Annotated in this window: 96 protein-coding genes and 1 riboswitch (1 of these 97 running past the window's edge); of the genes, 64 read left to right on the top strand and 32 right to left on the bottom strand. The window is 73.0% G+C overall.

Features of this window, described 5'->3' with window-relative positions:
- Positions 1 to 1,318, bottom strand: partial view of an ATP-dependent helicase gene (locus ACIGW4_RS28360; RefSeq protein WP_399583566.1) — the start only. The gene continues 3,332 nt to the left of window position 1, outside the view; 1,318 of the gene's 4,650 nt are visible here — the first part of the coding sequence; it begins with the start codon at positions 1,316 to 1,318; the stop codon falls past the left edge of the window.
- A 90-nt stretch (positions 1,319 to 1,408) separates the two neighbouring features.
- Here ACIGW4_RS28360 and ACIGW4_RS28355 point away from each other — a divergent pair, with 90 nt between their 5' ends.
- Genes ACIGW4_RS28355 through ACIGW4_RS28345 form a run of 3 tightly spaced genes read left to right on the top strand, consistent with a single transcriptional unit; the run spans position 1,409 to position 3,387 of the window.
- Entirely contained in the window at positions 1,409 to 2,287 is an 879-nt protein-coding gene (locus ACIGW4_RS28355; RefSeq protein WP_399583563.1) for an AraC family transcriptional regulator, read from the top strand.
- Between the two features lie 54 nt (positions 2,288 to 2,341).
- Positions 2,342 to 3,082, top strand: a complete 741-nt coding sequence (locus tag ACIGW4_RS28350; RefSeq protein WP_398713641.1) for an AzlC family ABC transporter permease — start codon at positions 2,342 to 2,344, stop codon at positions 3,080 to 3,082.
- The gene (locus tag ACIGW4_RS28345; RefSeq protein WP_123455714.1) at positions 3,079 to 3,387 is read left to right on the top strand and encodes an AzlD domain-containing protein; all 309 of its coding nucleotides are present in this window, start codon (positions 3,079 to 3,081) and stop codon (positions 3,385 to 3,387) included. The genes ACIGW4_RS28350 and ACIGW4_RS28345 overlap by 4 nt, the downstream gene beginning before the upstream one ends.
- Before the next feature lie 220 nt (positions 3,388 to 3,607).
- On the opposite strand, the gene ACIGW4_RS28340 is transcribed toward ACIGW4_RS28345, so the two are convergent.
- Positions 3,608 to 4,534 (bottom strand): hypothetical protein, encoded by a 927-nt coding sequence (locus ACIGW4_RS28340; RefSeq protein ID WP_359588317.1) that lies wholly within the window; start codon positions 4,532 to 4,534, stop codon positions 3,608 to 3,610.
- A gap of 79 nt (positions 4,535 to 4,613) precedes the next feature.
- Here ACIGW4_RS28340 and ACIGW4_RS28335 point away from each other — a divergent pair, with 79 nt between their 5' ends.
- Both ACIGW4_RS28335 and ACIGW4_RS28330 read left to right on the top strand, forming a co-directional pair.
- Positions 4,614 to 4,808, top strand: a complete 195-nt coding sequence (locus tag ACIGW4_RS28335) for a DUF3046 domain-containing protein (protein WP_030221389.1) — start codon at positions 4,614 to 4,616, stop codon at positions 4,806 to 4,808.
- Positions 4,809 to 5,065: 257 nt separating this feature from the next.
- A complete protein-coding gene (locus tag ACIGW4_RS28330; RefSeq protein WP_398713659.1) occupies positions 5,066 to 6,262 on the top strand; it encodes an AI-2E family transporter in 1,197 nt (398 codons plus the stop codon).
- A gap of 12 nt (positions 6,263 to 6,274) precedes the next feature.
- On the opposite strand, the gene ACIGW4_RS28325 is transcribed toward ACIGW4_RS28330, so the two are convergent.
- The 4 genes from ACIGW4_RS28325 to ACIGW4_RS28310 form a co-directional block, all read right to left on the bottom strand.
- The gene (locus ACIGW4_RS28325; RefSeq protein WP_398713639.1) at positions 6,275 to 7,054 is read right to left on the bottom strand and encodes a cytochrome d ubiquinol oxidase subunit II; all 780 of its coding nucleotides are present in this window, start codon (positions 7,052 to 7,054) and stop codon (positions 6,275 to 6,277) included.
- Positions 7,055 to 7,090: 36 nt separating this feature from the next.
- Entirely contained in the window at positions 7,091 to 8,398 is a 1,308-nt protein-coding gene (locus ACIGW4_RS28320; RefSeq protein ID WP_359588320.1) for a cytochrome ubiquinol oxidase subunit I, read from the bottom strand.
- A gap of 167 nt (positions 8,399 to 8,565) precedes the next feature.
- Positions 8,566 to 9,234, bottom strand: a complete 669-nt coding sequence (locus ACIGW4_RS28315) for a response regulator (RefSeq protein WP_399583556.1) — start codon at positions 9,232 to 9,234, stop codon at positions 8,566 to 8,568.
- Positions 9,231 to 10,541, bottom strand: coding sequence for a sensor histidine kinase (locus tag ACIGW4_RS28310; protein WP_399583554.1), 1,311 nt, complete (start codon positions 10,539 to 10,541; stop codon positions 9,231 to 9,233). Before ACIGW4_RS28310 ends, ACIGW4_RS28315 begins: the two co-directional genes overlap by 4 nt.
- 124 nt (positions 10,542 to 10,665) lie before the next feature.
- Here ACIGW4_RS28310 and ACIGW4_RS28305 point away from each other — a divergent pair, with 124 nt between their 5' ends.
- The 3 genes from ACIGW4_RS28305 to recX all read left to right on the top strand — a co-directional run bounded on the left by ACIGW4_RS28305 (position 10,666) and on the right by recX (position 13,346).
- Positions 10,666 to 11,478 carry an SGNH/GDSL hydrolase family protein gene (locus ACIGW4_RS28305; protein WP_399583551.1) on the top strand — a complete coding sequence of 271 codons (813 nt, stop codon included), beginning with the start codon at positions 10,666 to 10,668 and terminating at the stop codon, positions 11,476 to 11,478.
- Positions 11,479 to 11,641: 163 nt separating this feature from the next.
- Positions 11,642 to 12,775 (top strand): recombinase RecA, encoded by a 1,134-nt coding sequence (recA, locus tag ACIGW4_RS28300; protein WP_123455720.1) that lies wholly within the window; start codon positions 11,642 to 11,644, stop codon positions 12,773 to 12,775.
- 4 nt (positions 12,776 to 12,779) lie between these two features.
- The gene (gene recX, locus ACIGW4_RS28295) at positions 12,780 to 13,346 is read left to right on the top strand and encodes a recombination regulator RecX (protein ID WP_123455721.1); all 567 of its coding nucleotides are present in this window, start codon (positions 12,780 to 12,782) and stop codon (positions 13,344 to 13,346) included.
- A 148-nt stretch (positions 13,347 to 13,494) separates the two neighbouring features.
- Here recX and ACIGW4_RS28290 read toward each other — a convergent pair whose 3' ends face one another.
- The 8 genes from ACIGW4_RS28290 to ACIGW4_RS28255 form a co-directional block, all read right to left on the bottom strand.
- Complete coding sequence (locus ACIGW4_RS28290; RefSeq protein ID WP_399583549.1) at positions 13,495 to 13,902, bottom strand: rhodanese-like domain-containing protein; 408 nt, start codon at positions 13,900 to 13,902, stop codon at positions 13,495 to 13,497.
- A complete protein-coding gene (locus ACIGW4_RS28285) occupies positions 13,899 to 14,444 on the bottom strand; it encodes a cysteine dioxygenase (protein ID WP_399583546.1) in 546 nt (181 codons plus the stop codon). Before ACIGW4_RS28285 ends, ACIGW4_RS28290 begins: the two co-directional genes overlap by 4 nt.
- Positions 14,445 to 14,551: 107 nt before the next feature.
- Positions 14,552 to 14,623 carry a putative leader peptide gene (locus ACIGW4_RS28280; RefSeq protein ID WP_309544753.1) on the bottom strand — a complete coding sequence of 24 codons (72 nt, stop codon included), beginning with the start codon at positions 14,621 to 14,623 and terminating at the stop codon, positions 14,552 to 14,554.
- 47 nt (positions 14,624 to 14,670) lie between these two features.
- A complete protein-coding gene (locus ACIGW4_RS28275) occupies positions 14,671 to 16,347 on the bottom strand; it encodes an FAD-dependent monooxygenase (protein WP_399583544.1) in 1,677 nt (558 codons plus the stop codon).
- Between the two features lie 223 nt (positions 16,348 to 16,570).
- Positions 16,571 to 17,461: an amino acid ABC transporter permease gene (locus tag ACIGW4_RS28270; RefSeq protein ID WP_123455723.1), complete on the bottom strand. Its 891-nt coding sequence runs from the start codon at positions 17,459 to 17,461 to the stop codon at positions 16,571 to 16,573.
- Complete coding sequence (locus ACIGW4_RS28265; RefSeq protein WP_398713628.1) at positions 17,458 to 18,132, bottom strand: amino acid ABC transporter permease; 675 nt, start codon at positions 18,130 to 18,132, stop codon at positions 17,458 to 17,460. The genes ACIGW4_RS28270 and ACIGW4_RS28265 overlap by 4 nt, the downstream gene beginning before the upstream one ends.
- 120 nt (positions 18,133 to 18,252) lie before the next feature.
- Complete coding sequence (locus ACIGW4_RS28260) at positions 18,253 to 19,074, bottom strand: glutamate ABC transporter substrate-binding protein (protein ID WP_399583541.1); 822 nt, start codon at positions 19,072 to 19,074, stop codon at positions 18,253 to 18,255.
- A 53-nt stretch (positions 19,075 to 19,127) separates the two neighbouring features.
- Positions 19,128 to 19,913, bottom strand: coding sequence for an amino acid ABC transporter ATP-binding protein (locus tag ACIGW4_RS28255; RefSeq protein WP_123455726.1), 786 nt, complete (start codon positions 19,911 to 19,913; stop codon positions 19,128 to 19,130).
- Positions 19,914 to 20,213: 300 nt separating this feature from the next.
- Here ACIGW4_RS28255 and ACIGW4_RS28250 point away from each other — a divergent pair, with 300 nt between their 5' ends.
- Together ACIGW4_RS28250 and ACIGW4_RS28245 are read left to right on the top strand one after the other, a co-directional pair.
- On the top strand, positions 20,214 to 20,927 hold the full coding sequence (locus tag ACIGW4_RS28250) for a response regulator transcription factor (RefSeq protein ID WP_123455727.1): 714 nt from the start codon (positions 20,214 to 20,216) through the stop codon (positions 20,925 to 20,927).
- A 21-nt stretch (positions 20,928 to 20,948) separates the two neighbouring features.
- Complete coding sequence (locus ACIGW4_RS28245; protein ID WP_359588333.1) at positions 20,949 to 22,346, top strand: HAMP domain-containing sensor histidine kinase; 1,398 nt, start codon at positions 20,949 to 20,951, stop codon at positions 22,344 to 22,346.
- 38 nt (positions 22,347 to 22,384) lie between these two features.
- On the opposite strand, the gene ACIGW4_RS28240 is transcribed toward ACIGW4_RS28245, so the two are convergent.
- On the bottom strand, positions 22,385 to 23,380 hold the full coding sequence (locus ACIGW4_RS28240) for a TAXI family TRAP transporter solute-binding subunit (protein WP_123455729.1): 996 nt from the start codon (positions 23,378 to 23,380) through the stop codon (positions 22,385 to 22,387).
- 868 nt (positions 23,381 to 24,248) lie between these two features.
- Positions 24,249 to 25,883, bottom strand: coding sequence for a glutamate--tRNA ligase (locus tag ACIGW4_RS28235; RefSeq protein WP_398713623.1), 1,635 nt, complete (start codon positions 25,881 to 25,883; stop codon positions 24,249 to 24,251).
- A gap of 217 nt (positions 25,884 to 26,100) precedes the next feature.
- On the opposite strand from ACIGW4_RS28235, the gene ACIGW4_RS28230 reads away from it, so the two are divergent.
- The 13 genes from ACIGW4_RS28230 (at position 26,101) to hemL (ending at position 40,405) form a co-directional block, all read left to right on the top strand.
- On the top strand, positions 26,101 to 27,360 hold the full coding sequence (locus tag ACIGW4_RS28230) for an MFS transporter (protein ID WP_359588339.1): 1,260 nt from the start codon (positions 26,101 to 26,103) through the stop codon (positions 27,358 to 27,360).
- Positions 27,357 to 28,274 (top strand): TIGR03619 family F420-dependent LLM class oxidoreductase, encoded by a 918-nt coding sequence (locus ACIGW4_RS28225; protein ID WP_123455732.1) that lies wholly within the window; start codon positions 27,357 to 27,359, stop codon positions 28,272 to 28,274. Before ACIGW4_RS28230 ends, ACIGW4_RS28225 begins: the two co-directional genes overlap by 4 nt.
- Positions 28,275 to 28,302: 28 nt before the next feature.
- Positions 28,303 to 29,223, top strand: a complete 921-nt coding sequence (locus ACIGW4_RS28220) for a LysR family transcriptional regulator (RefSeq protein ID WP_123455733.1) — start codon at positions 28,303 to 28,305, stop codon at positions 29,221 to 29,223.
- A gap of 157 nt (positions 29,224 to 29,380) precedes the next feature.
- Entirely contained in the window at positions 29,381 to 30,310 is a 930-nt protein-coding gene (locus ACIGW4_RS28215) for a DMT family transporter (RefSeq protein ID WP_399583531.1), read from the top strand.
- Positions 30,311 to 30,489: 179 nt separating this feature from the next.
- Complete coding sequence (locus tag ACIGW4_RS28210; protein WP_399583529.1) at positions 30,490 to 31,071, top strand: LuxR C-terminal-related transcriptional regulator; 582 nt, start codon at positions 30,490 to 30,492, stop codon at positions 31,069 to 31,071.
- A gap of 28 nt (positions 31,072 to 31,099) precedes the next feature.
- Entirely contained in the window at positions 31,100 to 31,534 is a 435-nt protein-coding gene (locus tag ACIGW4_RS28205; protein ID WP_359588345.1) for a hypothetical protein, read from the top strand.
- Between the two features lie 162 nt (positions 31,535 to 31,696).
- Positions 31,697 to 32,476: an arylmalonate decarboxylase gene (locus ACIGW4_RS28200; protein WP_398713615.1), complete on the top strand. Its 780-nt coding sequence runs from the start codon at positions 31,697 to 31,699 to the stop codon at positions 32,474 to 32,476.
- An 11-nt stretch (positions 32,477 to 32,487) separates the two neighbouring features.
- The gene (locus ACIGW4_RS28195) at positions 32,488 to 33,738 is read left to right on the top strand and encodes an FAD-dependent oxidoreductase (protein ID WP_399583525.1); all 1,251 of its coding nucleotides are present in this window, start codon (positions 32,488 to 32,490) and stop codon (positions 33,736 to 33,738) included.
- Entirely contained in the window at positions 33,707 to 34,507 is an 801-nt protein-coding gene (locus tag ACIGW4_RS28190) for an aspartate/glutamate racemase family protein (protein WP_030692337.1), read from the top strand. The genes ACIGW4_RS28195 and ACIGW4_RS28190 overlap by 32 nt, the downstream gene beginning before the upstream one ends.
- A gap of 88 nt (positions 34,508 to 34,595) precedes the next feature.
- On the top strand, positions 34,596 to 35,615 hold the full coding sequence (hemB, locus tag ACIGW4_RS28185; protein ID WP_123455739.1) for a porphobilinogen synthase: 1,020 nt from the start codon (positions 34,596 to 34,598) through the stop codon (positions 35,613 to 35,615).
- 4 nt (positions 35,616 to 35,619) lie between these two features.
- The gene (gene hemA / locus ACIGW4_RS28180; RefSeq protein ID WP_399583522.1) at positions 35,620 to 37,044 is read left to right on the top strand and encodes a glutamyl-tRNA reductase; all 1,425 of its coding nucleotides are present in this window, start codon (positions 35,620 to 35,622) and stop codon (positions 37,042 to 37,044) included.
- The gene (locus tag ACIGW4_RS28175; protein WP_399583519.1) at positions 37,041 to 39,095 is read left to right on the top strand and encodes an acetate--CoA ligase family protein; all 2,055 of its coding nucleotides are present in this window, start codon (positions 37,041 to 37,043) and stop codon (positions 39,093 to 39,095) included. The genes hemA and ACIGW4_RS28175 overlap by 4 nt, the downstream gene beginning before the upstream one ends.
- Positions 39,092 to 40,405: a glutamate-1-semialdehyde 2,1-aminomutase gene (gene hemL / locus ACIGW4_RS28170; RefSeq protein WP_399583517.1), complete on the top strand. Its 1,314-nt coding sequence runs from the start codon at positions 39,092 to 39,094 to the stop codon at positions 40,403 to 40,405. The genes ACIGW4_RS28175 and hemL overlap by 4 nt, the downstream gene beginning before the upstream one ends.
- A gap of 110 nt (positions 40,406 to 40,515) precedes the next feature.
- Here hemL and ACIGW4_RS28165 read toward each other — a convergent pair whose 3' ends face one another.
- Entirely contained in the window at positions 40,516 to 40,932 is a 417-nt protein-coding gene (locus ACIGW4_RS28165) for an organic hydroperoxide resistance protein (protein ID WP_359588355.1), read from the bottom strand.
- Positions 40,933 to 41,080: 148 nt separating this feature from the next.
- Here ACIGW4_RS28165 and ACIGW4_RS28160 point away from each other — a divergent pair, with 148 nt between their 5' ends.
- Complete coding sequence (locus ACIGW4_RS28160) at positions 41,081 to 42,154, top strand: CaiB/BaiF CoA-transferase family protein (protein ID WP_123455744.1); 1,074 nt, start codon at positions 41,081 to 41,083, stop codon at positions 42,152 to 42,154.
- A 15-nt stretch (positions 42,155 to 42,169) separates the two neighbouring features.
- On the opposite strand, the gene ACIGW4_RS28155 is transcribed toward ACIGW4_RS28160, so the two are convergent.
- The 3 genes from ACIGW4_RS28155 to ACIGW4_RS28145 all read right to left on the bottom strand — a co-directional run bounded on the left by ACIGW4_RS28155 (position 42,170) and on the right by ACIGW4_RS28145 (position 44,780).
- Positions 42,170 to 42,814, bottom strand: a complete 645-nt coding sequence (locus ACIGW4_RS28155) for a response regulator transcription factor (RefSeq protein WP_123455745.1) — start codon at positions 42,812 to 42,814, stop codon at positions 42,170 to 42,172.
- Positions 42,805 to 43,968, bottom strand: a complete 1,164-nt coding sequence (locus ACIGW4_RS28150) for a sensor histidine kinase (RefSeq protein WP_399583513.1) — start codon at positions 43,966 to 43,968, stop codon at positions 42,805 to 42,807. The genes ACIGW4_RS28155 and ACIGW4_RS28150 overlap by 10 nt, the downstream gene beginning before the upstream one ends.
- A gap of 101 nt (positions 43,969 to 44,069) precedes the next feature.
- The gene (locus ACIGW4_RS28145) at positions 44,070 to 44,780 is read right to left on the bottom strand and encodes a DedA family protein (protein WP_399583510.1); all 711 of its coding nucleotides are present in this window, start codon (positions 44,778 to 44,780) and stop codon (positions 44,070 to 44,072) included.
- Positions 44,781 to 44,992: 212 nt separating this feature from the next.
- Here ACIGW4_RS28145 and ACIGW4_RS28140 point away from each other — a divergent pair, with 212 nt between their 5' ends.
- From ACIGW4_RS28140 to ACIGW4_RS28130, 3 genes are all read left to right on the top strand, one after another.
- Entirely contained in the window at positions 44,993 to 45,610 is a 618-nt protein-coding gene (locus ACIGW4_RS28140; protein WP_399583507.1) for a hypothetical protein, read from the top strand.
- Positions 45,611 to 45,677: 67 nt separating this feature from the next.
- Positions 45,678 to 47,201: a tRNA (N6-isopentenyl adenosine(37)-C2)-methylthiotransferase MiaB gene (miaB, locus tag ACIGW4_RS28135; RefSeq protein WP_123455748.1), complete on the top strand. Its 1,524-nt coding sequence runs from the start codon at positions 45,678 to 45,680 to the stop codon at positions 47,199 to 47,201.
- A 689-nt stretch (positions 47,202 to 47,890) separates the two neighbouring features.
- Positions 47,891 to 48,619 (top strand): class III extradiol dioxygenase subunit B-like domain-containing protein, encoded by a 729-nt coding sequence (locus tag ACIGW4_RS28130; RefSeq protein WP_359588551.1) that lies wholly within the window; start codon positions 47,891 to 47,893, stop codon positions 48,617 to 48,619.
- 100 nt (positions 48,620 to 48,719) lie between these two features.
- Here ACIGW4_RS28130 and ACIGW4_RS28125 read toward each other — a convergent pair whose 3' ends face one another.
- Entirely contained in the window at positions 48,720 to 48,983 is a 264-nt protein-coding gene (locus ACIGW4_RS28125; RefSeq protein ID WP_123455750.1) for an antitoxin, read from the bottom strand.
- A gap of 222 nt (positions 48,984 to 49,205) precedes the next feature.
- On the opposite strand from ACIGW4_RS28125, the gene miaA reads away from it, so the two are divergent.
- From miaA to hflX, 6 genes are all read left to right on the top strand, one after another.
- Positions 49,206 to 50,144, top strand: coding sequence for a tRNA (adenosine(37)-N6)-dimethylallyltransferase MiaA (gene miaA / locus ACIGW4_RS28120; RefSeq protein ID WP_399583502.1), 939 nt, complete (start codon positions 49,206 to 49,208; stop codon positions 50,142 to 50,144).
- Positions 50,145 to 50,252: 108 nt separating this feature from the next.
- The gene (locus tag ACIGW4_RS28115; RefSeq protein WP_359588559.1) at positions 50,253 to 50,765 is read left to right on the top strand and encodes a hypothetical protein; all 513 of its coding nucleotides are present in this window, start codon (positions 50,253 to 50,255) and stop codon (positions 50,763 to 50,765) included.
- A 323-nt stretch (positions 50,766 to 51,088) separates the two neighbouring features.
- Positions 51,089 to 51,967, top strand: coding sequence for a diaminopimelate epimerase (dapF, locus tag ACIGW4_RS28110; protein WP_398712257.1), 879 nt, complete (start codon positions 51,089 to 51,091; stop codon positions 51,965 to 51,967).
- A 175-nt stretch (positions 51,968 to 52,142) separates the two neighbouring features.
- A complete protein-coding gene (locus ACIGW4_RS28105) occupies positions 52,143 to 54,281 on the top strand; it encodes a RelA/SpoT family protein (protein ID WP_399583499.1) in 2,139 nt (712 codons plus the stop codon).
- A 291-nt stretch (positions 54,282 to 54,572) separates the two neighbouring features.
- Positions 54,573 to 56,063: a M1 family metallopeptidase gene (locus tag ACIGW4_RS28100; protein WP_399583496.1), complete on the top strand. Its 1,491-nt coding sequence runs from the start codon at positions 54,573 to 54,575 to the stop codon at positions 56,061 to 56,063.
- 215 nt (positions 56,064 to 56,278) lie between these two features.
- Positions 56,279 to 57,772 (top strand): GTPase HflX, encoded by a 1,494-nt coding sequence (hflX, locus tag ACIGW4_RS28095; RefSeq protein WP_123455755.1) that lies wholly within the window; start codon positions 56,279 to 56,281, stop codon positions 57,770 to 57,772.
- A 72-nt stretch (positions 57,773 to 57,844) separates the two neighbouring features.
- Here hflX and ACIGW4_RS28090 read toward each other — a convergent pair whose 3' ends face one another.
- On the bottom strand, positions 57,845 to 59,017 hold the full coding sequence (locus tag ACIGW4_RS28090) for a trypsin-like serine peptidase (RefSeq protein ID WP_399583493.1): 1,173 nt from the start codon (positions 59,015 to 59,017) through the stop codon (positions 57,845 to 57,847).
- Positions 59,018 to 59,133: 116 nt separating this feature from the next.
- Positions 59,134 to 60,306: a trypsin-like serine peptidase gene (locus ACIGW4_RS28085; RefSeq protein ID WP_399583490.1), complete on the bottom strand. Its 1,173-nt coding sequence runs from the start codon at positions 60,304 to 60,306 to the stop codon at positions 59,134 to 59,136.
- Between the two features lie 329 nt (positions 60,307 to 60,635).
- Between ACIGW4_RS28085 and ACIGW4_RS28080 the strand changes: the two genes are divergently transcribed.
- The 5 genes from ACIGW4_RS28080 (at position 60,636) to ACIGW4_RS28060 (ending at position 68,969) form a co-directional block, all read left to right on the top strand.
- Complete coding sequence (locus tag ACIGW4_RS28080; protein ID WP_399583487.1) at positions 60,636 to 62,093, top strand: diaminobutyrate--2-oxoglutarate transaminase family protein; 1,458 nt, start codon at positions 60,636 to 60,638, stop codon at positions 62,091 to 62,093.
- Between the two features lie 338 nt (positions 62,094 to 62,431).
- Entirely contained in the window at positions 62,432 to 64,303 is a 1,872-nt protein-coding gene (locus tag ACIGW4_RS28075; protein ID WP_399583574.1) for an IucA/IucC family protein, read from the top strand.
- Between the two features lie 81 nt (positions 64,304 to 64,384).
- Positions 64,385 to 65,041 carry a GNAT family N-acetyltransferase gene (locus tag ACIGW4_RS28070; RefSeq protein ID WP_399583485.1) on the top strand — a complete coding sequence of 219 codons (657 nt, stop codon included), beginning with the start codon at positions 64,385 to 64,387 and terminating at the stop codon, positions 65,039 to 65,041.
- Positions 65,042 to 65,116: 75 nt separating this feature from the next.
- Positions 65,117 to 66,961, top strand: coding sequence for an IucA/IucC family protein (locus ACIGW4_RS28065; RefSeq protein WP_398712246.1), 1,845 nt, complete (start codon positions 65,117 to 65,119; stop codon positions 66,959 to 66,961).
- Between the two features lie 37 nt (positions 66,962 to 66,998).
- On the top strand, positions 66,999 to 68,969 hold the full coding sequence (locus tag ACIGW4_RS28060; RefSeq protein WP_123455761.1) for an ATP-dependent DNA helicase: 1,971 nt from the start codon (positions 66,999 to 67,001) through the stop codon (positions 68,967 to 68,969).
- A 95-nt stretch (positions 68,970 to 69,064) separates the two neighbouring features.
- Here ACIGW4_RS28060 and lexA read toward each other — a convergent pair whose 3' ends face one another.
- Positions 69,065 to 69,853 (bottom strand): transcriptional repressor LexA, encoded by a 789-nt coding sequence (gene lexA / locus ACIGW4_RS28055; protein ID WP_073819697.1) that lies wholly within the window; start codon positions 69,851 to 69,853, stop codon positions 69,065 to 69,067.
- 437 nt (positions 69,854 to 70,290) lie between these two features.
- Between lexA and nrdR the strand changes: the two genes are divergently transcribed.
- Both nrdR and ACIGW4_RS28045 read left to right on the top strand, forming a co-directional pair.
- Complete coding sequence (gene nrdR / locus ACIGW4_RS28050; RefSeq protein WP_030325324.1) at positions 70,291 to 70,800, top strand: transcriptional regulator NrdR; 510 nt, start codon at positions 70,291 to 70,293, stop codon at positions 70,798 to 70,800.
- A gap of 174 nt (positions 70,801 to 70,974) precedes the next feature.
- A complete protein-coding gene (locus ACIGW4_RS28045; RefSeq protein WP_399583480.1) occupies positions 70,975 to 73,875 on the top strand; it encodes a vitamin B12-dependent ribonucleotide reductase in 2,901 nt (966 codons plus the stop codon).
- A 130-nt stretch (positions 73,876 to 74,005) separates the two neighbouring features.
- Here the strand turns inward: ACIGW4_RS28045 and ACIGW4_RS28040 are convergent, their stop codons facing one another.
- A complete protein-coding gene (locus ACIGW4_RS28040; RefSeq protein ID WP_359588535.1) occupies positions 74,006 to 74,536 on the bottom strand; it encodes a TerD family protein in 531 nt (176 codons plus the stop codon).
- Positions 74,537 to 74,774: 238 nt separating this feature from the next.
- On the opposite strand from ACIGW4_RS28040, the gene ACIGW4_RS28035 reads away from it, so the two are divergent.
- The 4 genes from ACIGW4_RS28035 to ACIGW4_RS28020 all read left to right on the top strand — a co-directional run bounded on the left by ACIGW4_RS28035 (position 74,775) and on the right by ACIGW4_RS28020 (position 77,830).
- The gene (locus tag ACIGW4_RS28035) at positions 74,775 to 75,509 is read left to right on the top strand and encodes an arylamine N-acetyltransferase (RefSeq protein ID WP_399583476.1); all 735 of its coding nucleotides are present in this window, start codon (positions 74,775 to 74,777) and stop codon (positions 75,507 to 75,509) included.
- A 42-nt stretch (positions 75,510 to 75,551) separates the two neighbouring features.
- Positions 75,552 to 76,157, top strand: coding sequence for a YdbC family protein (locus ACIGW4_RS28030; RefSeq protein ID WP_398712239.1), 606 nt, complete (start codon positions 75,552 to 75,554; stop codon positions 76,155 to 76,157).
- 92 nt (positions 76,158 to 76,249) lie between these two features.
- Positions 76,250 to 76,909 carry a histidine phosphatase family protein gene (locus ACIGW4_RS28025; RefSeq protein WP_123455766.1) on the top strand — a complete coding sequence of 220 codons (660 nt, stop codon included), beginning with the start codon at positions 76,250 to 76,252 and terminating at the stop codon, positions 76,907 to 76,909.
- A gap of 12 nt (positions 76,910 to 76,921) precedes the next feature.
- The gene (locus ACIGW4_RS28020) at positions 76,922 to 77,830 is read left to right on the top strand and encodes an ADP-ribosylglycohydrolase family protein (RefSeq protein WP_123455767.1); all 909 of its coding nucleotides are present in this window, start codon (positions 76,922 to 76,924) and stop codon (positions 77,828 to 77,830) included.
- Positions 77,831 to 78,031: 201 nt separating this feature from the next.
- Here ACIGW4_RS28020 and ACIGW4_RS28015 read toward each other — a convergent pair whose 3' ends face one another.
- Positions 78,032 to 79,585, bottom strand: coding sequence for an MFS transporter (locus ACIGW4_RS28015; protein ID WP_398712268.1), 1,554 nt, complete (start codon positions 79,583 to 79,585; stop codon positions 78,032 to 78,034).
- A 133-nt stretch (positions 79,586 to 79,718) separates the two neighbouring features.
- Here ACIGW4_RS28015 and ACIGW4_RS28010 point away from each other — a divergent pair, with 133 nt between their 5' ends.
- The 3 genes from ACIGW4_RS28010 to ACIGW4_RS28000 all read left to right on the top strand — a co-directional run bounded on the left by ACIGW4_RS28010 (position 79,719) and on the right by ACIGW4_RS28000 (position 81,898).
- Positions 79,719 to 80,336, top strand: a complete 618-nt coding sequence (locus ACIGW4_RS28010) for a TetR/AcrR family transcriptional regulator (RefSeq protein WP_359588529.1) — start codon at positions 79,719 to 79,721, stop codon at positions 80,334 to 80,336.
- Positions 80,337 to 80,453: 117 nt separating this feature from the next.
- Positions 80,454 to 81,164, top strand: coding sequence for a ribonuclease HII (locus ACIGW4_RS28005; protein WP_399583470.1), 711 nt, complete (start codon positions 80,454 to 80,456; stop codon positions 81,162 to 81,164).
- Positions 81,165 to 81,271: 107 nt separating this feature from the next.
- Entirely contained in the window at positions 81,272 to 81,898 is a 627-nt protein-coding gene (locus tag ACIGW4_RS28000; protein WP_359588526.1) for a hypothetical protein, read from the top strand.
- Between the two features lie 150 nt (positions 81,899 to 82,048).
- Here the strand turns inward: ACIGW4_RS28000 and ACIGW4_RS27995 are convergent, their stop codons facing one another.
- Positions 82,049 to 82,678, bottom strand: coding sequence for a hypothetical protein (locus ACIGW4_RS27995; protein WP_123455772.1), 630 nt, complete (start codon positions 82,676 to 82,678; stop codon positions 82,049 to 82,051).
- A 231-nt stretch (positions 82,679 to 82,909) separates the two neighbouring features.
- Positions 82,910 to 85,093 carry a RecQ family ATP-dependent DNA helicase gene (locus ACIGW4_RS27990; RefSeq protein ID WP_399583466.1) on the bottom strand — a complete coding sequence of 728 codons (2,184 nt, stop codon included), beginning with the start codon at positions 85,091 to 85,093 and terminating at the stop codon, positions 82,910 to 82,912.
- A gap of 142 nt (positions 85,094 to 85,235) precedes the next feature.
- Between ACIGW4_RS27990 and ACIGW4_RS27985 the strand changes: the two genes are divergently transcribed.
- From ACIGW4_RS27985 to ACIGW4_RS27955, 7 genes are all read left to right on the top strand, one after another.
- On the top strand, positions 85,236 to 86,696 hold the full coding sequence (locus ACIGW4_RS27985) for a DUF4192 domain-containing protein (protein ID WP_399583464.1): 1,461 nt from the start codon (positions 85,236 to 85,238) through the stop codon (positions 86,694 to 86,696).
- Positions 86,697 to 86,811: 115 nt separating this feature from the next.
- The gene (locus ACIGW4_RS27980; RefSeq protein WP_399583461.1) at positions 86,812 to 88,896 is read left to right on the top strand and encodes a glycogen debranching N-terminal domain-containing protein; all 2,085 of its coding nucleotides are present in this window, start codon (positions 86,812 to 86,814) and stop codon (positions 88,894 to 88,896) included.
- Between the two features lie 109 nt (positions 88,897 to 89,005).
- Positions 89,006 to 89,770, top strand: a complete 765-nt coding sequence (locus ACIGW4_RS27975; protein ID WP_359588521.1) for an NUDIX domain-containing protein — start codon at positions 89,006 to 89,008, stop codon at positions 89,768 to 89,770.
- A 122-nt stretch (positions 89,771 to 89,892) separates the two neighbouring features.
- Positions 89,893 to 91,704, top strand: coding sequence for an ATP-binding cassette domain-containing protein (locus ACIGW4_RS27970; RefSeq protein WP_399583458.1), 1,812 nt, complete (start codon positions 89,893 to 89,895; stop codon positions 91,702 to 91,704).
- A gap of 160 nt (positions 91,705 to 91,864) precedes the next feature.
- On the top strand, positions 91,865 to 92,752 hold the full coding sequence (locus ACIGW4_RS27965) for a FadR/GntR family transcriptional regulator (protein ID WP_123455778.1): 888 nt from the start codon (positions 91,865 to 91,867) through the stop codon (positions 92,750 to 92,752).
- A gap of 377 nt (positions 92,753 to 93,129) precedes the next feature.
- Entirely contained in the window at positions 93,130 to 94,677 is a 1,548-nt protein-coding gene (locus ACIGW4_RS27960) for an RNA polymerase sigma factor (protein ID WP_398712220.1), read from the top strand.
- Between the two features lie 143 nt (positions 94,678 to 94,820).
- Positions 94,821 to 95,639: a serine protease gene (locus ACIGW4_RS27955; RefSeq protein ID WP_359588517.1), complete on the top strand. Its 819-nt coding sequence runs from the start codon at positions 94,821 to 94,823 to the stop codon at positions 95,637 to 95,639.
- 257 nt (positions 95,640 to 95,896) lie between these two features.
- Here the strand turns inward: ACIGW4_RS27955 and ACIGW4_RS27950 are convergent, their stop codons facing one another.
- A complete protein-coding gene (locus ACIGW4_RS27950; protein ID WP_030687247.1) occupies positions 95,897 to 96,130 on the bottom strand; it encodes a hypothetical protein in 234 nt (77 codons plus the stop codon).
- Positions 96,131 to 96,563: 433 nt separating this feature from the next.
- On the opposite strand from ACIGW4_RS27950, the gene ACIGW4_RS27945 reads away from it, so the two are divergent.
- The 5 genes from ACIGW4_RS27945 (at position 96,564) to ACIGW4_RS27925 (ending at position 103,152) form a co-directional block, all read left to right on the top strand.
- Positions 96,564 to 98,681, top strand: coding sequence for a type IIA DNA topoisomerase subunit B (locus tag ACIGW4_RS27945; protein ID WP_123455781.1), 2,118 nt, complete (start codon positions 96,564 to 96,566; stop codon positions 98,679 to 98,681).
- A 190-nt stretch (positions 98,682 to 98,871) separates the two neighbouring features.
- Positions 98,872 to 100,068, top strand: coding sequence for a sensor histidine kinase (locus tag ACIGW4_RS27940; protein WP_399583454.1), 1,197 nt, complete (start codon positions 98,872 to 98,874; stop codon positions 100,066 to 100,068).
- A 74-nt stretch (positions 100,069 to 100,142) separates the two neighbouring features.
- On the top strand, positions 100,143 to 100,979 hold the full coding sequence (locus ACIGW4_RS27935) for a response regulator (RefSeq protein WP_399583570.1): 837 nt from the start codon (positions 100,143 to 100,145) through the stop codon (positions 100,977 to 100,979).
- Positions 100,980 to 101,119: 140 nt separating this feature from the next.
- A complete protein-coding gene (locus ACIGW4_RS27930; RefSeq protein WP_260174511.1) occupies positions 101,120 to 101,563 on the top strand; it encodes a DUF485 domain-containing protein in 444 nt (147 codons plus the stop codon).
- Positions 101,560 to 103,152, top strand: coding sequence for a cation acetate symporter (locus tag ACIGW4_RS27925; protein ID WP_123455785.1), 1,593 nt, complete (start codon positions 101,560 to 101,562; stop codon positions 103,150 to 103,152). Before ACIGW4_RS27930 ends, ACIGW4_RS27925 begins: the two co-directional genes overlap by 4 nt.
- A 16-nt stretch (positions 103,153 to 103,168) precedes the next feature.
- On the opposite strand, the gene ACIGW4_RS27920 is transcribed toward ACIGW4_RS27925, so the two are convergent.
- A complete protein-coding gene (locus ACIGW4_RS27920) occupies positions 103,169 to 103,858 on the bottom strand; it encodes a response regulator (RefSeq protein ID WP_123455786.1) in 690 nt (229 codons plus the stop codon).
- A complete protein-coding gene (locus ACIGW4_RS27915) occupies positions 103,855 to 105,540 on the bottom strand; it encodes an ATP-binding protein (protein ID WP_399583451.1) in 1,686 nt (561 codons plus the stop codon). The genes ACIGW4_RS27920 and ACIGW4_RS27915 overlap by 4 nt, the downstream gene beginning before the upstream one ends.
- A gap of 120 nt (positions 105,541 to 105,660) precedes the next feature.
- Between ACIGW4_RS27915 and ACIGW4_RS27910 the strand changes: the two genes are divergently transcribed.
- A complete protein-coding gene (locus ACIGW4_RS27910) occupies positions 105,661 to 106,713 on the top strand; it encodes a CobW family GTP-binding protein (protein WP_398712209.1) in 1,053 nt (350 codons plus the stop codon).
- A 33-nt stretch (positions 106,714 to 106,746) separates the two neighbouring features.
- On the opposite strand, the gene ACIGW4_RS27905 is transcribed toward ACIGW4_RS27910, so the two are convergent.
- On the bottom strand, positions 106,747 to 109,203 hold the full coding sequence (locus tag ACIGW4_RS27905) for a DNA topoisomerase (ATP-hydrolyzing) subunit A (RefSeq protein ID WP_123455789.1): 2,457 nt from the start codon (positions 109,201 to 109,203) through the stop codon (positions 106,747 to 106,749).
- A 181-nt stretch (positions 109,204 to 109,384) separates the two neighbouring features.
- Between ACIGW4_RS27905 and ACIGW4_RS27900 the strand changes: the two genes are divergently transcribed.
- From ACIGW4_RS27900 to ACIGW4_RS27885, 4 genes are all read left to right on the top strand, one after another.
- Positions 109,385 to 110,734 carry a pitrilysin family protein gene (locus ACIGW4_RS27900; protein ID WP_185094651.1) on the top strand — a complete coding sequence of 450 codons (1,350 nt, stop codon included), beginning with the start codon at positions 109,385 to 109,387 and terminating at the stop codon, positions 110,732 to 110,734.
- A gap of 26 nt (positions 110,735 to 110,760) precedes the next feature.
- A complete protein-coding gene (locus ACIGW4_RS27895; RefSeq protein WP_398712266.1) occupies positions 110,761 to 112,128 on the top strand; it encodes a M16 family metallopeptidase in 1,368 nt (455 codons plus the stop codon).
- A 200-nt stretch (positions 112,129 to 112,328) separates the two neighbouring features.
- A riboswitch (cyclic di-AMP (ydaO/yuaA leader) is annotated at positions 112,329 to 112,492 on the top strand.
- Between the two features lie 12 nt (positions 112,493 to 112,504).
- Positions 112,505 to 113,275 carry a M23 family metallopeptidase gene (locus tag ACIGW4_RS27890; protein ID WP_399583446.1) on the top strand — a complete coding sequence of 257 codons (771 nt, stop codon included), beginning with the start codon at positions 112,505 to 112,507 and terminating at the stop codon, positions 113,273 to 113,275.
- A gap of 197 nt (positions 113,276 to 113,472) precedes the next feature.
- The gene (locus ACIGW4_RS27885) at positions 113,473 to 114,156 is read left to right on the top strand and encodes a GntR family transcriptional regulator (protein ID WP_123455793.1); all 684 of its coding nucleotides are present in this window, start codon (positions 113,473 to 113,475) and stop codon (positions 114,154 to 114,156) included.
- Positions 114,157 to 114,452: the final 296 nt, after the last annotated feature.

Raw genomic sequence — 114,452 nt, 5'->3', positions numbered from 1 at the left:
GCATGGACTCGATCCCACCGGAACGCATCCGCTCGGTGACCACGGCCGCCTGCACCAGATCGCCCCGGTACTTGGGGAAGACCACGCCCGTGGAGACCGCTCCCACCTGGTGGCCGGCGCGGCCCACGCGCTGGAGGCCGGAGGCGACCGAGGACGGCGACTCGACCTGCACCACCAGGTCGACCGCGCCCATGTCGATGCCCAGCTCCAGGCTGGAGGTGGCCACCACGGCGGGCAGCCGGCCCGCCTTCAGGTCCTCCTCCACCTGGGCGCGCTGCTCCTTGGACACCGAACCGTGGTGGGCCCGGGCGAGCAGCGGCGGGGCGCCCTGCGCCGCCCCCGACTGGGCCATCACCTGGGCCGGGGGCGCCCCCTCGGGGAGCGGCTCGCCGGTCGCCCGCTCGTACGCGATCTCGTTGAGCCGGTTGCACAGGCGCTCCGCGAGCCGGCGGGAGTTCGCGAAGACGATCGTGGAGCGGTGGGACTGGACGAGGTCGGCGATCCGCTCCTCGACGTGCGGCCAGATCGACGGCCTGTCCCCGCCGTCCTTGCCCTCCGAGGCGGGGGAGCCTCCCAACTCGCCCATGTCCTCGACGGGGACGACGACGGAGAGGTCGAACTCCTTGCCCGACGGCGGCTGCACGATCTCCACGGCCCGCGCCGGGGAGAGGTAGCGGGCGACCTCGTCGACCGGGCGGACCGTGGCCGACAGGCCGATCCGGCGCGCCGGACGGGGCAGCAACTCGTCGAGCCGCTCCAGGGAGAGGGCCAGATGCGCGCCCCGCTTCGTGCCCGCGACCGCGTGGACCTCGTCCAGGATGACCGTCTCCACGCCCGACAGCGCCTCGCGCGCGGCGGACGTCAGCATCAGGAACAGGGACTCGGGGGTGGTGATCAGGATGTCCGGCGGCCGCGTCGCGAGCGCCCGGCGCTCGGCCGCCGGGGTGTCCCCGGACCGGATCCCGACCCGGATGTCCGGCTCGGGCAGACCCAGCCGCACGGACTCCTGGCGGATGCCGGTCAGCGGCGAGCGCAGGTTCCGCTCGACGTCCACGGCGAGGGCCTTCAGCGGCGACACGTACAGCACGCGGCAGCGCTTCCTCGCCTCGGCGGGCGGCGGGGAGGACGCGAGCCGGTCCAGGGAGGCGAGGAACGCCGCCAGCGTCTTGCCCGAGCCGGTCGGCGCGACGACGAGGACGTCGGAGCCCGCGCCGATGGCCCGCCAGGCGCCCTCCTGCGCCGCCGTGGGCGCGGAGAAGGCCCCGGTGAACCAACCGCGGGTCGCGGGGGAGAACGAGTCGAGCGCGGACCTGACCATGCCCCCCATCGTGCACCCCGCCACTGACAACCGCCCGGACCTGGGGAATCCCGGTCGTCGCGGGCCGCCGGAGGGGCGCAGAATGGGGGGATGGCCAGGGGCACGGAGAAGGAAGGCGCGAGCGGGGAGCGGGCGCGGTACTGGCAGTACGCCGAGCTGCCCGGGGTCGATCTGCTGCACGCCCACTACGTCCGCAAGGCCTTCGCCCGGCACACCCACGAGTCCTTCGTCTTCGCCGCGATCACCGAGGGCGTCGAGGCCTTCCACCACCGCGACCGGCTCGTCCACGCCGGGCCGGGACAGATCGCCCTCGTCAATCCGGACACCCCGCACACCGGGTACGCGGGCGTGCCCGAGGGCTGGACCTACCGGACGATCTATCCGGACGCGGAGATCGTCCGGTCGATCGCCGCCGACACCCTCGCCCTGCGCGGCGAGGCCGGCTTCACCTCGCCCGTCGTCGACGACCCGTACGCCGCGCAGCTCGTCGTCGGCGTCCACCGGGCCGCCGAGGAGGGCAACGCGCTCGCCGCGGACAGCCTCCTGCGCCTGGTCACCGCCCGGCTGCTGCGCAGTCACGGCGGGCTCGTCACCCCGCTCCCGCCCCGCTCGGCGGGCGCCCGGAACGCGGCACGCGCGCGTGACGTCCTGGAGGCCGGGATGGTCGAGCCGCCGACCCTGGAGCGGCTCGCCGCCGACCTCGGCACCAGCCCGTTCGCCCTGCTCCGCGCCTTCCGCGAGGCGTACGGGATGCCTCCGCACACCTGGCTCACCGACGCGCGCGTACGCCGTGCCAGACGGCTCCTCGACGCGGGGACGCCCCCGGCGGAGGCGGCCGCCGCCGTCGGCTTCACCGACCAGTCGCACCTCAGCCGGCACTTCACCCGCAGCGTCGGGGTGCCGCCGGGCGCCTACCAACGCGCGCGGGGCACGGGCCGGCGGACCCCGCGGGCCGACACGGGGACGTGACCGGCGCAAGAACGTACAAGACCGGTCACGAACCGGCCCCGTAACGTCCCTGACGTGGCAGAACAGACAGCATCCCCCGTCATGTGCGACGACACACCGGCCAAACCCGACGCGGCCGTCGTCCGCGACGCGCTCGGCGTCGGCGTCGCCGTCGGGCTCTCCGGCTTCGCCTTCGGCGTGACCTCGGCGGGCTCCGGCCTCAGCCTCCTCCAGACCTGCGTCCTCAGCCTGCTCGTCTTCACCGGCGCCTCCCAGTTCGCCCTGGTCGGAGCGCTCGCCGCGGGCGGCAACCCCTTCACGGCCGCCGCCGGCGCCTTCTTCCTGGGCACCCGCAACGCCTTCTACGGACTGCGGCTCTCCCAGCTCCTCGCCCTGCCGAAGGCCGTCAGGCCCTTCGCGGCGCACTGGGTGATCGACGAGACCACGGCCGTCGCGCTCCCCCAGCCGACCCGCCGGGCCGCCCGGATCGGCTTCACCGTCACCGGCCTCACCCTGTACGTCCTGTGGAACCTGACCACGCTCCTCGGAGCGCTCGGCGCCGAGGCGATCGGCGACACCGCGGCCTGGGGCCTCGACGCCGCCGGTCCCGCCGTCTTCCTGGCCCTGCTCGCCCCCATGCTGAAGTCCGCCACCGAGCGCGCCACCGCCGGGATCGCCGTCCTGCTCGGCCTCGGGCTGCTGCCCGTCCTGCCCGCGGGCGTCCCGGTCCTCGCCGCCGCCCTCGCCGCGCCCGCCGTGCTCTGGGCCCGGGGCCGGCGCACCGCCCCCACCGGACGAGAGAAGGACTCCCGATGAACGTCTGGATCGCGATCGCCCTCACCGCCGCCGGGTGCTACCTCGTCAAGCTCGCCGGCCTGCTCGTGCCCGCGGGAGCGCTGGAACGCCCGCTCGTCCAGCGGCTCGCCGCCCTGCTCCCCGTCGCGCTGCTCGCCGCGCTCACCGCCCAGCAGACCTTCAGCGCGGGCGGCGACCTCGTCCTGGACGCCCGGGCCGCCGGACTCGCCGCGGCCGCCGTCGCGCTCGTCCTGCGCGCGCCCTTCCTGGTCGTCGTGGGCGCGGCCGTCGCCGTCACGGCGGGGGTCCGGGCCCTGGGCTGGTGACGGCGGCGACCGCGCCCCTCCGCCCGGGCCGGGCCTGCCGACCCGGCCCGGGGCCGTCGGACGTCTGATCGCAGGACCCCCGCCGACTGCCCCGCCGGGCCCCCGGCCGCCGGACCCCGACCGTCGGACTCGCCGACTGCCGGGCCCCGACCGTCGGACCCCCTGACCGCCGGGCCCCCTGACCGCCGGGCCCGGCGTCGTGCCTCAGCCGATCGCGGCCTCAGCCGATCGCGCGGCCGTGCGCCCGGAGGGTGCGCAGCGCCTCGATGGTGGCGATCGGCCGCCATTCCAGGGACGAGCCGGGCGCCCAGGCGGCCCGGCGGGCCGGCCAGCCGCCGTCCTCCTGCTGGTCGGCTTCGAGCCGGTCGAGCGAGCGGGCCATCTCCGCGTCCGTGAACCAGCGCCCGGCGAGCGAGTCCGGCACGCGCGCGTAGTCGTGCGGGTGGAGGACCTCGCCGGGCGCGTACCCGTTTGACGGCGAGTGGTCCTCGGGCTGGTCGGGGTCCAGGAGGGCGAGCCGCTGCTCACGGACGAGCCGTCCGAGCCGATCGGCGGCCGCCTCCGCGCGCGGGCGGTCGGGAGCGCCGTCCAGGAAGGCGACGGCCGCCTGGATCTCGTACGGATGGGACTTCTCGAGCGACTCCACGGCCCACCAGCAGAACTCGGTGGCCCGGAACAGCCACGCGTGCCACACCTGGTTGCGGTGCAGCACGCCGACCACCGGGCCGGTCGAGAGCAGCGCGCTCGGCGGGGCGTCGACGACCGGGAGGAAGGGCGCCGAGGGGTAGCCGCGTTGGGAGGGATGGATCGCGGGGAGCGCCCCGTCGTGCGTGGACACCTCCGTGAGGTAGCGGCAGATCCGCTCCACGCGCAGTCCGCCGCAGCGGCCGATGGTGTCCAGGACCCGCAGCCCGTGCGCGGTGTGCAGGGGCTGGCTCACCGGGCCGCGCAGATCCGGTTCGAGGGCGTGTCCGTAACCGCCGTCCTCGTTGAGGTACGCCATGAGGGCCGTCTCGACCTGGTCCGGGCCACCGCGCAGGAAGTGGTAGGCGAACCGGCGCTGTTCGAGGACGCGGGCCGTCAGCCAGACGAAGCGCTCGGCGCGGGCCAGGGGAGTCGAGGGCGGGGGGAGGGGATTTTCGGCCATGCTCCGACCGTAGGGCGGAAAAGCGCGGTGACAAGGCCTGCGGAGCGGGCTGCACTCTTGGGAGCGGGATACTGGATTCATGCGGTTGACGATTTTCTGGGAACGGATGGCCGACCACTTCGGCGCGTCCTACGCCGAGTCCTTCGCGAGCGACCATGTGATGGCGGAGCTCGGGGGCCGGACGGTACGGGAGGCGCTGGACGCCGGCTGGGAGGCGAAGGACGTGTGGCGTGCCGTCTGCGCGGCCGTCGACGTACCGGCCGACAAGCGGTGACCGGAAGGCGAACCGCCGGGTGACCGCGGGGGATCTCACGGGGCCCCGGGTGGAATGTCCGCCCGGTGCGCGAGACTGGCGGGGTGGCCCCGACTGACGACACCGACAAGACCGAACCGAACGATGTGCCCGAAGGGCCGGACGCGACGGCTTCCCCAGAGCCCGGGCCGGTGACAGAGCCCGAGCCGGTGGCCGTCCCGGAGACCGCTCCGGCCGCGGCCTCCCCGGAGGGAGCCGGCGGGAGAGGCGCGGCGGCCGTGCCCGACGCCCCGGCGGCCGTGCCGTCGGAAGCGCCGGCCGCGCCGGCCGCCGGGCCCGCGCGGATGCCGCGCTGGCTGCCCCGCGCGCTCGTGCTCGCCCTCGCGCTCTACGCCGTCTTCCTGCTGGGCAACTGGGCCTTCCACCAACTTGTCGGCCTTCTCGTCAACATCCTGCTGGCCTTCTTCCTCGCCCTCGCCATCGAGCCGGCCGTCGGACGCATGGCGGCGCGCGGGATGCGCCGCGGCCTCGCCACCTTCCTCGTCTTCTTCGCCGTCACGGTCTTCGGCCTCGGCTTCGTCGTCCTCCTCGGCTCGATGCTGGCCGGGCAGATCGTGGACATGGTCGAGAACTTCCCGAAGTACCTCGACTCGCTGATCAACTGGATCAACCAGAACTTCCACACGGACCTCTCGCGCGTCGAGGTCCAGGACAGCGTGCTCAGCTCCGACTGGCTGCAGAAGTACGTGCAGAACAGCGCGTCCGGCGTCCTCGACGTCTCCGCCACGGTCCTCGGCGGACTGTTCCGGCTCCTGACGATCTTCCTCTTCGCGTTCTACTTCGCGGCCGACGGTCCCCGGCTGCGCCGCGCGCTCTGCTCCGTCCTGCCGCCCGCCCGGCAGGCCGAGGTGCTGCGGGCGTGGGAGATCGCCGTCGACAAGACCGGCGGCTACCTCTACTCGCGCGGGCTGATGGCCCTCATCTCGGGCATCGCGCACTTCGTGCTCTTCGAGATCCTGGGGGTGCCGTACGCCCCGGCGCTCGCCGTGTGGGTCGGTCTGGTCTCGCAGTTCATCCCGACCATCGGCACCTATCTCGCCGGCGCCCTGCCGATGCTGATCGCCTTCACGGTCAACCCCTGGTACGCGCTGTGGGTGCTCGGCTTCGTCGTGATCTACCAGCAGTTCGAGAACTACATGCTGCAGCCGAAGCTCACCTCGAAGACCGTGGACATCCACCCGGCGGTGGCCTTCGGCTCGGTCATCGCGGGGACGGCGCTGCTCGGGGCCGTCGGCGCGCTGATCGCCATTCCGGCCGTCGCCACCCTCCAGGCCTTCCTCGGCGCGTACGTGAAGCGGTACGACGTCACGGACGACCCGCGCGTCCACGGCCACCGCAGGTACGGCGAGGCGGTCGTGGCCCGACTGCAGAAGGCCCTGCACCACAAGAAGGAGTCCTCGCAAGGGGAGTCCTGAGCCTCCGCGCGGTCAGAGGTACGAAGGGCCCGTCACCCGGTGCCGGAAGGCGTGCCGGATCCATGCCTGGACGGCCACCAGGACCGGGGTGACGGCCAGCAGGGCGGGCACCAGCAGCCGGAGCGTGGTCGGCGCGGCCGCCCGCTCGGCCAGCGGCAGCACGGTGCCCGCCCACAGCGGCAGCACGGCCAGCAGGGCGCCGGTGAGCGCGAAGGACTGCCAGGGGCGCCCGGCGCGTCCGACGAGCCGGCGGGCCCGCTCGTACGGCACGCCCGTGAGGCGCAGCGCGGCGAACCCGAGCCCGTGCGCGGCGAACAGCGCGGCCACGGCGAGCGCCGTGAGCACCGCCGTCGGGCCCGTCGCCGGGGCGTACGGGCGACCGGTCAGCAGGGCCGCGAGCAGCCACCCCCAGGAGAGCGCGACGGCCCAGCTGCCGCACGTCACGGCGGCGTCGCAGCCCGCGCGCCAGCGGGGCCCGGGGCCGCCGGCGCGCGACCAGAGCCCCACGTCCCGGAGGATCCAGCCGGCCAGGAGGGCCACAAGGACCGGGAACTGGCCGCTCAGGAGCTCCCCTTCGAGGGCGGGGAAACAGCCGACGAAGACGCCGGCGGTGGCGACCAGCCAGACCTCGTCCCCCAGGAAGAAGGGGGCGAAGGAGGCGAGGACGAGACGCCGCTCGCGGTCGTCCCGGCCGAGCCAGGGGGTGAGCATGCCGGTGCCGACGTCCGCCCCGGCGAGGACGGACCAGCCCGCGGTGAAGAAGGCGAGCAGGGCGATGGCCAGGGTCTCCACGGAGGCTCCTCGGTGTCGATGGGCGGTGCGGGCCGTTCAGTAGCGGGGAGCCGGCAGCGAGTCCGCCGGATCGGGCGGCGTCCCTTCCCCGCCGTCGGCGGGGTCCGGGCGCTCGTCGTGACCGAGGCCGGACTCGACGGGGCCGCGGCGGGCGTGCCGGGCCAGGAGCCAGGCGTCGAGGAGGGCGAGCGCCACGAAGACGGTGGTGAAGACGGTGAGGGAGAGGCGCATGGTGCCGGGGGAGAGGTCCGAGACGGCGTCCTCCGTCCTGAGGAGCCCGTAGACCACCCACGGCTGCCGCCCCGCCTCCCGGAAGACCCAGCCGCCGATCATCGCGAGGTACGGCAGCGGCACGGCCGCCATCAGGACGAGGTGCCAGAGCCGGAACCGGAAGACGGCCTTCTTGAAGCAGGCCAGGATCACCCCGGCGAAGCACAGGTACATCATCAGCGCGAAGCAGAGGAGCATCACCAGACCGCCGCCCCGGGTCCACGCCTCCGAGGGCACGTAGTCGCCCGGCCCGAAACGCTCCGCCATCTCCGCCTGCACGCGCGCGATCTCGGCCGCCTTCCCGCTGAAGACGGCCGACTTCATGGGCTGGAAGGTGGCGAGGACGCCGAACTGCAGCCCGCCGAAGACGGCCGCGGCCATCAGCGCCGGAGCCGACAGGAAGACCCCGATGCGCAGGCTGCGGCCGAAGAACTCCCACTCCGGGCTGCGCCGGAAGAGGTGGTACGCGCTCACCCCCGCCATGAAGAAGCCGGCGGTCAGCAGCGCGCCCGCCAGGACGTGCCCGAAGGCGAGCAGCGCGGAGGGGTTGGTGAGGACGGCGACCGGGTCGTCGAGGACCAGCTCGCCGCCCTCGGAGGCGTGCCCCACGGGGTGGTTGAGGAAGCCGTTGGAGACGAGGATCCAGTACGCCGAGAGGTAGGCGGTCAGGACGACGATCCAGATCGCGGCCAGGTGGGCCCAGCGGTTGAGCCGGTTCCAGCCGAAGATCCACAGGCCGAGGAAGGTCGACTCGACGAAGAACGCCACGATCGTCTCGACGGCGAGCGAGGCCCCCAGGACGTTGCCCGCCTCGTGGGTGAGCCCGCTCCACGCCATGCCGAACTGGAACTCCATCACGAGGCCGGTGACGATCCCGACCGCGTAGTTGATCACGTACAGCCGGCCCCAGAACCGCACCATGCGCGCGTACAGCGGCTTCCGGCCGAACGTCGCCAGGGTCTGGAGCACGGCCACGACGGTCGCGAGCCCCAGGGTGAGGGCGACGAAGAGGAAGTGGCCGCCCGCGGTGAGGGCGAACTGCAGCCGCGCGAGATCGAGTACGTCCTGATGCACCCGGTCAGCGTCGGCGTACGGTCAGGGGCCCCGCGTCACCCCGGGGTGGACACCGGCCGTACTCCGGCGGTTGCGCCTCCCCACGCGCGCGTACTCCACGAGATGTCCCCGTGGGCGGCCGACCCCTAGGGGACGTCAGGCCGATCAGGCCGGGCTCCCCAGGGGTGTCAGGCCAGCCAGCCCGGGGTGATCATCCCGGACTCGTACGCCAGGATCACCAGCTGCGCCCGGTCCCGCACGGCCAGTTTGGTCATGATGCGGCTGACGTGGGTCTTGGCGGTGGCGGGGGAGAGGACGAGCCGGCCGGCGATCTCGTCGTTGGAGAGCCCGGTGCCCACCAGGCCCAGCACCTCGCGCTCCCGCTCGGTGAGGGCGTTGAGCCGGGGGCTCGGGTCCGGATGCCGCCCGGCCAGACCGGCGAACTCGGCGATCAACCGACGGGTCACGGCCGGGGAGATCAGCGCGTCGCCGCGCGCCACGACCCGTACCGCGTGCAGCAGTTCCATCGGTTCGGTGTCCTTGACGAGGAAGCCCGAGGCGCCGGCGCGCAGCGCCCCGTACACGTGGTCGTCCGCGTCGAACGTGGTCAGGATGACCACCCGCACCCCTTCGAGCCGCGCGTCGGCGGTGATGCGGCGGGTGGCCTCCAGGCCGTCGAGCACCGGCATGCGGATGTCCATCAGGACGACGTCCGGGCGCAGTTCGCGGGCGAGCCCGATGGCCCGCTCCCCGTCCCCGGCCTCGCCGACGACCTCGATGTCCTCCTCGTCGGAGAGGATCGACCGGAAGCCGGCCCGGACCAGGGTCTGGTCGTCGGCGAGCACGACACGGATCATCGGGGGTCCCTCTCGGACGGGGTGGGGTCGGTGGGCGGGGTCGGGCCGGTGGGCCCGGTGGTCGCCGTGGGCGGGGTCGGGGCGGTGGTCCCGGTGGCCACCGGGGGTGGGGCCGGGGCGGTCAGGGGCAGCCGGGCGTCCACCAGGAAGCCGCCGTCGTCGCCGTTCCGGGCGGTGAGCTCCCCGCCGAACGCCCGGGCCCGCTCGGCCATGCCCCGGATGCCGCTGCCCAGCGGCCGCCCCTCCGGCGCGCCCTCGCCGTCGTCCGCGATCCGCAGCCGTACCGCGTCGGCACCCCAGTCCAGGGTGACCGTCACGGTCCGCGCGCCCGCGTGGCGGGTGACGTTCGTCAGCGACTCCTGCACGATCCGGTACGCGGCGAGGTCGACGGGCGGCGGCAGCGGTACGGGCGTGCCCGTGGTGTGGACGCGGACGTCGAGACCGGCGCCACGCGCGCGCGTGGCGAGATCGTCGAGGAGCGCCAGACCGGAGGACGGCGTGGTCGGCGTGGCCTCGTCGGCCCGGCGCAGCACCCCGAGGGTCGCCCGCAGCTCGCGCAGGGCGTCCTTGCTGGTCGCCTTCACCGCCTCCAGGGCCTCGGTGGCGGTGGCGAGCCCGGCCTCGGGGGCGGGCCTCTTGCCGAGCCGGTGCAGCGCCGCACCGGACTGGACGTTGATCAGCGAGATGCTGTGGCCGAGCACGTCGTGCACCTCACGGGCGATCCGCAGCCGCTCCTCGGTCGCGGACTGCCGGGCGCGGGCCTCCTGCTCCCGCTCGGCGGCGAGCGCCCGCTGCTCCACCTCGTGGAGGTAGGCGATCCGGGTGCGCTGGGCCCGGCCGACGGCGACGAGGCTGATCAGCCAGCCGGCCAGCATCGCGAGCGAGGTGTCGTCGATCTGCCGGTGTCCCGGCTGCTGCCGGATCTCGCCGAACCCGACCGCGAGCAGGGTGACGGCGGCGAGCGCGACGGCCGCGGCGAAGCGGCCCTCGGCGGCGGTCGTGTACAGCGCGAGGGCGAAGGCGATCATCAGCGGGCCGTCCTGGGCGGACAGCGGGTAGTAGACGACGCAGGCGAGCAGCGTGGCCACGGCCACGGCGACCGGCCGCCTCCGCCGGAAGTACAGCGCCCCGCAGCCCGTCAGGATCAGTGCCCAGCCGAGCGCGGTGCGGAGCGCGGGCTCGCTCGTGTACTGCGCCGAGACGAGCGTCCAGACCGCCACGACGAGCAGGACGGCTCCCGCCACGAGGGCGTCGGCGGCCCTGGGCGACGGACGGCCGCCGCCGGGGGCGCGGAGGGGGAGGGGCATGGGCGAAGGATAGGCCGGGGGAGCTTTCCAGGGCTTATTTGCCGAGTTGTGTAGTAAAAAAAGTGAGTATGGTGGTGGGGTGTGCAGGGCTCAGGTGCTGCTCGGGTCGAGGAAAGGCGGGGTCATGTCGGACGGCACGTTTCTGCGGTACGTCGCGCTGGGGGACAGCCAGACGGAAGGGCTCGGCGACGGTGACGACGCCGGCGGGCTGCGGGGATGGGCGGACCGGCTCGCGGAGCTGCTCGCCCGCGAGCGGTCCGACGTGCTCTACGCCAACCTGGCCGTACGGGGCCGCCTCGCCGGCCAGGTCCGTGCCGAGCAGCTCGGCCCCGCCCTGGCGCTCCGGCCGGACCTCGCCACGGTCGTCGCCGGCGTGAACGACCTGCTGCGGCCGCGCTTCGACGCGGACGCGACGGCCGGGCACCTGGAGGCGATGTTCGCCGCGCTGACCGCGCAGGGGGCCCGCGTCGCCACCCTCACCTTCCCCGGCGTCGGCCGGATCACCCCGCTCGCCCGCCCCCTCGGCCCCCGCGTCGAGGCCCTCAACGAGCGGATCCGGGCGGCCTCGCGCCGGCACGGCGTCACCGTCGTCGAGACCTCCCGCCATCCCGTCGTCGACGACCCCCGGCTGTGGAGCCCCGACCGGCTGCACGCCGGACCGATCGGCCACGCCCGCATCGCCGCCGCCGTCGCCCAGGCGCTCGCGCTGCCCGGCTCCGACGACTCCTGGACCCGCCCCCTGCCCCCGCAGGCCCTCCCCTCGGGTCTCGGCGCGGTGGCCGCCGAGCTCCGCTGGGCCGGATCCTTCCTCGGTCCCTGGCTCGGCCGGCGCCTGCGCGGCCGTTCGTCGGGCGACGACCGCCGCGCCAAGCGCCCGGAACTGCTGCCGGTGACGGCCGGTCCCGGGACTCCTCCGGGGGCCGCGTGGCGCGCTTGACACTAAAATCGAACATCCATTCTCATGGAAGCCCGACCCTTGGAATCACGGGCTTGGCGCCGAGTTGTCCACAGGGCGGAGGGGACGTCGGGGCCCGTTGTCAGTGGCAGGGGTTAGCGTCTTTCACATGAAGCGATCGACTCAAGCAAACCGGGTGGAACCCATGGCAGGAACCGACCGCGAGAAGGCGCTCGACGCCGCCCTCGCACAGATTGAACGCCAATTCGGCAAGGGCGCCGTGATGCGCATGGGCGACCGTACCCAGGAGCCGATCGAGGTGATCTCCACCGGCTCGACCGCCCTCGACGTCGCCCTCGGCGTCGGCGGCCTGCCGCGCGGCCGTGTCGTGGAGATCTACGGCCCGGAGTCCTCCGGCAAGACGACCCTGACCCTGCACGCCGTGGCCAACGCCCAGAAGGCCGGCGGCCAGGTCGCCTTCGTGGACGCCGAGCACGCCCTCGACCCCGAGTACGCCAAGAAGCTCGGCGTCGACATCGACAACCTCATCCTGTCCCAGCCGGACAACGGCGAGCAGGCCCTCGAGATCGTCGACATGCTCGTCCGCTCCGGCGCCCTCGACCTGATCGTCATCGACTCCGTCGCCGCGCTCGTCCCGCGTGCGGAGATCGAGGGCGAGATGGGCGACTCGCACGTGGGTCTCCAGGCCCGTCTGATGAGCCAGGCCCTCCGGAAGATCACCAGCGCCCTCAACCAGTCCAAGACCACCGCGATCTTCATCAACCAGCTCCGCGAGAAGATCGGCGTGATGTTCGGCTCGCCGGAGACCACGACCGGTGGCCGCGCCCTGAAGTTCTACGCCTCGGTGCGCCTCGACATCCGTCGCATCGAGACCCTCAAGGACGGCACGGACGCGGTCGGCAACCGCACCCGCGTCAAGGTCGTCAAGAACAAGGTCGCGCCCCCCTTCAAGCAGGCCGAGTTCGACATCCTCTACGGCCAGGGCATCAGCCGCGAGGGCGGCCTGATCGACATGGGTGTGGAGCACGGCTTCGTGCGCAAGGCCGGCGCCTGGTACACGTACGAGGGCGACCAGCTCGGCCAGGGCAAGGAGAACGCCCGCAACTTCCTGAAGGACAACCCCGATCTCGCCAACGAGATCGAGAAGAAGATCAAGGAGAAGCTGGGCGTCGGCGTCCGGCCCGAGGCTCCCTCGGCCGAGCCGGGCGCGGACGCGGCGGGCTCCGCCGACGCGGCCGGTGCGGACGACGCCAAGAGCGTCCCGGCCGCCGCCGGCAAGACCGCGAAGACGACCAAGGCCACCGCGGTCAAGAGCTGAACCGGTGACCGGTCGCACCGAATGGCCGGGTGACAGCCCCGACTCGTCGAGGGCCGAGAAGGAGCTGTCACCCCAGGATCCGGCTGAGCGGGCGCGCGCGATCTGCCTGCGCCTGCTCACCGGAAACCCCCGCACGCGCAAGCAGCTGGCCGACGCCCTGCGCAAGCGGGAGATCCCCGACGAGGTGGCGGAGGAGGTCCTCTCCCGCTTCGAGGACGTCGGTCTCATCGACGACGCCGCCTTCGCGGGGGCCTGGGTGGAGTCCCGTCACCACGGCCGGGGCCTCGCCCGCCGGGCACTCGCCCGGGAGCTGCGCACCAAGGGCGTCGAGCCGGCCCTCATCCAGGAGGCGGTGGACCAGCTCGACTCCGAGCGGGAGGAGGCCACGGCGCGCGAGCTCGTGGAGCGCAAGCTGCGCGCCACCCGCGGCCTCGACCGCGACCGGCGCCTGAGACGGCTCGCGGGGATGCTCGCCCGCAAGGGGTACCCCGAGGGCATGGCACTCCGCGTCGTCCGCCAGGCGCTGGAGGCCGAGGGCGAGGACACGGAGGGTCTGGACGAGTCCTTCTGACGCGGGGGGACAGAAGGACCCGTCGGATCGCGCGGGGGAGGCGGACCCCGGCGGGGCCGAAGGCCCCGTCAGGGTGCGCGCGAGCGGGAGACCCTCCGGCCGAGCCGGGCCGGGCCAGGCCGAGCGGGCCAGGCCGGGCGGGCCGGGCTCAGGTGCGGGTGGCCGGGAGGAGGACCGGGAGGCCGGCGGCCTTCCAGGCCTGGAAGCCGCCGATGAGGTCCGCCGCCCGGTGCAGGCCCAGGCGGCGGAGGGACTCGGCCGCGAGGGAGGAGGCGTAGCCCTCGTTGCAGAGGACCACCACCCGCAGGTCGTGGCTGTCGGCCTCCGCCGCGCGGTGGCTGCCCAGCGGATCGAGCCGCCACTCCAGTTCGTTGCGCTCCACGATCAGCGCGCCCGGGATCAGGCCGTCCCGCTCCCGCAGCGCCGCGTAGCGCGTGTCGACCAGGAGCGCGTCACCCGCCTCGTACGCCTCGTAGGCGGCCCGGGGCTCGATCCGGTCGAGATTCGACCTGACCCGCTCCAGGAGTTCGTCGATGCCCACCCGCTCCTCGCTCACTGCCAGTCCTCCGGGCGCTCGACCTGCTCCAGGCGGAGCACCGCGCCCGTCCGGCTGAACCGCCGGATCAGCGGGAGCGGCGGATAGTAGGCGTGCACCGACACCGCGTGGGTGTCCGTGGACTCGTTGAGCACCTCGTGCACATGGTGGCGGCCGAAGGCCCGGCCGGTGCCCTCCGACAGCCGCCGGGAGCGGTCGAGGCCGTCGGCGAGCTCCAGGGTCTTCCAGCCGCTCGCCGGCAGCCGGACCGCGAGCGCGTTCTCGGTCAGCGTGCCGCGGGCGGTCGCGAAGGCGCCCAGCGACTCGGCGTGGTCGTGCCAGCCGGTGCCGCTGCCGGGCGGCCAGCCGATGAGCCAGGCCTCGCTGCCGCCGGGGCCGTCGAGCCGTACCCAGGTGCGGCCCTCGGGGTCGAGGGGGAGGGAGTCGACGAGTTCCTGGTCGGCCGCCGTGCGCCGGACGAAGTCGAGGAGTTCGGCCGAGGTCGGGGCGGAGGCGAGGACGAGGGCGGAGGGATCGGGGGAGGGGGCAGGGGGAAGTGCCACGGATGACCGTCCTGAGGTTCGCGGAAGAGCGCGCGACGGCACGCGGCACACGGCACACGAGACGTGGACGTGCGTCGGCGGCGGGGCGCGCGGGGAAAGGGGCGAGATCAGCAGGACGGGCGACACACGCAGCCCGCGTAGCGGACGAGGTCCATGTGGACCCTCCGCCACAGGCGCACATCGGTGTCGGTCACGCTCCGGAGTACACCATGCGCGCCTGCGGGAATCAATGCATGTCCGCCGTGCGGTCACCCGATACGGACACCTCGGGGGCCTCCCCCGGGGGAGCCTCGTCCGAGGCCGGGCCGCCCCGGGCCGCGTCCGCCGCCGTGTACAGCTCCTCGGGGCGGACCCCGGAGAAGGAGGCGACGAGGTGCCCGTCGGGCCGTACGAGCAGGACGGCGTGGGCCGCGGCTCCCGGATAGGCCTCCGTCACCAGGACCTCGGCCTTCACCGGCAGGGCCCGGACGGCCTCTTCGAGCCGGGGCATCACCCCCGCGGTCCGCCAGTGGCGCCGGTCCCAGACCCCGGTGCCGGGTGCGACGAGGAGGACCAGGAGGCGGCCCTGGCCGAGCCGGTCCCGGAGCCGTACGGTCGTGCCGTCGGGGGCGGTCACGCGGACGTCCTCGACCGGGGCGCCCGCCGGGGTGCCGACGGGCGTCTGCCCCTCGGTGTGGGGGGAGGCGAGGGGGGAGTGGGGGTACGCCGGGGGCGCGCCGAGCGGGCCGCGCCCCACGTGGCCGTCGGACAGCAGGGCGTCGTGGCCGCGCGCCGCTCCGGGGAGGTACGTGCGCAGGCCCCCGCCGCCGCGCAGTACCGGCAGCGACTGGTCGGCGGCGCGCAGCCGGGTCGCGACGGCCGTCCGCCGCTCGCTCTGGTAGCTGTCGAGCAGCCGGTCCGAGCCGCCGTGGTGCCAGGTGTGGGCGAGCTTCCAGGCGAGGTTGTCCACGTCCCTCAGCCCCTCGTCGAGGCCCTGGGTGCCGACCGCGCCGAGCAGGTGCGCCGCGTCCCCGGCGAGGAGCACCCGGTCCACCCGCCAGCGGCGGGCGAGCCGGTGGTGGAGGGTGTGGACGCCGGTGTCGATCAGTTCGTACGGAGGCGTCACGCCGTCGCACCAGCCGGCCAGGGTCTCGCGGATGCGGGCGATCAGCGCGTCCGGGGTGACCAGGTCGCCGCGGGGCGGCAGCAGCCAGTCGATCCGCCACACCCCGTCGGGCAGCGGGCGCGCGGTGATCTCCTCGGCCGCGCCGCGCCATGGGGGCTGACGGTGCAGCAGGGCCTCGCCGGGCCAGGGGAGTTCGGTGCGGAGCGCGGCCACGGCGTGCCGCTCCACCGCGGTGCGGCCGGGGAAACGGATCCCGAGCAGCTTGCGCACGGTCGACCGGGCTCCGTCGCAGCCGACGAGGTGGCTGCCGCGCCACCAGGTGCCCTCCGGGCCGCGCGTGTGGGCGACGACCCCGTCCCGGTCCTGCTCGACGGTGTCGAGCCGGGAGTCGGTGACGAGCCGGATCAGCTTCTGCCGGGAGATGGCGTCGCGCAGTCCACGGGCCAGGGCGTGCTGGGGGATGTGCAGCGGGGCGGCCGGGGAGGCGGGCGCGTCGGGGTCCTCGGACCACTCCTCCGTGCCGCCGAGCCCCAGGTCGAGCGTGATCCGGCGTACCTCCTGGCGGCGGCGCAGGCCGCGCCAGCCGATCCAGCGGACGCCCTCGTCACGGAGGGTCGTGCAGCCGAGCCGTTCGACCATCGCGGCCATGTCGGCGCGCAGGACGACGCTCCGTGCCGGGCGGGGCTCCTCCTTGCCGGTGCCCTCGTCGAGGACGACGCTGGGCACGCCCTGCGCGGCGAGCGCGAGGGAGAGCGCGAGGCCGACCGGCCCCGCGCCCACGATGATCACCGGGTCCACGGCGCGGCTCCTGAAGGCCGGACGGTCATGAGGGCAGCACAGCTGAGTGTGGCACGAGCCCGGTGGTTGATCACAGACCGTATGCAACCCACTGAAGATGCCCGCGTCAAGCGACGGGGTGGGCGCGGTGCGGCCGACCTCGGGTCGTTGCCGCTCCGGCCCACCCCGGGGTGGTCCACGGAGGTCCCGCAGGCCCCCACTGGCCTGCGGGAGTCCTCCGGGGTCAGGCGCCGCTGACGGCGTCCGACTTCACCTCGGTGGCTCCCGCCTGGGCGGGGAGAGTCACGGAGGAGGACTTCCTGCCCTGCCGCAGCCTCTTCTCCAGCCGGCCCGCGAGGGTGGTGAGGAGGGCGTTGAGGGCGATGTAGATCAGGGCGATGACCGTGAGGGTGGCGATCGTGTTGGCGCCGTAGTTGGCGGTGATCTGCCGGTTCTGGCTGAGGAGTTCCGCGAAGCCGAGCAGGGCGCCGCCGAGCGCGGTGTCCTTGACGATCACGACGAGCTGGCTGACCAGGGCCGGGAGCATGACGGTCACGGCCTGCGGCAGCAGGACGTACAGCATGGTCTGGCCCTTGCGCATGCCGAGCGCGACGGCCGCGTCGCCCTGGCCGCGGGGCAGCGAGAGCACGCCGGCCCGGACGACCTCGGCGATGACGGAGGCGTTGTAGAGCACCAGGCCGGTGACGACCGCGTACAGCGGGCGGAAGTCGGAGCTGACGGTCGTGAACTCCCGGTAGAGCTGGTTGGCGAACATCATCAGGAGCAGGACCGGGATGGCGCGGAAGAACTCCACGAGGGCGCCGACGGGCACGCGGACCCAGCGGTGGTCGGAGAGCCGGCCGATGCCGAGGGCCGCGCCGAGCGGCAGGGCGATCACGATGGAGAGCGCGGCGGCCTTGAGGGTCTCGGTGAGACCGGGCAGCAGGTACGTCGTCCAGACCTCGGAGTCGGTGACGAACGGGCTCCACTTGTCCGCGTCCAGCTGGTGCTTGGCGTTCAGGGCGCCGAGCACCCACCAGGCCACCAGGGCGAGGACCGCGAGGAAGACGATCGTGTAGACGACGTTGCGCCGCTTGGCGCGTGGGCCGGGGGTGTCGTACAGGACGGAGCTCATCGCTTCACCGCCAGTCGCTTGGCCGCCCAGCCGAGGATCAGGCCGGTGGGGAGGGTGAGGACGATGAAGCCGAAGGCGAAGATCGCGAAGACGGTGAAGAGCGCGTCGGTCTCGTTCTCGAGCATCGTCTTCATCAGGAGCGAGGCCTCGGCGGCGCCGATCGCGGCCGCCACCGTGGTGTTCTTGGTGAGGGCGATCAGGACGTTCGCGAGGGGGCTCACCGAGGCCCGGAAGGCCTGCGGGAGGATCACGAGCCGGAGGACCTGGGTGAAGCTCAGGCCGAGTGCGCGGGCGGCCTCGGCCTGGCCCGGCGGCACGGTGTTGATGCCCGAGCGCAGTGCCTCGCAGACGAAGGTGCCGGTGTAGGCGACGAGTCCGAGGACGGCGAGGCGGAAGCCGATGTTCTCGAAGCTTTCCGCGCCGAGCGTGATGAGCAGGGTCTGGTTGAGGCCCAGCAGGCAGGCGACGAGGACCACCGTCAGCGGAGTGTTCCGGACGATGTTCACGTACGCGGTGGCGAAGCCCCGCATGAGCGGGACCGGGCTGACCCGCATGGCGACCAGGGCGGTGCCCCAGACCAGTGAGCCGATCGCCGAGTAGAGGGCGAGCTGAGCCGTCACCCAGAAGGCGCCGAGCAGGTCGTACTGCCCGGAATCAAGAAAGTCGAACACGATGCCCCGCGCTCTCCCCTGGTGGTCGGTCGGTGTGGAGGCCGCCGCGGGGGCGGCGGCCGGTGCCGGTGCGACGGCCGCCCGGGTGCGGGGCGGCCGTCACGGCTTCGGGCGGGCGGGTTACTTCGCGATCGCCGGCGCGGGCTCGTACTTGTAGCCGGAGGGGCCGAAGTTCGCCTTGACGAGCTTCTCCCAGGTGCCGTCGGAGACCATCTTCTCCAGCGCCTTGTTGATCTTGCCGCGCAGCTCGTCGTCGCCCTTCTTCAGGCCGATGCCGTAGTTCTCGTCGCTCATCTTCAGGCCGACGAGCTTGAACTTGCCCTGGAGCTCCTTCTGCGAGGCGTAGCCCGCGAGGATGGAGGCGTCCGTGGTGAGGGCGTCGACGGCCTTGTTCTCCAGGCCGGTGAGGCACTCGGAGTAGCCGCCGAGCTGCTGGAGGTTCGCCTTCGGGGCGAGCTTCTCCTTGACGTTCTGCGCGGAGGTCGAGCCGGTGACCGAGCAGAGCTTCTTGGAGTTGAGGTCCTCGACCTTGGTGATCGAGGCGTCGCCGGCGCGGACGAGGAGGTCCTGGTGGGTCAGGAAGTACGGACCCGCGAAGTCGACCTCCTTCTTGCGCTTGTCGTTGATCGAGTAGCTGGCGACGACGAACTTCACGTCGCCGTTCTTGATCAGGTTCTCGCGCTCGGCGCTCGGCGCCTGCTTCCAGTTGATCTTGTCCTCGGAGTAACCGAGCTCCTTCGCCACGTACTTGGCGACGTCGACGTCGAAGCCGGTGTACTTGCCGTCCGGGGTCTTCAGGCCCAGGCCCGGCTGGTCGAACTTGATGCCGATGGTGATCTTGTCGCCGTTGCTGCCGGAGTCGGAACCGCCGCCACAGGCGGTGGCGGTCAGGGAGAGGACGACGGCGGCCGCGGCGGCGGCGGAGACGCTGCGAAGCTTCATGGTGGAAAACCCCTTGAGTAGGCGTGAGTTGGGAAGAATAGGTCCGAACTCGCTCAGTGGTGAAGGATCTTGGAGAGGAAGTCCTTGGCCCGGTCGCTGCGCGGGTTGCTGAAGAACTCCTCGGGCGTCGCCTGCTCGACGATGCGCCCGTCGGCCATGAAGACGACCCGGTTGGCGGCGGAGCGCGCGAAGCCCATCTCGTGGGTCACGACCACCATCGTCATGCCGTCCCGGGCCAGCTGCTGCATGACCTCCAGGACCTCGTTGATCATCTCCGGGTCGAGGGCCGAGGTCGGCTCGTCGAAGAGCATGACCTTCGGGTCCATCGCGAGCGCGCGGGCGATCGCCACGCGCTGCTGCTGACCACCGGAGAGCTGAGCGGGGTACTTGTCCGCCTGGGTGCCGACCCCGACCCGGTCGAGCAGGGCCCGGGCCTTGGCCTCGGCGGCCTTCTTCTCCGTCTTGCGGACCTTGATCTGGCCCAGCATCACGTTCTCGAGCACCGTCTTGTGCGCGAAGAGGTTGAACGACTGGAAGACCATGCCGACGTCGGACCGGAGCCGGGCGAGCTCCCTGCCCTCCTGCGGCAGCGGCTTGCCGTCGATGGTGATGGTGCCGGAGTCGATGCTCTCCAGCCGGTTGATCGTGCGGCACAGCGTCGACTTGCCGGACCCGGACGGCCCGATCACGACCACGACCTCGCCGCGGGCGATCGTCAGATCGATGTCCTGGAGGACATGCAGCGCGCCGAAGTGCTTGTTCACGTCGGACAGTACGACCAGGTCCTCCGCGGCACGCGGGGTGTCCTCGGGGCTCTTGGACACTGACTCTCCGCTCATCGGCCTCTTGCTCCGTCCTCCTCGGTTGGGGAGGACACTAGAGACCCGATGTGACGAGCGTCATCACATCTGAGCGGAAATTGAGGATAACGATCCGGCCGCGAACGGACACAGTGGGTGAAGGCGACGCCTGGGCCGTACCGGGTCCATAACGGAAACGGCGCCGTCACGGGGGGACACTTGACTGTGACACCCGTGTTCGGTGTTCATGCCCTGGTGGCACCTGGTACACAGAGAGCCGCCGCCGGCACGTCACAGCCCTCGGCACATCACGACGGAATCATCACGGAGGAGGTACGCATGCGACTGCTGCTCGTCGAGGACGACGACCACGTCGCCGCCGCACTCTCCGCGATCCTCGCGAAGCACGGCTTCACGGTCACCCACGCCCGCAACGGCGAGGAGGCGCTCCAGGCCGTCCTGCCCACCGCCCAGGGCGAGCGGCCCTCCTACGGGGTGATCCTGCTCGACCTCGGCCTGCCCGACCAGGACGGCTACCAGGTCTGCGGCCGCATCCGGAAGCTCACCACCACCCCGGTGATCATGGTGACCGCGCGCGGAGACGTGCGCTCCCGCATCCACGGCCTCAACCTCGGCGCCGACGACTACGTCGTCAAGCCCTACGACCCCGGCGAGCTCCTCGCCCGCATCCACGCCGTCAGCCGGCGCAGCACCGGAGCCGAGGAGACCGGCGGGACCACGGGCGCCGCCGACGGGACCGTGCTGCGGCTCGGCTCCCTCGCCATCGAGCTGCCCACCCGCCGGGTCAGCGTCGACGGCGAGAGCGTCCCGCTCACCCGCAAGGAGTTCGACCTGCTCGCCCTCCTCGCCCAGCGGCCCGGCGTCGTCTTCCGCCGCGAGCAGATCATCAGCGAGGTCTGGCGCACCAGTTGGGAGGGGACCGGCCGCACCCTGGAGGTGCACGTCGCCTCCCTGCGCTCCAAGCTGCGGATGCCCGCCCTGATCGAGACCGTGCGGGGCGTCGGCTACCGCCTCGTCGCCCCCGCCGCGTAACGCTCCCGGACGGCCCCCGACGTGCGCACCCGACTCCTCCCGCTGCTCATCGTGCTGATGGCCGGCGTGCTGCTGGCCCTCGGCTTCCCGCTCGCCGCCAGCCTCGCCGCGTCCGAGCAGCAGCGGGTCGTCGTCGACCGCCTCGACGACGCCGCGCGCTTCGCCGCCCTCGCCCAGTTCGTCGGCGAGAGCAGCGCCGGCGCCGACGAGCGGCGCGCGATCCTCGGCGGCGAACTCGCCAGCTACCACGACGTGTACGGCATCCGCGCCGGGATCTTCTACCGCGACAACCGGGCCATGGCCGCCGCCCCCGAGGACTGGACCGTCCCGTACGAAGGGGAGGGCCGGCGCGCCTTCAACGAGGCGCTGCTCGGACGCCGCAGCCACGACCCGCCCCAGGTCTGGCCCTGGCAGGGGGACGCGCGGCTCACCATCGCCTCCCCCGTCGTCCGCGACGGGGACGTCGTCGCCGTCGTCGTCACCGACTCGCCCACCGGGCAGCTCCGCTCCCGCATCCTGCGCGGCTGGCTGCTGATCTTCGCGGGCGAGGCCGCCGCGATGCTCCTCGCCGTCGGCGCCGCCTTCCGGCTCACCGGCTGGGTGCTGCGCCCGGTCCGCGTCCTCGACGCCGTCACCCACGACATCGCCACCGGGCGGATGAACTCGCGCGTCGCCGCCACCGGCGGCCCGCCCGAACTGCGGCGCCTCGCCCGCTCGTTCAACGAGATGGCCGACAACGTCGAGGACGCGCTCGAACAGCAGCGGGCCTTCGTCGCCGACGCCTCCCACCAGCTGCGCAACCCGCTGGCCGCGCTGCTGCTGCGCATCGAGCTGCTCGCCCTGGAGCTCCCCGAGGGCAACGAGGAGATCGCCTCCGTACGGACCGAGGGCAAGCGCCTCGCCCAGGTCCTCGACGACCTCCTCGACCTGGCGCTCGCCGAGCACGTGGCGGCCGAGCTGCGGTTCACCGACGTCGGCGCGCTCACCGGCGAGCGGGTCGCGTCCTGGCGCCCGGTCGCCGAGGACAAGGGCGTCACGTTGACCGGGGAGTGCGGAGCGGTCACCGCCTGGGCGGACCCGGTGGCCCTCTCCAGCGCCCTGGACGCCGTGATCGACAACGCGCTGAAGTTCACCCCCGCGGGGGAGGAGGTCACGGTCACGGTCGTCCCCGACCGGTCGACCGTCGCCGTGGTCGTCGCCGACCACGGGCCCGGCCTCACCGAGGAGGAGCTCGGCCGGATCGGCGACCGCTTCTGGCGCTCGGGCCGCCACCAGAACGTCAAGGGCTCGGGCCTCGGCCTCTCCATCGCGCGCGTCCTGCTGACGGCGGGCGGCGGAGGCGTGACCTTCGCCCCGAACGAACCGCACGGCCTGCGGGTGACGGTCACCGTCCCCCGGTACGCGCCCGCTGATCTGTAGGACGCGGTACGCGGCGCCTCAGGGCTCCACCGACCGGTTCAGGGCTTCACCGACCGGTAGTAGCGGCGGGCGCCGTCGTGGAGTTTCAGGGGCTCCGTGTACACGGCGGTGCGCAGGTCCACCAGCTGGGCCGAGTGGACCTGGCGGCCGATCGCGTCCCGGCTCCTGATCACCGTACGGGTGAAGCCCTCGACCAGGTCGTCGTCGGCGTCCACCGTGGTGACCAGCAGGTTCGCCACCGCCAGGGTCTCGATCGGCCACCCGTCCTGTGCCTCGGAGTACGCGTCCGCCGGGATCACCGCGGACCGGTAGTAGCGGGTCGAGTCGCCGGCGTCGTGCAGCGCGTCGACCAGCCGCGCGTCCAGCGGGATCAGCCGGATCTGGAAGCGTGCGGACAGCTCCTGCACCGCCTGGGTCGGCAGCCCGCCCGACCAGAAGAAGGCGTCGAGCTCGTCCCGCTCCAGGAGTCCCGGCATCGTGTCGATGCCCGCCGAGACCGCCTCGACGTCCCGGTCGGGGGCCAGGCCCGCGGCCGCGAGGACCCGGTCGGCGATCAGGCGCACGCCGGACCCCGGCTGGCCGACCCCGACCCGGAGCCCGCGCAGGTCCTGGACCTTTCGGAGCGAGGAGCGCTTGCGCACGACGAGCTGCACGTAGTCGTCGTAGAGCCGTGCGCAGCCGCGCAGCCGCTCGAAACCGGGCCTGCGCTCGCGCTGGTACTGGGCCACCGCGTCGGCCGTGGCGATGGTGAAGTCGGCCTCGCCCGTGGCGACCCGGGCCAGGTTCTGCTGGGAGCCCTCGCTCTCCTTGAGCGTTATCGACACCTCGGGCAGGTCCTGCGCCAGGGCGTTCTTGAGGAGGTCGCCGTACCGCTGGTAGACGCCGGTGGGGACGCCCGTACTGAAGGTGACCGAGCCGCTCGGGGCGGGGGAGCCGAAGGGAACGAGCCACCACACCAGCACCCCGCACAGCGCGAGCAGCGCGGCCGTGACCGCCAGGGCGCGGCGGGCGGTGCGGGAGAGGGAGGGGAGCATGTGTGCGATCCTGCCAGGTCACCGCCGTCCCTGGCCAGGGTCGGCGGCGCGGGGCGCCGGGGCGTTGCCGGCACGAGGGGCCGCGCGGTACCCGGCGAGGGGGTCGCACGGCTCGGCTCCGGGCCCGGAGGCGGACCGGGCCCGGCCGGGGCACCGCTCCGTGTGCCCGCCCTCCCCGGGCGGGGGCCCGTCGCCCCGCGGGACGACGGGCCGCCCGGGGACCGAGGCGGGTACGGGACAGGATTCTGATCTCCCCCGGGACAGGGTTCTGAATCTCCCCCGGGACAGGGTTCTGGTCTCCCCGGCGGGGATGGTTCTAGTCTCCTCGGGGGGGCGTACGAGAGCGCCGCGTCCGGTCGGCGGGCGGCTCCGGCGGACCGTCGGCCGGGTGGGCGAGGGTCCCGTCATGTGCGCTCGCCCGCCCTCTCGTCCGGGCCCCGAATCCCTGCGAACGGGTGGGCCGGCGGGCCCGTGGACGACCCGGATCCGACCCCGCGCGGCGGCGGCCCCGAGTGCGCTCCGCCGAAGTGGTGAGCGGCCCCGTCGGCGCGCGCCGTGCCGTGTGTCCTGCCGGGGCGCCGGGGCCCCGGCGGTTAGCGTCGGAGCGCGCTCGGTGATCTTGAGGACAGTCCCCTGTCCGCCCCTGGCACCCCTTCCGAGCGCCCCGAACACCCCTGTCCCGAGGGAGTTCCCATGCCCACGCCGAAGGCATCGGCCCGCCGGCCGCCGTCCCGTACGGGGCGCGGGCCGCGCCCCCGCCGAGCAGCCCGTCACCGTCCTCGACGGCGACGTCGCCGACCCGGTCACGTGAGGGGCGACGGCCCCGTGCCCGAGGCCGAGGAGCAGCGCCGCGCCGCCGCCCGCCGCCTCACCCCGCCACGGCGGTGAGGCGGCGCACCACCTCGTCCCGGCCCAGTGCCCGGGCCACGGCGACGAGGTCCGGGCTGCGGGTGGCGCCCGTCAGCGCGACCCGGGCCACGTTCGCGACCAGCCGCGGCGGCCCCGCCCAGCGGCCCGGGTCCCGGCGCCAGGAGGCCGTGTCCGGGGCGAAGCCGTGGCGGCCGGCGATCCCCGCGAGCTCCGCGTACCACCGGTCGGGGGCGACGGCCGCGAACTCGGCGGCGATCGACCGCACCAGCTCCTCGGGAAGGCCGCCGTAGCGGTCGTCCCCGGGCGCCGGGGCTGGGCCGAAGAGCTCCGCGAAGAAGAAGCCGTACCGGTCGCGGAAGCACGACCAGCGCTCCAGGTCCTTGCGGGCGGGCGCGCCCTCCGGCCGGCCCGTGGCCACGGCCGCCAGGGCGAGGTCCTCGTGGCGGGCGAGGACGGAGGCGAGCTCCGGGTCGTGCTCCCGCGCCCAGGCGAGCAGCTGCCCGTACAGCTCCCGCGGGGTGAGCGAGGCGATGAACTCGCGGCTCAGCGAGTGCAGCTTGGGCAGGTCGAGCAGCGGGCCCGAGGGGCGCATGCCGTCCAGCCGGACCTCGGCGGCGAGCGCCTCGGCGGTGGGGACGTCCATCAGCCGGATGTTGGCGAGGCCCCGCAGATAGTGCTGGACCGCGGCGGGCGGATAACCCGCGGACAGGTAGTAGTCCACCGACGCCTCGGGGTCCTTGCGCTTGCTGAGCTTGCGGCGCGAGGACCCCTCCGCCTTCATGAGCGGGGCGAGGTGCGCGTACGCGGGCGGCTCGAAGCCCAGCGCGGCGTGCAGCTGCAGATGGACCGGGGTCGAGGAGAGCCACTCCTCGCCGCGCACCACCAGCGTCACCCGCATCAGGTGGTCGTCCACCACGTGCGCGAAGTGATAGGTGGGCAGCGGGAGTTCCTCCTCGGAGGACTTCAGGAGGACGATGTCGTTGCCGTTGTCCTGCATGGTGACGGAGGCCCGGATGCGGTCCGTGAACCGGACCCGGCCGGGGAACTCGTACGGGCAGCGGAACCGCACCACGTACGGTTCGCCCGCCGCGAGCCGCCGCGCCGCCTCCTCCGGCGCCAGCGTCCGGCACGGCGCCCACCGCCCGTAGTAGCCGAGCGGGGAGCGGCCCGCGCGCTGCTCCTCCGCGCTCCGCGCCAGGAGGTCCTTGCCGCAGAAGCAGGGATAGGCGCGGTCGCGGCGGAGGAGGTCCCGCACGTGGGAGAGGTAGACGTCCCGGCGCTCCGACTGGAGGTACGGCCCCCACGCCCCGTCCCCGGCGACGCCGCCCTCGTCCGGGGCGAGGCCGAAGGCGTCGAGCAGCCGGGAGAACTCCTCCGCGGCGCCCGCCACCTGCCGGGACCGGTCGGTGTCCTCGACGCGCAGCACGTGCACCCCGCCCGACTGCCGGGCGAGCGCCCGGGCCACGGCCGCCGTGTAGAGGCCGCCGATGTGCAGGTGTCCGGTGGGGCTCGGGGCGAAGCGCGTGACCTCGGCGCCGTCCGGCAGGGCGCGCGGCCCGAACCGCCGCTCCCAGTCGGCCGGTTCCGGGAGGTCGGGCGGGAACATCGCGTTGATGACGGACAGGTCGAGCACGGTGGACTCCCTCCTGGGTTTCCTGGAGTGCCTGGGTTCCTGGAGAGCCTGGGTTCCTGGAGGGAACCACCGTAGGCCGGTGACCGGCCGATTCGAGCGGGGCGAGGGCCGGAGGCTGCGGAACTCCGAACCCTCTTCGGCGTTGTGGCCCCCCGGGACCGCCGGACGTCAGTAGCGTCCCGAGGACCGTTCCGTACGACGACCACAAGGGGGTGCGATGGGCGGCACGCGCGCGGTGGGCCTGCTCGCGCTCGGCTCCTTCGCCATGGGGACCGACGCCTACGCGATGGCCGGACTGCTCCCGGACATGGGCGCGGACCTGGACGTCTCCGTCTCCCTCGCGGGCCAGTCCGTCACCGCCTTCACCCTCTGCTACGCACTGGCCGCGCCGCTCCTCTCGGCCGTCCTCGCCCGCCGGGGCACCCGGGCGCTCCTCGTCACCGCGCTCGTCGTCTTCGTCCTCGCCAACACCGGTACGGCGCTCGCCGGTTCGTACGCCGCGCTCCTCGGCACCCGTGCCCTCGCCGGTGCCGGAGCCGGCCTCTTCACCCCCGCGGCGGCCACCGCGGCCGTCGCGCTCGTCCCGCCCGAGCGGCGCGGGCGCGCCCTCGGCCTGGTCCTCGGAGGGATGAGCGCGGGCACCGTGCTCGGCGTGCCGCTCGGGCTGCTCGTCGCGGACGCCGCCGGCTGGCGGGCCGCCCTGTGGCTGATCAGCGCGCTCGGCCTGGTCGCGCTGCTCGGCGTCGCGACGGCGCTGCCGCCCGTGCGGGGAGCCGCCGCGCCCTCGCTGCGGGCCCGGATCGGCGCCCTCGCCCGGCCCCGGGTCGCCGTGGTCGTCGCCGTCACCTTCACCCAGACCGTCGCCAGCCTCGGGCTCTACACCTACCTCGAACCGGTGCTGCGCCGCGTCGCCGACGTGGGCAGCGCGGTGCCGTACCTGTGGGTCTGGGGCATCGGCGGGGTCTGCGGCAGCCTCCTCGCCGGCACCCTCGTCGACCGGACGGGGCGGCCCGCCCGCCTCGCGGTCGCGCTCCTCGGCGTCCTCGGCGGCGCCCTGGCACTGCTGCCGTGGACCGGCGCCGTGCCCGGTCTCGTCCTGCTGCCCCTGCTCGTCTGGGGCGCGGTCGGCTGGGCCTTCGTCGTCCCGCAGCAGCACCGGCTCCTCGCGCAGGACGGCGGCGCCGCCGCCGTCGGCCTCAACAGCTCCGCCACCTACCTCGGCGGCGCCGTCGGCTCCGCGCTCGGCGGCCTCGTCCTCGCCCACGGGCTCGACGCCGGCCGGCTGCCGCTCCTGGCCGCCGCGGTCGCGCTCGCGGGAGTCCTCTTCCACCTCACCGTCGCCCGGCGGGTCGCCCGGCGCGACGCCCGTACGACGGACCACGCCCCCGGGACCGGACCGCACGTCCCGGACAACGCCCCCGGGGACGGAGCCGCGGACGCGACCGCGGCCGAGTCCCCCGAAAGGAACGCCTCATGAAATTCGGCGTCAATCTGCCCAACTACGGCCCCGAAGCCACCCCCGACGCCCTCGCCGACTGGGCGCTGAGGATCGAGGCGATGGGCTACCACTACGCCATGGTCTCCGACCACGTCGCGCTCACCCCGGACGTCCAGCACCTCTTCCCCGCCCCGTTCTACGACCCCTTCGCGACCCTCGCCTGGCTCGCCGGCGTCACCAGGACGGTGGGGCTCGGCACGACGGTGACGATCCTCCCGTACCGGCACCCCGTGCACACCGCCCGCGTCGCCGCCAACATCGACCGGTTCAGCAACGGGCGGCTGGTGTTCGGCGCGGCGGCCGGCTGGGCCGCGCGGGAGTTCGCGGTCCTCGACGTGCCGTACCGCAAGCGCGGGGCCATCAGCGACGAGTACCTCGCCGCCATCAAGGCCTGCTGGGCCGACGAGGTCGCCTCCTTCGACGGCGCCCACGTCTCCTTCCGCGAGGTCCACACCGGGCCGCTGCCCGTGCAGCGCCCCGGCCCGCCCGTCTGGGTCGGCGGCCACAGCTACGGGGCGCTGCGCCGGGCCGTCCGCCTCGGCGACGCCTGGCACCCCACCTCCGTCTCCGGCGACTGGCTCCTCGGCGTGGGACTGCCCACGCTCCGCCAGGTCGCCGAGGAGCAGGAGTTGCCGGTGCCGGGCCTCTGTCCCCGGATCAAGCTGCGGGTCACGCCCCGGCCGCTGGGCCCGGGGCGGCTGCTCGGCGAGGGCACCTCGGCGCAGATCGCCGACGACCTCGGGCTCCTCCAGGACCTGGGCGCGAGCGCCGTCGTCCTCGACCCCACCTACCCGGGCGACCGGCGGGAGCCGGGCCGCACGGCGCGGGACCTGGACGTCCTGGAGACGCTGGTCAAGGAGGTCATCGACGTGGACGCCGGCTGCGTACGATGAGAAAGCGCTGACGGAGAGCGGGGGAGGGGTGCGGGACGTGACCGATCTGGACCTGCGGAAGCTGCGCGTGCTCAGGGAGCTCAGCGAGCGCGGCACCGTCAGCGCCGCCGCCCGGGCCCTCCACCTCACCCCGCAGGCCGTCTCCCAGCAGATCAGCGCCCTGGGACGGGAGTTGGGCGTCCCGCTCACCGAGCCGTCCGGTCGCCGGCTGCGCCTCACCGGCGCGGCGCGGATCGTGCTCCGGCACGCCGACGCCGTCTTCACCCAGGTCGAGCAGATGCGGGCGGAGCTCGCCGCGCACGGCAGCGGCGAGCGCGGCGAGGTCGCGGTGGCCGGTTTCTCCACCACCCTCTCGGCGCTGATCCTGCCCGCCGTGGCCCGGCTGCGGGAGACCCGGCCGCTCCTGCGGACCTCGCTCGCCGAGGTCGACCCGCCGGAGAGCTTCTCCATGCTGCACCGCGGTGAGACGGACGTCGTCATCTCGGCGGACGCCGCGGGCTCGGTCGGCGAGGACCCGCGGTTCCACCGGGTCGCGCTCTGCGAGGACCCCTTCGACATCGCCCTGCCGGAGGGCCACCGGCTCCTCGACAACCCCCGGCTGCTCCTCGCCGACCTCGCCGAGGAGACCTGGATCTTCGCGACCACGGGCCTGTGCCACGACATCGGCGTCGCCGCCTGTACGGCCGCCGGGTTCACCCCGCAGGCCTCCCACGCCATTGGCGACTGGGACGCCACCCTGGCGGCGGTGCGACTCGGCCTCGGGGTCGCGCTCGTCCCGCGGATGGCCAAGCCGGCGCCGCGGCCCGAGGTGACGATCCGCGCGTTCAGCGAGCAGGCCCCGTCCCGCACGGTCTTCGCGGCCGTACGGGAGGGCAGCCAGACCTCCCCGGAGATCGCCGCCGTCCTGGACGCGCTCCGCACGGTGGCCCGGGCGGCCGTCGCCGCCTGACCAGGCGGAACACGATTCGCCACGGCTCGTGGACGGTACCGTCCACGAGCCGTTGCTGGACCCGCCCGGCCGCCGCTGCGAGGCTCGTTCCCGTACCGCGGACCCCTTCGCGCGCCCCTTCTCCTCCGCCTTCTCTCCTCCTGGATCGGGAACACCCATGTCCAAAGCCACCTACGCGCGGCTGGCCGCGCTGAGCCTCATCTGGGGCTCCGTCTTCCTGTGGATCAAGATCGCCGGATACGGCTTCTCACCCGTGCAGATGGTGCTGATCCGGCTCGCCCTCGGCGCCGTCGTCATCCTCGCCATCGGCTACGCGAAGGGGCTGCGACTGCCCAAGGAGCCCGCCGTCTGGGGGCATCTGACGGTCGCCGCCCTCCTCGGCAACGCCGTCCCCTGGACCCTCTACGCCGAGGGCGAGATCGCCGGCTCCAGCAGCGTCGCCGCCGTGGTCAACGGCAGCGCGCCGATCTGGACCCTGGCCGCCGCCCTGCTCCTCGGCCAGGAGAAGCGGGTCTCCGGATTCAAGGCGGGCGGCGTGCTGCTCGGCCTCGGAGGCACCGCGCTCATCGCCTCGCCCTGGAACGCGGCCTCGGCGGGCACCGGTTGGAGCATCCTCTGCTTCGTCCTCGGCTCGATCAGCTTCGGCGCCAGCTTCGCGTACATGGGCAGGTTCCTGGTGGGCAAGGGGATTCCGCCGCTGATGCTGGCGGGCGGACAGCTCAGCGCGGCGACCGTGCTGCTCCTCGCCGCCTTCCCGTTCCTCGGCCTCCAGTCCGTGACCTGGCGCGCCGACTCGGTGATCTCGGTCCTCGTCCTCGGCGTGGTCTGCACCGGCTTCGCCGCGCTGCTCAACTTCGAGCTGATCATCAAGGACGGGCCCACCGTGGCCTCCACCGTCACCTATCTGATGACCGCGGTGGCCGTCGTGCTCGGCGCCGTCGTGCTGCGCGAACCGCTCGGCTGGACCGTGTGGCTCGGCGCGGTGGCGGTGCTCGCCGCCACCGGCCTGCTGCGGCGCAAGCCGAAGCCGGCGGCCGAACCGGCCCCCGAGGCCGCCCCCGTGCCGACGCCGGCGACGGCCGATTAGCCGGACGCATTCAGCACCGAGGAACCCAGAAATGCCGGGCCGGTACCCGCAATATTGCGTTCACCAATGGAGCGGGTGCCGGATGGTAGCGTCGCAAGCGGAAACACCCGGCCTTTATGGGGGAGTCGCACGTGGCTTTTGTGGTCGAACTCGTTTTCCGTGGCAATGAGACGGACCGGTTGAGTTTCGGAGAGGCACACCGGGCCTACTGGAAAAAAATGGCCGCGCGCGGCATCCTGCTCGGCGGCGGCCCCTGGCGGGACGGCACCGGGGAGTTCCTGGTCTGCGAGGCCCCCGACCGCCGCACCCTCTTACGGGTGCTGTACGCCGACCCGTACGCGCAGGCGCAGGTCATCGGCGAACTGAGGGTCCGGGAATGGAACGCCGTCATGGGCCACGTGGTCCTCGCCGGCCTCGAACGCTCCACCGGAGGCGCCGGGACCCACGAGCGAATACGCGGGGGCGTGCCGGCCCCCGGCACGCCGCCCGTCCCGCCGGCCCCCGGCACGCCGCGCATCCCGCCGGCCCCCGGCGCGCCGCCCGCCCCGCCGAGCGCCCGTGAGGAGCTGACCGCCCACGAGCGGCGCATCGCCACGATGATGCTCGACGGCCTGACCAACAAGCAGATCGCCGAGTCCTTCACGGTCTCCACCCGGGCCGTGGAGCTGCACATCACCCGGATCTACCGGAAGCTCGACATCCGCAGGCGCGCCCAACTGGCCGCTGCCATCGACCGGTTCGAAGCCGCCCTGGCCTGCTGATCCGCACCTCCGCACGCACACACCGACGATGGGAGTCACCATGCCGCTGGTCGAGATAACCGTTCCCGAGGGCACCCTCTCCGAGGCCGCCGCGGAGGTCCTGCAGCAGCGGGTCGCCGACTCCGTGCTGACGGCCATGGAGCTGCCCCACACCGACTTCTTCGCCGCCGCCACCTGGGTGTACGTCCGCGAGGCCGCCAAGGGGCTCGCGACCACCGGCGCCGGCCGGCCCCCGGGCGTGCTGGTCGTCGTCACGCCCCTGGAGGGCTTCCTCACCCCCGAGCGGAACGAGGCGCTGGCCGTCGAGGTCACCCGGCACGTCCACGAGGCGACGGGCCCCGACACCGTCGTATGGCTCGTCGTGAACGAGATCCCGGAGGGGAACTGGGCCGTGAACGGCGGACTGACCCGCCGCGCGAAGATCGACGAACTCGTCGCCGAGGCCTCGTCCCCGGCGAGCTGAATTCCGTATTCCTTTTGCCGGAGGCGCCGCACCGTATTCACGGTGCGGCGCCTTCCGCATTTCCGGCGCCCCGTCAAGGGGTGCGGATTCCCGTATCGATGTGCGGGGCACCCCGCCCGTACGGTGATCTCAATGGCACCGACGGATGGGAGAGACTCGTTCATGGCTCTGCAATCGGCGCCGCGGCTCGGTGTGGTGGTTCCGTCCGGAAACGCCGCCGCCGAACCCGAGATCGGCAGCCTCGTAAGCCCCGCATTCAATGTCCACACCTCGCGATTCCCGGTACTCCCCGGAAAAGACCTGCGCGGCCGTCTGGAGAAGTACAACGACGTGCTCCCCGAAGTGCTCGGGAATTTCGGCGGACTGCGTCTCGACGCGGCCGTCGTCTCCTGCACCGGCTCGCACTACCTCCTCACCCCCGAAGGCGACCGCGCCCTCTGCGCGGAACTCTCCGAGCGCGTCGGAGCACCCGTGCGGTCCGCCGCCCTGGCCATCCTCGACACCGCGCGGGCCGTGGGGGCCGAGCGGCTCGTCCTCGTCTCGCCGTACGAGCCCTGGCTCACCGAACTCTCCCACGCCTACTGGGAGTCGGCCGGGCTCACGGTCGACCGCGTCGTGAAGATCCGGGCCGGAGCGCGCTTCTCGCCGTACGACGTGACCACCGGGGAACTCGTCGCCCAGGTCCGGGAGGCCGAACTCCCCGAGGACGCCACCCTGTTGTTCACCGGCACCGGCATGTTCACCTTCGACGCCCTCGCCGAACTCGGCCGGGACAGCGGGCGCACCCTGCTCACCTCCAACCTGGCGAGCGCCTGGTGGGCCCGCGACACCCTCGGCCTCCCCGCCGACGGACCCGACGCCCACCCGCTGCTGCGCCGGCTGGCCGAGAAGACCGGCGGCCGTGACGGCGCCCCCGGGCCCGCCGCCGTGGCCGTGTCGTGAGCGGTCGCGTCGTGAGCGGTCGCGGAACGTCCCGAGAGCCCGTCGCCGTCGTCGGCGCCGGACCGGTGGGTCTGACCGCCGCGCTCGTGCTGGCCCGCGCCGGCATCCCGGTGACCGTCCTGGAGTCCAGGAGCGCACTGGCCACCGAGTCCCGGGCCTCCACCTTCCACCCCGCCACCCTCGACCTCCTCGACGAACTCGGCGTCGCGGCCGCCCTGCGCGGCCAGGGCCGCGTCGTCGACCGCGTCCAGTGGCGCGACCTGGACGGCGGCGTGCACGCCGAGCTGGACTACGCCCTGCTCGCCGGACACACCCGCCACCCGTACCGGCTCCACGTCGAACAGGCCCGGCTCACCCCCCTGCTGCTCGACGCGCTGACCGCGACCGGCCTCGCCGACGTACGGTTCGGGACCACCGTCACCGGAGCCGGCGAGACCGGCGACGGGGTGCGGCTGCGCACCGAGGACACGACGGGACGGGCCGGCGAGAGCCACCACCCGTACGTCCTGGCGGCTGACGGCAGCCGCAGCAGGCTGCGCGAGCTCGCCGGACTGCCCGGCACCGCCGAGGAGTACCCGGACTACGCGCTCCGCGTGGTCACCGACGCCCCGCTCGACGAACTGGTCCCCGGACTCGCCGCCCTGACGTACGTCCGCGACCCCCGGGGCTCGGTCAGCGTGCTCGGGATGCCCGACCACTGGCGGCTCATCTTCCGGATCCGTCGCGGGACGCCCCGCGACGAGGTGCTCGACCCGGACGCCGTGCGCGCCCGGGTCGACCGGGCCCTGCCGGGCGGCGCCGGAGAGGCCGTGCGCGTCACGGACGCGCACACCTACAGGCTCGCGCGGTTCCTGCTGCCCCGCTACCGGGACGGCCGGATCCTGTTCGCCGGGGACGCGGCCCACCTCACGTCCACCGCCGGCGGACTGAACATGAACTGCGGGATCCACGACGCCGTGGAGACCGGCCGGGCCCTCGCCTCGGTCCTGCGGACGGGCACGGACGACGAGGCGCCCCTCGACAGGGCCCTCGGCCGGCGCCGCTCCGTCGTCGAGACGGCGGTCCTCCCGCGCAGCGAGGCCCGCACCGCCGGACTGGACGACCCGGCCGAACTCGCCGCCCGGATCGACGGCCTGCGGCGCACCGCGGCGGACCCCCGCGCCGCCACCGACTACCTGCTCAAGGCATCACTTCTCGACGTCGCACCACGACCCCTGAAAGGTGACGCACATGCGGATCTGGTTTCACAAGCACACCGTTGAGGGACGCCTGCCGCTGCTCGACCAGTGGTACCGCGAACACCTCGACGCGATCGCCGCACCCGGCACCACCGTCGACATCAAGACCCTGCCCGCCGACACGTACCCCGACCGCACCCCCTTCGGCCTCGTCGGCCACCACTCCGCCCAGGTGCTCTTCAGCCGGCACTTCTCCGAGTCCGCGCTGGTCGCGGAGCGGGAGGGCTACGACGCCTGGGTGATCGCCGCCGGCCAGGACCCCGGCCTGCGCGACGCCCGCCACCTCGCCTCCATCCCCACCCTCGGCTACGGCGAGACGGCCTTCTTCCTCTCGGCGCTCACCGGCCAGCGCTTCGGCGTCCTCGGCTTCATGCCGCCCCTCGAGGAGCCCATCAGGGCCAACATCCGCCAGTACCGCCTGGAGTCCTCGCTCAGCTCCTACGAGGTCGTGCCCGGCGGCTGGGACTCGGTGCACCGCTCCCTGGAGGGCGACTTCGACGAGTTCGTCGAGGTCTACTCGGCGGCCGCCCTGCGCGCCGCCAAGGCCGGCGCCGAGGTCATCATCCCCGCCGAGGGCATCCCCAACGAGATCCTCTGGCACCTCGGCATCCACGAGCTCCACGGCCTGCCCGTGATCGACCCCGCCGGACTCGCCGTGAAGCTCGCGGAGACCCTCGTCCAGCTCGGCGAGCTGAAGCTCTTCCAGCGCAGCGGCCACGGCTACTGGTTCAGCCGCCCCGACGAGCCCGTCGCCAAGCACCTGGAGCAGGTCTTCCTGGGCTCGGCCCTCTAGGAGGTGCCGTGTCCACAGGACCCGCCCCGCGCCCGTACCCCCACCGTCACGCACCGCACCCCGCCACGCCTCCGAGGGAGTCACGCCCATGACGTACGACGCCTACGGCCGCAACACCGCGGCCACCGACCCCGCCGCCCCCTACTACCGGCCGCGCCGCCTCCGCCGCACCCCCGCGCTGCGCCGCTTCGCCGCCGAGACCCGCGTCGGCCCCGCCAACCTCGTCCAGCCCCTCTTCCTCCGCGAGGGCCTCACCGAACCGCGTGAGATCCCCTCCATGCCGGGCGTCTTCCAGCACACCCGCGACTCCCTCCGCAAGGCCGCCGCCGAGGCCGTCGCCAACGGGGTCGGCGGACTCATCCTCTTCGGCATCCCCGAACACAAGGACCCCACCGGCACCGGCGCCGTCGACCCGGACGGCATCCTCCAGGTCGCCCTGCGCGACGTCGTCGCCGAGGTCGGCGACTCCACCGTCGTCATCGGCGACATCAACCTCGACGAGTACACCGACCACGGCCACACCGGCGTCCTCGACGCCAACGGCGACGTCGACAACGACGCCAGCATCGAGCTGTACGCGCGGGCCGCCGTCGTCCAGGCCGACGCCGGCGCCCAGATCGTCGCCCCCAGCGGCATGATGGACGGCCAGGTCCGCCGCATCCGCGAGGCCCTCGACCAGGCCGGACACCAGTCCGTCGCCATCCTCGGCTACTCCGCCAAGTACGCCTCGCACTTCTACGGCCCCTTCCGCGACGCCGTCGAATCCACCCTGCGCGGCGACCGCAAGGGCTACCAGCAGTACCCCGGCAACATCCGCGAATCCCTCCTGGAGGTCTCGCTCGACGTCGCCGAGGGCGCCGACCTGGTCATGGTCAAGCCCGCGCTCGCCTACCTCGACATCGTCCGGCTCATCGCCGACCACGTGCAGGTGCCCGTCTCCGCCTACCAGGTCTCCGGCGAGTACTCCATGGTCGAGGCGGCCGCCGCCAAGGGCTGGATCGACCGCGACCAGGTCGTCCGGGAGAGCCTCGCCTCCATCCACCGGGCCGGCGCCACCCAGATCATCACCTACTGGGCCTCCGAGTTCGCCCAGAGTCTGGACCGGTGACCCGGTGACCTCGTCCTCCTCCATGCTGGTCCTCGGCATCAGCCACGCCAGCGCCCCGCTCGACCTCCTGGAAAGACTCGCCGGCACCGACCGGCCCGCCGAGGAACTCGTCTCCGACGTGACCTCCGTCGACGGCATCGACGCCGCCGTCGTCGTCTCCACCTGCAACCGCCTGGAGATCTACGCCGAGACCCGGAGCACCCCCTCCGACCCGGACCGGCTCGACGGGCTCGGCGAGCTGTTCGCCCAGCACACCGGCGTCGACCGCGCCGAGATCGCCCCGCACCTCTACAGCCACCACGCCGACGGAGCCGTACGCCACCTCTTCGCCGTGGCCTCCGGACTCGAATCGGTCGTGGTCGGCGAGGACCAGATCCTCGGCCAGGTGAAACTGGGCCTCGAACGGTCCCAGCGGCTCGACCGCACCGGCCGGGTCCTCGCCAAGGCCGTCCAGACCGCCCTGCGGGTCGGCAAGCGGGCCCGCAACGAGACCGGGCTCAACGAGGCCGGCCGCTCCCTCGCCACCGCCGGACTCGGCTTCTTCGAACGCCGCGTCGGCTCCCTGCACGGCAAGACCGCCCTCGTCATCGGCGCGGGCGCCTTCGCCGGTGTCGTCGTCGCCGCCCTGCGCCGCTCCGGACTCGACCGGGTCCACGTCGCCAACCGCACCCCCGAGAAGGCCCAGCGACTCGCCGAGACCACCGGGGGAACGGGCTACGACCTGACCGACGTGCCCCGGCTGCTCACCGAGGTGGACGTCGTCGTCGGCGCCACCGCCGCCACCGGCCACCTCGTCACCGCCCGGCACGTCGAGGAGGCCCTCGCCGCCCGGGACGGCCGCGAACTGTTCCTGCTCGACCTGTCGCTGCCGCACAACATCGCCCCCACGGCGGCAGAACTGCCCGGCGTCACCTTCGTCGACCTGCGCCGGATCGCGGAGGAGGGCCAGGAGGACGAGATCTCCGCCGCCAGCGTCCAGGCCGCGCACGAACTGATCGACGCCGAGGTCGAGCAGTTCCGCACCGGCCTGCGGCTCGCCGGCGCCAAGCCCGTCCTCACCGCCCTGCGCACCGCCGCCACCGAGGCCGCCGAGGCCGAACTCGACCGGCTCGCCCGCCGCCTCGACGGGCTCGACGGCGCGGCCCGGCAGGAGATCGGCCGCAGCGTCCGCCGCATCGTCGACAAGGCCCTCCACCAGCCCACCGTCCTGGTGCGCGAACTGGCGGCCGACCCGGACGGCGCCCGGCACATCGCCGCCTTCACCCGCCTCTTCGCCGCCGCCGAGTCCCACGGCGACGGCCGGGACCGGACGGACGACCCGAGCGGCTCGAACGCCCCGGACGAGAACAAGAACGAGAACAAGAACAAGAACGACAAGAACGACAAGAACGACGTCACGACCGAGAAGAAGATCGAGGCCATCGCATGAGTGACATCTCGGCCCTCTGGGAAGCCGAATCCATCGCCGTCATCGGGGCCAGCGAGCGCCCCGGCGCCCTGGGCCGCAAGCCGCTCGACTACCTCCTCCGGTACGGCTACAAGGGCCGCATCCTGCCGGTCAACCCGCGCTCCCCGGAGATCCTCGGCGTCCCCGCGTACCCCAGCGTCAAGGAGGCCCCCGGCCCCGTCGACCTGGCCCTGATCATGGTCTCCGCCGAGCGGGTCCCCGGCGCCGTCGACGACTGCGTCGCCGCCGGCGTCAAGCTCGCCGTCATCGCCTCCTCCGGCTTCGCCGAGACCGGCGAGGAGGGCGCCCGCCTCCAGGCGGAGGTCGTCGCCAAGGCCCGCGCCGGCGGCCTGCGGATCATCGGACCCAACTGCATCGGCGCCGTCGGCTACGAGAACCGCGTCCTCGCCACCTTCAGCCCGCTCTTCGGCGCCGAGTCCGTGCCCTTCGAGCCCGGCACCCTCGCCTTCGTCAGCCAGAGCGGCGCCCTCGGCTTCGGCGCCGCCAGCCTCGCCCTGGAGCGGGGCCTGCGCCCCGGCTGGGTCGTCAGCACCGGCAACGACGCCGACGTCACCGCCCTCGAAGTCCTCCGCGAGCTCTCCCGCGTCCCCGAGGTCACCGGCCTCCTCGGCTACCTGGAGGACACCCCGGACATCGGGGCGCTCCGCGAGCTCGCCGGCTCCGGCAAGCCCGTCGCCCTCCTCAAGTCCGGCCGCACCGAGGCGGGCGGCCGCGCCGCCGCCTCGCACACCGGCGCCCTCGCCACCGACGACCGCGTGCTCGACGCCGCCCTGCGCGGCCTGGGCATCGTCCGCGTCGACGACATCGACGAACTCCTCGACGTGGCCCGGGTCTTCGAGTCCGAGCGGCGCCCCACCGGCAACCGCGTCGCCGTCGTCACCACCTCCGGCGGCTCCGGCATCCTCGCCGCCGACGCCGTCGAGGCCCACGGCCTGGAGCTCAGCGCCCTGGAGCCGCGCAGTAAGGAGGCGCTCGCCGAGATCGTCCCCGCCTTCGGGGCCATCGACAACCCGGTCGACATCACGGCCACCGTCCTCAGCGACCCGTCCCTGTTCGACCGCTCCCTCGACGTCCTGATCGCCGACGACACCGTCGACATCATCGTCGCCGCCTTCTGCGTGATGGCCGGACCCGACGTCGAGAAGGCCGTCAACGCCCTCTCCCGCGCCGCCGCGAAGGGCGGCAAGCCCATCCTCGTCGCCCGCACCGGCGCCGACTTCCTCGCCCCCGACGCCCCGCGCGACCTGCGCGAGGCCGGGCTGCCCGAGTACCCGACGCCGGCCCGCGCCCTGCGCGCCGCCGCCGCCCTCTGGGAGGTCAGCCGCCCCCGTACGCTCCCGGACGCCCCCCGCCCAGGGACGGTCCCCGGCCCCGGCGCGGAGGCCACGGAGCCGGAGCTCAAGCGGCTCCTCGCCGAGGCGGGGATCTCCGTGCCGAAGGGCCGGATCGCGGCGGACGCCGAGGACGCGGCGCGCGCCGTGACCGAGGTCGGCGGTACGGCGGTGCTCAAGGCCGTGGTGCCCGGACTGCTCCACAAGACGGAGGCCGGAGGCGTCGAGATCGGCGTCAGCGCCGAGGCCGCGCCCGAGGCGTACGGCCGGCTCGCCGCGCTCGGCGGCCAGGTCCTCGTCGAGGAACTCGTCGACGAGGGCGTCGAGTTGATCGTGGGCGTCCACACCACCGACCTGGGCCCGGTGCTCACCGCCGGCCTCGGCGGGATCTTCACCGAGGTCCTCGACGACGTCGGCCACCGGCTCCTGCCGCTGGCCCCGGGCGAGGGCGCCGAGCTCCTCGCCGGGCTGCGCGGCGCGAAGATACTCGCCGGCACCCGGGGCCGGGCGGCCGTGGACGTCGAAGCCGCCGCCGCGCTCCTCCACCGGGTCGGCGAACTGGTCCAGGACTGGCCGGCCGGCTTCGCCCTCGACCTCAACCCCGTACGGGTCCTCACGAAGGGCGCGGTCGTCCTGGACGCCGCCCTCAGCTTCGACACCCCCGAGGAGACGGCCCGATGAGCACGGGAGAGACGAACAGCAAGGCCCTCTTCGAGCGCGCCCGCCAGGTCACCCCCGGCGGCGTCAACTCGCCGGTCCGCGCCTTCGGCGCCGTCGGCGGCACCCCCCGCTTCATCGCCTCCGCCCAGGGCCCGTACCTCACCGACAGCGACGGCAACGAGTACGTCGACCTCATCTGCTCCTGGGGCCCGATGATCCTCGGCCACCGCCACCCCGCCGTCGTCGAGGCGGTCACCCGGGCCCTGGAGCGGGGCACCTCCTTCGGGGCCCCCTCCACCGGAGAGGTCGAACTCGCCGAGGAGATCGTCGACCGGGTCGCCCCCGTCGAGCAGGTGCGCCTCGTCAGCTCCGGCACCGAGGCGACGATGTCGGCGATCCGCCTGGCGCGCGGCTTCACCGGCCGCAGCAAGATCGTGAAGTTCGCCGGCTGCTACCACGGCCACGTCGACGCGCTCCTCGCCTCGGCCGGCTCCGGCCTCGCGACCTTCGCGCTGCCCGACACCCCGGGCGTCACCGGCGCCCAGGCGAGCGACACGATCGTCCTGCCGTACAACGACCTGGCGGCGGTCGAGAAGGTCTTCGCCGAGATCGGCGACGAGATCGCCGCCGTCATCACCGAGGCGGCCCCCGGCAACATGGGCGCCGTCCCCCCGCTGCCCGGCTTCAACGCCGGCCTCAAGGAGATCACCGCCCGCCACGGCGCGCTGTTCGTCTCCGACGAGGTCATGACCGGCTTCCGCGCCAGCCGCTCCGGCTGGTACGGCCGGGACGGCGTCGCCCCCGACCTGCTGACCTTCGGCAAGGTCATGGGCGGAGGCTTCCCCGCGGCGGCCTTCGGCGGACGCGCGGACGTCATGGCCCACCTCGCCCCGGCCGGCCCCGTCTACCAGGCGGGCACCCTCTCCGGGAACCCGGTCGCCACCGCCGCCGGTCTCGCCACCCTGCGGCACAGCACCCCCGAGGTGTACGAGCGGCTCGACCAGGTCTCGGCCACCATCGGCGCCGAGGTCTCCGCCGCCCTCACCAAGGAGGGCGTGGCGCACCGCCTGCAGTACTCCGGCACCATGTTCTCGGTCTTCTTCGGCGAGGACGAGGTGGTGGACTTCGACGGGGTCCGCGCCACCGAGGCGTACCGCTACACCCCGTTCTTCCACGAGCTGCTGAGGCAGGGCGTCTATCTGCCGCCCTCGCCGTTCGAGGCCTGGTTCGTCTCGGCCTCGCACGACGACCGGGCCGTGAGCCGGGTGGTCGAGGCGCTGCCGGCCGCGGCGGCGGCCGCGGCGGCGGCCGCGGCGGCGGCGAAGCGCTGAGCCAGCCGTACGCAGGGAAGAGCCCCCGTGGAATCCACGGGGGCTCTTCCCTGTTCCGTCCGGAGGATCAGGCGGCTCTTCCCTGTCCCGTTCGGAGGATCACCGGAGGATCAGGCGGCGAGGTCGATCCGCACCTCGACGTTCCCCCGGATCGCCTTCGAGTACGGGCAGCGGCCGTGGGCGGCGTCGGCGAGCCGCCGCGCCTCGGCGGCGTCGAGGCCGGGCAGTTCGACGGTGAGGACCACCGACAGGTGGAAGCCGCCCTCCTCCTTGTGCAGCGCGACCTCGGCGGTGACGGTGTCGTCCGCCAGCACGGTCCTGGACTCGCGCGCGGAGACCCGCAGCGCGCTGTGGAAGCAGGCGGCGTAACCGGCGGCGAAGAGCTGCTCCGGATTGGTCGCGGTGCCCGAGCCGCCGACGGCCTTGGGGCTCGACAGCGGCAGGTCGAGGAGCCCGTCGGAGGAGTGCACGGCGCCGTTGCGCCCGTCTCCGGTGGAGGTGACCTCGGCGGTGTAGACGACGGCCATTTCATGCCTTTCGAAAGCGGAGAAGGGGAATTCCCCCAGTCTCCGGCGCCGCCGAATTCCGGGCGCTACGGATCTCCGCAGTCCTTTCCGGAGCATTCCCGAATAGCGTGCGACGCATCACCTGTCCACGAATACAAGGGAGTTGGCCATGGCCGGACCGCTGACCGGAGTGCGCGTACTGGAATTCGCGGGCTCGGCGCCCACCGCTTTCGTCGGCACCGTCCTGTCCGGTCTCGGCGCCGACGTCGTACGGGTCGACCGGGCGCCCGCGGCCCCCGCGGGCGAACGGCCCCCGGAGAACCCGCTCTCCCGCGGCCGCCGTTCGGTCGCCCTGGACCTCAAGAGCCCCGAGGGGATCGAACGGGCGCTCTCCCTCGCCGACCGCGCCGACATCCTCGTCGAGGGCTTCCGACCCGGCGTCGCCGACCGCCTCGGCATCGGCCCCGAGACGGCCCTCGCCCGCAACCCGCGCCTCGTCTACGGCCGGCTCAGCGGCTGGGGCGGCCAGGGCGAGTGGGCCGGACGCGCCGCCCACGACCTCGCGGTCCTCGCCCTGACCGGCGCCCTCGACACCGACCCCGCCACCGGGGCGCCGGTGCCGCCCCCGACCGCGTACCTCTCCAGCTTCGCCGGGGGCGCCAACGCCCATGTGCACGGACTGCTCGCCGCGCTCCACGAGCGGGAGCGCTCGGGCCGGGGCCAGGTCGTCGACACCGCCCTCGCGGACGGCGCCGCCCTGATCGCCACCCTGATCCACCAGTGGCGCGCGGTCCCCGGCAACCACACCGTCACCGACGCCCCGCACTACTCCTTCTACGCCGCCGCCGACGGCCTGCACCTCGCCGTCGCCGCCATCGAACCCCGGCTCTACCAGAACCTCCTGGAGCAGCTGGACCTGACGGACGACGGCACCCTCCCCGACCGCGCCGACCCGGCGGCCTGGCCCGAGCTGCGCGCCCTGATCGCCGCCCGCTTCGCGACCCGGGACCGCGCGCACTGGGTCAAGCTCTTCGACGCCGTGGACGCCGGGGTGGCGCCGGTGCTGACCGCCGCGGAGGCGGCCGGACACCACCAGCTGGCCGCGCGCGGAGCCTTCGTGGACGTCGGCGGCACCCTCCAGCCGGCCCCCGCCTCCCGCTTCGGCCGCACCCCGGCCGGAGCCCCGGGCCGCGCCCCGCTCCCGGGCGAGCACACCGACGAGGTGCAGGCCGAATGGGCTTAGGGGGTGCCTTGTCGATCAGGCCTCCAGGTAGCGCAGCACCGCCAGGATCCGCCGGCTGTAGCCGTCGGTCCGGTGGAGCTCCAGCTTGTCGAAGACGACGCCCAGGTACTTCTCCACCGCGCTCAGCGAGAGGTGCAGCTGCCGCGCGATGGCCGCGTTCGTGTACCCCTGGGCCAGCACCTCCAGGACCTCCCGCTCGCGCGGGGTGAGCCGGGCCAGGGGATCGGCGTGGGCGCTGTGCACGACGAGCCGGCGCACCACCTCCGGGTCGATCGCCGCCCCGCCCGCCTGGATCCGGTCCAGCGCGTCGAGGAACTCCTCGACCTGGGCCACCCGGTCCTTCAGGAGGTAGCCGACCCGTTCCGCGCCGGCGGCGAGCAGCCGGGCCGCATAGCTGCGCTCGACGTACTGGGAGAGCACCAGCACCCCCGTCTCCGGCAGCCGCTCGCGGATCTCCACGGCGGCCCGCAGCCCCTCGTCCGTGTGGGTGGGCGGCATCCGGATGTCGGCGACCACGACGTCCGGACGCAGCGCCGCCACCTCGGCGACGAGGTTCTCCGCGTCGCCGAACGCGGCGAGCACCTCGTGGCCCTCCTCGACGAGCAGCCGCACCAGGCCCTCCCGCAGCAGGGTCGAGTCCTCGGCCAGGATCACGCGCACGGCAGCTCCGCGACAAGAGTGGTGGGTCCCCCGAGGGGGCTGTCGACGCGCAGGGTCCCGTCGAGCGCGGCGACCCGGCTGCGCAGCCCGGTGAGCCCACTCCCGGCCGGGTCCGCGCCGCCCCGGCCGTCGTCCTCGACCCGCACGGTCAGCAGCGGTCCGACGCGCGTCACGCGGACGGAGACGGCGGAGGCGGAGGAGTGCTTGGCGGCGTTCGTGACGGCCTCCGACACCACGAAGTACGCGGCGGTCTCCACCGACCGGGGCAGCGGCGCGTCCCCCGCCTCGAACCGCACGCGCAGCGGGAGCGCGCAGCGCTGGGCCACCCCGCCGAGCGCCTCTTCGAGCCCCAGGCTGTCGAGGGCCGCCGGATACACCCGCCAGGCCACGTCCCGCAGCTCGGCCAGGACGTCCCGGGCCTCCTGGTGCGCCTGCCGCAGCAGGGCGTCCGCCTGCTCCGGGTCGCGCCCCCGGCGCGCCCGGCCGAGCAGCATGGCCAGGGCCACGAGCCGCTGCTGGACGCCGTCGTGGAGATCGCGCTCGATCCGCCGGCGCTCGGTGTCCACGGCCTGGACCACGGCGGCCCGGCTGAGGGCGAGTTCGTCGATGCGCCGCCGCAGCAGTTCCCGCTCGGAGGGCCCGAAGCACGCGCGCGCGAGACGGGCGTCGAGCGCGGTCAGCGCGTACAGGCCCTGGACGTCGAGGAAGAGCAGGACACTGCCGAGCAGCAGCTGACCGAGGAGTTCCGCCCAGTCGAGCGAGCCCCGGACCACGCCCCGGACGAGCAGCACGGCCAGGACGGCGCCGAAGCCGAGCAGCCCGAGGACGACCCCGGACACCAGGCCCGTCCCGACACGGGCCGCGAGATAGCGCAGGAGCCGCCGGTCGGACACCTCGTACGGGCCGGGGAACCGGTCGCCGAAGAAGGCCGAGCGGCGGCTCCGCTCCAGCCCCGCGAGCCGCCGCGCCCCGGCGGCCAGCACCCGCCGCGCGCGGGGACGGGTGCGGGTCCACAGCAGGAAGGGGCCGAGGACGGCTCCGGCGCCCAGGAAGGAGAGCCCGCCGAGGAGGGCGGTGAGACAGCCGAGCAGGACACCGACGAGGCTCCGCCCCGTCAACCGGCCGCCCGCGCCGCCCCCTTCGTCCCCCCGCACGCTCCCGGAGCCTAGTGCCGCCCCCGTACCCGTACAAGATCGTCGGTACGGACGGGACGCGGGCCCGTACGGCCCGGGCACCGGCCCTCCGGCCCCCTCGCTCACGAGCTGCGACGGTGCTGGGCGCGGCCCCTGGCGTGCCCGGCGGTCCGGCCGCGCCCCTTGAGCCGCACGGCGAGGAACGCGGCCAGGGCCACGAGGACCAGCACCAGGACGGCCTTGGACAGCACGCCCACGTACCCCTCGACCAGGTCCCAGCGCTCCCCGAGCCAGTAGCCGGCCAGGACGAGGACGCCGTTCCAGACGAGACTGCCGAGCGTCGTGAGCGCGAGGAAGACGTGCGTCGGCATCCGCTCGACCCCCGCCGGGACGGAGACGAGACTGCGGAAGATCGGCACCATGCGCCCCAGGAACACGGCCTTCGTGCCGTGCCGGGCGAACCACCGCTCGGTGCGCTCCAGGTCGGAGACCTTCACCAGCGGCAGCCGGGCCCAGAGCGCGTGCATCCGCCGCTGCCCGAAGAGCGCGCCGATCCAGTAGAGGGCCATCGCCCCGGCCACCGAACCGAGCGTCGTCCAGAACAGCGCCGAGGCCAGGCCGATCACGCCCTGCCCGGCGGCGAAGCCGGTCAGGGGCAGGATCACCTCGCTGGGCAGCGGCGGGAAGAGGTTCTCCAGCGCGATGGCCAGACCGGCGCCGGGCCCGCCCATCGTGTCGACGAGCCCGGCGGCCCATCCGGCGAATCCGTCGGCGGGCTCCCCGGCCAGGGACAGGGGAAGGGGCGGGCGAGAGACGAGCGCGGTGATCGGCACGGTGGGTCTCCAAGGTGACGGGCGACTTCCCGGGACCCTCGCCCCGGCGCCCCTTCACGCTAGAAATCCCGGCGCGCCCCGGGTACGAGGCTTCCCGCCCGGCCACCCTGCGGAAAACCGCAGGGGCGGACGGCGGGAAAGGGAGAGGGCGGCACGCCTCCCGGACACCGGCCGTCGTACGGTTCGGCTTCATCCGCGGAAGGAACGATCCGATGCTCGACTACTGGCTCGCGGCCGTACGCCGCCTGGCCGCGTCCGCGCTGCTCACGGGCGCGCTGTGCGCGGCCGCCATGACGGCCGCCCTGGTCCTGGGCGACGGCGCGCCGTGGCGGGAGGCCGCTCCCCCGTCCCTCGCCGTGGGAGCGGCGGTCGCCCTCGCCTTCGCCGCCGTGCTGTCCACGGCCAACCTGGTGAGCGCCGCGCGAACGGCCCGCCGGCACGGGCTCGCGCTCGGCCCCGAGGCCGTGCCCCTGCCGTGCGTCCGGGAGGTGCGGGTGCCCGGCGTCACGGACAGGACGGCGTTCCAGCTGACCGACGGCGTGCGGTACGCGGTGGAGAGGGACCCCGTGCTGCGGCCGGCCGAGGTCACCGCGTTCGGGCACGGAAAGCTGGACCTGATGGTGCGCGGGCCGTCGGACACGACGGTCGCCGTGCGGATCCGCGTCACGACCGGGCCGGAGGGGGCGACCGCCGTCGTGGAGGCGCGTCCGGCCACCTCGCACAAGCGCCTGGACGCGGCCGCCTGCTGGACCGTCGCCCGGCTCCTGGAGCGCCGTGTGGAGGAAACCCTGCGGGCCGAGGCCGGGGACGGCGGACAGGTCCGGCCGTGAGGAGCCCGAGCCGCCGTGGAGCCGCTCCCGGGCCTGACACCTCCTGGGAGCACCTACCCTTGGACCCATGACGAGCAGCAGCGACCGGAGCACCGCAGTGAGCGTTGACGGCACCAAGACCTACGAGATCCGCACCTACGGGTGCCAGATGAACGTCCACGACTCCGAGCGGCTCTCCGGTCTGCTGGAAGAGGCGGGTTACGTCCGCGCCCCCAAGGGCGCGGACGGCGACGCCGACGTCGTCGTCTTCAACACCTGCGCGGTCCGCGAGAACGCCGACAACAAGCTGTACGGCAACCTCGGCCGGCTCGCCCCGATGAAGACCGCGCGCCCCGGCATGCAGATCGCCGTCGGCGGCTGTCTCGCCCAGAAGGACCGCGACACCATCGTCAAGAAGGCCCCCTGGGTCGACGTGGTCTTCGGCACCCACAACATCGGCAAGCTGCCGGTCCTCCTGGAGCGCGCCCGCGTCCAGGAGGAGGCGCAGATCGAGATCGCCGAGTCGCTGGAGGCCTTCCCCTCCACGCTGCCGACCCGCCGCGAGTCCGCGTACGCCGCCTGGGTCTCGATCTCCGTCGGCTGCAACAACACCTGCACCTTCTGCATCGTCCCGGCCCTGCGCGGCAAGGAGGAGGACCGCCGGCCCGGCGACATCCTCGCCGAGATCGAGGCGCTGGTCGCCGAGGGCGTCTCCGAGATCACCCTGCTCGGCCAGAACGTCAACGCGTACGGCTCCGACCTGGGCGACCGCGAGGCCTTCAGCAAGCTGCTGCGCGCCTGCGGGCAGATCGAGGGCCTGGAGCGCGTCCGCTTCACCTCCCCGCACCCCCGCGACTTCACGGACGACGTCATCGCGGCCATGGCCGAGACGCCGAACGTCATGCCGCAGCTGCACATGCCGCTCCAGTCCGGTTCGGACGCGATCCTGAAGGCGATGCGCCGCTCGTACCGGCAGGAGCGTTTCCTCGGCATCCTCGAGAAGGTCCGTGCGGCCATTCCGCACGCGGCGATCTCCACCGACATCATCGTGGGTTTCCCCGGCGAGACCGAGGAGGACTTCGAGCAGACCATGCACACCGTCCGCGAGGCCCGCTTCGCGAACGCCTTCACCTTCCAGTACTCCAAGCGCCCCGGCACGCCCGCGGCCACGATGGAGGGGCAGATCCCGAAGGAGGTCGTGCAGGCGCGCTACGAGCGCCTCGTCGCCCTCCAGGAGGAGATCTCCTGGGAGGAGAACAAGAAGCAGGTCGGCCGCACCCTGGAGGTCATGGTCGCGGAGGGCGAGGGCCGCAAGGACGGCGAGACCCACCGCCTCTCCGGCCGCGCCCCCGACAACCGGCTCGTCCACTTCACGAAGCCGGCCGAGGAGGTGCGCCCGGGTGACGTGGTGACGGTCGAGATCACGTACGCGGCCCCGCACCACCTCCTGGCGGAGGGCGAGGTCTCCTCGGTGCGGCGCACGCGCGCGGGTGACGCCTGGGAGAAGCGCACGGCGGCACCGAAGCAGACGGGCGTCCTCCTGGGCCTCCCGAAGATCGGCGTCCCGGCCCCCCTCCCGACCCCGGCGACCCCGGCCTGCGGCAACCACTGACCCTCCGCCCGACCCCGCCCGCGCGGACCGCACCCTTCCGGGGCGGCGCCCCGCCCGCGCGGGCACCAGCCCTGCTGTGCGCTGCCCCTCCCGCACCCCCGTGTGGGGCCCGCGCCCTGCGGGGCGGTGCTCCCCGCCCACCCGCCGTGTGGGCCGTGCCCTGGCGGGCGGTCCGCCCTGCTCGTGTGGGCAATCGTCCCGCTGGGGCGGGACGGGTGGGCACACGGGACGGCGCCTTCAGCGGCGCCTCCGCGTTCCGCGCCTTGACCCGCACCCCGTGTGCGGCGCACCGGCGGTGACCGTTCAGGCGCGGGAGCCTAGGCCCGGCAAGGGGCGCCGTTCCGTTGTGCCCACCCGTTCCGCCCCGGCGGAACGATTGCCCACAACGGGGTGGGCGGGGGCACCACATCAGCGGGCGCAGCCCACAACGGGGGTGGGCGGGGGCGCCGCCCCGGCGGGCGGGCGCCCACAACGGCGGCGGCGGGGCACCGCACCGGCAGGCGCAGCCCACAACGGCGGGGCACCGCCCGCAGGCGCAGCCCGCAACGGAGGTGTGGGCGCAGCCCCGGCGCGCGCCCACGACGGCGGGGGCACCGACCCGATGGGTGGCTGCTCGCAGTGGGTGGTGGCCCGGCGCGGAGCCGCCCGCCCCCTCGAACCCCCCACCCCACCCCAGTAGGCTGCGGATCATGCTTGTCGCCGCAGCCGTCTGCCCCAGCCCCCCACTTCTCGTCCCCGACGTCGCGACCGGCGCCGCCCCCGAGCTGGACGCCGCGCGCGCGGCGTGTGCGGACGCCGTCGGGCTGCTCGCCGCCGCCCGCCCCGACCGGCTGTACGTCGTCGGCCCCGCCGACGAGGGCGCGCACGGCGGCTACCCGGCCGGCGCGACGGGCTCCTTCGCCGGTTTCGGCGTCGACCTCTCCGTACGCCTCGGCGCGGAATCACCCCAGCCCCGGCCCCGGCACGGCGGCGACCGTCCCCTGCCCCCCTCCCTCACCGTCGGCGCCTGGCTCCTGGCCCGCGCCGGCTGGGCCGACGCGCCGATCGAGGGCCTGGGCGTGGCCACCTCGACGGCGGCGGAGGTCTGCGCCGGGACCGGCCGGGAGCTCGCCGCCTCCGCCGAACGCGTCGCCCTCCTCGTACTGGGCGACGGCAGTGCCTGCCGGACGGTGAAGGCCCCCGGTTACCTGGACGAGCGGGCCGCCGGTTTCGACGCGGAGGCGGCCCGGGCGCTGGGGACGGCCGACGCGGCGGCGCTGCTCGCGCTGGACGCCGGGCTCGCGTCCGAGCTGAAGGCGGCCGGCCGCGCCCCCTGGCAGGTGCTGGCGGGTGCGGCGGAGGGCGCCGGGCTCGACGGCCGGCTGCTCTTCGAGGACGCCCCGTACGGCGTGGGGTACTTCGTCGCGGCCTGGTCCTGAGGGACGGGACGGCAAGGAAGAACGAGGACGGCGGACGGCCGCGGAGCGCGATGCTCCGCGGCCGTCCGCCGTGCGGAGGGACTGCCGGACGACGCGGCCGTCAGACGGTCGGCGGCGGCGTCGTCGTCGCCCCACCGCTCCCGGCCGTGCCGTCGTCCTTGTGACCGATCCGGTCGATGGCGCCCTTCGCCTTGTCCGTACCGGTGTGGATCTTGTCGCTGTACTTGCCCTTGGTCTTCTCGTCGACCAGCTTCGCGGCCTTGTCCAGGCCGTGGTCGATCTTCTCGCCGTGCTGCTGCGCGAGGTCGGCCACCTTGTCCTTGGCCGGGGCGAGCTTGGCCTTCAGCGAATCCATGAGACCCATGGAGCACCTTCCCTCCGCGGACCCGTGGGGTCCGTGTTCCGTGTAGTGCCTTCCGCGTCCTGCTTCTTCGTCCTGCTTCTTCCGGCGAAAGATTACAGAAACGCTCATACCCACCCACAGAGTACTCGGGCGGAAGGGGCGCCGCGGTGCTCGGCGGCCGGGATCCCGGGCGATCCACGGCCGGAGCCCCGCCCGGGCCGGGAGGTTTGCGAGACTGGGACGGTGAGAAGCGCAGCTCCCGCCCCGCGGGTCATCGCCGTCGTCGGCCCCACGGCAGCCGGAAAGTCCGATCTGGGTGTATTCCTGGCCCAGCAGCTCGGCGGCGAGGTCGTCAACGCCGACTCGATGCAGCTCTACCGGGGGATGGACATCGGCACCGCCAAGCTGACGCCGGAGGAGCGCGGCGGCATCCCGCACCACCTCCTCGACATCTGGGACGTGACCGAGGCCGCCAGCGTCGCCGAGTACCAGCGCCTCGCGCGAGCCGAGATCGACCGGCTGCTCGCCGCCGACCGCACCCCGGTCCTCGTCGGCGGTTCCGGGCTGTACGTACGGGGGGCCGTCGACGCCCTCGAGTTCCCCGGCACCGATCCCGCCGTCCGGGCCCGCCTGGAGGCCGAGCTGGAGGAGCGCGGCTCCGGCGTCCTGCACGTCCGGCTCGCCGCGGCGGACCCCGAGGCGGCCCGCGCGATCCTGCCCAGCAACGGGCGCCGCATCGTCCGGGCCCTGGAGGTGATCGAGATCACCGGCAAGCCCTTCACCGCCAACCTGCCGGGCCCCGACTCCGTCTACGACACCGTCCAGATCGGCGTCGACGTGGCCCGCCCCGAGCTCGACGAGCGGATCGCCACGCGCGTGGACCGCATGTGGGAGGCCGGTCTGGTCGACGAGGTGCGGGCCCTGGAGGCGCGGGGGCTGCGCGAGGGGCGCACGGCGGCCCGCGCCCTGGGCTACCAGCAGGTCCTCGCGGCGCTCGCGGGGGAGTGCACCGAGGACGAGGCGCGCGCGGAGACCGTGCGGGCCACGAAGCGCTTCGCGCGCCGCCAGGACTCGTGGTTCCGCCGCGACCCGCGGGTGCACTGGCTCAGCGGAGCCGCCGATCACCGCGGGGAACTCCCGCGGGAGGCGCTGTCGTTGGTCGAACGAGCGGTTACAGCCTGATCACGTGATGGCATCGGGACGCACTGCCCGTCATTTCGGCGGTCATGAGCGTGCCATCATCGAGCATCGATCGACCAAGTGGAGTCCGAGTGGGGAGGGCGCGTGGCGATGGAGGCCGGCCCTCGCGACAGAGAACAGCACGAGGCGGCCCTGGGTGACCCGACGGCGGATCCGTCGGGCGACATGCCGGGCCATCCGACGGACGACGCTCCCGTCGGGACCCCGGGGCTGACCCCGGACGGGCCCGACGACGCCGTGGGCACCGCCGTCGAGGTCGACGCCGACGAGGTCGAGGTCGAGCTGCGCCCCCAGCGCAGGCTGCGGATCTGGCAGCTCGCCCCCATCGTCGGCCTGGCCGCCGTCGGCTCGCTGATGTTCGCCTTCCCGCTCGCCTTCGGTTCGGGCGACGGCGGCGCCGTCGTCGCCATGCTCGGACTGCTGATCAGCTCCTGCGCGGCGGGCTGGGGCATGATGGCCGCCCGCAAGGTCGGCTACACCTGGCCGGGGCTTCCGCAGCGCGGCTCGGGCGAGCGCCCGGACTGGCGCGTCCTCGCCCTGTACGTGTCGACGATCGCGGCCCTGGTCGCCCTCGCGGTCTGGCGCGTGGCCCGCCTCCGCTGAATCCGCAGCGGACCCGCACGGAACGGGGCCTCTCTCGTACGAGCCCGCCCGAGACGGGATCTCTCTCGTACGAGCCCGCACGGAACGGGGCCTCGTCCCGCGGCAGCCCGCCCCGACGCGCCCCCTTCACAACACGCCCCCGTCCCCTCCGCACAACACGCCCCCGTCTCCTCCGCACAACACGCCCCCGTCTCCTCCGCGCCCCGGCCCGGTCCCCTGCGGGAGCGGGCCCGGGGCGGGCGAGCCCGGGCGCGCCGCTGCCCGGAGGGCCGGTCCGTGGACGGGGCCGTCGGGTGGTGGGCCCGACCCGTACAGTTGATCGCGTGACCAGCACGCAGACCTCGCCGATCCCCTTCCTCAAGGGCCACGGCACCGAGAACGACTTCGTGATCGTCCCCGACGCGGAGAACGCCGTCGACCTTCCCCCCGCCGTCGTGGCGCGCCTCTGCGACCGGCGGGCCGGCATCGGGGGCGACGGGCTGCTGCACGTCGTGCGCAGCGCCGCCCACCCCGACGCCCGCCACCTGGCCGACGAGGCCGAGTGGTTCATGGACTACCGCAACGCCGACGGCTCCGTCGCCGAGATGTGCGGGAACGGCGTCCGGGTCTTCGCCCGCTACCTGGAGCACGCGGGGCACGTCACCGCGGGCGAGGTCGCGGTCGCCACCCGCGGCGGCGTCAAGCACGTCCACCTGGACAAGGACGGCTCCGTCACCGTCGCCATGGGCCGCGCCGTGCTCCCCGAGGCCGGGGTCACCGTCACCGTCGACGGCCGCAGCTGGCCCGCCCGCAACGTGAACATGGGCAACCCGCACGCGGTCGCCTTCGTCGAGGACCTCGCCCACGCCGGGACGCTGTACGACGAGCCGCCGTACGAGCCCGCCGCGGTCTACCCGGACGGGGTGAACATCGAGTTCGTCGCCGACCGCGGCCCCCGCCACGTCGCCATGCGGGTCCACGAGCGCGGCGCCTCCGAGACCCGCTCCTGCGGCACCGGCGCCTGCGCCGTCGCCGTCGCCACCGCCCGCCGGGACGGCGTCGACCCCGCCGAGAGCGGCACCCCCGTCACGTACACCGTCGACGTGCTCGGCGGAACCCTCCTCATCACCGAGCATCCCGACGGCCGGATCGACATGACGGGACCCGCCGTGATCGTCGCCGAGGGCACCATCGATCCGGAGTGGCTCGGCTCGGCGACGTGATCGCGCGCTACGGAATCGAAACTGTCAACGACTGATTTATCGCTCGAATGGGTGATCCGTTTCACGCTGGGCGAGAGCGTGACTGCGCCACGTGGTGGGGTCGGTAGCATCAAGCACCGGCCCCCCGGGCACGCCTGGCCCGCCCACCGCCGGTCGATGTTGCCGGAGGTGCCCCATGAGCGCAGAGGCCACCAACCCCGAGGCCGCCCCCACCGACGTGACCGTCCGCAGACGCGGACGGGCCCGGATCGACCTGCGCCGCCTCGGCCGCGCCGCCCTGCTGAACGCCACCGCGGGCCCGGCGCCCCGCGACCGGCTGCCCGACGCCATCGGCCATGTGGCGGAGGCGCACCGGGCCCACCACCCCGAGGCCGACCCGACGGTGCTCGGCCGGGCGTACGCCCTCGCCGAGTCCTCGCACCGCGGCCAGTTCCGCAAGAGCGGCGAGCCGTACATCACCCACCCGCTCGCGGTCACCCTCATCCTCGCCGAACTCGGCGCCGAGACCACCACCCTGACCGCCTCCCTCCTCCACGACACCGTCGAGGACACCGAGGTGACGCTTGATCAGGTGCGGCGCGAGTTCGGCGACGAGGTCGCCTACCTCGTCGACGGCGTCACCAAGGTCGAGAAGATCGACTACGGCGCCGCCGCCGAACCCGAGACCTTCCGCAAGATGCTCGTCGCCACCGGCAGCGACGTCCGGGTCATGTCGATCAAGCTCGCCGACCGCCTCCACAACATGCGCACCCTCGGCGTGATGCGCCCCGAGAAACAGGCCAGGATCGCCAAGGTCACCCGGGACGTCCTCATCCCGCTCGCCGAGCGGCTCGGCGTCCAGGCCCTCAAGACCGAGCTGGAGGACCTGGTCTTCGCGATCCTCCACCCCGAGGAGTACGAGACCACCCGCGCGCTCGTCGCGGACAACCCCGGCGCCGCCGACGCGCTCGGCGCCGTCGCCGAGCAGGTCACCGCCGTCCTGCGCGAGGCGGGCATCGGCGCCGAGGTCCTCGTCCGCCCCCGGCACTTCGTCTCCGTCCACCGCGTCCGCCTCAAGCGCGGCGAGCTGCGCGGCTGCGACTTCGGACGGCTCCTCGTCCTCGTCGCCGAGGACGCCGACTGCTACGGGGTCCTCGGCGAGCTCCACACCTGTTTCACCCCGGTGATCTCCGAGTTCAAGGACTTCATCGCCGCCCCCAAGTTCAACCTCTACCAGTCGCTGCACACCGCGATCGCGGCCCCCGACGGCGCCGTCGCCGAGGTCCTCATCCGGACCCACCGGATGCACAAGGTCGCCGAGGCCGGAGTCGTCGCCCTCGGCAACCCCCACGTGGGCCAGGAGCCGGACAGCTCCCTCCAGGGACCGGAGGACGGCGAGCGCGTCGACCCCACCCGCCCCGGCTGGCTCTCCCGCCTCCTCGACTGGCAGCAGTCCGCCCCCGACCCCGACACCTTCTGGACCTCGCTCCGCGCCGACCTCGCCGAGGACGACGAGATCACCGTCTTCCACGCCGACGGCAGCGCCCCCGGCACGATCAGCCTGCCCGCCGGCGCCAGCTGCGTCGACGCCGCCTACGCGCAGCACGGCGAGGCCGCCCACGCCTGCCTCGGCGCCCGCGTCAACGGCCGCCTCGCCCCGCTGAGCACCGTCCTCGGCGACGGCGACACCGTCCAGCTGCTGCTCGCCCAGGACGCCGTCTCCGGACCGTCCCCCGAGTGGCTCGACCACGCCCGCACCCCCGCCGCCCGGATCGCGATCACCGGCTGGCTCCGGGACCACCCCGAGAGCGCCGCGCCCCCCGCCCCCACCGACCCCCGCCCGCAGGTCAGCGTCCCCGCCGACCGCCGCTCCGGCGCCGAGCTCCACGCCGACCTCGACGGCGAGCCGCCCGCCGCCGTCCGCCCCGCGGGCTGCTGCACCCCCGTACCGCCCGACGAGATCACCGGCTTCCGGGTGCGCGGCGGATCGGTCACCGTGCACCGCGCCCGCTGCTCGGCCGTCGACACCATGCGAGGCCTCGGCCGTGAGCCCGTCACCGTCCGCTGGGGCGACACCGCCCAGGGCAGGGTCACCCTCGTCGCCGAGTCCTTCGGACGGCCCGGACTGCTCGCCGACCTCACCGAGGCCATCGCCGCCTGCGGCGCCGCCGTCGTCTCGGCGAACGTCGAGCCGCCCACCGAGCAGCGGGTCCGCCACACGTACACCCTCCAGCTCCCCGACGCGGCCGGCCTCGCCGCCCTCATGAAGGCCATGCGGGACGTCCCCGGCGTGTACGACGTCAGCCGCGCCCGCCACTCGCGCGGGCTGGGCTGACACGCCGCTCCGGGGGGCGGTCGGCATGGGTGGGGGCTGGGCGGTGTCGTTCCCGGGGGCGGTCGGCGTGAGCGAGGGCAGGCCGGCGTCGTTCCCGGAGCCGGTCGGCGTCGGGGGCGCTTCTCGCGCGGCCCGTGCCCGCCGCGGCCAGGCCGGCGACGCTCCTTCGGGTGACCGCCACTCGCGGGCCCGGCCGACGACCCCCTTCGGGTGGCCGGCGCGCGCGCCGCCCCGGTGTGCGGCGGCGCTCCTGGTAGCCGTAGGGCCATTCCTCCGGAAAGGCCCTGGTCCATGCCGCTCGTCCGAACGTCCCCGCCCCGCGCGCGGTGGCTCCGCTCCGCCGTCCTCGTCGCCGCCTCGGCCGGACTCGTCGCCGCCGCGCTGCCCGCCCCCGCGCCGCTCGGCATCGGGGACCCGCTCTTCCCGCAGCTCGGCAACCCCGGCTACGACGTCCTCGCCTACACGCTCGACGTCACCTACCCGGGGGTGAACACGAAGCCCCTCGCCGCCGTCACCCGGATCGACGCCCGCGCCACCGCGGACCTGGAGCGGCTCAACCTCGACTTCACCCACGGCACGGTCTCCGCCGTCACCGTCGACGGCCTGCCCGCCGAGTACGCCACCAGCGGCGAGGACCTGGTCGTCACCCCTGTCGCCCCGATCGACGCGGGCGAGGAGGTCGAGATCACCGTCACCCACACCAGCGACCCCACCGGTCCCGCCTCCACCGGCGGCTGGGTCCGTACCGGCGACGGCCTCGCCATGGCCAACCAGGCCGACGCCGCCCACCGGGTCTTCCCCTCCAACGACCACCCCTCGGACAAGGCCTGGTTCACCTTCCGGGTCACCGCCCCCAGCGAGCTCACCGTCGTCGCCAACGGGCTCCCCGCGGGCCGCGTCGACCACGGCGCCACCACCACCTGGACGTACCGCACCCGGCACCCCATGGCCACGGAGCTCGCCCAGATCTCCATCGGCCGCTCCACCGTCGTCCACCGCGAGGGCCCCCACGGGCTGCCCGTGCGGGACGTGGTGGCCACCGCAGACCGGCAGCTCATGGAGCCCTGGCTGCGCCGCACCCCCGGTCACCTGGAGTGGATGGAGCGGCAGGTCGGCCCGTACCCCTTCGAGACGTACGGCGTGCTCGTCGCCGACGCGGACACCGGCTTCGAGCTGGAGACCCAGACCCTCTCGCTCTTCGAGCGCGGCATCTTCACCCAGCCCGCCTACCCCGAGTGGTACGTCGACGCCGTCATGGTCCACGAGCTCGCGCACCAGTGGTTCGGCGACAGCGTCTCGCCCCGCGCCTGGTCCGACCTGTGGCTCAACGAGGGACACGCCAGCTGGTACGAGGCGCTGTACGCCGAGGAGACCGCCGGAAAGTCCCTGGAGCAGCGCATGAAGGCCGCCTACGGCGCCTCCGACGGCTGGCGCGCCGCCGGCGGCCCGCCGGCCGCCCCGGAGCCCCCCTCGCCCGGCCACAAGATCAGCCTCTTCCGGCCCGTCGTCTACGACGGCAGCGCCCTCGTCCTCTACGCGCTCCGCCAGACGATCGGCACCGAGGCCTTCCGGACCGTGGAGCGCCGCTGGGTCGCCGAGCACCGGGACGGCACCGCCACCACCGCCGACTTCGTCGCGCTGGCCGGCGAGGTCGCGGGCCGGGACCTCACCGGCTTCTTCCACGGCTGGCTGTACGAGGCGAAGACCCCCGCGATGCCCGGCCACCCGGACTGGCGCAGCCGCCCCGCCGAGACCGCGAGGACCGCACCGAAATCCAGGTGAGGGCCGCGACGAAACCCGGGCGAGGACCGCGACGAAACCCGGGTGAGGGCCGCTGCGAAACCCGGGTGACGGGCCCGGCGGGGCCGTGACACCATCTTCAGGTCGGCGACGCGGCCGGATCCTCCGGCCAACGCGTCCGGGCCCGGGAATCTTCCGGCGCCCGCAGGCGTTGTGACCGGCACAGACACACATCTCCTCATCGACGTAAGGACCCAATGACCTCCTCTTCTTCCCCTTCCCAGGACAAGCAGAGCTTCGCGGAGACGAGCCGTACCGAGAGCCTTCGGGCCGATGCCCTGATGGAAGAGGACGTCGCCTGGAGCCACGAGATCGACGGAGAGCGGGACGGCGACCAGTTCGACCGCTCCGAGCGCGCGGCGCTGCGCCGTGTCGCGGGCCTCTCCACCGAGCTCGAGGACGTCACCGAGGTCGAGTACCGCCAGCTGCGCCTGGAGCGCGTCGTGCTGGTCGGTGTCTGGACCTCCGGGACGGTGCAGGACGCGGAGAACTCCCTCGCGGAGCTCGCGGCCCTCGCCGAGACGGCGGGCGCCCTCGTGCTCGACGGCGTGATCCAGCGCCGCGACAAGCCGGACCCTGCCACCTTCATCGGCTCGGGCAAGGCGCGCGAACTGCGCGACATCGTGCTCGAGACCGGTGCCGACACCGTCGTCTGCGACGGCGAGCTCAGCCCCGGCCAGCTCATCGCCCTCGAAGACGTCGTCAAGGTGAAGGTGGTCGACCGGACCGCCCTCATCCTCGACATCTTCGCCCAGCACGCCAAGTCCCGAGAGGGCAAGGCGCAGGTCGCGCTCGCGCAGATGCAGTACATGCTGCCGCGACTGCGAGGCTGGGGTCAGTCGCTCTCCCGTCAGATGGGTGGCGGCGGCGGTGGCGGCATGGCCACCCGTGGTCCCGGTGAGACCAAGATCGAGACCGACCGGCGCCGCATCCGCGAGAAGATGGCGAAGATGCGCCGGGAGATCGCGGAGATGAAGACCGGCCGCGACATCAAGCGGCAGGAGCGCCGCCGGAACAAGGTGCCGTCGGTCGCCATCGCCGGATACACCAACGCCGGCAAGTCCTCCCTGCTCAACCGGCTCACCGGCGCGGGCGTCCTCGTGGAGAACGCCCTGTTCGCCACCCTCGACCCGACGGTCCGCCGGGCCGAGACGCCCACCGGCCGGGTCTACACCCTGGCCGACACTGTCGGCTTCGTCCGGCACCTGCCGCACCACCTGGTCGAGGCGTTCCGCTCCACCATGGAGGAGGTCGGCGAGTCCGACCTCATCCTGCACGTGGTGGACGGCTCGCACCCCGCCCCGGAGGAGCAGCTGGCCGCCGTGCGCGAGGTCTTCCGCGACGTCGGCGCGGTGAACGTGCCGGAGATCGTCGTCGTCAACAAGGCCGACGCGGCGGACCCGCTGGTCCTCCAGCGCCTGCTGCGGATGGAGAAGCACTCCATCGTGGTCTCGGCCCGTTCGGGCCAGGGCATCGACGAGCTGCTCGCGCTCATCGACTCCGAGCTGCCGCGCCCGGAGGTCGAGCTGGAGGTCCTCGTGCCGTACACCCAGGGCGGGCTCGTCTCGCGGGTGCACGCCGAGGGCGAGGTGGAGTCCGAGGAGCACACCCCGGAGGGCACCCTGCTCAAGGCACGCGTGCACGAGGAACTGGCGGCGCTCCTCGCGCCGTACGTCCCCGCCGCGCACTGACGAAGCACGAAGGCGCCGTCCCTCCCGAACGGGAGGGACGGCGCCTTCCGCTGTTCCGCCGCTCCGGGCGTGTCAGCGCGCGAACTTCTTGCTGACTGTCTCGTGGACGGCCTTGGCGTTGCTGCCCAGCTGCGGTCCGGCGAGCCAGCCGTTGCCGCCGGCCGGGCCGATCGAGGTGTTCGACACGAGCGCCGTCTTGCCGTTCGGCAGCACGCGGAACCAGCCGCCGCCCGAGGAACCACCGGTCATCGTGCACCCGATCCGGTACATCGTCGGCGTGGCCGGGGCCGTGGTGAGGCGCGTCGGCCGGTCGAGGCACTTGTGCATGATCATGCCGTTGTACGGCGGCGCCGCCGGGTAGCCCCAGGCGCCCATCGTGCCGGACTGCGCGGCCGTCGGCGCGGAGAAGTCGACCGGCAGGGCGTTGCCGACGGTCTCCTCCAGGGACTTCGAGCCGCGCTCGGGCTGCACGTGCAGCACGGCGTAGTCGTACGGCCAGGCCTGGTTGGTGCCGCCCGCGTTGATCCACTCGCCCGAGGTCACGGCCCAGTCGGCCCAGAACTGACCGTACGGGTACACCTCGTGCGGCTGCGCGTTCTGCAGCGCGGCGGGGGACTTGCCCAGGTCGTTGAAGGCCGGGACGAAGGCGATGTTGCGGTACCAGCCGCCCTTCTTGCCCGCGTGGACGCAGTGGCCGGCCGTCCAGACCAGGTTCGACTTCCCGGGGCGGCGCGGGTCCTTCACGATGGTGCCGGAGCAGACCATGTGGCCCTCGGGCGCGTCGAAGAAGATCTTGCCGACCGGGGCCGCGTAGTTGTGGTACGGCGTCTTCTCGCGCTGCGCCTTGACCGGCCGGGGCGTCGGGTCGGTGCCGCCGACGCCGGCCTGCGCGGTGATCGTCTGGTCCGGGCTCTTCGCCGACTGCATGCGCGGCGTGTCCCAGAGGCCCTCGATCACCGGGTTGACGAAGTCCTCGGCCTCACGGAGCCAGGTGTCCTTGTCCCAGTTCTTCCACTCGCCCTGCTTCCACTTGTCCAGGTCGACGCCGTGCTTCTTGAGCTTGTCGGCGAGGTCCTTGGTGAGGTCGGCGCCGGCGTCGCCGCCGTCGGCGGCGGGTGCGGAGCTGCTCGCCCCGGCGGTCGGCTTGCCGTCGGCCGGGGTCTCGGTGGGGCCGCAGGCCGTGGCGGTCAGCGTGAGCGCGGTGACCAGACCGAGGGCGGCGGGTAGGAGTCGTACGGAACGCATGAATGTATTCCCCGTTGGTATTGCCATGGACGTGTCATGAGCGGTGCACAGTATGCCGGTCGGACCGGACACGGGTGGAGGCGGGACCCCGTGGTCCCGCCTCCGTGCCGCCGCGCCTACTGGCCGGCGTACTTCTTGCTGACCTCGTCGAAGACGGCCTTGGCCTCGGGACCGAAGCGCGGACCCGCGAGCCAACCGGCCGACGACGGGCCGATCGAGGTGTTCGACACCAGCGTCGGCTTGCCGTCGTGTCCCTGGGCGACCCAGCCGCCGCCGGACGAACCACCGGTCATCGAGCAGCCGATCCGGTACATCGTCGGCTGCTCGGCCTTCAGGGACAGCCGGCCCGGCTTGTCCTGGCACTGGAACATCTTCTGGCCGTCGAACGGCGGCGCCGCCGGGTAACCGGTCGCCGTCATGCTCGCGATCTTCGGCACGGCGGGGGCGTTGAACTCCACCGGGAGCGCCGAACCGACCGTCTCCTCCAGCGACTTGCCCGAGGAACCCTTCTCCGGCGTCACCTTGATGACCGCGAAGTCGTAGGGAGCACCGGCACCGCCGGTGGACGCGCCCTCGGCGATCCACTGGTCGGAGGTCTTGACCCAGTCCGCCCACCACACGCCGTACGGGGCGATCTGCTGCCGCGTCGCCTTCTCCAGCGCCGAGGTCTCCATCGCCGAGTCGTTGTACGAGGGCACGAAGGCGATGTTGCGGTACCAGCCGCCCTGCTTGCCCTTGTGCACGCAGTGCCCGGCCGTCCAGACCAGGTTGGACTTGCCCGGGTGCGCGGGGTCCTTCACGACCGTGGCCGAGCAGACCATCGAGCCCTCGGGGCCGTCGAAGAAGACCTTGCCGGACTCGGGTGCGTTGTCGTGGTACTTCGCCGCCACGGCCTTCGCCCGCACCGGCGCCGGCGTCGGATCGGTGACGCCCTTGTCACCCGAGATGTCCTCCTCCTCGACCGGCTTGTCGGGACGCTCGGCCTCGCGCATCCGGTCCGGGTTCCAGAGGTCCTCGATGATCGGGTTGACGAAGTCCTTGGCCTCACGCAGCCACTTGTCGCGGTCCCAGTTCTTCCACTCGCCGTTCCGCCACTTGTCGAGGTCGATCCCGTGTTCCTTCAGGCGGTCCTTCAGGTCCTCCGGAATCTTGATCTTGTCCGGGTTCAGGCTCACGGGCGCGACGGGCTTGTCTCCCGCGTTCTCCTCGCTCGGACCGCAGGCCGTGACGGTGAGCGTCAGCGCCGCGACGGCGGAAGCCGCCATCAGCAGCGGACGAATCGATCGCATCTGGTGATCCCCCTGGGACTACGTCAACGTGTGCAATGTGTGCGTGGGCGAACGGCGGCCGGGTCCTCGCGGACACGACCGACGGCCCCCACTATGCCGGTGCCGGAGGGGACGGTACGCGCCCCACCGGCGGTTCCGGGCACCGCTCAGCCGTTGCCGTGCCGTGATCCGGGACACGCCAAGTTCCTCCCCTCCGGCCCGTGATCCCCGGCAGTTCCCGTCGTTGGTACGGACGGGGGACACAACGGCGGCGTTCGGGACGGCCTTTGCTGCGGCTCCGCGACGCCCCGATGTGCAACGCAACTGTTACAGCGGGAGGACACCGAGCCGTGGCCGTGACCGAACCAGCTCCGGCCGTCGCACCGGCCGCGCGCACGCAGAGCCGGCCGACGGACCGACCGACGAACCAAGGGGGCGAGTACGAGGGCATCCTGCGCCGCCAGTCCCAGCGCGAGTCCGCCGCCCGCACCTACGCCCGCTCCCTGCCGATCGTCCCCGTGCGGGCCCGGGGGCTGACCATCGAGGGCGCCGACGGCCGCCGCTACCTCGACTGCCTGTCCGGCGCCGGGACACTCGCCCTCGGGCACAACCACCCCGTGGTCCTGGAGGCCATCAGGAAGGTCCTCGACTCGGGCGCGCCCCTCCACGTCCTCGACCTCGCCACCCCCGTCAAGGACGCCTTCACCTCCGAGCTGTTCGCCACCCTCCCCGGCACGCTCGCCGACGACGCCCGCATCCAGTTCTGCGGCCCCGCCGGCACGGACGCGGTCGAGGCCGCCCTGAAACTCGTCCGGACCGCCACCGGCCGGAGCGGGCTCCTCGCCTTCACCGGCGCCTATCACGGCATGACGGCCGGAGCCCTCGACGCCTCCGGCGGAGCGTCCGAGGTCCGCGTGACCCGACTGCCCTACCCGCAGCGGTACCGCTGTCCCTTCGGCGTCGGCGGCGAGCGCGGCGCCGAACTCGCCGCCCACTGGACCGAGAACCTCCTCGACGACCCCAAGAGCGGCGTCACCACCCCCGCCGGAATGATCGTCGAGGCCGTCCAGGGCGAGGGCGGGGTCATCCCCGCCCCCGACGACTGGATGCGCCGGATGCGCCGGATCACCGCCGACCGCTCCATCCCCCTGGTCGTCGACGAGGTCCAGACCGGCGTCGGCCGCACCGGTGCCTTCTGGGCCGTCGAGCACAGCGGCGTCGTGCCCGACGTGATGGTCCTCTCCAAGGCCATCGGCGGCTCCCTTCCACTCGCGGTCATCGTCTACCGGTCGGAACTCGACGCCTGGGAACCGGGCGCCCACGCCGGCACCTTCCGCGGCAACCAACTCGCCATGGCCGCCGGCACGGCCACCCTCGCGTACGTCCGCGAGAACAAGCTCGCCGAACGGGCCGGCATCCTCGGCGCCCGGATGCTCGGCCGGCTCCAGGGCCTCGCCTCCGCCCACCCCTGCGTCGGCGAGGTCCGCGGCCGGGGCCTGATGATCGGCGTCGAACTCGTCGATCCCGGCGCGGCCGGACCGGACGACTCCGTCCCGCCCCCCGCCCCCACGCTGGCCCTCGCCGTCCAGCAGGAGTGCCTCGCCCGGGGCCTCATCGTCGAACTCGGCGGCCGTCACTCCGCCGTGGTCCGGCTCCTGCCCCCGCTCACCCTCACCGACGAGCAGGCCACCGCCGTCCTGGACCGCTTCGCCGACGCCCTGGCCGCGGCCGAACGGGCCCACACCCCCCACCCGCCCGCCTCCCGTCGGGTCACGACCTCCCGGCACGCCTCCGGCCCGTCCCACTGACCCGGACCGTCCCGGCCCCCACCCCCAAGGAAACCCCCGTGAACGCCACCCCCACCTCCCCGACCCCCACCACCGACCACCCCCTGGAAACGCCCCACCCCACAGACGCCCCCCGCTACACAGACGCCCCCCGCCCCGAGGCCCGCCATGCGGAGGCCTCCTGCCCCGAGGCCCGCCATGCGGACGCCCCCCGCCCTGAGGCCCGCCATGCGGAGGCCTTCCCCGGCCACGGGAGCGTCCCCCGCTCGGAGACCATCCGTCCCGAGGCCCCCCGTCCCGAGGCCCCCCGCCGCCCTGAGGCCCCCCGTCCCGAGGCCTCCCACGCGGCGTCCCTTTCCATGGAGGCCCTCTCCTCCGCGGCCCTCCACGTCGAGCGCCGGAGCGTCCAGGGGCAGGAGGCCGGGCCGGATCAGCTCGGCTCCGACGAGCCCACCGTCCCGCGCCAGCACACCGGACCGTACGAACCCCGGCCCCTTCGCCCGGCCGGTGCCCCCGACCCGCTGGACGACCCCGACCCGCGGCGCGCCGCCGACGCCGCCGCCGTCGAGAACCTCCTCCGCTGCTGGGTCCGGGAGAAGAACCTGCCGGCCCCCGGGGCCACCACCCTGCGCATCCCCCTCGACGCCAGCGGTACCGCCCTCCTCGTCCCCGTCCGCTACTGGTCGCCCACCGGCTGGCACCGCTTCGGCACCCCCGCCCTCGAAGGACTCCCGGCCACGGCGCTGGCCGCCGACGCCGTCACGGTGGCCGTCCTGCTCAGCCGGGAGACGGGCCGCTCCGAGGGCACCGATCTCGTCGGCCGCGTCGCCGACTCCGCCCGACGCACCGCCGACTTCCTCACCGAGCGCCGCCGCAGGCCCGAACCGCACCCGGACGCAGACCTCTTCCTCGCCGCCGAACAGTCCCTGCTGCTCGGCCACCCGCTCCACCCCACCCCCAAGAGCCGCGAAGGACTCTCCGAGGCCGAGGGGCGGCTCTACTCACCCGAACTGCACGGTTCCTTCCCCCTCCACTGGTTCGCCGTCGACCGCACCGTCCTCGCCGCCGACTCCGCCTGGACCGAACAGGGCCGGCCCGTCACCGCCGAACAGCTCGCCTCCGGACTCGCCGAAGGGCTCGCCCTCCCCGCCGGCACCACCCCCCTGCCCCTGCACCCCTGGCAGGCCCGTGAACTCCTGCACCGTTCCGACGTCCGCGCCCTCCTGGACGCGGGCCTCCTCCACGACCTGGGCCCCCACGGCACCCCCTGGCACCCCACCTCCTCCGTCCGCACCGTGCACCGCCCCGGCGCCCGGGCCATGCTCAAGCTCTCCCTCGGCCTGCGCATCACCAACTCCCGCCGCGAGAACCTCCGCAAGGAACTCCACCGCGGCGTCGAGGTCCACCGGCTGCTCCGCACCGGCCTCGTCGACGAGTGGCAGGCCGCCCACCCGGGCTTCGACATCGTCCGCGACCCCGCCTGGCTCGCCGTCGACGCCCCGGACGGCACCCCCGTCCCCGGACTCGACGTCATGATCCGCCACAACCCCTTCGGTCCCGGCGACGACGCCGTCTGCATCGCCTCCCTCACCGCCCCCCGGCCCTGGCCCGGAACCACCACCATGCGCTCCCGGCTCGCCGACGTCATCGGACGGCTCTCCGCCCGCACCGGCCGCCCCACGACCGCCGTCGCCGCCGAGTGGTTCCTCCGCTACCTCGACCAGGTCGTCCGCCCCGTCCTCTGGCTCGACGGCCACGCCGGCATCGCCCTGGAGGCCCACCAGCAGAACACCCTGGTGCTCCTGGACCCGAACGGCTGGCCGATCGGCGGCCGCTACCGCGACAACCAGGGCTACTACTTCCGCGAGTCCCACCGGGGCGAGTTGGAAAGCCGCCTCCCCGGCATCGGCGCCGACAGCGACACCTTCGTCTCCGACCAGGTCACCGACGAGCGCTTCGCCTACTACCTCGGCATCAACAACGTCCTCGGTCTCATCGGCGCGTTCGGCGCCCAGCACCTCGCCGACGAACGCGTCCTGCTCGCCGCCTTCCGCAGCTTCCTCACCTCCTCCACCGGGCTCGGCTCCCCCCTTCCCCACCGGCTCCTGGAAGCCGCGACCCTGCGCAGCAAGGCCAACCTCCTCACCCGCCTGCACGGCCTGGACGAGCTCGTCGGACCCGTCGACACCCAGTCCGTCTACGTCACCGTCACCAACCCCCTCCGTACCTGAACCCGCGCCGTACCCGAACCGGTGCCGGCGCCGTCCCACACACGCCCGCCCCGACCGCACCGCCGAGAGGAGAGCGACACCGTGTCACCCACCCGCCCACCGGTCGACCCGCCGGGGGAGGACACCCTGGACCTCAGGGTCGACGACCTCGTCGCCCTCCTCGACGGCGACCTGCTCGACTCCGTCGCCGCCTGGGAGCCCGCCGACACCCCCGTCGGCTCCTTCCGGCTCGTACCCGTGCGGCTCGAACGGGACCTGCCCCTGCTCGCCCGGTGGATGAACGACCCCGCCGTCGCCGCCTTCTGGGAGCTCGCTGGCCCCGACACCGTCACCGCCGAACACGTCCGTGCCCAACTCGAGGGCGACGGCCGGAGCGTCCCCTGCCTCGGCGTCCTCGACGGCACGCCCATGAGCTACTTCGAGATCTACCGTGCCGACCTCGATCCGCTCGCCCGTCACTACCCGGCGCTTCCCCACGACACGGGGGTCCATCTGCTGATCGGAGGCGTCACCGACCGGGGCCGTGGCGTCGGCACCACGCTGCTGCGCGCCGTCGCCGATCTGGTGCTCGACCACCGTCCCCGCTGCACCCGCGTCCTCGCCGAACCCGACATCCGCAACACCCCCTCCGTCTCCGCCTTCCTCAGCGGCGGCTTCCGCTACGCGGCGGAAGTCGACCTTCCCGACAAAACGGCCGCGCTCATGATCCGTGACCGGGCCCTCCGTCACGTTCTGTGAACAGCCCTTTCCATGAACCGTCCCTCTCTCATACGCGCCGCCCGCCCACAGCGGCGCCCATCCCGAGGAGTCCTCGTGTCGACACCCCCTGCACCTCACGACTCCGCACCATCCGCCCCGGCCGCCCCGGCTCCCACGAAGAGCCCCGTCCCGGTGCCCGAACTGCTCGCACCCCCCGAGCTGAACGCCGCAGCCTGGACGCGGGCGTCCTCCCGTCTCCTCGCCAAGGCCCTCTCCGAGTTCGCCTACGAGGAGATCGTCCGACCCGCCCCCACCGGCGACGGCGAGCCCGACCGTCACGTGCTACGGCTCGACGACGGCACCACCCTCGCCTTCCATGCCCGCCGAGGCGCCTACGGCAGCTGGCGCGTCACCGCCGACTCGATCACCCACGAGGGCCGGCCCCTCACCGACCCCTTCGACTTCCTGGTCCGCGCCCGTCACCTCCTCCGACTCGACGGCGCCACCCTCGGCCACCTGATCCGCGAACTCTCCGCCACCCTCGCCGCCGACGCCCGCCTCGACCACACGGCCCTCACCGCCGACCGGCTCGCCGAGCTGTCCTACGCGGAGCTCGAAGGCCATCAGACGGGCCATCCCTGGCTTGTCCTCAACAAGGGACGCGTCGGCTTCTCCGCCACCGACGCCGCCCACTGGGCGCCCGAGGCGCGCCGCGCGACCCGGCTGCCGTGGATCGCCGTCAGCAACCACCTCGCCGCCTACCGCGGCGTGGCGGGCCTGGAGACCCCCGACCGCCTCTACGCCCGGGAGCTCGACCCCGACGTCCACGAGGCCTTCCGGGCCGCCCTGACCGCCCGCGGCCACGAGCCCGACGAATACCTCCTGCTGCCCGTCCACCCCTGGCAGTGGGACGAGGTCCTGCTCCCGCTCTACGCCCCGGCCATCGCCGCCGGGACCGTCGTCCCGCTCCCCGCCGACGGTGACCTCCGGCTGCCGCAGCAGTCCGTCCGCACCTTCCTCAACACCAGCCGCCCCGACCGGCACACCGTCAAGCTGCCCCTGTCGGTGCTCAACACCCTCGTCTGGCGCGGACTGCCCACCGAGCGGACCCTCGCCGCGCCCGCCGTGACCGCCTGGGTCCACGGCCTGCGCGAAGCCGATCCGTTCCTGCGGGACGAGTGCGGAGTGATCCTCCTCGGCGAGGTCGCCTCCGTCACGGTCGAGCACCCCCTGTACGACCGGCTTCCCGAAGTCCCGTACCAGTACAAGGAACTGCTCGGCGCGATCTGGCGAGAGCCGCTGAGGCTCCCCCCGGGCGAGCGGGCCCGCACCCTCGCCTCGCTCCTCCACACCGACCCGGAAGGCCGGGCGTTCACCGCCGAGCTCGTCGAACGCTCGGGGCTCGCCCCCGCGACCTGGCTCCAGCACCTCTTCACCGCTCTGCTCCCCCCGCTGCTGCATTTCCTCTACCGGTACGGCACGGTCTTCTCGCCCCACGGCGAGAACGCCATCGTGGTGTTCGACGGCGACGACGTCCCGGTCCGACTGGCGATCAAGGATTTCGTCGACGATGTGAACATCAGTGCCCACCCGCTCCCCGAACACGCCACCCTCCCGGATGATGTCCGCGGCGTCCTGTTGACGGAGGAGCCCGGATTCCTGACCCAGTTCATCCATTCGGGGCTCTTCGTCGGCGTCTTCCGCTACCTGGCGCCGCTCTGCGAGGAGCAACTCGGCGTGCCCGAGGAGGAATTCTGGGGCCTCGTCCGAGCCGAGATCCTGCGGTACCAGACACGCTTCCCCGAGCTGAAGGAACGGTTCGAGCTCTTCGACCTCCTGACCCCGCGGATCGAGCGGCTCTGCCTCAACCGCAACCGTCTGCACCTGGACGGCTACCGGGACCGGCCCGACCGTCCGCACGCGGCCGTCCACGGAACCGTCCCCAATCCACTCGCGTGACCCGGCTGTCAGTCCCGCCCCGTAGGGTGGGAGGGCTATGACGAAGCCATCCCTCCCCGACCTCCTCCACGCCGCCGTCTCCGCCGTCGGCGGCACGGAGCGACCCGGCCAGGTCACCATGGCCGAGGCCGTGGCCGAGGCCATCGACGACAACTCGCACCTCCTCGTCCAGGCCGGCACCGGCACGGGCAAGTCGCTCGGCTACCTCGTGCCGGCGCTGGCCCAGGGCGAGCGGGTGGTGGTGGCCACGGCCACCCTGGCGCTCCAGCGCCAGCTGGTCGAGCGCGATCTTCCCCGGACGGTCGAGGCGCTGCACCCGCAGCTCCGCCGCCGGCCGCAGTTCGCCATGCTCAAGGGCCGGTCGAACTACCTCTGCCTGCACCGGCTCCACGAGGGCGTCCCGCAGGACGAGGAGGACGGCCTCTTCGACCCCTTCGAGGCGGCCGCGCCCACGAGCAAACTGGGGCAGGACCTGCTGCGGCTGCGGGACTGGTCGGACGAGACGGAGACCGGCGACCGGGACGACCTGACGCCAGGCGTCTCCGACAAGGCCTGGGCCCAGGTCTCGGTCTCCTCCCGGGAGTGCCTCGGCGCGAGCAAGTGCGCGTACGGGCCGGAGTGCTTCGCCGAGGCGGCCCGCGAGCGCGCCAAGCTCGCGGACGTCGTCGTCACCAACCACGCCCTGCTCGCCATCGACGCCATCGAGGGCGCCCCGGTGCTCCCGCAGCACGAGGTGCTGATCGTCGACGAGGCCCATGAGCTGGTGTCCCGGGTCACGGGCGTCGCCACCGGCGAGCTCACGCCGGGCCAGGTCAACCGTGCCGTGCGCCGGGCCGCGAAGCTCGTGGACGAGAAGGCGGCCGACCAGCTGCAGACCGCCGCGGAGGGCTTCGAGCGGGTCATGGAGCTGGCGCTGCCGGGCCGCCTGGAGGAGATCCCGGAGGACCTGGCGTACGCCTTGATGGCGCTGCGGGACGCGGCCCGCACCGTGATCACGGCCCTGGGGAACACCCGGGACCGGGCCGTGCAGGACGAGGACGCAGTCCGCAAGCAGGCCATGGCCTCGGTGGAGACCGTGCACGGCGTGGCGGAGCGGATCACCCAGGGTTCCGAGTACGACGTCGTCTGGTACGAGCGTCACGACCGGTTCGGGGCCTCGTTGCGGGTCGCGCCGCTGACGGTCTCGGGCCTGCTGCGGGAGAAGCTGTTCACGGAGCGGTCCGTGGTGCTCGCCTCGGCCACGCTCAAGCTCGGCGGCGACTTCAACGGGGTCGGGGCCTCGCTCGGCCTGGCCCCCGAGGGCACCACGGGCGACGACCTGCCCGTCTGGAAGGGCATCGACGTCGGCTCCCCGTTCGACTATCCGAAGCAGGGCATCCTCTACGTCGCCAAGCACCTCTCGCCCCCCGCGCGCGACGGGCAGCGGAGCGACATGCTCGACGAGCTCACCGAACTGATGCAGGCGGCCGGCGGGCGGACCCTCGGTCTCTTCTCCTCCATGCGTGCCGCGCAGCAGGCGGCGGAGGAGCTGCGGACCCGGGTCCCGGAGCTGCCGATCCTGCTCCAGGGTGAGGACACGCTGGGCGAGCTGATCAAGAACTTCGCGGCCGACCCGAAGACCTGTCTCTTCGGCACGCTCTCGCTCTGGCAGGGCGTGGACGTCCCGGGGCCCAGCTGTCAGCTGGTCGTCATGGACAAGATCCCGTTCCCGCGCCCGGACGACCCGCTGATGAGCGCCCGGCAGAAGGCCGTCGAGGAAGCCGGCGGGAACGGCTTCATGGCGGTCGCGGCGACGCACGCCGCCCTGCTGATGGCCCAGGGCGCCGGCCGGCTGGTGCGGGCCACCGGCGACCGGGGCGTCGTGGCGGTCCTCGATCCCCGGCTGGCCACCGCCCGCTACGGCAGCTATCTGAAGGCCTCACTGCCCGATTTCTGGTACACGACGGACCGCAACCAGGTCCGGAAGTCGCTCGCGGCCATCGACGCCGCCTCGAAGGCGGCGGGCTAGGCAGTCAAGGCGGCGGCTCAGGGAAGTCAGGACACGGCAGGGCCCCGGGACCGGCGCAGTGGGTCCCGGGGCCCGGTCAGAGCCGGCGGGGAGGGTCACACCCGCCGCAGCACCGCCACGACCTTGCCGAGGATGGTGGCCTCGTCGCCGGGGATGGGCTGGTACGCCGCGTTGTGCGGGAGGAGCCAGACGTGGCCGTCCTCGCGCTTGAAGCGCTTGACGGTGGCCTCGCCGTCGAGCATCGCGGCGACGATGTCGCCGTTCTCCGCGACGGGCTGACGACGGACGGTGACCCAGTCGCCGTCGCAGATGGCGGCCTCGATCATCGAGTCGCCGACGACCTTCAGGACGAACAGCTCGCCGTCGCCGACCAGTTGGCGGGGGAGGGGGAAGACGTCCTCGACGGACTCCTCGGCCAGGATGGGGCCGCCGGCCGCGATGCGGCCGACCAGCGGGACGTACGACGCGGCCGGCTTGCCGGTGGTGTCCGTCGGCTGGGTACTCGGCTGGTCGGAGCCGCGGACCTCGTAGGCGCGGGGCCGGTGGGGGTCGCGGCGGAGGAAGCCCTTGCGCTCCAGTGCCATGAGCTGGTGCGCCACCGAGGAGGTGCTGGAGAGGCCGACCGCCTGCCCGATCTCCCTCATCGACGGCGGGTAGCCGCGCCGCTGGACCGAGTCACGGATGACCTCGATGACCCTGCGCTGCCGGTCGGTGAGCCCGGAGCTGTCGGCGCGGATGCCTGGAGGTCGTCCGGGGAGGGCGCGGGCGGGTCGCCCTGGCTCCTCGCCGTTCATGCTCACTTCGTTCATGGCGTGCACCGGCTCGAGTCGGCCCTGGGAGCGGTCCTGGGCGGTGATGGTGGCACTGTCTGCGGTGGTGGTCACGTCGTCGGCCCCTCTCGAATGGTCTCCCTGCCTGGCACAACGGTAGTGGCTTTCGAAAGGTTGCGCCAAACACACGTTCGAGTGAAAATTCGCAGATTGCCTTACGTGCGTATGTGCGGAGGTGTATGGGTGCGCCGGCGTCGCCGTCCCGAATCGGTCGTTGCGATAGCCTTCGCCGCTGGGCCGTGAGCGAGCGGCGTGCCGCCCCAGTGTCGCATCCGGAGGTGTGGATCCCCGGGAGCGCCCGCGTCACGACACGCGGAGCGGGGGAAGCGCCCCTAACCCAAGATCTAGTGGTTGGATGGCATCGACCGCCCAGGGGTAGTGGTCCTCGGTCTGCCGGGGGTGCCCGCATCACCTATGCTGGTGGTCGCTTCGCGGGGCCTTGACGGGCCGGGCGAGGCTCGTCAGTCGTGCCATGAGGAGGGTTGGAACCTATGCACTGCCCCTTCTGCAGGCACCCTGACAGCCGCGTCGTCGACAGTCGCACCACCGACGACGGGACGTCGATCCGACGCCGTCGCCAGTGCCCCGACTGCTCCCGTCGTTTCACGACGGTGGAGACGTGCTCGCTCATGGTGGTGAAGCGTTCCGGCGTCACCGAGCCCTTCAGCCGTACCAAGGTCATCTCCGGTGTGCGCAAGGCGTGCCAGGGGCGACCGGTCACCGAGGACGCCCTCGCCAAGCTCGGCCAGCGGGTCGAGGAGGCGGTGCGCGCCACCGGGAGCGCCGAGCTGACCACCCACGACGTGGGCCTGGCCATCCTCGGCCCCTTGCAGGAGCTCGACCTCGTCGCCTACCTGCGCTTCGCGTCCGTGTACAAGGCTTTCGACAGCCTCGAAGACTTCGAGGCCGCCATCGCGGAACTCCGCGTGCGGCCTCCCGCTGAGAACCGTGGGACCGGCGCGACCCCGGAGGTCCCCGTTCCCGCCACCGCCGCCGACTGACCGGCGGTCCGGGCCGCTCGGCGGCCCGGCGACCGGCCGCCGAGCGGCCCGGCAGACGTGCCCCGGGCGACCCCCTGTGGTCCCTGTGGCAGCAGTACAGAACGACGTACAGAAGACGGTGCCCTGGGACTATCTGGGTGCCAAAGTGTGTTTTGCCCGTATATGGGAGGCGGCATGACAGAGACGGCGAGCGGCCCGGCACGTGGTTCCCGCACCAAGGGAGCCAAGTCGGCGAGCAAGGGCCTGCGTATCGAGCGCATCCACACCACCCCCGGCGTGCATCCGTACGACGAGGTGGCGTGGGAGCGCCGTGACGTCGTCATGACCAACTGGCGCGACGGCTCGATCAACTTCGAGCAGCGCGGCGTCGAGTTCCCCGACTTCTGGTCGGTGAACGCGGTCAACATCGTCACCAGCAAGTACTTCCGCGGCGCGGTCGGCACCCCGCAGCGCGAGACCGGTCTCAAGCAGCTCATCGACCGGATCGTGAAGACGTACACGAAGGCCGGCGAGGACCACGGCTACTTCGCCTCGCCCGCCGACGCCGAGATCTTCGAGCACGAGCTGGCCTACGCCCTCCTGCACCAGATCTTCAGCTTCAACTCCCCGGTCTGGTTCAACGTCGGCACGCCCCAGCCCCAGCAGGTCTCCGCCTGCTTCATCCTGTCCGTCGACGACTCCATGGAGTCCATCCTCGACTGGTACAAGGAAGAGGGCATGATCTTCAAGGGCGGCTCCGGCGCCGGCCTGAACCTCTCCCGCATCCGCTCCTCCAAGGAGCTGCTCTCCTCCGGCGGCAACGCCTCCGGCCCCGTCTCCTTCATGCGCGGCGCCGACGCCTCCGCGGGAACGATCAAGTCGGGCGGCGCCACCCGCCGCGCGGCCAAGATGGTCATCCTCGACGTCGACCACCCCGACATCGAGGACTTCATCGAGACCAAGGTCAAGGAGGAGGAGAAGATCCGCGCCCTCCGCGACGCGGGCTTCGACATGGACCTGGGCGGCGACGACATCACGTCCGTCCAGTACCAGAACGCCAACAACTCCGTCCGCGTGAACGACGAGTTCATGAAGGCCGTCGAGGCCGGCGGGAAGTTCGGCCTGCGCGCCCGCATGACCGGCGATGTCATCGAGGAGGTCGACGCCAAGGCGCTCTTCCGCAAGATGGCCGAGGCCGCGTGGGCCTGTGCCGACCCGGGCATCCAGTACGACGACACGATCAACCACTGGCACACCTGCCCCGAGTCCGGCCGCATCAACGGCTCGAACCCGTGCAGCGAGTACATGCACCTGGACAACACGTCCTGCAACCTCGCCTCGCTGAACCTGATGAAGTTCCTCAAGGACGACGGCAAGGGCAACCAGTCCTTCGACGTCGAGCGCTTCGCCAAGGTCGTCGAGCTCGTCATCACCGCGATGGACATCTCCATCTGCTTCGCCGACTTCCCCACCCAGAAGATCGGCGAGAACACCCGCGCCTACCGCCAGCTCGGCATCGGCTACGCCAACCTCGGCGCCCTGCTGATGGCCACCGGCCACGCGTACGACTCCGACGGCGGCCGTGCCCTCGCCGGCGCCATCACCTCCCTGATGACCGGCACCTCGTACAAGCGCTCTGCCGAACTCGCCGCGGTCGTCGGCCCGTACGACGGCTACGCCCTCAACGCCGAGCCGCACCAGCGCGTCATGCGGCAGCACGCCGACGAGAACACCAAGGCCGTCCGCATGGACGACCTGGACTCGCCGATCTGGGCCGCCGCCACGGAGGCCTGGCAGGACGTCATCCGCCTCGGCGCCAAGAACGGCTTCCGCAACGCCCAGGCCTCGGTCATCGCCCCCACCGGCACCATCGGTCTCGCGATGTCCTGCGACACCACCGGCCTCGAGCCCGACCTCGCCCTGGTCAAGTTCAAGAAGCTCGTCGGCGGCGGCTCGATGCAGATCGTCAACGGCACCGTCCCGCAGGCCCTGCGCCGCCTGGGCTACCAGGAGGAGCAGATCGAGGCGATCGTCGCCCACATCGCCGAGCACGGCAACGTGATCGACGCGCCCGGCCTGAAGACCGAGCACTACGAGGTCTTCGACTGCGCCATGGGCGAGCGCTCCATCTCCGCGATGGGCCACGTCCGCATGATGGCCGCCATCCAGCCGTGGATCTCGGGCGCCCTCTCCAAGACCGTGAACCTGCCGGAGACGGCCACGGTCGAGGACGTCGAGGAGGTCTACTTCGAGGCCTGGAAGATGGGCGTCAAGGCGCTCGCGATCTACCGCGACAACTGCAAGGTCGGCCAGCCGCTCTCCGCCAAGAAGAAGGAGGAGGAGAAGGCCGAGGTCACCGCGAAGTCCGAGGCGACGATCCGCGAGGCCGTCGAGAAGGTCGTCGAGTACCGCCCGGTCCGCAAGCGCCTCCCGAAGGGCCGCCCGGGGATCACCACCTCCTTCACCGTCGGTGGCGCCGAGGGCTACATGACCGCCAACTCCTACCCGGACGACGGTCTCGGCGAGGTCTTCCTGAAGATGTCCAAGCAGGGCTCCACCCTCGCCGGCATGATGGACGCCTTCTCCATCGCCGTCTCCGTCGGCCTGCAGTACGGCGTCCCGCTCGAGACCTACGTCTCGAAGTTCACCAACATGCGCTTCGAGCCGGCCGGCATGACGGACGACCCGGACGTGCGGATGGCGCAGTCGATCGTCGACTACATCTTCCGCCGCCTGGCGCTCGACTTCCTGCCCTTCGAGACCCGCTCCGCCCTCGGCATCCACTCGGCCGAGGAGCGCCAGCGCCACCTCGACACCGGCTCGTACGAGCAGCCCGACGACGAGGACGTCGACGTCGAGGCCCTCGCCCAGTCCGCGCCCCGCACCCAGGAGCTGAAGGCCGTCGCCGCCCCGGCTCCGGTGGCCAAGGCCGAGGTCCCGGCCCCGAAGCAGGCGCACACCTCGGCGGAGCTCGTCGAGATGCAGCTCGGCATCAGCGCCGACGCCCCGCTCTGCTTCTCCTGCGGTACGAAGATGCAGCGCGCCGGCTCCTGCTACATCTGCGAGGGCTGCGGCTCGACCAGCGGCTGCAGCTGACCCGCCCCGGTGCGCTGAGGGGCGGAAGCCGCTGAGCGCACCAGGTCGCCCGTGAGGGGGCGCCGACCACCGGTCGGCGCCCCTTTCTCGCGTGAGTGCGGCCGGGTTTTCGTGCGCGTGCCGCCGGGCGTCAGGAGACCGCGGAGCCCAGGAGCGTGCCGAAGGTCTGCGGGTCGGCGTCGAAGCCGCGGGTGATCGAGCGGTACGACCAGCCGTTCGCCTCGTCGCGGGTGAATTCCACGACCGTCGCCGAACGGGCCCCTGGGACGTCCGCGAAGTCATGGGTCAGCAGGTCGTCGTAGCCCTCGCGGACCCGTACGCCCGTGTTCGCTATGTCGCCGAAGGTCAGCCGTCCGCCGCCCTGCTGTATGGCCACGCCCACCACCACGCGTGCGTACCGCGCGTCCAGCCGGTCCAGCTCCAGGGTCATGGCCTCGTCGTAGCCGAAGCCCTGGCCCGTACGGCTGTCGCGGTGGAGCGTGATCGTGCCGTCCGGGGAGCGGCTGCCGAAGTGGACCAGGTGGACCGGCGCGCCGTGCGGGTCGTCCGCGGCGAAGACCCCGGCGACGAGGTCCAGGTCGTGGGCCGGTGCGCCGGCCGGGGCGGGGTCCCACTTGAGCGTGACCTCGACGCGTCCCACCCCTTTGTTGAGTCCGCTCATGGTGCTTCCCCTCTCCGCGCGCGCCCCCGCGCCCGCCTCGCCTCGTACCGTCGACCCGTTCGAAAGCCCTTGGTCATGGGCCGATTTCTCATGGTGTCATGTGCCTACGACAGAGGACCCGGCGCTTGAGGGGGAGAGCGGTTTGTGGAGCGGTGACGAGCTGGATCTCGACGCATATCTGGCTCGAATCGGATACGACGTCGGACGGTACGGGGAACTGGCCCCGGACTTGCGGACCTTGACGGCCCTTCACCGGGCCCACGTCGCGGCCGTTCCGTTCGAGAACCTCGACGTCGTCCTCGGACGGCCGGTGCCCCTGGACCTGAAGAGCCTCCAGGCCAAGCTCGTCGAGCGGCGCCGAGGAGGCTACTGCTACGAGCAGAACTCCCTCTTCGCGGCGGCCCTCGAACGGATCGGCTTCCAGGTGGCCGGCCGCGGCGCGCGCAACCGCTCGCGGGGCGCGACGCTGCCACCGGTCACCCACGCGCTCCTCGCGGTCACGGTCGAGGGCGAACAGTGGCTCGCCGACGTCGGGTTCGGCTGGCAGGGGCTGCTGGAGCCCGTGCCGCTGCGGGACGGCGCACGCGTGGAGCAGGGCGGCTGGACGTTCGGCGTTCACGTCGAGGACGAGGGCGTCCACGTGCTGCGCTCGCTGCGGCCGGGGGCCTGGAAGGACCTGTACGCGTTCTCGCCCCAGGCCTACCACCCCGGCGACTTCACCGTCCTGAACCACTACAGCTCCAGCCATCCGCAGTCGCGCTTCCTCGGCCAGGTCGTGGCCCAGCAGCCGGGGGCGGGCGCCGGCCGATCCCTGCTGCGCGCGATGTTCTCGATCCTGCGCCCCGACGGATCGGCCGAGGAACGGATCCTGACCGCCGACGAGTTGGCCGCCACCCTGGAGACCGAATTCGGCATCGAACTGGACGCCGAGGAGCGCGCGGGTCTGGAGCGACTGCACGAGGAGGGAGCCTGACGGGGTCTGCCGGGGTGCTCTCCGGCCCCGTACGATGGCGCGGTGCTGGTCAAGTGGATTCGCTGCACCGTGGTGGACCGTCGAGGGTTCGAGCGGGGGCAGCGGAAATGGGCGGGGCTGCTCGGTGAGCCGGGATTCCGGGGACAGGGCGGTGGGTGGAGCCGGGGTCGCCCGGACATCGCCCACATCTTCGCGTTCTGGGAGAGCCGGGCCTTCTACGACTCGTTCATGGCCCGGTCGCACGACCGCCTGGCGGCCTCGCAGGTCGGCACGTTCAAGGACATCCAGGTCAAGCTCTTCGACCACCGCTTCGACGTGAAGACCGGGTTCGAGCCGCGGTTCGCCGACGCCGACGTGGCGCGGGTGGCGCACTGCCGGGTCCACGAGGACCGTGCCGAGCACTTCGCGCTCATGCAGGAGAAGGTGTGGAACCCGGCCATGGCCGGGTCTCCCGGCATGCTGCGGGGCCTGTTCGGCGAAGCGCCCGGCAGCGAGTTCCTGGTGCTCTCGCTGTGGCAGTCCGCAGCCGAGCACGGGAAGTACCGGGTCGAACGCGTGGAGCGTCTCGGGCTGCGGGCCCGCACCGCGGCCGACGTGGCGGCGCTGAACGGAGACGTGGTCCAGCTCGAACCCTCCTGGACGGTCTGACCCGCCGGCGCCGCCCCGGGCGCCTCCCTCGGATGGACTCCGGGCGCGACCTCGGCTGAGCCCGCCGGAGAGCGGCGATCTAGGGTCGGGGTATGGCAAGACCGCGGCGCATCGTCCTCGTACGACACGGAGAGTCCGAGGGCAATGTCGATGACACGGTGTACGAACGCGAGCCCGACCATGCCCTGAGGCTGACCGAGACCGGCCGGCGCCAGGCCGAGGAGACGGGGGAGCGGCTGCGGGAGCTCTTCGGCGAGGAGCCGGTCAGCGTCTACGTCTCGCCGTACCGCCGCACCCACGAGACCCTCCGGGCCTTCCGGCTCCCCGCGAAGCAGGTCCGGGTGCGGGAGGAGCCCAGGCTCCGGGAGCAGGACTGGGGGAACTGGCAGGAACGCGAGGACGTACGCCTGCAGAAGGCCTACCGGGACGCGTACGGCCACTTCTTCTACCGCTTCGCCCAGGGTGAGTCCGGTGCCGACGTCTACGACCGAGTCGGCGCCTTCCTGGAGAGCCTGTACCGCAGTTTCGAGGCGCCCGACCATCCGCCCAACGTCCTGCTCGTCACCCACGGGCTGACCATGCGGCTGTTCTGCATGCGCTGGTTCCACTGGACGGTCGCGGACTTCGAGTCGCTGTCGAACCCGGGCAACGCCGAGACCCGCATGCTCCTGCTCGGAGAGGACGGCCGGTACCGTCTGGACAGGCCGTTCGAACGCTGGCGTACCCCCGAACCGTACGGCCCCACCGGATAGAGTGGCAGACCGATGACCGCTGACTCCTCATTCGACCGGCGCTTCGACCGCGCCCTGGCCAGCCTGCGCGGGCTGTCCGTGGGAGACGCCCTGGGCTCCCAGTTCTTCGTACCCTCCCACTACCCCCTGCTGAAGCGGCGCGAGCTCCCCGCCGGCCCCTGGCAGTGGACCGACGACACCGAGATGGCCTGCTCCGTCCTGGCCGTCCTCGTCCACCACGGCCGCGTCGACCAGGACGCCCTGGCCCGGTCCTTCGCGGAGCACCACGACTTCGACCGCGGCTACGGTCCCGCCGTCAACCGGATGCTCCGGCTCATCCGCGAGGGCGGCGACTGGCGTGAACTGGCCGCCGCGCTCTTCAACGGCCAGGGATCGTGGGGCAACGGCGCCGCGATGCGGATCGCCCCGCTGGGCGCCTGGTACGCCGACGACCCCGAGCAGGCGACGCACCAGGCCGAGATCTCCGCCTACACGACCCACCAGCACCGGGAGGCCGTGGTGGGCGCCATGGCCGTCGCCGCCGCGGCCGCGATCGCCGCCGACCCGGCCGGACCGCCCACGCCCGAGGCGCTGCTCGACGGGGTCATCGCCCTGGTGCCGCGCAGCGCGGTCGGGGCGGGGCTGCGCAGGGCCCGGGACATGCTCGACTACGGCGACGCCGGCACGGTCGCCGCGGTCCTCGGCAGCGGCCGCCGGACGAGCGCCCATGACACGGTCCCCTTCGCTCTCTGGTCGGCGGCGCGCGGGCTCGGCGACTTCGAGCGGGTGTTCTGGACGACCGCGCAGGTCGGTGGCGACGTCGACACGACCTGCGCCATCGCCGGCGGGGTGGTCGCCTCCACCGCGGCCGGCGCGCCGCCGGAGGACTGGCTGCGCCAGACCGAGAACCTTCCGGGGTGGGTTCCGGAGGGGAAGGCCTGAGGCGACCGGGTGGCTTGGCTGCCTGAGGTGGCCGGGTGACCTGATGGTCCGAGGCGGCCTGACTGCCTGAGGCGGTCAGCTGGCCTGACGGTCCGAGGCCGGCCGATGGGCCCGCGGCCGGTGGCGGGTCGGTGTCCTCACGGTCGGCGACGGATCGGTGTCCCCCGGCCCCGAGCGGGACCGGGGGACACCGACGCGTGATCAGGCCACCGGCCCCGCGGCCTCGGCGCGGCCGCTCAGTGCCTCCAGGTCGCTCTTGCGGACCCGGATCACCAGGACGGCCGTGACCAGCGCGATCAGCACCATGCCGACGGCGGCCGTGAAGGCCGAGGAGATGCCGGAGGTCAGCACCTCGTGCCCCCAGGGCGCGGGCAGCTCCTTCGTCTTCAGCGCCTCCGCCTGCTGCTCGGGCGTCGCGTGCGCGAGGAAGTCCGGCAGCTGCCTCTCGCTCTCCTCGCGGCCGGCCGTGCCGAAGACGGTGACCAGGATGGAGAGGCCGAGCGAGCCGCCGACCTGCTGGGTCGCGTTGAGCAGGCCCGAGGCGGCGCCCGCCTCGTGCTGGGCCACTCCGGAGACGGCCGTGAGCGTGAGCGTCACGAAGTTGAGGCCCATGCCGCAGCCGAACACGACCATCGGACCGAGCACCCCGGCGACGTAGCCGCTGTCCGACGAGATGAACGTCAGCCAGGAGAGTCCCACGCCGGTGAGCGTCGCACCTGTCACCATGAACGGCTTGGGCCCGAGGACCGGCAGGAGCCGCTGGGCGAGCCCCGCGCCGACGCCGATCGCGACGGTCACCGGAAGGAAGGCCAGTCCGGACTGGACCGGGCTGTAGCCCAGGACGTTCTGCACCCACAGCACGATGAAGAAGAACATGCCGAACATGGCGGCCGACAGGCTGAGCATGATGACGTACGTGCCCGAACGGTTGCGGTCCGCGAACATGCGCAGCGGCGTGATCGGTTCCCTGGCCCGCGACTCCACCACGGCGAACGCCACGAGCAGGACCACGGCCGCGGCGAAGGAGCCGATGGTCAGCCCGTTCTTCCACCCCTGCTCGGAAGCCCGGATGAACCCGTAGACCAGTGCGGCCATGCCGAGGGTGGACGTCGTCGCGCCCGCGATGTCGAACCGGCCCGGGTGGCGCTCGGACTCGGCGATGTAGCGCGGGGTGAGGAAGGCGATCAGCAGGCCGATCGGCACGTTGACGAAGAAGACCCAGCGCCAGTCGAGCCATTCGGTGAGCGCTCCACCGGCGAGCAGACCGATCGCGCCCCCGCCGGCCGAGACCGCGGCGAACACGCCGAACGCCCGGTTGCGCTCCGGCCCTTCGGGGAAGGTCGTGGTGATCAGCGCGAGCGAGGTCGGCGAGGCGATCGCACCGCCCACGCCCTGCAGGGCCCGTGCCGCGAGCAGTTGCCACGGCTCCTGGGCGAAGCCGCCGAGCAGCGAGGCGAACGTGAAGAGCAGGATGCCGGCCATGAACACCCGGCGGCGGCCCAGGATGTCGCCGGCGCGGCCGCCGAGGAGCAGGAGGCCGCCGAAGGTGAGCGTGTAGGCGCTGAGCACCCACGACAGATCGGTGGTCGAGAAGGAGAGCGCGTCCTGGATGTGCGGCAGCGCGATGTTCACGATGGTGGCGTCGAGGACGACCATCAGCTGGCAGGCGGCGATGACGGTCAAGGCGATGCCCGGCCGACCTCCGGTGCGGGCCGGCGCGTCCTTGATCTGCGTGTCCACCGGAGAAGTTGTCACTATGGAATCCCCCACGGAAGAAATAGTGAACGCCCCCGTTCACTGTTCGCCACGGTAGTGAGTCCCCCTCAGTGAACGCAACCGTTCACTGAGTACTGCCGACGAATCGAATCGCGTCAACGGAGAGATCCTGATGGTTACTTCGCGCTCCACGGCCGCCGCTCGGCCGGAGGGGGCGGCGCTGCGGCGCCGCGGACCCGTGCTCGAGAGGGCGATTCTGGAGGCCGCGCTCGACCAGTTGGGCAGCGTCGGCTGGAGCGGCCTCACGATGGAGGGTGTCGCGGTCGGCGCGCAGACTGGCAAAGCGGCGGTGTACCGGCGGTGGCCGTCGAAGGAAGACCTCGTCGCGGACGCCCTCCAGGCCGGACTGCCCACCCTCGGTGAGGCCCCGGACACCGGCCGTGTGCGTCAGGACCTCTACGAGCTGTGTCTCCAGGTCCGGAACGTGATGTACTCCAAGCCCGGCTTCGCCCTGCGCGCAGTGGTTCACGAATGCGACGCCGAGTCCGCCGAACGCTTCCACGGGCTGATCGAGACGGGCGTGATCCAGCCCTGGAAACTTCGCTTCCGGGATGTACTGCGGCGTGGAATCGCGCGCGGGGAGGTGCGGCACGACGCGATCGACGACCTCGTCCTCGATGTGATCCCGGCCATGATGATGTACCGCTCCAAGGTGTACGGAAGCGAATGGCCGGACAGCGAGATCGCCGAGGCGATCGACCGGATCATGGTGCCCCTCCTGCGCGCCTGAGGCCTTCGGGACGTGGTGCGGGCGGGCTTCGGGGCGGAGCAGGACGGGCGCCTTCGGGCGTCTGCGGCGAATCCGGGTATCGCAGGTGACGTCAGGCGGCGTAACCTGTCTGGCGCCATGCCGTACGAACCTCCCACCCACACTGTCGAGCGGTCGCTCCGAGCCACCACCGGCGCCAAGATCGTCGCCGGGGTCGACGAGGTCGGACGCGGAGCGTGGGCCGGCCCCGTCACGGTGTGCGCGGCCGTCACCGGCCTTCGCCGGCCCCCCGAGGGGCTCACCGACTCGAAGCTGCTCACCCCCAAGCGCCGCGACGCGCTGGCCGTGGAGCTGGAGGGGTGGGTCACCGCGTACGCGCTCGGTGACGCCTCTCCGCAGGAGATCGACGAACTCGGGATGACCGCGGCGCTGCGGCTCGCGGCCGTCCGGGCCCTCGAAGGCCTTCCGGTGCGGCCCGACGCGGTGATCCTGGATGGCAAGCACGACTACCTCGGCAGCCCCTGGCGGGTCCGCACGGTGATCAAGGGCGACCAGTCCTGCATCGCCGTCGCCGCCGCCTCCGTCATCGCGAAGGTCCGGCGCGACGCCCTCATGGCGGAGCTGGCGCCCGAGGGCGGCCCGTATGCGGCGTACGCCTTCGGTGCCAACGCAGGCTACCCCTCGCCGGTCCACAGGGCGGCACTCGAAGAGCTGGGGCCCACTCCCCACCACCGTCTCTCCTGGTCCTACCTGGACGCGCTGCCCCAGTGGCGCCACCTCAAGAAGGTCCGCCTCTCCACCGAGGCGGCCGCGCTGGAGAGCGGGGGCCAACTCGGCTTCGACTTCTGAACTTCCGGTCACGGAGGCCCTGCCCAAGGGTCGCCCACGTGGCCGGGGTGCACATGTGTGCCCACCCGCCGGTGCTTCGCGCAGCGGCGTTTGATAGACATCCATTCATGCCTCTCATCCCCGAGGAGCCTCAGATTCACGAGAGCGCCCAGGGTCCCCGCGCCACCACGGCCGCCGGCCGCCCCGCGTCGACCCCCCGTCCCGTACCCGGCCCGCGTTCCGCGGCCTCTCCGCGCCCCGGACGCCCCGTTCCCGGTCCGGCCGGGCCCGCCGCGCCGGCACCGCGCCCCGGCGCCGGGCAGCCTCCGGCCAAGGGCCCGGAAAATCGTTCCGACCAGCGATCCACCCCGCAGCTCCAGCTGATCCCGGCCCCGGTCGACGGCGCGCTCGACGCCGCCGAGGAGGCCCTGGACCTGCTCCTGGAGAGCGGACGGGCACCCGGCGAGATCCTGGTGCTCACCACCGGCGACCCGCACCCGTGGGCGGCTCACGAGCTGTCCTTCGGCGAAGCCGCCTACTGGGCCCAACAGGACAGCGCCGACGACGTGTTCTTCGCGGACGCCTCCGCCGTGGAGCGGGCCGCCGCCCGTCCCGTGGTGATCGTCGCCGTCAACGGCGGAGACGAGGGGACGGCCGCCCGGGCCCTTCCGGCGGCGATGGCCCGCGCGGGCGCGCTGCTCGTCGTCTGCGGTGACCCGCAGCGCATCACGGCGCTCCTCGGCGCCGGCGTCTGACCGACCGCGCTCCTCCGCCGGGCCCCATCGGGACCGGCGGGGGCCCGGTGGGACCGCGGAGAGAGCCCGGCGCCGCTTGCGCGGTCGCGCCGCTCGCGCTGCTCTCGTGGACGGCGTGCGGCGGCCCGGCGCAGGGGTCCGGTCGCGTGGTCAGCGTGCGGCGGCCCGGCGCAGGGGTTCGGTCGCGCCGCTCGCGGTCCTCGGTGCGAGCCGGTCGAGTTCGGCCGGTCCGTCACCCAGTGGCAGGGGGAGCGAGTCGGAGCTGGGCCGACGGCCTCCCCGGCCCTCGCCGAGCACCTGCCAGCCCGCTCCGGTCAGCGTGATGTACGCACCGCAGCGGAGGCCGTGCAACGTGCAGGCGTCCCGAAGCCCCCACATCCAGGCTCCGTCCTCCTCCGTCCAGCGCTCGTCGCCCTCGCGGCAGTACAGCAGGACCGCGGTCCGCACCGGCGCGCGTCTGCGGAGGTCGTGGGGGATGACCCGCCGCAGATGCGCGAGGAGCGCGTTGCGGAACTCCCAGCCGTCCGCCGCCACGGGGCGCCGGACGAACGAGGCGCTGGCGGCGAGCCGCTCCTCGTGGTCCAGGACGGCGAGGACCGCCGTCGAGGGCGTGGGCGCGTGCCGCGAGTGGAGGCCGCTGACCACCTCACGAGGGTTGCGCAGCAGGGGGATTCCCGCCGCCGCCCACTCGGAGGGTTCGAGTATCCGGGCGAGGCGGCTGGCGGACTCGGACGACGATCTGAGCGAGGCGGCTGTGGGCGGAGCGAATCCGAGGGTCACGGTCCTCCCTTCGGATACGCGCCCGCTGGGCGGCGGGCAAAGTCGGGTGAGGGCGCACCACGGCACAGTCCTTCCGGACCGCTGACGGGCCGTGTGGGGCGGTTTCCCAATTCTTGCTGGCCCGTGCGCGAGCGGCAACGAGCAATTGAGGCCGCTGACGGGAATGGGTCGGTATGCCACTCATATCCCTGCCCAGTTGCCCATTGTTCACTCCCCGTTCCCCCTCCTGTTTCACCCCTGGACGGCGAGCACCAGCGGAAACACCCCTTCCGCTCCGGCCCGCCGCAGCAGCCGCGCCGCCACCGCCAACGTCCAGCCGGTGTCGGAGAGATCGTCCACCAGCAGAACCGGCCCGCCGGCGCCGGCCAGCCGCCCGGCCAGCTCCGGAGGGACCGTCAGCATCCGCTGCAGGCCGACGACCCGCTGGGCGCTGTTGGTCCGCGAGAGCCGGAGCTCCTCCGCCTCCGGCGCGTACTCCACCATGCCGAGCAGGGGCATCCTGCCGATCTCGGAGATCCGCTGCCCGAGCGAACCCACCAGACGCGGCTTGCGGTGCGAAGCGACCGTGACCACACCGGCGGGCCGGGCAGGCGCGTCCGGGGCGCCGGAGGCCCATCCGCCGGGTCCCTTGGCCCAGTCCGCCAGCACGTGCACCACCGCCTGCACGACATCGTCCGGTACGGGCCCGTCCGGTGTGCCGTCGGCCAGCAGCGGACGCAGCCGGTTGCCCCAGCCGATGTCCGAGAGCCGCCCCAGGGCCCGGCCGCCGAAGGACTGCTCCCCGGGCGGGATACGGCCCTTCAGGTCGACCCCGACCGCGGCGAGCCCGGTGGGCCACATCTTCCGTGGCTCGACCTCCACACCCGGCCGCCCCAGCTCGCCCTTGGCCGCGTCCAGCGCCGCCTCGGACACCTTCGGGTCGAACCGGCTCCCCGCACAGTTGTCGCAGCGGCCGCACGGAGCGGCCTCCTCGTCGTCCAACTGGCGCCGCAGGAACTCCATCCGGCATCCGGCGGTCGCCGCGTAGTCGCGCATCGCCTGCTGCTCGGACGCCCGCTGTCGCGCCACCCAGGCGTACCGCTCGGTGTCGTACACCCAGGGCTGCCCGGTGCTCTCCCAGCCACCCTTCACCCGGCGCACCGCGCCGTCCACGTCCAGGACCTTGAGCATGGTCTCCAGCCGGGTCCTGCGCAGCTCGACCAGCGGCTCCAGGGCGGGCAGGGACATGGGGCGACCCGCCTGCGCGAGCACGTCGATCGTGCGGCGCACCTGCTCCTCGGGCGGAAAGGCCACCGAGGCGAAGTAGCGCCAGATCGCCTCGTCCTCCTGCCCGGGCAGCAGCAGCACCTCCGCGTGCTCCACCCCTCGCCCGGCCCGGCCGACCTGCTGGTAGTACGCGATGGGGGAGGACGGCGACCCGAGGTGCACCACGAAGCCCAGGTCCGGCTTGTCGAACCCCATCCCGAGGGCCGAGGTCGCCACGAGCGCCTTGACCCGGTTGGCCTGGAGGTCGTCCTCCGCCTGCTGCCGGTCGGCGTTCTCCGTCCGGCCGGTGTAGGAGGACACGGTGTGCCCGCACTGGCGCAGGTAGGCGGTGACCTCGTCGGCCGCGGCGACCGTCAGCGTGTAGATGATGCCGGAGCCGGGCAGCTCGCCGAGGTGGTCGGCGAGCCAGGCCAGCCGGTGCGCCGCGTCCGGCAGCCGGACCACGCCCAGACTCAGGCTCTCCCGGTCGAGCGGCCCGCGCAGGACGAGGGCGTCCGTGCCCGCCCCCGTGCCGAGCTGCTCGGCCACGTCCGCCGTCACCCGCGCGTTCGCCGTCGCCGTCGTGGCCAGGACCGGGACACCGGCGGGCAGGTCCGCCAGCATCGTCCGCAGCCGGCGGTAGTCCGGCCGGAAGTCGTGGCCCCAGTCCGAGATGCAGTGCGCCTCGTCCACCACGAGCAGCCCGGTGGCGGCGGCCAGCCGGGGCAGCACCTGGTCGCGGAAGTCGGGATTGTTGAGCCGCTCCGGGCTCACCAGGAGCACATCCACCTCACCGGCGGCCACTTCCTCCTGGACCGTCTCCCACTCCTCGGTGTTGGACGAGTTGATCGTCCGGGCTCGGATGCCCGCCCGGGCGGCCGCCTCCACCTGGTTGCGCATCAGCGCGAGCAGCGGGGAGACGATCACGGTAGGGCCGCTGCCGCGCTCGCGGAGCAGCGAGGTCGCGACGAAGTACACGGCCGACTTGCCCCACCCGGTCCGCTGCACCACCAGGGCCCGGCGTCGGTCGGCGACGAGTGCCTCGATCGCCCGCCACTGGTCCTCGCGCAGTCTGGCCCTGCCGGTCGGGTCGGCGACGAGACGGGCGAGCACGGCATCGGCGGCGGCTCGGAGGGCGGCGCGGTCTTCCAGCGGGGCTGCTTGGGTCATGCCTCCATGCAACCCGATGCCTCGGACATCGCGCGAATGAGCCCCCGAACCTGTGGACAACTCGACGGGTCGGCGGATGCCCCGTTCCGGGAGTTATCCACAGGGGTTTCGGATTTCGGGAGATCACGAGACCGTCCTGACCATGAACGCGAATCACCACGAAACCAGTGGACCCTCCCGTACCCAGCAGATCACCCTGCGCGGCCCGGCGGAACTGGCCGACGCCCTGCCGTTCGTGCTGGGCTTCCATCCCACCGACTCCGTCGTCCTGGTCGCCCTCCACGGCGAGCACGGCCGCTTCGGGGGCCGGGTCAGGCTCGGAATCCCGCGCTCGCCCCGGGAGTGGGCGTCCACCGCCGACCACCTCGCCGAGTGTCTCGTCGAGGGAGGCGCCCGAACCGGCTCCCGGCCGGACGGCATCGTCGTCTTCCTGTGCCAGGATCCCGGACCCGGCGAGACGGGCCGCAGGGTCATGGAGCGGCTGCGGCCGTTCGCGCAGCGACTGCGGACCGCCTGCGGCGCCCTCGACATCCCCGTCTACGAGGCCCTCTGCATCACCGACGGGCTCTACTTCTCGTACTGCTGTCCCGACCAGCGCTGCTGCCCGCCAGACGGCACCCCGCTCGCGCTCAGCGGCACCTCGGTGATGGCGGCGGCCGCGACGTACGCCGGAGTGCAGGTGCGGGGCTCCCTGCGGGACATGGAGGCCCGGCTGAAGCCCCGCGGCGGGCCCGGGGACGAGGAGCAGCGGGCCGCCCTCGACGCGGCCGCCGCCTCGATCGTGCCCCGGATCCTCGAAGGCGCCGAAGCACAGGGGCGGGAAGAGGTGCGCGAAGCCACGCTGCGTCTCGCCCGCGAGGTCCTCCGCCGGTTCGTGAACCCGAAGAGCCCGAAGACCCCGAGCGGCCCCGGGGTCCGGCACGGTGCGGTGGGTGCGCCGAGCACGGCGCGCCCGGTGCGGCCGCTCGTGCCGGGGCGAGCCGCCGGCGCCACGACCACGGCCGCGGACGACGCGGCCGACGACGCCCTGGTCACGACCGACGAGGCGGCGGCTCTGGTCATCGGCCTCCAGGACCGGGTCACCCGGGACCGTGCCGCCGAGTGGATGGAGGGCTGGGAGGGGACAGCCGCCCTGCGGCTCTGGCGCGTCCTGGCCCGGCGCTGTGTCACGCCCTACCAGGAGCACGCCGCCGCGCCCCTCACCCTCGCCGGCTGGACGGCCTGGTCCACGGGCGACGAGCCGTCCGCCCGGGTCGCCCTGGGGCTCGCCCTCGACGCCGACCCCGAGTACGTCTTCGCACGCCTGCTGCACCAGGCGTGCAACGAAGGGCTGAACCCCGAATCGCTCCGGTCCTGTCTGCGCAGCGAGCGGGACGCCAGGGCCGCCTCGGAGCAGAAGACCCCGGCGCCCTCCCGGCGGGTTCGGATGCGGGCCACCCGTAGGCCGGGCACCCCGCTGACCCTCAAGAAGCCGGGCCGGCCCGCCGATGGGACCGGGCGCAGGGCGACGGCCGGTGTCCGCCCCGGCGGGCCCGCCACGGGGAGGCCGGGGAGCGGGACCCCACGGCACGGCGGGCAGCGCGGCTCCAGGAGCGGCCGATGACGACCGTGACCCGGCCACCCGCGAGCGCGTTCACCTCTCTGGCGGCGTCGCACGAACCGTCCCGCCGACAGCCTGCCGGCCGCCCGGTCCGCACAGAGAGCACTCCGTACCCGCCATGGCTCCCAGCCCCGTTCCGGCCCCCGGCCACCCCGCCGGACCGCCCACCAGCCAGTCGCCCGGACACGCCTCCGGACACACGTCAGGCGCCGGCATCGCGTTCCCGCGCGCCACGCGTCCCGCGGAACTTCCCTCCGTGCACGGTGCGCTCCTCTGCGTGGCCCTGCCCGCCCTCGCCGTCTGCGCGGAGCACGGGCAGCTCACCGGCGAAGGACCCGAGGGGGTCTACGAGGCGGGGCGACGTCTTCTGTCCCGCTGCGTCCTACGGGTGGCGGGGCGTGAACCCGTCGCGCTCCAGGGCCGCATGGCGGCCTCCGACCGGGCGGTGTTCCTCGGGGCCCTGCGCGTCCCCGGCGACACCGGCCCCGACCCCGCCCTCACCGTCGAACGAGTCCGGAGCGCCGACGGAACCGAGCGGATCACCCTGCGCAGCGCCGCGACCCGGCCCCTCCGGCTCCCCGTGGAAGTCGCTCTGGGCACGGATCTCGCGGACCTGGGCTCGGTGGCGTCCAGGAGAACCGGCCCGGAACTCGCCGCGAGCGTCCACGGCACCGGACTGCGATGGACCGGCGACGGCCGATCCGTCGCCGTCACGGCGGATCCGCCGCCCATGGACTCCCTGGCGGCGGCGGGAGTCCTGCGCTGGGAGGCCGAACTGGCGCCGGGAGCGACGTTCACGCTCCGCCTGCGGGTACGAGGGGAGTCGGCCGCCCGCCCCGCCGCCTCCCCGGGGGCGGGCTCCGGACGGCCCGGTGGCCACCTCCTGGCCGAGGCCCGGGCCGAGGGCGACGACCCGAGGGCGGGAGAACTGCTCCGCGCCTCCGTCGACGACCTGCGCGCCCTGCTCCAGCGCGACCCCGCCCACCCCGCGGACGTGTACCTCGCGGCCGGCGCCCCCTGGCGCTGCGGACCGGTCACCTCCGAGGCGCTCTGGGCGGCCCGCATGGCCCTGCCGCTCGGCACCCGGCTCGCCGCCACCACCCTGCGTGCCCTCGGGCGCACCCAACTCCCTGGCGACGGAGCGGAGTCCGGTCGCCTCCAGGGCCCCCTCAGGGACGCCGGCCCGCACCTCCCGCCCCGCTGCACGGGCGTCGAAGCCACCCTCGCCTTTCCGACCGTGCTCGCCGAGGCGCGCCGCTGGGGACTCCCGTCCGCCGACCTGGAGGAGCTGCTTCCCGTGGCGGAGCGCTGCCTCCACTGGCTCCGCCGTACCGCCGACCGGAACGGGTTCGTGCCGGACCCGGGGCCCGCCGGACCCTGGCGGGCCGAGACCCAGGCGCACGCCCACCGCGCAGCCCTGCTCGGTGCCGATCTCCTCGACGACTGCGGGCGGCCCGGCGGAGACGCCCTGCGCGACGGGGCGCGGACCCTGCGCGAGCGGTTCCGACGCGAGTTCTGGCTCGACGACCCGGCGGGCGGCCGCCCCGCCGTCGCCCGGGCGCGGGACGGCCGGACCTGGCCCCAGCTGGGCGGATGGGCCGCGCACCTGCTCGACACCGGACTGCTGGGCGGCGGCCGGTACGCGCCGGGGCTCCTGGACCGGGCGGAGACGGAGCAGGTGGCCAGGCTGCTCGGTGCCCCGGCACTCGACTCCGGCTGGGGGCTGCGGAGTCTCGGGACCAAGGAACCGGGCCACAACCCCTTCGGCCACCGGGCCGGAGCGGTCAGGGTGCACGAGACGGCGGTCGCCGTGGCCGGACTCGCCGCCACAGGTCACGAGAAGGAGGCCGCTTCCCTCCTGCGGGGGCTGCTCGACGCGGCGGAGGCCTTCGCCCACCGGCTCCCGGAGATGTACGCGGGGGAGCAGCGGACGACCGGTGGGCGCCCGGTGCCTCACCCGGCGGCGTGCCGGCCGGCGGCCGTGGCGGCCGCCGGAGCGGTCCAGGCGCTCCTCGCCCTCGCGGGCATCAGACCTGACGCGCCGGGCCGGTCCGTGTCGGTGCACCCACTGGCCTCGGCCCCCCTCGGCGCGATCAGACTGTCGGGGCTCGTGGTGGCCGGCGAAGCCTTCGCCGTGCGGGTCGGCAGGCTGGGGCTCGGTATGGTCGAGGAGGCCGCCGAGGGACTTCAACTGGGGGTGTGACGGGATGCCGGGAGCAGAGACGCGGGAAGCCTCGCGGCACGATGGGGAAGCCGCAGCCGATGCTTTGGCGAGGCGTGTTTATCGTCAGGAAGACGACTATGATCGCGGCATGCCTCCCTACGACCCGTCGGCCTTTCCTCCCTTCGCCGTGACCGTCGACCTGGTCGTGCTCACCGTGCGGCGCCACGCGCTCTGCACCCTGGTCGTACGGCGGGGAGAGGCGCCGTACCAGGGGCGTTGGGCGCTGCCCGGTGGTTTCGTGCGGGCCGAGGAGGACCTCGGGGCCGCGGCGGCGCGCGAGCTGGTCGAGGAGACCGGCCTCTGCGCCCACGATCCCGCCGCCCCGCCGCCCGTGCCGAGCAACGGCGCGCACCTGGAGCAGCTGGCGACGTACGGGGCGCCCGACCGCGATCCGCGCATGCGGGTGGTCAGCGTCGCGCACCTGGCGCTGGCACCGGACCTTCCCGCCCCGCGCGCGGGCGGCGACGCGAACAGTGCCCGTTGGGCCCCGGTCGAGGAGCTCCTCGGCGAGGACGAGGCCGCCGGGGAAGGAGGGCCGGGGGCGCTCGCCTTCGATCACGCCCGGATCCTCGCGGACGGGGTGGAGCGCGCCCGCTCCAAGATCGAGTACTCCTCCCTGGCCACGGCCTTCTGCCCGCCCGAGTTCACGGTCGGAGAGCTTCGCCGCGTCTACGAGGCGGTCTGGGGCGTGTCCCTCGACCCGCGCAACTTCCACCGCAAGGTGACCGGCACGCCCGGCTTCCTGGTCCCGGCCGGAGGCACCACGACGCGTCAGGGAGGGCGCCCCGCGCAGCTCTTCCGGGCAGGTGGGGCCACTCTTCTCAACCCGCCGATGCTGCGCCCCGAGGTCTGAGAGCCGTACGCATCCGGCGCCCTGGGGCGCCCAACCTGCGCGGAAAGTCCGAAATGTAGCGTTATCTTGCTGCGGTAGCGCCGCCCTGCCGCGGAGCGGTGTCACCTACCGCGAGAGAAGCGATGCTCCAGGCAATCGGACTGACCAGCACTCCCCGCCGCGATCGCCCGCCCGCCGTGGACGATCTGACCTTCGAGGCCCGGCCGGGTGCCGTGACCGCCCTCCTCGGCCCCCGGGGAGCCGGCAAGACCACCGCCCTCCGGCTCATGCTCGAACTCGAGCCGGGCCGTGGGATCACCTACTTCCGGGGTCGGCCGCTGCACCGCATCGCCCATCCGCCCCGTGAGGTCGGCGTACTCCTCGGCGACGTCCCCGGACACCCGTCCCGCACCCTCCGGGGACAGCTGCGGATGCTCTGCGCCGCCACGGGAGTTCCCGCCGCACGAGCCGATGAACTGGTGCGGACCGTGGGCCTCGCCGGTCTGGAACGTCGACGGATCGGCACCCTCCCGATCGGCGCGGACCGTCGACTCGGGCTCGCCGCGGCCCTGTTGGGAGCCCCTCACACCCTGCTGCTCGACGAGCCTGCCGCGGGCCTCTCCGTACCCGAGAGCGCGTGGCTCCACGAGCTGCTGCGCGCGCATGCCGCCGAGGGGGGAACCGTGCTGTACACCACGGAGGACCCCAAGGACGCGGCCGGCAACGCCGACCGCGTCGTCACCCTCGACGGCGGCCGGCTCGTCGCTGACCAGGACGCCGTCGAGTTCGCCCGCACCCGCCTGCGTCCCCGGGTCGTCGTCCGGACCCCGCACGCCGCGCGCCTGGCCGCGGCCGTCACCCAGGAGGCCAGAGCCGCCCGCCGCCCCGTCGAGGTGGTCGCCGAGGACGGCAATCGCCTCTCCGTCTACGGGAGCGACTGCGCGGCCGTCGGCGACACCGCCTTCCGGCACGGCGTACCGATCCACCGGCTCGCCGACGAGAGGGGAGGCGACGGCGGTGCCGGTCGCGGCGGCGTCGCCGGACGGGTGCGAACCGCGCGGGAAGACGAGGAGCCGGAGGGCGCCGAAAACCGTGCCGCCGCGTCGGCGGGCGCCGGGCAGCCGTCCGTGGCCACGGGGCGGGAGGCCCGGAAGGGACGGCGAGGCGCCTCGCGGCGCCCCGCCCGGTCGCCCCTGCGCCCGCTGCGGTACGAGCTCCACCGCCTGCTGGGCGTGCCCTCCACCCCGCTCGTCGTGGCCGCCGTCCTGTTCGTCTCCGTGACGCTCGCCCTCCTCCTCGGTCGCGGCGGTCGAACGGGGCTGCCCGCCGTGCTCGCCGGCTGGCCCCCGATCTCCCCGCTGCCGCCCGTGGCCCTCGGGGCCGGGCTGCTCGGGGCCTTCTCCTTCGGCGAGGAGTACCGCTATCCCGCACTCACCACGGGGCGCGGAACCGTCCCCCGCAGGCCGGGTCTGCTGCTCGCCAAGCTCGCCGTGGCCGCGGGCGTCGCCCTGGCGCTGGGGGCGCTCGTCGTGGGGATCGACCTGGAGGTGCTGCGGTTCGTCTACGGCACCGAGTTGATCCCCGTACCGCGGAACTGGCCGATCCTCTGCTCGAGTTGGCTGGGCCTGGTCGTCGGCTGTGCGTGGGCGGGGGTGCTCGGCGCCGGGGTGTTCCGGGCCGCCGCGGCCGGAGTGGCGGCGGTGCTCGCGGTGCCCGTCGCCTTCGTTCCGCTGTTGCAGAAGGTACTGACGGGGCCGTCGGTGCGATCGGCGGCCGGACTTCCGGCGCGGCTGCGCGAGTTCGCGGGCCCGCAGTGGTCGCCGGCCCTGGACCGCTGGCTCGCGGGGGTGCTGCGGGTGCTCGGTCAGCCCGCGGGGGTGGCGCTCTCGTTGACGTTGACAGGGTTGCTCTGCGCCTATGTGTTCACCGGCCTTCGCCGTAAGGCCCGTTGGTGATCATGTGTTGACCGAAAGGCTCCGGTTCCCCGTCAACTACCTTGGAATATGCGCCAAATGTCCAATTAATCGTCAATTGTGTAGCGGGTGCCGATCACCCTTTCGTGTGCTTTTCACCAAAGACCTCAAGGGTCACGGAGGCAACGCCGACAAAGGATGCGTGAGTACCCTTGCGCACACCATGATGACCGCCGCCCGCCCCGTCGACTCCGGCCTCGGCGCCCCGGGCGATCTCGACCGCTACCCCTACCCGGAGGCGCCCGCCGCCGGCCGCGTGGGCCCGCCCTCCTGGGAGGGAGTGGACACCGACCTGGGTCGCGTCGGCCGCCGGCCCGCCGGCAACCGGGGCCGCGGACTGCACGGACAGCTCGTCCAGCAGCTCGGCCAGATGATCGTCTCCGGCGATCTCGGGGCCGACCGCCCGCTCGTCCCCGAGGAGATCGGCCAGCGGTTCGAGGTCTCGCGCACCGTCGTGCGGGAGTCCCTGCGGGTGCTGGAGGCGAAGGGGCTCGTCAGCGCCCGCCCGAACGTCGGTACGCGGGTCAGGCCCGTGAGCGACTGGAACCTCCTCGACCCCGACATCATCGAATGGCGCGCCTTCGGCCCGCAGCGCGACGACCAGCGCCGTGAGCTGAACGAGCTGCGGTGGACGATCGAGCCCCTGGCCGCCCGCCTGGCCGCGGGGCACGGCCGCGAGGACGTGCAGCAGCGGCTCGCCGACATGGTCGAGATCATGGGGCACGCGTTCACCCAGGGCGACGGCATCACCTTCTCGCGGGCCGACGCGGAGTTCCACTCCCTCCTGATCCAGCTGGCCGGGAACCGGATGCTGGAGCACCTCTCCGGCATCGTCGCCGCCGCCCTCCAGGTCTCCGGCGGCCCCGCCACCGGCTGCGACCGGCCGAGCGAGGCCTGCCTGGCCCACCACGCCCGGATCGTCGACGCGCTCGCCACCGGAGACGCCCACGGGGCCGAGAGCGCCATGCGGCAGCTGCTCACGGTCCACCCCGAGGTGGAGCGCGTCGTCCCCGCCCCTCGCGAACACTGACCCGCGGGCCGTGGCCGGGAGCGCGGAGGCGCGCGCACCGTGTGCCGCCGGGTTCCGGGCGCCGCCCGTGGCCCGGCAGGGTCCCTCCGGGCGGCGCCCGGGTTCCGGCGGGGCGAATGTGTTGAGATCGCCCGCTCTAGCCGTTTCGCCGCAAATGAGGTGTGACTCGGGCCACGAAGATTGGGCGTAACACTCCTCCGAGCCGTGCGATGACCTAAGAGGTGACAGCCGAGGAAGGAATACAGCAGCCGACGGAGGCGCTGTGCAGTTCCCCGGTCCAGCCCGCGCCGTCGACACATTCCCCGTCGGCGGTCGTCGGCTCCAGCCTGATCAAGGGCGGGGCCGGAAGCCGTTTCCATCGTTCCGAGAGGTTGTTCGTGTCGGCCAGCACATCCCGTACGCTCCCGCCGGAGATCGCCGAGTCCGAGTCTGTGATGGCGCTCATCGAGCGGGGAAAGGCTGATGGGCAGATCGCCGGCGATGACGTGCGTCGGGCCTTCGAAGCCGACCAGATTCCGCCAACCCAGTGGAAGAATGTTCTGCGCAGCCTCAATCAGATCCTCGAGGAAGAGGGTGTGACGCTGATGGTCAGTGCAGCGGAGTCGCCGAAGCGCGCCCGCAAGAGCGTCGCAGCGAAGAGCCCGGCCAAGCGCACCGCCACCAAGACCGTCACTGCCAGGACGACCGTGACGAAGAGCACCGTCTCGGCCTCCACGGCCCCCGCGGCCGAGGGCACCGACCCGGCCGACGAGGCCGGATCCCCCGCCAAGAAGGCGGCCGCGAAGAAGGCCGTCGCCAAGAAGACGGTGGCCAAGAAGACCGTCGCCAAGAAGACGGCGGCCAAGAAGACCACGTCCAAGAAGGACGCCGACGAGCTCATCGAGGGCGAGGAGCTCCTCGAGGACGTCGCACCCGGCAAGGGCGAGGACGAGGAGACCGAGGGCGAGAGCAAGGGCTTCGTCCTGTCCGACGAGGACGAGGACGACGCTCCGGCGCAGCAGGTCGCCGTCGCCGGCGCCACCGCCGACCCGGTCAAGGACTACCTCAAGCAGATCGGCAAGGTCCCGCTGCTCAACGCCGAGCAGGAGGTCGAGCTCGCCAAGCGCATCGAGGCCGGTCTGTTCGCCGAGGACAAGCTCGCGAACTCGGACAAGCTGGCTCCGAAGCTCAAGCGCGAGCTGGAGATCATCGCCGAGGACGGCCGCCGGGCCAAGAACCACCTCCTGGAGGCCAACCTCCGTCTGGTGGTCTCGCTGGCCAAGCGCTACACCGGCCGCGGCATGCTCTTCCTGGACCTGATCCAGGAGGGCAACCTGGGTCTGATCCGTGCCGTCGAGAAGTTCGACTACACCAAGGGCTACAAGTTCTCCACGTACGCCACCTGGTGGATCCGTCAGGCGATCACCCGCGCCATGGCCGACCAGGCCCGCACCATCCGTATCCCGGTGCACATGGTCGAGGTCATCAACAAGCTCGCGCGCGTGCAGCGCCAGATGCTCCAGGACCTGGGCCGTGAGCCCACCCCGGAGGAGCTGGCCAAGGAGCTCGACATGACCCCCGAGAAGGTCATCGAGGTCCAGAAGTACGGCCGTGAGCCGATCTCCCTCCACACCCCGCTGGGTGAGGACGGCGACAGCGAGTTCGGTGACCTCATCGAGGACTCCGAGGCGGTCGTGCCGGCCGACGCGGTCAGCTTCACGCTGCTCCAGGAGCAGCTGCACTCCGTCCTCGACACGCTCTCCGAGCGCGAGGCGGGCGTCGTCTCCATGCGCTTCGGTCTCACCGACGGCCAGCCGAAGACGCTGGACGAGATCGGCAAGGTCTACGGCGTGACGCGAGAGCGGATCCGCCAGATCGAGTCGAAGACGATGTCGAAGCTCCGTCACCCGTCGCGCTCGCAGGTCCTGCGCGACTACCTCGACTGATCGGTACGAGGTCCGCGGCGACACACGGAAGGGCCCGGTTCCCCGAGAGGGGGAGCCGGGCCCTCCGGCTTTGCGCGGGTGCACGGCGGGGGCGCGTGGTGGACGCTGGGTGAACCGACATCACCCGAGAGTCAGGAGGCTCCATGCGTGGTTTCCTCACCCGAGCATTGACGGGCGCCCTGGGCCTGGTCACCGCGGCGGCGGGGCAGTTGGCCACCGCCGGTCCCGTGGCCGCCGACAGCGTCGTGGTGGGCGGGCAGCCGGCCCGGATCACGGACGCGCCCTGGGTCGTGGCGCTGTCCAGCCGTGACCGGTTCGGGGGTACGCGGGCGGGTCAGTTCTGCGGGGGCGTGGTCGTCGCGCCGACCAAAGTGCTCACGGCGGCCCACTGCCTGGGCCGTGAGGTGCTCGGCGGGGAGCCCTGGGAGGTGCGCGACTTCGTGGTCATCGCCGGTCGCGCGGTGCTGCGGGGCCAGGAGGGGACGGAGGTCCGGATCTCCGACACCTGGATCAACCCCGACTACGACCCGACGACCAACTCGGGCGACCTGGCCGTGCTGACGCTGGTGAGCGCGCTGCCACAGTCGTACGTGATCGGCGTCGCCCGGTCGGGAGACGCGGCGTACGCGCCCGGGACGGAGGCGGACGTCTACGGCTGGGGGGACACGACCGGGAACGGGGCCTATGCCTCCGCGCTGCGGACGGCGCACGTCCAGGTGCTGCCGGACACGGCGTGCGAGCGGGCGTATCCGGGCGGTTTCGGCGTCCGCTACCAGCGCGGGACGATGCTGTGCGCGGGCGACCCGCAGGGCGGCAAGGACGCATGCCAGGGGGACAGCGGAGGGCCGCTGGTGGCCAAGGGGCTTCTCGTCGGCCTCGTGTCCTGGGGCAGCGGCTGTGGGCAGGCGGAGAACCCGGGCGTCTACACGCGGGTCTCGGCGGTGCTTCCGGCGCACTTCTGAGCCTCGCCTCGGTGGGCGGGCGCGGGTCGGTCGGCCCTGGATCCCGGCGGGACGGCGGACGCCGGCCCCGAGCGGGACGGAGGACGCCGGGCCCGACGGGGGTGGAGGGCGCCGTTTCCGACGAGGACGGGTGACGCCGGTTCCGCCAGGGGCGGAAGGGCGCCGGGTACGAGAACGGGCGGTCACCCCCGCGGGACGCGTGGGGCGACCGCCCGCCGTCCGGTCAGCGACCGGCCCTGGGCTCGTCGTGGATGGCGTCAGGCGTGGTCTTCGCCCATCGTGCGGGCCGGCACGTCCGTGAGCCGGTCCGTCTCATCCTGTATCTCAACGGCGATCTTCTTGAGTTCCGGCTCGAACTTGCGTCCGTGGTGGGCGCAGAAGAGCAAGTCACCTCCGCTGGTCAGAACGACGCGCAGGTACGCCTGGGCGCCGCAGCGGTCGCAACGGTCAGCGGCCGTCAGGGGGCTCGCGGGGGTCAGAACAGTAGTCACGTCGCCTCTTCTCTAGCTCGACGAGCTGTCGTACCAGGGTCAACATCCAACCAGGCCGAAAACGTTCCCGCTCGTGCCTTTTCCTTGAAACTTCTTCGCAAGGTGGCTGTCTGCTGCCGGTTGGCGGCGAATGAGCCGTATTGCGTCGCTCTACGGATTTCGCGTTGCTTGTGTCGGTCGGCCCTCCCGGCTGGGTTGCCGGTTGTTCATGAGGACGTGCCCGGAGCCTAAATGGTTCATGCCGGGAAGGGAACGTGATGTTCACGTCACCCCATCGAGGGATCGAACATCCATGCGAGGCTGGACTAGCATGAGGAATCGGGGAGGGTGGCGTTACAACGGCTCTACCAGGCATCGGTACCCTCTGAGCGGTGACCGACGCCGGGCCTTACCCCACCGGGCCAGTTTTCAAATTCAGCGAGGAGCGAACCGCGTGACCGCCGAGACGTCCGTGCCGTCCAGTGCGCTGCTGACCGCAGACCGTGACGGTTCCAACTACACCGCTCGGCACCTGCTCGTACTCGAAGGGCTCGAAGCGGTCCGCAAGCGCCCCGGCATGTACATCGGGTCCACCGACAGCCGCGGTCTCATGCACTGCATCTGGGAGATCATCGACAACTCGGTCGACGAGGCCCTCGGCGGCTACTGCGACCACATCGAGGTCATCCTCCACGACGACGGCTCCGTCGAGGTCCGGGACAACGGCCGCGGCATCCCGGTCGACGTCGAGCCGAAGACCGGTCTCTCCGGCGTCGAGGTCGTCATGACCAAGCTGCACGCCGGCGGAAAGTTCGGCGGCGGGTCGTACGCGGCGTCCGGTGGTCTGCACGGCGTCGGCGCCTCCGTGGTCAACGCCCTGTCGGCCCGCCTCGACGTCGAGGTCGACCGGAACAGCGCGACCCACTCGATCTCCTTCCGGCGCGGCGTCCCCGGCATCTTCACCGAGCCGGGCCCCGACAGCCCCTTCGACCCGGCCAACGGCCTCATCAAGGGCAAGCGCGTCCCCAAGACCCGCACCGGCACGCGCATCCGCTACTGGGCGGACCGGCAGATCTTCCTCAAGGACGCCAAGCTCTCCCTGGAGACGCTCCACCAGCGTGCCCGGCAGACCGCCTTCCTCGTCCCGGGCCTCACCATCGTCGTCCGCGACGAGCGGGACCTGGCCGACGTCGGCAAGAGCGAGGAGACCTTCCGCTTCGACGGCGGCATCAGCGAGTTCTGCGAGTACCTCGCGCAGGACAAGGCCGTCTGCGACATCCAGCGCCTCACCGGGCAGGGCACCTTCAAGGAGACCGTCCCGGTCCTCGACGAGCGCGGCCACATGACCCCGACCGAGGTCACCCGCGAGCTCGCCGTCGACGTCGCCCTGCGCTGGGGCACCGGTTACGACACCACGGTCAAGTCCTTCGTCAACATCATCGCCACCCCCAAGGGCGGCACCCACGTCTCGGGCTTCGAGCAGGCCGTCACCAAGACGGTGAACGAGGTGCTGCGCTCGGCCAAGATGCTGCGCGTCGCCGAGGACGACATCGTCAAGGACGACGCCCTGGAGGGGCTCACCGCCGTCGTGACGGTCCGCCTCGCCGAGCCGCAGTTCGAGGGTCAGACCAAGGAGGTCCTCGGCACCTCCGCCGCCCGCCGGATCGTGGCGAACGTGGTGGCCAAGGAGCTCAAGGCCTTCCTCACCTCGACCAAGCGGGACGCCAAGGCGCAGGCCCGCGCCGTGCTCGAGAAGGCCGTCGCCGCGGCGCGGACCCGGATCGCCGCCCGGCAGCACAAGGAGGCCCAGCGCAGGAAGACCGCGCTCGAGTCCTCCTCGCTGCCGGCCAAGCTCGCGGACTGCCGCAGCGACGACGTGGAGCGCAGCGAGCTCTTCATCGTCGAGGGAGACTCGGCCCTCGGCACGGCCAAGCTCGCCCGGAACAGCGAGTTCCAGGCCCTGCTGCCGATCCGAGGAAAGATCCTCAACGTCCAGAAGTCGTCCGTCGCGGACATGCTGAAGAACGCCGAGTGCGGCGCGATCATCCAGGTCATAGGAGCGGGCTCGGGCCGCACCTTCGACATCGACGCCGCCCGGTACGGCAAGGTCATCATGATGACCGACGCCGACGTCGACGGCTCCCACATCCGCACCCTGCTGCTCACGCTCTTCCAGCGCTACATGCGGCCCATGGTCGAGCAGGGCCGGGTCTTCGCCGCCGTGCCGCCGCTGCACCGGATCGAGCTCGTCCAGCCCAAGAAGGGGCAGGACAAGTACGTCTACACGTACTCGGACAACGAGCTGCGGCAGACCCTGCTGGAGTTCCAGCGCAAGGGGGTCCGCTACAAGGACGCCATCCAGCGCTACAAGGGTCTGGGCGAGATGGACGCCGACCAGCTCGCGGAGACCACGATGGACCCGCGCCACCGCACCCTGCGCCGGATCAACATCGGTGACCTGGACGCGGCGGAGCAGGTCTTCGACCTCCTCATGGGCAACGACGTGGCGCCCCGCAAGGAGTTCATCACCGGCTCGGCGGCGACGCTCGACCGCTCGCGCATCGACGCCTGAGCGTCTCCACCCGTGGGTGGAGCCACATGCTCCACCCACGGGCCGATCACATCGACGGCCACTCTCCGTAGCATCGAAGTGTCGGAGGGGGACGGACATGGACGAGAAGCGCGACCCAGGACTCGCGTGCGCTGTCGCGGGTGCAAGCGCGAGGACGAGCGCAAGCACGAGGACGGGCAAGGGCGAACGGGTGCGGGCCGACAAAAAGCGGACGCGCGGCGCTTCCTTCTGGCGCTCCTGGCCCTCGCGGGAGGCACTCACCCGTGTCGGGGTGCCCCGGGGCCGGATCGTTCTCGACCACACCATGCTCGCGGGCCTGAGCGTCCTGGTGGTGGCCGGCTGCTACACCTCGGGCGCGTTCGACGGCTGGTACACGCCTTTGCCGCCGCTGGGGTTCGGACTGTGCGTGGTCGCGGCGCTGCGGTATCACCACACGACCCTCGACCATCGCCTGGCAGCCTCGCTTGGGCTGCTCGCGGTGATCGCGCTCTGCGGCCTCGGAGCCTATGCGGCAGGCGCTCCGACCCCCGCGACGGTGATATGGATCGTCAGCTCGATCATGGCGATGGAGAGACTGCCGCTTCACGCGGGGCTGGCCACGGTGGTGGTCCTCGGGGCCGGGTTCGTGGAGACCGACGAGACGGGGATCATCGGGGCCGGTCTCACCACGGCGGCCGTGCTGCTCGCCGGCTACTCGCTCAGGCTGGACGCCGAGGCGCGGGGAGCCGGGTTCCAGCTGCTCGCCCAGGAGAGGCTGGCCCGGGAGGCGGAGGCCGCCTCGGCGGCGCTCGCCGAGCGGGCCAGGATCGCCCGGGAGATACATGACGTGCTCGCGCACAGCCTCTCCGCCCAGATGGTGCACCTGGAGGTCGCACGGCTCCAGATCGAGGCCGGAGCGGACCGTTCGGAGATCCTCAAGCTCGTGACCTCGGCCCGTTCCATGGCCAGAGAGGGACTCGCCGAGACCCGTCACGCGCTCTCGGCGTTGCGCGGGGACATGGTGCCGGTCGAGGAGTATCTGAGGGAGCTGGCGCGGGAGGGCCGTGCCGAGGTCGATGTCACCGGTGAGCGCCGGGACCTGCCCGCCGAGGCCTCGCAGGCGGTGCGGAGGGTCGCGCAGGAGGCCCTCACCAATGTCCGCAAGCACGCGCCGGGTGCCCGGACCAGGATCCGGTTCGCCTACGGGACGGACGAGGTCTCCCTGGAGATACGCGACTCCGGTCCGCCTCGGACGGTCGGCGGCGCGAGAGGGGCGGAGGAGCTCGGGGCATCCGGGTCGGGATACGGACTGCTCGGCATGAGGGAGCGGGCCGAACTGCTCGGCGGCAGCCTGGACGCGGGGCCCGACGGGCCCGGGTTCACGGTGCGGCTGCGGGTGCCGGCGTGAGCGCCGCGAACGGCGACCGGGTCGCACGGGTCGTCGTCGCCGACGACCAGGCCGTCGTGCGGGAGGGGATCGTGATGCTGCTGGGTCTGCTTCCCGGGATCGAGGTCGTCGGATCGGCCCGGGACGGGGAGGAGGCGGTCGCGCTCACGGCCGAGCTCGCTCCCGACGTCGTCCTGATGGATCTGCGGATGCCCCGCTGCGACGGCGTCGAGGCCACTCGTCGGATCCGCGACCGGCACCCCGGGACGGAGGTCGTCGTGCTGACCACCTACGCCGACGACGACTCGCTGTTCCCGGCGCTGCGAGCCGGGGCGCGCGGTTACCTCACCAAGGACGCCGGCGGGGAGGAGATCGGGCGGGCCGTGCGGGACGTGATCGACGGGCGGGCCGGGCTCTCCCCCTCCGTGCAGCGGCGGCTCCTGGACCGGCTGATCGACCGGGAGGACCGAGATGACCGGGACGACCGGGACGGCCGAGCGGGGCTGGTCGACCAGGACGGCCGGGCGGGGCGGGATGATCGGGACGATCAGGAGGGGAGCAGCGATCGGGGCGATCGGGAGGGCCGAGGTGGTCGGGAAGGGCGGGGTGGACGGTTCGGTCGGACCGGCCCCGGGGGCGGATCCGGGGCGGGGGCGGTGAATGGCGGGGGGCCTGGAGAGGAGCCGGGGGCGGGAGGCTTGGCCGGGCCGGGTGCCGACGGTCTGACCGAGCGGGAGACGGAAGTGCTCGCGCTGGTCGCGGACGGGCTGTCCAACTCGGAGATCGCGGGGCGGCTGCGGATCTCCACGGCCACGGTGAAGACCCACATCAACAACCTCTTCGCCAAGACCGGGGTGCGCGACCGCGCCCAGGCCGTGCGGTACGCATATCAGCACGGTCTGGTCAGGGCGCCTGGGAGAAGAGTCACCTGATGGGGTGAAGAGAGGGAGGAGAAGAGTCCGAGATGTTCCCGCTCTGTCCATCCTTGTGCACGCGGCCGAAACGGTTCGCTGACAAGGAGAGTTGGTCGGTGGAGCAGGTGGACAGGCAAGAGGGGCGAGACGCTACGGCGATGGCGGTCGACGACCCCTGGTACGACGCGACGGCTTCCGGTTGGGGTGGGGAGGCGACGGCCGGGGCGCCCGGCGACGGCCGCCCCGGCGCGGTGCCGCGGCAGCGGGTCCACAGCGCGGCGGAGATCTATCTGGAAGTCCAACGGAGTCCGGCCTTCCAGGAAGTACGGGGCCGCTACCGCCGGTTCGTCTTCCCCGCCACCCTGGCGTTCCTCCTGTGGTACCTCGCCTATGTGGTGGCGGCTACCGTCGCACCCGGGCTGATGGCGCGGCCGGTGGCCGGAGCGGTCAACGTGGCGATGGTCGCGGGGCTCGGACAGTTCCTCACCACCTTCCTGCTGACCTGGGCGTACGCGCGCCATGCGCGGCTGCGCAGGGACCGGGCCGCACTGGAACTGCGCTGGGACACGCAGGAGATGACCCGGGGGGTGGTGCAGCCATGACAGGAAGCCACCAGACCCTGGCGCTCGTGCTGTTCAGCGTGTTCGTCGCCGTGACCCTGGGGATCACCACCTGGGTGAGCCGCCACCGGCACGGCTCGGCGGAGGAGTTCTACGCCGGAGGGCGGCTGTTCTCTCCTCTGGAGAACGGGTTCGCCATCGCCGGGGACTACATGTCCGCGGCCTCCTTCCTGGGGATCTCCGGGCTGATCGCGCTCTACGGCTACGACGGCATGCTGTACTCCGTCGGCTTCCTCGTCGCCTGGCTGCTCGTGCTCCTGCTGGTCGCCGAACTGGTGCGCAACTGCGGGAGGTTCACGCTGGCCGACGTCGTCGCCGCGCGGATGGCGGAGCGGCCGGTGCGGATCGCCGCAGGAACGTCCTCGGTGGCCGTCTCCGTGCTGTACCTCGTGGCCCAGATGGTGGGCGCGGGGAGCCTGGTGGCGCTGCTGCTCGGCGGGTCCAGCGAGGCCGCGCGCTCGTGGACGGTGATCGGCGTGGGCGCGCTGATGGTGATCTACGTGACGCTCGGCGGCATGCGGGCCACCACGTGGATCCAGATCGTCAAGGCGGTCCTGCTCATGGCGGGCACGATCGCGCTCACCGTCCTCGTCCTGCTCCGGTTCCACGGCGACGTGAACAGCCTGCTCTCCACCGCGGCCGAGCGCAGCGGGCACGGCCGGGGATTCCTCGCGCCCGGACTGCGCTACGGCGGGGACTGGACGGCCCGCCTCGACTTCATCAGCCTCGGGCTCGCCCTCGTCCTGGGCACGGCGGGGCTGCCGCACATCCTGTCGCGCTTCTACACCGTGCCGACCGCCCGTGCCGCCCGTCGCTCCGTCGTCTGGTCCATCGGGCTCATCGGCGGCTTCTACCTGATGACCATCGTGCTCGGCTTCGGGGCGGCCGCGCTGATCGGTCCCGACGAGGTCCGTGCGTCCAACGCCTCCGGGAACACCGCCGTGCCGCTGCTCGCCCTCGACCTCGGCGGCGGCGCGGGCTCCACCGGCGGCATCGTGCTCTTCGCGGTCGTCGCCGCCGTCGCCTTCGCGACCATCCTCGCCGTCGTCGCGGGGATCACGCTGGCCTCCTCGGCCTCCGTCGCCCACGACCTGTACACCTCGCTGCGCCGTCGGCACGCGAAGCAGTACAGCGAGGTGGCCGTGGCCAGGGTCGCGGCCGCCGGGATCGGGGCGGCCGCCATCGGCCTCGGGCTGCTCGCCCGCGACCTCAACGTGGCCTTCCTCGTCGGCCTCGCCTTCGCGGTCGCGGCCTCCGCCAATCTGCCGGTGCTGCTCTACTCGCTGTTCTGGCGGAAGTTCACCACCCGGGGCGCGGTCTGGTCGGTGTACGGCGGCCTGATTCCCGCGGTGCTGCTCGTCCTGGTCTCCCCGGTCGTCTCCGGGAGCCCGGAATCGCTGTTCCCGGGGGTCGACTTCCACCTCTTCCCGCTGCAGAACCCGGGAGCGGTCTCCATCCCGCTCGGCTTCCTGGCCGGATGGATCGGCACGGCCACCTCGACGGAGCCGCCCGACGAGGCCCGGCACGCGGAGACCGAGGTGCGCTCTCTGACGGGCGCGGGTGCCGTCTGACCGTCCCGGGCGGGCGTCAGCCGGTGGACGGTGAGCTCGCCCAGGCGTACCGGTGCTCGGGGCGGCCCGTCTCGCCGTACCGGAGGGAGAGGCGCACCCGGCCGGTGCGTTCCAGCAGCTTGAGGTAGCGCTGTGCGGTCTGGCGGCTGACGCCGGCCCGCTCGGCGATCTCCTGTGCGGACAGCGGGCCGTCGGCGGCGAGCAGCACCTGCCGGACCACCTCGGCGGTGGTGGGGGAGTGACCCTTGGGCAGGTCGGGGGCGACGGCGCCCGCCGCCAGGACCCCGAAGATCCGGTCCACCTCGGCCTGCTCCGCCTCGCCGCCGGTCTCCAGGGTGCGGCGGAGCGTCGCGTACGCCTCCAGCTTGGCGCGGAGCCCGGCGAAGTTGAACGGCTTGACCAGGTACTGCAGCGCCCCGTGCCGCATCGCCGACTGGACGGTGGCCACGTCGCGGGCCGCCGTCACCATGATCACGTCGCACTGGTGGCCGCGCGCGCGGAGCTCCCGTACCGCCGCGAGGCCGTTCTCGTCGGGCAGGTAGTGGTCCAGGAGGATCAGGTCGACCGGCCGGCCGTCCAGGGCGGCGAGCGCCTCGGCGGTCGAGTGGGCGAGGGCGACGACCCGGAAGCCGGGCACCTTGGCGACGTAGGCGGCGTTGATCCTGGCCACCCGGGTGTCGTCGTCGACGACGAGCACGTCGATCATCGCGTCGCCTCCTCGGTGGTGTCCGCCAGGGGCGCGGGCACGTCCGGCGCGGGCTCCGGTTCGGCCAGGGCGTCCGGGAGGACGACCGTGAACACGGCGCCGCCCTCGGTGCCGTCGGCCACCTCGGCGGTACCGCCACGGCGCTCGGCGAGGCGGCGCACCAGGGCGAGGCCGAGTCCGCGCTTGCCGTGGGACGGCAGCGCCTTCGTCGTCCAGCCCTCGGTGAAGATCAGCTCGCGGCGGTCCTCCGGGACGCCCGGGCCGCTGTCCGAGACCCGCAGCACCACCGTACGGCCCTCGGCGCGGAAGGAGACCTCGATGCGGGCGCCGGGGGTGCCGGCGACGGCGTCCAGGGCGTTGTCGACCAGGTTGCCCACGACGGTGACCAGTTCGCGGGGGTCGACGAGCCGGTCCGGCAGCAGGGAGTCGGGCGCGAGCCGCAGCGAGACGCCCCGCTCGGCGGCGACGGTCGCCTTCCCCACCAGGAGCGCGGCGAGGAGCGGGTCGTGGACCTTCTCCGTGACCTGCTCGGCGGTGGCCCGGTGCACGCCGACCACCTCCGTGACGAACTCGACCGCCTCCTCGTGCATCTCCAGCTCCAGGAGGCCGAGGAGGGTGTGCAGCCGGTTGGCGTGCTCGTGGTCCTGGGCGCGGAGCGCGTCGATCAGGCCCCGGGTGGAGTCGAGCTCGCGCCCGAGCCGTTCCAGCTCGGTGCGGTCGCGGAGGGTCGCCACCGCGCCGCCGTCGTCCGTGGGCATCCGGTTGGCGATCAGCACCCGGTGTCCCCGGACGGTGAGCAGGTCCTCGCCGGTGACCCGGCCCGCGAGGACGTCGGCGGTCCGGCCGGCGCCGAGGACCTCGTCGAGCGGCCGGCCCGCCGCCTCGGGGCCGAGGCCGAGGAGACGCTGCGCCTCGTCGTTCATGAGCCGTACGGAGCCGTTCCGGTCGAGGGCCACGACGCCCTCGCGGATGCCGTGCAGCATGGCCTCGCGTTCGGCGAGCAGGGCGGAGATGTCGGAGAAGGCCAGGTCGTGGGTCTGCCGCTGGAGCCGCCGGGAGATCAGATACGCGGCGAGCGCGCCGGCCGCGAGCGCGCCGCCCGCGTAGGCGAGGAGGCCGGGGATGGCGGCGAGGAGCCGGTCGCGGACGCTGTCGTACTCGATGCCGACGGAGACCGCGCCGACGATCCGCCCGCCGGCGTCCCGCAGCGGCACCTTGCCGCGCGCCGAGCGGCCCAGGGTGCCGCTGTCGATCTCCATCACCTCGTGCCCGGCGAGGGCGCTGCTCGGGTCCGTGGAGACGACCCTGCCGATCTCGGCGGGGTCGGTGTGCGACCAGCGCACCCCGCGGGTGTCCATGACCACGACGTACTCGGCGCCCGTGGAGGTCCTGATCCGCTCCGCCTCGGTCTGGACCGGGCCCCGCGCGGACGGCGGGCCGCCGGTGAGGTCCGCGGCGAGCCGGGGCGACGCGGTGGTCCCGGCGATGGCCAGGGCCCGTCGCATGGCCTGGTCGTCGAGCTGGGCGCTCAGCGGGGCGAGGAAGAGGCCGGTGGCGAGGACGGTCACACCGGTCGCGATGGCCAGCTGCATCAGCAGGACCTGCGAGAACACCCGCTGCGGCCACCCGAACCGTCGACGGCGCGCGTGGGGGCGCGGAGGGCGGGTCTGTGCGGGGCTCATGCCGAAAACGGTAAGGGGACGCGGCCCGGGACCGGAAACGGCGACGGGACGGGCGCCTATTCTGGGGGTTTCGCACGGCTCCCATGCCCGTGGGACCCGAAGGAACCGGAGGCACGTCCCTTGAGCACGCAGCAGATCCCCGTCGTCGTTTTGGCCGGGTTTCTCGGGGCCGGGAAGACCACGCTCCTCAACCATCTGCTGCGCAGCGCCCGGGGCACCCGGATCGGAGTCATGGTCAACGACTTCGGTGACATCGGCATCGACGCGATGACCGTCGCCGGCCAGGTCGGCTCCACCGTCTCCCTCGGCAACGGCTGCCTGTGCTGCGCCGTCGACGCCGGCGAGCTCGACGAGTACCTGGAGGTACTGACCCGGCCCGAGTCCCGGCTCGACGTGATCGTGATCGAGGCGAGCGGGCTCGCGGAGCCCGAGGAGCTGGTCCGCATGGTGCTGGCCAGCGAGAACGAGCGGGTCGTGTACGGAGGGCTCGTCCAGGTCGTCGACGCGTCCGAGTTCGCGGCCACCCGGCAGCGGCACCCCGGGACCGACCGGCACCTCGGCCTCGCCGACCTCGTCGTCGTCAACAAGGCGGACCGGGTGGCCGCGGACGAGCTGCGGAGCGTCCGGGAGACGGTCGCCGGACTCGCCGGGCGCGCCGCCGTGGTCGAGGCCTCCCACGGGCGCGTCGACCCGGAGCTGCTCTTCGACCGGGTCGTGCCGGAGGGCGAGATCGAGGGCCAGATGTCGATCGAGGACATCCTGTACGGCTCCGAGGACGACAGGCACGCCCACCCGCACGCGGCCTACGAGAGCCTCTCGGTGACGGCCACGACGCCGCTGCACCCGCGCCGCCTCATGGCCTTCCTCGACTCGCGCCCCGAGGGCCTCTACCGGATCAAGGGCTTCGTCGACCTCGGCCCCGCCGATCCGGCCAACCGCTACGGCGTGCACGCGGTCGGCCGCTTCCTGCGTTTCTACCCCGAGCCCTGGCCCGCCGGTGAGGAGCGCCTCACCCAGCTCGTCCTGATCGGCTCCGGCATCGACGCGCCCGCGCTGCGCAAGGAACTCGCCTCCTGCGAGCTGAACGGCCCGCAGGACGCCCCCGACGAGCACAGCATGTGGGGCGTCCTGCGGTACGTGCAGCGGACGGAGGAGGAGCCGGACGAGTCCTAGGACCCGTCCGGCCCCGAGCCGCGGGCGGGTCTCCTAGCTCGCCGGGCCCGCCACCACGTCGACCGGCTTCGGGAGGGGCGTGCCCGAGCCGTCGCGGCGGGGGTCCGCCTCGGGCAGGTCCACCGGGGCGCCGGTCTTCTGGGCGGCGCGGGCCGGGGTGGCGCCCGCCCAGGCGAAGGTCAGGACGTCCTCGCCCTTCAGGAAGCGCTGGCAGCGGACACCGCCGGTCGCGCGGCCCTTGCGCGGGTACTGGTCGAAGGGGGTCAGCTTCGCCGACGTGCCCGCCGAGGAGTCCAGGGTGCCCGTGGAGCCCGCGACGGTGAAGACCACGGCGTCGGCCGCGGGGTCGACGGCCGTGAACGAGATCACCTCGGCGCCCGCGGCGAGCTTGATGCCCGCCATGCCGCCCGCCGGGCGGCCCTGGGGCCGCACCTGCGAGGCCTGGTAGCGCAGCAGCTGGGCGTCGGAGGTGATGAAGACCAGGTCCTCCTCGCCCGTCCGCAGCTCCGTCGCGCCGACGATCCGGTCGCCGTCCCTGAGGGTGATGACCTCCAGCTCGTCCTTGTTCGCCGGGTAGTCCGGCACCACGCGCTTCACCACGCCCTGCAGCGTGCCGAGGGCGAGGCCCGGCGAGGACTCCTCGAGCGTGGTCAGGCAGACCACCGTCTCGTCCGCCTCCAGGGTGAGGAACTCCGACAGCGGCGCGCCGCCCGCCAGGTTCGGGGCGCTCGCGGTGTCCGGGAGCTGCGGCAGGTCGATCACCGGGAGGCGCAGCAGCCGGCCGGCCGAGGTCACCACGCCGACGTCACCGCGCTGGGTGGCGGCGACCGCCGAGACGATCACGTCGTGCTTGGACCGCTTGCCGTCCTCCGCGGGCGGGAGGTGCTCGGTCACCGTCCGGGCCAGCAGGCCCGTCGAGGAGAGCAGCACCCGGCACGGGTCGTCCGCGACCTCCAGGGGCACGGCCGCGACGGGCGCGCCCGCCGACTCCAGGAGGACCGTCCGCCGGTCGGTGGCGAACTTCTTGGCGACGGCCGCCAGCTCCGCCGAGACCAGCTTGCGCAGCTCCGCGTCGGAGTCGAGGATCCCGGTCAGCTCGTCGATCTCGCCGTTGAGGCGGTCGCGCTCGGTCTCCAGCTCCAGGCGGTCGAACTTGGTGAGGCGGCGCAGCGGGGTGTCCAGGATGTACTGCGTCTGGATCTCGCTCAGCGAGAAGCGCTCCATCAGGCGCTCCTTGGCCTGGGCGGAGTTGTCGCTCTCCCGGATGAGCCGGATGACCTCGTCGATGTCGAGCAGCGCGACGAGGAGGCCCTCGACCAGGTGGAGCCGGTCGCGCTTCTTGCCGCGGCGGAACTCGGAGCGGCGCCGGACCACCTCGAAGCGGTGGTCCAGGTAGACCTCCAGGAGCTCCTTGAGGCCGAGGGTCAGCGGCTGTCCGTCGACCAGCGCCACGTTGTTGATGCCGAAGGACTCCTCCATCGGCGTCAGCTTGTAGAGCTGCTCCAGGACGGCCTCGGGCACGAAGCCGTTCTTGATCTCGATGACCAGGCGCAGGCCGTGGCTGCGGTCGGTGAGGTCCTTGACGTCCGCGATGCCCTGGAGCTTCTTGGCGCCGACCAGGTCCTTGATCTTGGAGACGACCTTCTCGGGGCCCACCGTGAAGGGCAGCTCGGTCACGACGATGCCCTTGCGGCGTGCCGTCACGGTCTCCACGGTCGCGGTGGCGCGGATCTTGAAGGAGCCGCGGCCCGACTGGTACGCGTCCTTGATGCCGGAGAGGCCGACGATCCGGCCGCCGGTCGGCAGGTCGGGGCCGGGCACGAAGCGCATCAGCGCCTCGAGGTCGGCGTTCGGGTAGCGGATCAGGTGGCGGGCGGCCGCGATCACCTCGCCGAGGTTGTGCGGGGGCATGTTCGTCGCCATGCCGACCGCGATCCCGGACGCGCCGTTGACCAGCAGGTTCGGGTAGGCGGCGGGGAGCGCCACCGGCTCCTGCTCCTGGCCGTCGTAGTTCGGCGCGAAGTCGACCGTGTCCTCGTCGATGGAATCGGTCATGAGGAGCGCGGCCGGGGCCATCCGCGACTCGGTGTACCGCATGGCGGCCGGCGGGTCGTCGTTGCCCAGGGAGCCGAAGTTCCCGTGGCCGTCGACGAGGGGGAGACGCATGGAGAAGGGCTGTGCCATGCGGACCATCGCGTCGTAGATCGACGCGTCGCCGTGCGGGTGGAGCTTGCCCATCACCTCACCGACGACACGGGCGCACTTGACGAAGCCGCGGTCGGGGCGGAGCCCCATCTCCCCCATCTGGTAGACGATGCGCCGCTGGACGGGCTTCATGCCGTCGCGGGCGTCGGGGAGCGCGCGCGAGTAGATCACCGAGTACGCGTACTCGAGGAAGGAGCCCTGCATCTCGTCGACGACGTCGATGTCGAGGATTCGCTCCTCGAACGCGTCGTCCGGCGGCGGTGTCTTCGTGCTGCGGCGGGCCATCGCGGCTGCGGCTCCTTCACCAACAAGGTTGATCTGACGCGGACCATTGTGGACCGTGCCACCGACAACGCCGACCGCGACCCGGAAGAGGGACATCTCGAAGGGTCGGGAACTTCGCCAGGTGTCGGCGCGCTTGCATACAGTGGCAGGACTTTTTCACATCGCGATCGAAGGGACGTACATGCCCATGGGTCACACGGCCACGGCCGAGGCCGGCTCCGGCGGCCTGACAGCGACCGAGCACCGGTTGGCGAACGGCCTGCGCGTGGTGCTCTCCGAGGACCACCTGACCCCGGTCGCCGCGGTCTGCCTCTGGTACGACGTCGGCTCGCGCCACGAGGTCAAGGGCCGCACGGGCCTCGCCCACCTCTTCGAGCACCTGATGTTCCAGGGCTCGAAGCAGGTGCACGGGAACGGCCACTTCGAGCTGGTGCAGGGCGCCGGCGGCTCGCTCAACGGCACGACCAGCTTCGAGCGCACCAACTACTTCGAGACCATGCCCACGCACCAGCTGGAGCTCGCGCTCTGGCTGGAGGCCGACCGCATGGGCTCGCTGCTCGCCGCCCTGGACGACGAGTCCATGGAGAACCAGCGCGACGTCGTCAAGAACGAGCGCCGCCAGCGCTACGACAACGTGCCGTACGGCACGGCCTTCGAGAAGCTGACCGCCCTCGCCTACCCGGAGGGCCACCCCTACCACCACACGCCGATCGGCTCCATGGCCGACCTGGACGCGGCCACCCTGGAGGACGCGCGGAACTTCTTCCGCACGTACTACGCCCCGAACAACGCGGTGCTGTCCGTCGTCGGCGACATCGACCCGGTGCAGACGCTCGCGTGGGTCGAGAAGTACTTCGGCTCCATCCCCGCCCACGACGGCAAGCCCGAGCCGCGCCCCGGCGACCTGCCCGAGGTCATCGGCGAGCAGCTGCGCGAGGTCGTCGAGGAGGAGGTCCCGGCGCGCGCGCTGATGGCCGCCTACCGGCTGCCGCACGACGGCACGCGCGCGTGCGACGCCGCCGACCTGGCCCTGACGGTCCTGGGCGGCGGGGAGTCCTCCCGCCTGCACAACCGCCTGGTCCGCCGTGACCGCACGGCCGTCGCCGCCGGCTTCGGCCTGCTGCGGCTCGCCGGGGCGCCCTCGCTGGGCTGGCTGGACGTCAAGACCTCCGGGGGCGTCGAGGTCCCGCAGATCGAGGCCGCCGTCGACGAGGAGCTGGCCCGGTTCGCCGAGGAGGGCCCCACGCCCGAGGAGATGGAGCGCGCGCAGGCCCAGCTGGAGCGCGAGTGGCTGGACCGGCTCGGGACCGTCGCGGGGCGCGCCGACGAACTGTGCCGGTTCGCCGTGCTGTTCGGCGACCCGCAGCTCGCCCTGACCGCCGTCGACCGCGTCCTGGACGTCACCGCCGAGGAGGTGCGGGCGGTCGCCGCGGCCAAGCTGCGTCCCGACAACCGCGCGGTGCTCGTCTACGAGCCCCTGGCGACCGAGCAGAGCGAGAACGGCGACGAGGAAGAGGGAGCGGACCAGTGACCGACGCCGCCGCGTCTTTGACGAGCATGGACTTCCACCCGCAGCCCCGGCCGGGCGCCGCCAGGCCGTGGGCGTTCCCGGCCCCGGACCGGGGGAAGCTGGACAACGGTCTGACCGTGCTCACCAGCCACCGCCCCGGCCAGCAGGTCGTGGCCGTGGAGCTCTTCCTGCCGGCCCCGCTGGACGCCGAGCCCGCCGGTCTCGACGGCGTCGCCACCATCATGGCCCGCGCGCTCTCCGAGGGCACCGACCAGCACAGCGCCGAGGAGTTCGCGGCCGAGCTGGAGCGCTGCGGCGCCACGCTCGACGCGCACGCCGACCACCCGGGCGTACGGGTCTCCCTGGAGGTCCCGGTCTCCCGGCTGCCCAAGGCGCTCGGCCTGCTGGCCGAGGCCCTGATCGCCCCGGCGTTCCTGGAGACCGAGATCGAGCGCCTGGTGCGCAACCGCCTCGACGAGATCCCGCACGAGACGGCCAACCCGGCGCGCCGCGCGGCCAAGCAGCTCTCCAAGGAGCTGTTCCCCGCGGAGTCCCGGATGTCCCGGCCGCGCCAGGGCACCGAGGAGACCGTCGCCGCCATCGACGCCGCCGCCGTCCGCGCCTTCTTCGACGCGTACGTCCGGCCGGCCACGGCCACCGCGGTGGTCGTCGGCGACCTGACCGGGGTCGACCTCGACAAGGTCCTCGCCGAGACGCTGGGCGCCTGGACCGGTGAGCCGGCCGAGCCCCTCCCGATGCCGCCGATCACCGCGGACGACACCGGACGGGTCGTCATCGTGGACCGTCCCGGCGCGGTCCAGACGCAGCTGCTGATCGGCCGGATCGGCCCCGACCGGCACGACCGCGTCTGGGCGGCCCAGGTCCTCGGCACGTACTGCCTGGGCGGCACCCTGACCTCCCGTCTGGACCGGGTCCTGCGCGAGGAGAAGGGCTACACGTACGGCGTGCGGGCCTTCGGCCAGGTGCTCCGCTCGGACGCCGAGGGGAACGGCGCCGCGATGCTCGCCATCAGCGGCTCCGTCGACACCCCCAACACGGGCCCGGCGCTCGAGGACCTGTGGAAGGTGTTGCGCACCCTCGCCGCCGAGGGGCTCACCGACGCGGAGCGCGAGACGGCCGTGCAGAACCTCGTCGGGGTGGCGCCCCTCAAGTACGAGACGGCCGCCTCGGTCGCCGGGACGCTCGCCGACCAGGTCGAGCAGCACCTTCCGGACGACTTCCAGGCCCAGTTGTACGCGCGCCTGGCCGAGACCGGCACCGTCGAGGCGACGGCCGCCGTGGTCAGTGCCTTCCCGGTGGACCGGCTCGTCACCGTGCTCGTCGGCGACGCGGCGCAGATCGCGGAGCCGGTGCGCGCGCTCGGCATCGGTGAAGTGACCGTCGTGACGGGCTGATTCCGGCTCCGAAGCGACAACAGGAGGGCCCCGACGATCTGGTTCGTCGGGGTCCTCCGCTTTGTCCGTATTGGGATCAAGGGTGATCGTTTGCCCTGTGGCATGTCTTACAAAAGTCGTGTCCGGTTGGTGATTGAAAGGTGATCCGCATAGCGTCGGGGCGGCTGTTCGTCAGTTGCACGTGCCGCACCCGCGGCATCGGACAGTCATCGCCGAGTCCCCGTCAGGCGCGAGCCTGGGGAGCCGGGGACCCACACAGTCCCTGGGGTGAATCGGGCGCCTTCGCCTCGTGCGGAGGGGCTCGTAGGAGACCTTCCTGCTCCGAACCCGTCAGCTAACCCGGTAGGCGAGAAGGAAGGAAAGGATCAGCTCCTCCATGGCGTTCACCCGTGCCACCGGGAAGCATCGTGCTCCGAGCCGGATGGCGCGCCGCAGCGCGGGCATCGCCGGCGCCGCGACGCTCGCCACCACCGGCGTCATCGGAACCCTCGCCTCCCCGGCGCTCGCCGCCGACACGGGCACCCGCTCCCTCGAGGACACCGGCCTCACCCAGGTGATCACCGAGGACTCCCTCGTCGACCGGATCAACGCCCAGGCCGCCGCCCAGGAGCAGGAGGCCGTCGAGGCCATCGCCAAGGCGAAGGCCAAGGCCGAGGCGGAGCGCAAGGCCGAGGCCCGCGCCAAGGAGATCCGTCTGGAGCGCGAGCGCGCCGCCCGCGAGGCCGAGCGCCGTCGCCTGGCCTCCTTCCAGCTCCCCGTCGCCGGCTCGTACGTCTCCACCGGCTACAAGACCGGCGGCGCGCTCTGGTCCTCCGGCCACCACTCCGGCATCGACTTCCACGCCGCCTACGGCACCCGGGTCGTCTCCGTCGGCTCCGGCACCGTCGTCGAGGCCGGCTGGGGCGGCGCGTACGGCAACAACATCGTCATCCGGATGAACGACGGCACGTACACCCAGTACGGGCACCTCTCCTCCATCGGGGTCTACGTCGGCCAGACCGTCGAGCCGGGCCAGCAGATAGGCATCTCGGGCTCGACCGGCAACTCCACCGGCCCCCACCTCCACTTCGAGGCGCGCACGAGCCCCGAGTACGGCTCGGACATCAACCCGATCACGTACCTCCGCGCTCGCGGCGTCAACGTCTGACCCCACGGCGCACCGCCCCGCCGCATCGCGTCGCAAAAGCCCCGGCCCGTACTGAGCCGGGGCTTTTCGCTGACCAAAAGACTTCCATGGATTCCGTAGGGGCATCGGAAATTCCGGCGTGCTGCAATAGAGTCGAAGATCGGCGCAGAACAGGCGCCGCTCGAATTGTCTCGCGCGCACCAAGGCGGAGGTCGGACATGCGCATTCCCGCGCACTCGGTATGCACGGCGATCAGGGACGACATCGTCTCCGGCGTGTTCGAGCGGGGCGCTCGGCTGACCGAGGAGCAGCTCGCCCGCCGGTACGGGGTCTCCCGGGTCCCGGTCCGCGAGGCGCTGCGCACCCTGGAGTCCGAGGGCTTCGTCGTCACCCGCCGCCACGCGGGCGCCCAGGTCGCCGAGCCGACCGAGCAGGAGGCCGCCGATCTCCTCGACATGCGGGCGCTGCTCGAACCGCTGGGCGCCGCCCGGGCCGCGCAGCGGCGAACCGAGGCGCACCTCAAGGTGCTGCGCGGCCTGGTCAGGCTGGGGCAGGAGCGGGCCAGGCGCGGCCAGGGGGAGGACCTGCGCTCGCTCGGCGGCTGGTTCCACGAGACCCTGGCGCAGGCCTCCGGGAGCCCGGCCCTCACGGCGCTGCTCACCCAGCTGCGGCACAAGATCGCCTGGACGTACGTCGTGGAGCAGCCCGACCGGCCGGTCGAGGCCTGGGCCGAGCACGGCGCGATCGTGGACGCCGTGGCGCGCGGCGACGCCGAGCGGGCGCGGGCGCTGACCGCGCTGCACGCGGAGCGCTCACTGCCGCTGCACCGGCTGAAGAGTCCGGGGGGCGGCCGTGTGAGGGTCTCGCAACACGCCGTCAACACGACGAGTGCCCGGAATTAACGCGCGCACCGTATACAAGGGAAAGGTATTCGGTCCGGTCTTTTGTTCTGCCAGAAGCGCTGTCCGAAGTGCTGCCCGGATTACTTCCTGATGTGCCGTCCGGAGCGCGGTCCGGAAGTGCTGTCCGAAAGCGCGGTCCGAAACACGGTCCGGGAAAAGCGAATGGCCGTGGGGGGGGGGGGGGGGGGGGGGCCGGGCCCGCCGGGGGGGGGGGGGGGGGGGGGGGGGGGGGCCGGGGGGGGCGGGCCCCCCCCCCCGGCGCCCCCCCCCCCGCCGGCGGTGGCCGGGGCGCGCGC

It is taken from the genome of Streptomyces sp. NPDC053513 (assembly GCF_044544765.1).
Lineage (GTDB): Bacteria > Actinomycetota > Actinomycetes > Streptomycetales > Streptomycetaceae > Streptomyces > Streptomyces litmocidini.
The sequence above is the reverse complement of the archived record's forward strand: the minus strand, read 5'-3'. Positions and strand labels throughout refer to the sequence as shown.

What these genes read in the sequence shown, in the direction of transcription:
- ACIGW4_RS28010 (WP_359588529.1), top strand. Translation starts at nt 79,719, where the DNA reads ATGGTTACTTCGCGCTCCACGGCCGCCGCTCGGCCGGAGGGGGCGGCG.
- hemL (WP_399583517.1), top strand. Translation starts at nt 39,092, where the DNA reads ATGAGCACGGGAGAGACGAACAGCAAGGCCCTCTTCGAGCGCGCCCGC.
- ACIGW4_RS28225 (WP_123455732.1), top strand. Translation starts at nt 27,357, where the DNA reads ATGAAATTCGGCGTCAATCTGCCCAACTACGGCCCCGAAGCCACCCCC.
- ACIGW4_RS27900 (WP_185094651.1), top strand. Translation starts at nt 109,385, where the DNA reads ATGCCCATGGGTCACACGGCCACGGCCGAGGCCGGCTCCGGCGGCCTG.
- ACIGW4_RS28345 (WP_123455714.1), top strand. Translation starts at nt 3,079, where the DNA reads ATGAACGTCTGGATCGCGATCGCCCTCACCGCCGCCGGGTGCTACCTC.
- ACIGW4_RS28175 (WP_399583519.1), top strand. Translation starts at nt 37,041, where the DNA reads ATGAGTGACATCTCGGCCCTCTGGGAAGCCGAATCCATCGCCGTCATC.
- ACIGW4_RS28060 (WP_123455761.1), top strand. Translation starts at nt 66,999, where the DNA reads ATGACGAAGCCATCCCTCCCCGACCTCCTCCACGCCGCCGTCTCCGCC.
- ACIGW4_RS28260 (WP_399583541.1), bottom strand. Translation starts at nt 19,074, where the DNA reads ATGAAGCTTCGCAGCGTCTCCGCCGCCGCCGCGGCCGCCGTCGTCCTC.
- ACIGW4_RS27915 (WP_399583451.1), bottom strand. Translation starts at nt 105,540, where the DNA reads ATGAGCCCCGCACAGACCCGCCCTCCGCGCCCCCACGCGCGCCGTCGA.
- ACIGW4_RS28305 (WP_399583551.1), top strand. Translation starts at nt 10,666, where the DNA reads ATGTCGGACGGCACGTTTCTGCGGTACGTCGCGCTGGGGGACAGCCAG.
- hemB (WP_123455739.1), top strand. Translation starts at nt 34,596, where the DNA reads ATGACGTACGACGCCTACGGCCGCAACACCGCGGCCACCGACCCCGCC.
- nrdR (WP_030325324.1), top strand. Translation starts at nt 70,291, where the DNA reads ATGCACTGCCCCTTCTGCAGGCACCCTGACAGCCGCGTCGTCGACAGT.
- ACIGW4_RS28040 (WP_359588535.1), bottom strand. Translation starts at nt 74,536, where the DNA reads ATGAGCGGACTCAACAAAGGGGTGGGACGCGTCGAGGTCACGCTCAAG.
- ACIGW4_RS27975 (WP_359588521.1), top strand. Translation starts at nt 89,006, where the DNA reads ATGCCTCCCTACGACCCGTCGGCCTTTCCTCCCTTCGCCGTGACCGTC.
- ACIGW4_RS28045 (WP_399583480.1), top strand. Translation starts at nt 70,975, where the DNA reads ATGACAGAGACGGCGAGCGGCCCGGCACGTGGTTCCCGCACCAAGGGA.
- ACIGW4_RS28190 (WP_030692337.1), top strand. Translation starts at nt 33,707, where the DNA reads ATGCGGATCTGGTTTCACAAGCACACCGTTGAGGGACGCCTGCCGCTG.
- ACIGW4_RS28005 (WP_399583470.1), top strand. Translation starts at nt 80,454, where the DNA reads ATGCCGTACGAACCTCCCACCCACACTGTCGAGCGGTCGCTCCGAGCC.
- ACIGW4_RS27930 (WP_260174511.1), top strand. Translation starts at nt 101,120, where the DNA reads ATGGCGGTCGACGACCCCTGGTACGACGCGACGGCTTCCGGTTGGGGT.
- ACIGW4_RS28250 (WP_123455727.1), top strand. Translation starts at nt 20,214, where the DNA reads ATGCGACTGCTGCTCGTCGAGGACGACGACCACGTCGCCGCCGCACTC.
- ACIGW4_RS28100 (WP_399583496.1), top strand. Translation starts at nt 54,573, where the DNA reads ATGCCGCTCGTCCGAACGTCCCCGCCCCGCGCGCGGTGGCTCCGCTCC.
- ACIGW4_RS28140 (WP_399583507.1), top strand. Translation starts at nt 44,993, where the DNA reads ATGCTCGACTACTGGCTCGCGGCCGTACGCCGCCTGGCCGCGTCCGCG.
- ACIGW4_RS28215 (WP_399583531.1), top strand. Translation starts at nt 29,381, where the DNA reads ATGTCCAAAGCCACCTACGCGCGGCTGGCCGCGCTGAGCCTCATCTGG.
- ACIGW4_RS27935 (WP_399583570.1), top strand. Translation starts at nt 100,143, where the DNA reads ATGCTGCTGGGTCTGCTTCCCGGGATCGAGGTCGTCGGATCGGCCCGG.
- ACIGW4_RS28335 (WP_030221389.1), top strand. Translation starts at nt 4,614, where the DNA reads ATGCGGTTGACGATTTTCTGGGAACGGATGGCCGACCACTTCGGCGCG.
- ACIGW4_RS27895 (WP_398712266.1), top strand. Translation starts at nt 110,761, where the DNA reads ATGGACTTCCACCCGCAGCCCCGGCCGGGCGCCGCCAGGCCGTGGGCG.
- ACIGW4_RS28075 (WP_399583574.1), top strand. Translation starts at nt 62,432, where the DNA reads ATGGAGGCCCTCTCCTCCGCGGCCCTCCACGTCGAGCGCCGGAGCGTC.
- ACIGW4_RS27985 (WP_399583464.1), top strand. Translation starts at nt 85,236, where the DNA reads ATGAACGCGAATCACCACGAAACCAGTGGACCCTCCCGTACCCAGCAG.
- ACIGW4_RS27990 (WP_399583466.1), bottom strand. Translation starts at nt 85,093, where the DNA reads ATGACCCAAGCAGCCCCGCTGGAAGACCGCGCCGCCCTCCGAGCCGCC.
- ACIGW4_RS27980 (WP_399583461.1), top strand. Translation starts at nt 86,812, where the DNA reads ATGGCTCCCAGCCCCGTTCCGGCCCCCGGCCACCCCGCCGGACCGCCC.
- ACIGW4_RS27890 (WP_399583446.1), top strand. Translation starts at nt 112,505, where the DNA reads ATGGCGTTCACCCGTGCCACCGGGAAGCATCGTGCTCCGAGCCGGATG.
- ACIGW4_RS28340 (WP_359588317.1), bottom strand. Translation starts at nt 4,534, where the DNA reads ATGGCCGAAAATCCCCTCCCCCCGCCCTCGACTCCCCTGGCCCGCGCC.
- ACIGW4_RS28130 (WP_359588551.1), top strand. Translation starts at nt 47,891, where the DNA reads ATGCTTGTCGCCGCAGCCGTCTGCCCCAGCCCCCCACTTCTCGTCCCC.
- ACIGW4_RS27970 (WP_399583458.1), top strand. Translation starts at nt 89,893, where the DNA reads ATGCTCCAGGCAATCGGACTGACCAGCACTCCCCGCCGCGATCGCCCG.
- ACIGW4_RS28105 (WP_399583499.1), top strand. Translation starts at nt 52,143, where the DNA reads ATGAGCGCAGAGGCCACCAACCCCGAGGCCGCCCCCACCGACGTGACC.
- ACIGW4_RS28000 (WP_359588526.1), top strand. Translation starts at nt 81,272, where the DNA reads ATGCCTCTCATCCCCGAGGAGCCTCAGATTCACGAGAGCGCCCAGGGT.
- ACIGW4_RS27955 (WP_359588517.1), top strand. Translation starts at nt 94,821, where the DNA reads ATGCGTGGTTTCCTCACCCGAGCATTGACGGGCGCCCTGGGCCTGGTC.
- ACIGW4_RS28270 (WP_123455723.1), bottom strand. Translation starts at nt 17,461, where the DNA reads ATGAGCTCCGTCCTGTACGACACCCCCGGCCCACGCGCCAAGCGGCGC.
- ACIGW4_RS28160 (WP_123455744.1), top strand. Translation starts at nt 41,081, where the DNA reads ATGGCCGGACCGCTGACCGGAGTGCGCGTACTGGAATTCGCGGGCTCG.
- miaB (WP_123455748.1), top strand. Translation starts at nt 45,678, where the DNA reads ATGACGAGCAGCAGCGACCGGAGCACCGCAGTGAGCGTTGACGGCACC.
- ACIGW4_RS28205 (WP_359588345.1), top strand. Translation starts at nt 31,100, where the DNA reads ATGGGAGTCACCATGCCGCTGGTCGAGATAACCGTTCCCGAGGGCACC.
- ACIGW4_RS28240 (WP_123455729.1), bottom strand. Translation starts at nt 23,380, where the DNA reads ATGCTCCCCTCCCTCTCCCGCACCGCCCGCCGCGCCCTGGCGGTCACG.
- ACIGW4_RS28165 (WP_359588355.1), bottom strand. Translation starts at nt 40,932, where the DNA reads ATGGCCGTCGTCTACACCGCCGAGGTCACCTCCACCGGAGACGGGCGC.
- ACIGW4_RS28255 (WP_123455726.1), bottom strand. Translation starts at nt 19,913, where the DNA reads ATGAGCGGAGAGTCAGTGTCCAAGAGCCCCGAGGACACCCCGCGTGCC.
- ACIGW4_RS28315 (WP_399583556.1), bottom strand. Translation starts at nt 9,234, where the DNA reads ATGATCCGTGTCGTGCTCGCCGACGACCAGACCCTGGTCCGGGCCGGC.
- recA (WP_123455720.1), top strand. Translation starts at nt 11,642, where the DNA reads ATGGCAGGAACCGACCGCGAGAAGGCGCTCGACGCCGCCCTCGCACAG.
- ACIGW4_RS28125 (WP_123455750.1), bottom strand. Translation starts at nt 48,983, where the DNA reads ATGGGTCTCATGGATTCGCTGAAGGCCAAGCTCGCCCCGGCCAAGGAC.
- ACIGW4_RS28085 (WP_399583490.1), bottom strand. Translation starts at nt 60,306, where the DNA reads ATGCGATCGATTCGTCCGCTGCTGATGGCGGCTTCCGCCGTCGCGGCG.
- ACIGW4_RS28025 (WP_123455766.1), top strand. Translation starts at nt 76,250, where the DNA reads ATGGCAAGACCGCGGCGCATCGTCCTCGTACGACACGGAGAGTCCGAG.
- hflX (WP_123455755.1), top strand. Translation starts at nt 56,279, where the DNA reads ATGACCTCCTCTTCTTCCCCTTCCCAGGACAAGCAGAGCTTCGCGGAG.
- ACIGW4_RS27925 (WP_123455785.1), top strand. Translation starts at nt 101,560, where the DNA reads ATGACAGGAAGCCACCAGACCCTGGCGCTCGTGCTGTTCAGCGTGTTC.
- ACIGW4_RS28310 (WP_399583554.1), bottom strand. Translation starts at nt 10,541, where the DNA reads ATGCCCCTCCCCCTCCGCGCCCCCGGCGGCGGCCGTCCGTCGCCCAGG.
- ACIGW4_RS28115 (WP_359588559.1), top strand. Translation starts at nt 50,253, where the DNA reads ATGGAGGCCGGCCCTCGCGACAGAGAACAGCACGAGGCGGCCCTGGGT.
- ACIGW4_RS27885 (WP_123455793.1), top strand. Translation starts at nt 113,473, where the DNA reads ATGCGCATTCCCGCGCACTCGGTATGCACGGCGATCAGGGACGACATC.
- ACIGW4_RS27920 (WP_123455786.1), bottom strand. Translation starts at nt 103,858, where the DNA reads ATGATCGACGTGCTCGTCGTCGACGACGACACCCGGGTGGCCAGGATC.
- ACIGW4_RS28090 (WP_399583493.1), bottom strand. Translation starts at nt 59,017, where the DNA reads ATGCGTTCCGTACGACTCCTACCCGCCGCCCTCGGTCTGGTCACCGCG.
- ACIGW4_RS28020 (WP_123455767.1), top strand. Translation starts at nt 76,922, where the DNA reads ATGACCGCTGACTCCTCATTCGACCGGCGCTTCGACCGCGCCCTGGCC.
- ACIGW4_RS28230 (WP_359588339.1), top strand. Translation starts at nt 26,101, where the DNA reads ATGGGCGGCACGCGCGCGGTGGGCCTGCTCGCGCTCGGCTCCTTCGCC.
- ACIGW4_RS27905 (WP_123455789.1), bottom strand. Translation starts at nt 109,203, where the DNA reads ATGGCCCGCCGCAGCACGAAGACACCGCCGCCGGACGACGCGTTCGAG.
- ACIGW4_RS28355 (WP_399583563.1), top strand. Translation starts at nt 1,409, where the DNA reads ATGGCCAGGGGCACGGAGAAGGAAGGCGCGAGCGGGGAGCGGGCGCGG.
- ACIGW4_RS28200 (WP_398713615.1), top strand. Translation starts at nt 31,697, where the DNA reads ATGGCTCTGCAATCGGCGCCGCGGCTCGGTGTGGTGGTTCCGTCCGGA.